Raw genomic sequence first — 111936 nt, 5'->3', positions numbered from 1 at the left:
CTGCACTATCAACTCGATGGCATGCGCTTGGCGCTCAACGCCAGCAATCTGCTGGACAAGGAGTACGACACCTCCTGCAGCGAAGTGACCTGCTACTACGGCTACGGTCGCACCCTGACTGCCAGCGCCAGCTATAGCTGGTGAGTGGGGGAGGCCGTCAGATGGCGTCATTTTGCAATTGATATTTAAAATAAAAACATTTCTCACTAATATGTCGCCGCCTTACACGACCTTCACATTGCCTAAGGAGTCGCAATGCCTACCTCCACTGTCCACCGTTCCCTGACCAGCTCCGTCCGCCTGGCAACCCTGGGTTTGGCGCTAAGTCCGCTGATGGTACTGGCTGAAGAGGAGGCCGTTGAGCTCGAGGCGCAGAGCATTGTCGCGACCCAGCAAGTCGAGCGCGCCAACGGGCCGGTGGCCGGCTATGTGGCGAGCCGAAGTGCCACCGGTACCAAGACTGATACGCCGCTGCTGGAGACGCCGCAGTCGGTCAGCGTGATCACCGCCGACCGTATCCGCGATCTGGGCTCACTGACCGTGCAGGACGCGCTTCGTTACACCGCCGGCATGCGAGGAGAAACCTATGGCCTGGACAGCCGTGGCGACTGGTCGATGATTCGCGGAAGTGCGCCAAGCATCTTCCTTGACGGCTTGCAGCAGACCTTTGGCAGCTACACCAATATTCGCTCCGATCCGTTCACCCTGGAGCGCATCGAGGTGCTCAAGGGGCCATCCTCGATGCTCTATGGGCAGACACCGGTTGGTGGTCTGGTCAACCTGGTGAGCAAGCGTCCGCAGGCTGAGCAGCGTACCGAGTTGCAGGCGCAGTACGGCAGTTTCGACCGCAAGCAACTGGCAGTGGATAGCACCGGCCCGCTGAACGAGGAGGGCACTCTGCTGTACCGCGTGGTAGCAGTGCAGCGCGACAGCCAGACCCAGGTCGATCACGTCAAGGACAACCGCCTGGTACTGATGCCCTCGCTGACCTGGAAGCCCAGCGAAGACATCGAATGGACCCTGCTGGTCAACGTGCAGAAGGACGATACCGGCTCAACCAGCCAGTTCCTGCCGCATCGTGGCACCGTGTTGGGTGCGCCTTATGGCGAGATCGATAGCAACACCTTCGTCAGCGAGCCGGGCTTCGATGAGTACGACAGCGAACAGGTTGCGCTGACCTCGCAGTTCTCCTGGCGTCTGGACGACACCTGGACGTTGCGGCAGAACCTACGCTGGCAGAAGAGCAAGGTCAGCTACCAGACGATGTACGGCTGGCCGCCAGTGCTGCAGGCCGACAACCGCACTGTCAATCGGGTGTTTTCCATCTCCAAGCCCGAGGTGAAGGTCTGGGTAGCCGACCATCAGGGCGAGGCGCGTTTCGACACCGGCCCGCTGCAGCATACCTTGCTGCTCGGCAGCGATTACCAGCACGCGGTGACCAACCGCGAACGTGCCAGCGGCGCCGCCACGCCGTTGGATGTGTACGACCCGGTATACGGCACCTTCGACCCCTCCGGCACCCCCTTGAGCGAAGATCCGGAACAGCGGGCGGTGCAGAAGGGCCTCTACGTCCAGGACCAGATCCGTTATGAGAACTGGTTGCTGACGCTCGGCATGCGCAAGGACTGGGCCGAGAGCAAGACTCAGGGGCGCGTGGGGCAGAAGGACGACGACGTCACCGGGCGGGTCGGCCTGACCTACCTGTTCGATAACGGCCTGGCGCCCTATATCAGTTACAGCGAATCGTTTCAGCCGATCATTGGCCTCAACAGCCGTACCCTCGACCCGTACAAGCCGATCGAGGGCAAGCAGTGGGAGCTGGGTGTCAAGTATCAGCCGCTGGGCAGCAACAGTCTGTTCACCGCGGCGGTCTACGACCTGCGTGAACAGAACCGGCGCATGCCTGACCCGAACGATCCGCTGAACACCCTGCAAAATGGCGAAACCCGTGCCCGCGGCCTGGAATTGGAAGCGCTGGTGGAGATCAACCCGAACTGGAACCTCATTGCCACCTACAGCAAGACCGACACCGAAGTGCTCAAGGGGGCGCCAGCCGAAGAGGGCAAGCGCCTGGCCAGCGTGCCGGAGGACATGGCCTCGCTGTGGAGCCAGCATCGTTTCAGCATCGCAGGCATTCCCGGCTTCAGCGCCGGTGCCGGGGTGCGCTACGTGGGGGCCAGTTGGGACGGCCTCGACCGGCTGAAAACACCGTCCACCACTCTGTTCGATGCCATGCTCGGCTACCAGTACCAGAACTGGAATTTCACCCTCAACGCCAGCAACCTTGAAGACGAAACCTACTACACCACCTGCCTGTCCCGCGGTGACTGCTTCATCGGTAGCCGCCGTACCGTGGTGGGCACCGTGGGCTATAGCTTCTAGATCCTGCGCGCTAGGACGGCGCCCGCGATGCGGGCGCCGCTCCGAACCCGATCAGCGAACAACGAGCCGACCGTGAGCAAGCAACCTTCTCCTACCCCTTGGAATATCGCTTCGCGGATCCTGGCCGCACTGTTCGGTGGCTATGCCCTGGCCTACGGATTTACCGCGTTCTTCTCCGTCTACCTGCCGCTGGCGCGCGCTGACCGTGTGGTGTTCGCCAGCCTGCTGTGCTTTGCCGTATGGAGCGCTGCAGCGATCTATGCGTTCGCTGCGCGCAGCGCCCTGCGTGCCTGGTTGCTGCTGGTGGGGCTGACAGTCCTGGCGTGCCTGGCTGCCTTCCTTCCTGCTGAGTTCGGAGCGCGCCCATGAGTCTGCGGCAATCCATGGCCGGTTTACACACCTGGGGCGGCCTGCTGCCCAGTTGGCTGCTGTTCGTCATCCTCTTCAGTGGCACCGTGGCCTGCTTCGACAAGGAACTGGAGCGCTGGATGCGCCCGGCGCTGCACCTGCCGCAGGGCTCTACGCTGAGCGCCGAGCAGCTGCGTGGCTGGCTGCAGGCCAACGTCGCGGACGAACTGCACGCCTTCTGGCTGCGTCCACCGAGCGAGCGTGCTCCGTTCTGGCAACTGGCCTGGGAGGTCGACGGCAGTGAGCGGATCGAGCGCCGCGCCTTCGCCCCGCACAGCCTGCAACCCTTGGCCGAAACCCAGGGCGGCGAGTTCTTCTTCAAGCTGCACTATGAGCTGCACGGCGGCATGCTCGGGCGCTATCTGGTTGGTCTGGCTGGCATGTTCATGCTGGTGGCGCTGATCTCGGGGGTGATCATCCACCGGCGCATCTTCAAGGATTTCTTCACCCTGCGCCCGGCAGCCAACGGCCAGCGAGCCTGGCTGGATGCGCACAACCTGTTCGGTGTGGCTGGCTTACCCTTTCACCTGCTGTTGGCCTACACCGGCGTGGCGATCTTCGTCGCCTCCTACATGCCGGCTGGCGTTCAGGTGGCCTACAAGAGCGATATCGCGCACTTCTTCAGCGAGGTGATGGGCGGGTATCACCGCGAGGAGCTGCATCGTCCCGCGGCTGCAGCGGTTTCCCTCGATACGCTGATTGAGCAGGCGCGCACGCACTGGCAGGGCGGCGAGCCAGGCTGGATCAGCGTGCACCACCCGGACGATGCCTCGGCGGTGGTGGAGGTGCGCCGCGCTGATAGCTCGCGCATCGCCAACCCGGCCGATACGCTGAGCTTCGATGCCGGCACCGGCGAATTGCTGCATGAACAGCGTGCGCCTGCCGGCTACAGCACTTACCTGTGGTTGGTTGGTCTGCATATGGCGCAGTTCGGTGGCGCCCTGGTGCGGGCGGTCTATCTGCTGTTGGGGCTGGCCGGCTGCGCCATGCTGGTGGCTGGCAGCCGGGTCTGGCTGAGCAAGCGTGCGGCCCGTGGTGGGCGGGGTATCGGTGTGGTGCGTGCGCTCAACGGTGCGGTGTTCGTCGGCCTGCCGCTGGCCAGCCTGGCTCTGCTGTGGGGCAATCGCCTGCTGCCCGAGAATCTGCCTGCGCGGGCCAGTTGGGAGGCCTGGGTGTTCGTCGCCAGTTGGTTGCTACTGGCGTTGTGGGCGGTGCTGCGCCGGCACAGCCCGCGTCTGCTGCGTCAGCAATTGACCCTCGGCGCGCTGCTGGCCCTGGGCCTGCCGCTGCTGTCCGGGCTGCTGGCGCCGCAGGGCCATCTGCTGGCCAGCCTGGCACGCGGTGACTGGGCGTTGGCTGGTATCGATCTGTTCCTGTTGCTGACTGGCCTGCTCTGCGCCTTGTACGTTTGGCGTCTGGGCGTGCCGTCGGCGCTGCAGGTCAGGCCGGCGCAGGCATCGCGCGAGCCGGCCGGGGAGGTACGCTGATGCTGCTCGCTTTTGCCTTGGCCTATCTCGGCATGCTCGCCCTGTGCCTGACCATGTCGCGTCATCACAAAGCCTTGCTCGGCGGCGAGCCCGGGTCTTTGCGCCAGCGCGTTCTGCGCTGGGCTGCAGCGATCTGCTTCGCGCTTGCCCTGGGTTTGTGCAGCCTGAGCCTGGGTGGCGAGATCGGCGCGGTGCTGTGGCTGTGCCAACTGATGCTCGCCGCACTGCTGCTGGTCGCCGTGCTGGCCTGGCGCCTGCGCTGGGCTTTGCCGGTCGCGGCGCCGCTGCTGGCGAGCGGGATGCTCAGTTGGTGGCTCTGAAAGGCCTGCGGCAATCCGCGCCTGTGTCTTTGCGTCACATCCCTGCATCATCCTCATGCTGGTGTTTTTCCTGCATGATCGCTGGGGACGGGCATCCATTTCGGATGTCCGGGCCGTTATGCAGGGCTTTGGGGAGTGACACGATGAATTGGGCGGAACGTCTGCGTACGGGCATGCATGGCCTGGCGGAATCCTTGGGTAATCTGCTGATGGAGGCCTTCCATTACTTGGCGCTGTTCGCCATCGGGGCGATCACGGCCTGGGCGGGGGTGATGACCTTCATCGGCATGCTGGAGAAGGGCCACATCACGGTCGATGACATTCTGTTGCTGTTCATCTACCTGGAATTGGCGGCGATGGTTGGCATCTACTTCAAGACCAACCACATGCCGATTCGCTTCATGATCTACGTGGCGATCACCGCGCTGACCCGTTTGCTGATTTCCGACATTTCCCACACGCACAAGCCGAGCTGGGGTGTGGTGATGGTGTCGGGAGCTATCCTGTTGCTGGCCCTGGCGATTCTGGTGGTGCGTTACGCCTCGTCGCGCTTTCCCGCCGTGGCTGGCCCGCACCCGCGCAGCAAGGCGCGTAACCGCGAGGACGCCGAGTCCGAGCGCGACGATGCGTCTGACTGAATGTAGGGTGGATCGGGGCGCGTAGTCGACGCTCTTTTCATCCAGCACGTTGAGCGTCATGGTGGAGCGAGGCGTCAGTCGAGCGGCGCGAACAGCGCCGCCAGATCTTCTTCATCCAGTTGCCACTGGCCCTGACTGCCACCGTCCAGCACGCCCCTGGCCAGGCTGGCCTTGGCCTGCTGCAGTTGCTGGATCTTTTCCTCGACGCTGCCACGGGCGATCAGCTTGTAGACGAACACCGGTTTGTCCTGGCCGATGCGGTAGGCGCGGTCGCTGGCCTGGGCTTCGGCGGCCGGGTTCCACCAGGGGTCGAAGTGGATCACGGTATCGGCGGCGGTCAGGTTGAGGCCGCTGCCGCCAGCCTTGAGGCTGATCAGGAACACCGGAAACTCCCCGGCCTGGAAACGTGCGACCGGCGTGCGCCGGTCCTGGGTGCTGCCGGTGAGCTTGGCGTAGGCGATCTTGCGTGTCTGCAGTTCTGCTTCGATCAGCGCCAGCATCGAGGTGAACTGGGAGAACAACAGCACGCGGCGGCCTTCGTCGACCAGCTCTTGGAGCATGTCCAGCAATGCGCTGAGCTTGCCCGAATCAGTAGCGCTCAGCTCGCCGTCGTCGTCACCCAGCAGACGCAGGTCGCAGCAGCTCTGGCGCAGGCGCAGCAGCGCCTCGAGGATGACGATATGGCTGCGCGCCAGGCCCTGGCGGGTGATTTCCTCGCGCACCTTCTGGTCCATGGCCAGGCGCAGGGTTTCGTAGCGATCACGCTGCAGTTGGGTCAGCTCGACCCATTGGGTGATCTCGGTCTTCGGCGGTAGTTCGCTGGCCACCTGTTCCTTGTTACGACGCAGCAGGAACGGACGGATGCGCCCGTTCAGGTGATTGAGGCGCTGGGCGTCGCCACGTTTTTCGATGGGTGTGCGGTAGTCGCGGGTGAAGGCCTTGGCGTCGCCGAGCCAGCCCGGCATGAGGAAGTGGAACAGCGACCAGAGTTCGCCCAGGTGGTTTTCCAGCGGTGTGCCGGTCAGGCACAGGCGCAGGTCGGCCTGCACCTGAGCCGCTGCAGTGGCCGCCTTGCTGCGCGGGTTCTTGATGTTCTGCGCTTCGTCGAGAATCAGCAGGCGATAGCGCTGCTGGTTCAGCGCCTTGAGGTCGCGTGGCAACAGGGCATAGGTGGTGAGGATCAGATCGTGCTCGGCGATCTCCTCGAACAGCGCCTTGCGCTTGTTGCCGTGCAGGGCCAGTACGCGCAACTGCGGGGTGAAGCGCGCCGCCTCGTCCTGCCAGTTGGGAATCAGGCTGGTGGGCATGACGATCAGTGCTGGATTTTTCAGGCGCCCGGCCTGTTTCTCGCAGAGGATGTGCGCCAGGGTCTGCAGGGTCTTGCCCAGGCCCATGTCGTCGGCCAGTACGCCACCGACGCGCAGTTCGGCCAGGGTCTGCATCCAGTTCAGGCCCTGCACCTGATAGGTGCGCAGTTCGGCCTGCAATCCCTCGGGTGGCGCAATTTCACGTACCGACAGGTTCTGCAGGCGCTGGGCGAAGCCGCGCAATTCATCGCCGCCTTGCCAACTGAGTTCGGGCCCCTGGGCAAGCTCGGCCAGGCGTGCGGCGTCGGCGCGGCCGAGGCGCAGCGGCAGATGATCGTCGCCAGGGTCGCGGAAATAAAGCTCGCCGAGCGTGACCAGCAGCGGCTTCAAACGGGCGAAGGGCAGGGCGATGCGTTTGCCGCCCTGCGGCAGGCTGACCAGCAGGCGATCTTCGTCGGCGCGCTGGGCCAGCGCTTCGGGCGCCAGCAGCCAGGGCGTGCGGCGAATGGCCTGGAGCAGGATCGGCAGCAGACTCAGGCGCTGGCCTTCAACTTCGATGCCCAGCTCCAGATCGAACCAGTTCTGCTGCGGATCTTCCTCGACCTCGGCGTACCAGTCGTCGACCTCGGCGAGGTTGTACTGGAAGTCCGGGCGCATGTGGATTTGCCAGCCTTCGGCACGCAGCTGCGGCAGTTGTTGCTGGACGAAATCCAGCCAGTCGCGCTCGCGCTCCAGTTCGAACGGCTCGCCGGCTTCTGCCGGCAGCGCCTCGCTCTGGCGCAGGGCTACCTGCAGGCCGAGATTTTCCAGACGTTTGCGCAGGCTGGCTTCGGCGCCGCCGTCGCGGATCAGGCGCAGGTTGGTTTGCTCATCCAGGCGCTTGACCAGATCCTTGGCCGGTTTGCCGAAAACCTTGTGCCCGGCGTAGTCGAAGGCCAGCGCCGCGCGGTGCTGAGTCTGTTCCTGCATGCGCCCTTTGCGTGCGTCGAAATGTACGCGCACCTGGCTGCCAAGGCTGAGGATGGCGGAGGGGGGGATGCCTTCGAGGCGTGTTTCCGCCAGTTCCTTGTTCACCACGATGATGTCCGACAGGTCGCTGCCAGCGCGCTGTTGCGCTTCCAGGGTGAGCAGGGCGGCGACCACGTGCTTGCAGTTGAAGCCAACCGGGCAGTTGCAGTGGCCGGTCACGCTCCATTTGCGTCCGTAAGGGTGCAGCGTGATGCGCTGCTGGTAGGTCTGCCCGCCGGAACCACGGCAATTGGCGAGCAGGCTGTGGTCCTTGAGGCTGAGCAGTTTGCTGCGCTTTTCTTCGGCGTAGGAAATGCCGCGGCGCAGGTCGCCCGCGCCGAACTCGGAACGCCAGTCTTCCTGGCGTAACTGGTGAATATCCAGAGGCATCAACGAAGCCCCGTGGCGAAAAGGAATGGGCGCATGACTGGGCCGTGGCAATGCAAAGCCCCAGATTTTCGCATAGCCGCGTGACGATTAGCAGGCGTGGCGCCGAGATTGCCGACGGTAGGGAGGGAGGTGGGCTGCTTCTGTCTTACAGGAATGCAGCGCGGTACTGCCCCGGTGTGGCGCCCAGTGCCTGGCGAAAACGATTGCTGAAATGGCTGGCGCTGGCGAAGCCGCAGGCCAATGCCACCTCGCTCAGAGCAGGGGCTGGCTGACGTAGCATCTGACAGGCACGCGCCAGGCGTCGGGCCAACACGTAGCGGTGCGGCGGCAGGCCGAAGCTGCTCTGGAACATGCGCGCGAAGTGGTATTCCGACAGGGCACAAAGCGCGGCCAGCTGGCTCAGTGGCAGCGGCGTCTCCAGATACTGCTCGATGAATTCGCGTACACGCCTGCGTTGCAGCGGTGCCAGGCCGCCCTTGAGACGCAGGCCCTGGCGCAGGCCAACCTGGTTGAGTAGCGCATGGTCGAGCAACTGGTGCGCCAGGCTGCTGGCCAGCAGGCGTTCACCCGGCTCCTGCCAGTCGAGGGTGCACAACTGACGGAAGCGTGTGGACTGTTCGGTGTCCTCGAGGAAGGTCGCTTCTTCCAGTTGCAGGCTGCGCGGTTCGCGATCAAGCAAGGCGACCGCGCCAAGGGCGAACTGCTCCTGCTCTATATAGAGGTGGGCTAGCTGAATCTCGCCATTGATGATCCAGGCCGACTGGTGTTCGGCCGGCAGGATGCACAGTTTGTCTGGAGCGCCCTTGTTGCCGGGTTGCTCACGGCGGAATGTGCCTGTGCCGCCACTGAGGTAGCACGACAGCGTGTGGTGGCTGGGGGCAAGGTAGTCACGCGCATCATGGGCATTGCTCCAGCGTGCCACGGCCATGCCGTTGCCCAGTTCGGCCATGGCGTGCAGCCGCGCGTTGGGTGAGCGGCTCATGCTCTGGAATACCTGCAGATGTTCGAATTGCGCCATCACCATCTCCCGAATGCGGCCATGCTACGCCTGCCGACAGGCAAAACCAGAGGCGAAGAAAAAAATGCGCAAGTTTGTGAAAGTCTGGGGTCGTAATTGCTGGAACGCCTTTGAATGGTGCTTAAGTTTTTTTGCACCAACCCGCGGCGCGGCGCGAGGACTCGGAGTATCGTGGCGGCCATTCAAACAATGATTCGCATCCCGGATGCCGCTCTCGATGAAATACCTGCACCACTTCGCTCTTGCCTCTGCCTTGATCCTCCCCAACCTGCTGGCTGCCGCGCCTTCGGTCGATGACAAATCGGCCTTCATCGCCGATCTGGTAGGCCGCATGACCCTGGAGGAAAAGGTCGGCCAACTGCGTCTGATCAGCATTGGCGGCGACATGCCGCGTGAGCGCATCCGCGAGGAGATGGCCGCAGGGCGTATCGGCGCCACCTTCAACTCGGTGGTACGCCCGGAAAACCGCCCGATGCAGGAGGCGGCGCTGCGCAGTCGCCTGGGTATCCCGGTGTTCTTCGCCTACGACATCATCCACGGCCATCGCACTACTTTTCCGATTGGGCTGGGGCTGGCCTCGAGCTGGGACATTCCTGCCATCGAGAACAGCGCGCGGGTCGCGGCCTTCGAGGCCAGCGCCGATGGCCTGGACATGACCTTCGCGCCGACCGTCGACATTTCCCGCGATCCGCGTTGGGGCCGCACGTCCGAAGGTTTCGGCGAGGACCCGTACTTGGTTTCGCGCATTGCCGCGGCGATGGTTCACGGTTATCAGGGTAAGGATCCCAGCGACCCGCAGCGCATCATGGCCAGCGTCAAGCACTTCGCCCTGTACGGCGCAGTGGAGGGTGGGCGCGACTACAACGTGGTCGACATGAGCCCGATGCGCATGTACCAGGATTACCTGCCGCCTTATCGCGCCGCCATCGATGCCGGTGCCGGCGGGGTGATGGTGGCGCTGAACGCGATCAATGGCGTGCCAGCTTCGGCCAATACCTGGCTGCTGCGTGATCTGCTGCGTCGCGACTGGGGCTTCAAGGGCGTGGCGCTCAGCGACCACGGTGCGATCACCGAACTGCTGCGCCATGGTGTGGCCGCCGACGGCCGTGAGGCTGCAAAACTGGCCGTCACGGCAGGTGTCGGCATGAGCATGGCCGACACGCTCTACGATCAGGAGCTGCCTGCTTTGGTGCGCAGCGGCGCGGTGCCGCAGAGCGTGCTGGATGAAGCCGTCACCCATGTACTGAACACCAAGTACGACCTTGGCCTGTTCCACGATCCGTTCCGCCGCATCGGCCGCGCCGAAGACGACCCGGCCGACGTCAATGCCGAAAGCCGCCTGCACCGCGCCGACGCACGGGCCATGGCACGCGACTCCCTGGTACTGCTGGAAAACCATGGCGACACCCTGCCGCTGAGCAAGAAGACCACCGTCGCCTTGATCGGCCCGCTCGCCGATTCGCCCGTGGACATGCTCGGCAGCTGGTCGGCGGTCGGTGTGGCCGAGCAGGCAGTGACCCTGCGCAAGGGCATGGAGGCGGCGCTGCAAGGCCAGGGCAAGCTGCTCTACGCCGTCGGCGCCAATGTCACCGACGATGCCCATGTGATCAATTACCTCAACCAGCTCAATTGGGACCGCCCTGAAGTGGTGCTGGACAAGCGCACACCACAGGCAATGCTGGACGAGGCCGTGAGCGTCGCTGCTCAGGCTGACGTCATCGTCGCGGCGGTGGGGGAGGCACGCGGCATGTCCCACGAGTCGTCCAGTCGCACGCGTCTGGATCTGCCTGACAGCCAGCAGGCGCTGCTGCGTGCGCTCAAGGCCACTGGCAAACCGCTGGTACTGGTGCTGATGAACGGTCGGCCGCTGGCGCTCGTCTGGGAGAAGGAAAACGCCGATGCGATGCTGGAGACCTGGTACAGCGGCATCGAGGGTGGCAACGCCATCGCCGACGTGCTGTTCGGTGAGCACAACCCCTCTGGCAAGCTACCGATCACCTTCCCACGTTCGGTCGGACAGATTCCCACCTACTACAACCACCTGCGCCTGGGCCGTCCGTACACACCCGGCACACCGGGCAACTACACCTCGCAGTATTTCGAGGAGCCCAACGGCCCGCTCTATCCGTTCGGCTACGGGCTGAGCTACAGCGACTTCCAGCTGTCGGCGCCGAAGCTGTCCGCCGAGCGCATGACGCCGGGCGAGAAGATTCGCGTTAGCGTCACGCTGAAGAACACCGGGTCACGGGCTGGCGCGACCGTGGTGCAGCTGTATCTGCACGACGAGGCCGCTTCGGTGATCCGTCCGATGAAGGAACTCAAGGATTTTCGCAGGGTCAAGCTTGAAGCAGGTGAGGCGCGCGAGCTGAGTTTCGAGATCGACGAAACCATGCTGCGTTTCTATAACGCCAGCCTGCAGCATGTCAGCGAGCCAGGTGCCTTCCGTGTCCAGTTGGGGCTGGATTCGGAGAGCGTGCAGGAGGCGCGTTTCGAACTGTTGCCACGCCAATGAGGGTGTGGCCCAAGGAGGCGAAAAATATACTCGCGCGAGCACCTGTGCCGGACTTCACGATCTGGTAATAATGCGCAGAAAGAATCCGCGCATGCGGAGACGTCACCGTTCGGTTGGCTGTCTGCATCGTGCTCGCGTTGTGTTTGTACCATTCGCCCGTTTTCAACTCCCTGCAGCGGCCGCCCCTGGGCTTGCCGCTGCTTGTCAGTACGTGTTGCCCTGGAGGCTGTGTGTCGATGAGTCGTTGTTCTGGAGCCCGTATGGGCAAGGCCGGCAAGCTGGCCCTCTGTGTGCTCCCTCTGTTGTTCGCTGCCCAGAGCTGGGCCTTCGATCTGGATGATGTGGCGGTCAAGGCCAAGGCGCTTGCCGCCGAAAGCTACAGCGCCCCGCAAAGCAATCTGCCGGCTGCGCTGCGCGAATTGCCGTTCGCTGGCTATCAGAAGGTGCGCTTCCTTGAGGAAAAAGCACACTGGGCTGATGGCAAGACGCCGTTCCGGCTGTACTTCTTCCACCAGGGCATGCACTTCGATGTGCCGGTGAAGATCAACGAAGTGACCGCCGAAGGCACTCAGGAAATCAAGTACGATCCGTCGATGTTCGACTTCGGCGATCTCAACCTGAACCCGGATGATCTCAAGGATCTGGGCTTCGCCGGCTTCAAGGTGATCAACGAGATCAATGCCAAAGGTACGCATGACGAAGTGATGAGCGTGCTGGGCGCCAGCTACTTCCGTATCGTCGGCAAGGGTCAGGTGTTCGGCCTCTCGGCGCGTGGCCTGGCCATCGACACCGCGCTGCCATCGGGCGAAGAGTTCCCGCGTTTCAGCGAATTCTGGATCGAGAAGCCGCAGCCCGATCGCCGCAGCCTGGTGATCTACGCACTGCTCGATTCGCCGCGTGCCACCGGCGCTTACCGCATGGAAATCAAACCGGGGCGCGACAGCGTGCTCGAGGTGCAATCGAAGGTCTACCTGCGTGAGAACGTCGAAAAGCTCGGCATCGCGCCGCTGACCAGCATGTACCTGTTCGGTGCCAACCAGCCCTGGCCGCGCCCGAATTACCGCCCGCAACTGCATGACTCCGATGGCCTGGCCATCCATGCCGGCAATGGCGAGTGGATCTGGCGTCCGCTGAACAACCCGCAGCGCCTCAACGTCAGCAGCTATCGTATCGACAACCCACGTGGCTTCGGCCTGATGCAGCGTGGTCGCGACTTCAACCAGTATCAGGATCTCGACGACCGCTACGAGCTGCGCCCGAGCGGCTGGGTGGAAACCGTCGGCGATTGGGGCGCGGGTCATGTCGAACTGGTGGAGATCCCCACGCCGGACGAAACCAACGACAACATCGTCGCCCTGTGGCGCCCCGAGAAGCTGCCGGCACCGGGTGAGTCGCTGGATGTGGCCTATCGCCTACACTTCAGCCGTGACGACGCCAAACTGCACGATCCGCAACTGGCCATGGTCAGCCAGACCCGGCTGTCGGAGGGTGATATCAAGCAGGCCAACCTGATTCGTCAGGCTGATGGCAGTACTGCACTGGTGGTGGATTTCGTCGGTGAGGAGCTGGCCAAGCGTTCGCCCGACGCGGCGCCGACCGTTCAGGTCAGCGTCGATGGCAACGCCGAGTTGCTGGAAGACAGCCTGCGTTACAACCCGGTCAGCAAAGGCTGGCGCCTGATGTTGCGCATCAAGGTCAAGAACCCGGCGCAGCCGGTGGAAATGCGCGCTGCCCTGGTCGAGGACGGCAAGCCCTTGTCGGAAACCTGGAGCTATCAGCTGCCTGCCCATGAATAACACTCTAGACCCCACGCAAATCCAGGATTATCTGGGGGAGCTGCCGCTCGATCATGAGCGGCAGGAAGCTCTGGCTCATCGCCTGGAAGAGGAGGGCGGGGATCTCGCCACCTTGCACCGTGCTCTGCACGAAGACGATCTTGCGACTGCCGAGCCTTTGGAAGAAACCCGCGAGATGCTCGAGTCGGTGCCAGCTCGTCTGTCTCTGGGCTGGCCGGACGCGCTCGAACGCGGCTGCCGCATCGTGCAGGACCACCAGGGCCGGCCCACCATCGATTCGACGCCGCCGATCAAGCGCACACGCATGGTGCCGGAGCCCTGGCAGATCAACATCCTGGATCGCGGCTGGCGTCGCTTGAAGGGCGAGAAACCCGCACCGCGGCCACGCACGCGTGAGAGCGAAGACTTCGCCGAAGAGCACTGGCGCCACGTCGCGGCGGTGCGCCGTGCTGCGCTGCTGGTGCTGATGGTCGTGCAGACTGTTGTCGCCACCTGGTACATGAAGTCGGTGCTGCCCTATCAGGGCTGGTCGCTGGTCGATCTGGGCCTGGTGTTCGAGCAGCCCTGGCAGGAGTCAGCGCGGCAGATCCTGCCCTATGTGGTGCAGACCAGCATCCTGGCGCTATTTGCCCTGCTGTTCTGCTGGGTGTCGATGGGCTTCTGGACCGCATTGATGGGCTTCTTCCAACTGCTCAAGGGGCGTGACCGCTACAGCATCTCCGCCAGCAGCTGCGGTGATGAGCCGATTTCGCCGCGGGCACGTACCGCCCTGGTCATGCCGATTGCCAACGAGCATGTGCCGCGTGTGTTCGCCGGCCTGCGTGCGACCTTCGAGTCGCTCAAGGCCACCGGACAACTCGAGCACTTCGATTTCTTCGTCCTCAGCGACAGCAACGACCCGGACATCTGCGTGGCCGAGCAACAGGCCTGGATGGAGCTGTGCCGTGAAGTGGAAGGCTTCGGCCATATCTTCTACCGCCGTCGTCGGCGTCGGGTGAAGCGCAAGAGCGGCAACATCGACGACTTCTGCCGGCGCTGGGGCAGCAACTACCGCTACATGGTGGTGCTCGATGCCGACAGCGTGATGAGCGGCGAATGCCTGACCCGCCTGGTACGCCTGATGGAGGCCAACCCGGGTGCCGGCATCATCCAGACCGCGCCCAAGGCGTCCGGGATGGACACTCTTTATGCGCGGCTGCAACAGTTCGCCACCAGCGTCTACGGGCCGCTGTTCACGGCTGGCCTCAACTTCTGGCAGTTGGGTGAGTCGCACTACTGGGGTCACAACGCGATCATTCGGGTCAAACCCTTCATCGAGCACTGCGCCCTGGCGCCGCTGCCGGGCACCGGTTCCTTCGCTGGCGCGATCCTCTCCCACGATTTCGTCGAAGCCGCGCTGATGCGCCGCGCTGGTTGGGGCGTATGGATCGCCTACGACCTGCCGGGCAGTTATGAAGAGTTGCCGCCGAACCTGCTCGACGAGCTCAAGCGTGACCGCCGCTGGTGCCATGGCAACCTGATGAACTTCCGCCTGTTCCTGGTGCGTGGCATGCATGCCGTGCATCGCGTGGTGTTTCTCACCGGGGTCATGTCCTACCTGTCCGCGCCGCTGTGGCTGTTGTTCCTGGTGCTCTCGACCTGCCTGCTGGCGATTCATACATTGATGGTGCCGGAGTACTTCCTGCAGCCCAACCAGCTCTACCCGCTGTGGCCGCGCTGGCAGCCACACGAGGCCATCGCCCTGTTCTCGGCGACCATGACCCTGCTGTTCCTGCCCAAGCTGCTCAGCGTGTTGCTGATCTGGATCAAGGGCGCCGAGGCCTACGGTGGTCGTACGCGGGTGCTGTTGTCGATGCTGCTGGAGGCCTCCTGCTCGGTGCTGCTGGCGCCGGTGCGCATGCTGTTCCACAGCCTGTTCGTCACCGCCGCCTTCCTCGGTTGGTCGGTGCAGTGGAACTCGCCGCAGCGCGTGGATGACTCGACCCCCTGGAGCGAAGCCTTCCGCCGTCACGGCACTCAGGTGCTGATCGGTATCAGCTGGACGGCGCTGGTGGCCTGGCTCAACCCGGACTTCCTCTGGTGGCTGGCACCCATCGTCGTGTCACTGGTGCTGTCGCCGGTGGTCTCGGTGCTGACCAGCCGCACGGCCCCGGGCCTGGCAGCACGGCGCAGCAAGCTGTTCCTGATTCCGGAAGAACACAAGGTGCCGGTGGAACTGAGCAACACCGCCGAGTACGAGCAACTGAACAGCTCACGGGCTCTGCGCAAGGGCTTCCTGCGTGCAGTGGTCGACCCGCTGTACAACGCCCTGGTCTGCGCCATGGCCCGTGCCCGCCACGCCAAGGTGGTGCCTGCTGCCGAAGCGCTGCGCGATGAGCGAATCGATGAAATCCTCAACGCCGGGCCTGAAGGCAAGGTAGAGGCCACCCGCTGGCGTCTGCTCAACGATCCTGACGGCATGGCGCGTCTGCACGCGCGCATCTGGCAGGAGCCGCAATACCACGCCTGGCGCGAAGCCCTGCGCGACGCCTGATCATCCGCTACGCCCCCGCTTGCCGGGGGCGTGGCGTGATGCCCTTCTGACATACCCGCTAACATCTGTAGGCGCATCAACGCTCTGCTGCGCGGCACCATTGCGTCTGGGGCGGGTCTTTGCCTCGGATGGGGCATTCGGCCGTCTGGCCCGAACACCGTTTTCGTACATGACATTGGAGAGGAACCACGATGTCGAACCTGCATGACTCCGCGCAACGCTATGGTGCGGTTACACGCTGGCTGCACTGGGGTATGGCCGTTTTGCTGGGGTGGCAATTCTTGACCGTACTGGCGCATGCGCTGATGGAAGACAGCTCGCTGGATAAATTCCTCTGGGGCACGCACAAGGCGACCGGGCTGTTGCTCATGGTGCTGGTGGTGATTCGCCTGTTCTGGGCGCTGTATAACAGTAACCGCCGGCCGGCGCCTGTCAGCACAATGGCACGCTTCGGCCACCTGGCGTTGTATGGCTTGCTGTTCGTGATTCCCTTTGTCGCGCTGCTACGCCAGTACGGCTCGGGCCGCGAGTTCGTCGCCTTCGGCATGACCATCATGCCCGGCTTCAGCGACGCCAAGATCGAATGGATGATCGCGCCCGCCAGCCTGCTGCATGGCAACCTCGGCTGGCTGCTGCTGTTCATGGTGATCGGCCACGTGGCCATGGCGTTCGTTCATCGCCGCCAGGGCGGCGAGGACGTGCTGGCGCGCATGATCGGGCGCTGACTCAGGGTGGTATGGCAAAAGGCTTACACGCCCAGGCGGCAACCACCACTGTTGCCATCGTGAGCCGATCTCTAATCTACACACATCCCCTGCAGCGACGGATTGCTGAGGATCAAGGACGATGACCAAGCCAGGATTGGCTATCGACAGGATGTCGGATGGTTGGGAAGAAACCCGCTTCGGCGGGTTTTTTGTTGCCTGCGGAAAAGTGCTCACTCCTCCTTGCCAATGAAGGCCAGAAGCGCCAGTAGCGGCAGTCCGGCAGCCAGCAGTGCCGTGCCCGACCAGCCGAAACGCTCGTAGACCGGGCTGGCCAGTGCCGAGCCGATGGCGCCGCCCACGAAGATGCTGGTCATGTACAGCGCATTGAGCCGGGCGCGGCTCTGCGGCTCCAGTGCGTAGATGCTGCGCTGGCCCAGCACCATGCTCATCTGTACGGCGAAATCCAGCACGATGGCAGTGACGACCAGGCCGATCCAGCCCAGTCCGGCGCTCAACAGGTTGGGAGCGAAGGCCAGTGGTGCCAGGATCAGCGCCACCAGGCTGGCGCGCCAGGTATGGCCGGCATCGGCCAGACGCCCGGCGATAGGCGCCGCGACTGCGCCGATGGCACCGGCAAGGGCGAACAGGGCGATGTCCTGCTGGCTCAATCCGAGGTGGCGCGACAGTTCCAGCGGCGCGACTGTCCAGAACAGACTGAAACTGGCGAACATCAGGCCTTGATAAAGCGCGCGGCGGCGCAGTGTCGGATAGCGGCGCAGCAGATGAGCCAGCGAGGCCAGCAGTTGCCCGTAGCTGGCGCGGTGGCTGGGGGCGTGGCGCGGGATGGTGGTGGCGATCACCAGGGTGATCAGCAGCATCAGGGCGGCCGCCATCAGGTACACCGCACGCCAGCCAAACTCGCCTGCTACCAGGCTGGCCAGCGGCCGCGCGAGCAGGATACCGAGCAGCAGGCCGCTCATGATGTTGCCCACCACGCGGCCACGGCTGGCCTCCGGCGCCAGGTTGGCGGCCAGGGGGATCAGCATCTGTACCGAAACCGAGCTGAGGCCGATCAGCAGTGCCAGGCCAAGAAACACATCCGGTTGATTCGCCAAGGCCGCCGCCAGCAGGCAGAGCAGGGCGGCCGCGGTGGTGATCAGCATCAGCCGACGGCTTTCCAGCAGGTCGGCCAGCGGCACCAGGAACAGCAGGCCGAGGGCATAGCCGATCTGCGTCAGCGAAACGATCAGGCTGGCGCGCTCGGCGCTGAGGCCGACATCCGGGGCGATCAGCTCGATGATCGGCTGCGCGTAGTAGAGGTTGGCGACGATGGCGCCGCAGCACAGGGCGAACAGCAGCACCAGTGCCTGCGGCAGGGCTGGCGACTCGCTCGTGAGTGAGGAGGTCTGGCTAGTCATGATGGGATCTCGGTGAGAGGGAACGACAGGCGCAAGGTTAGGCAGGCGACGCCAGGCGGAGAATCCGTCGAATCGGCAACAGTGCGTTGCGCACCGTGCAAAGGCGCTCAGCGCTGCAGCAGCGCCTGAAGGAACTCACTGAACGCGGCGATACGCTTCGATCCCCGGTGATTGGGCAGGTACAGCAGGTGGATGGTGCCTTCGTGCGGGCCAGGGGCAACTTCGTAGTCGGGCAGCAGGCGCTGCAGCTTGCCACTGTCCACGTCGTCGCGTACCAGCCAGTCCGACAGCAGTGCTACGCCCTGACCGGCCACGGCTGCCTGACGCAGGATATCGGCGTTGTTGCTGCGCAGGCTTCCTGTGACCGGCACCTGCAAGGTCGTTCCGTCCTGCTCGAAGCGCCAGCAGTGCGCCGGGCTGCCGTAGTCATACTGCAGGCAGGCGTGCGCCTGGAGTGCGTCCGGATGTTCGATGGGCGAGGTGCGTGCCAGATACTGCGGACTCGCCACCAGCCAGCGCGTGAAACTGCCGACGCGCTGGCTGACCACGTCGTCGCTGATGATGGAAGAGCCCAGGCGCAGCGCCAGATCGACCCGTTCGCTGAGCAGGTCGACCACCTCGTCGGTCACGCGCAGGGTCAGCTCCAGTTGTGGGTGTCGCTCCAGCAGTTCGCCGAGGTGCGGGGCGATGATGCGCCGAGCGAACTCCACCGGCACGCTTACCGCCAGGCGACCACGCACCTCATCGCCGTTGTCGGTCACGGCGGCATCGGCTTCGTCGAGGGCATCGAGGATGGCCAGGGCGCGCTCGAAGTAGTCGCGTCCGGCCTCGCTGACGCTGATCTGCCGCGTGTTGCGGTTGAGCAGTACGCAGCCCAGTTCCTGTTCAAGAGCGTTGACCGCACGGGTCACCGAGGAGGTGGCCAGGCCCAGCTGCCGCGCCGCAGCGGAAAAACCACCACAGCGAACGGTGGCGACGAAGGTGCGCAGAGCCAGCAATTTGTCCATGGAAACGCCCGAAATGCCGATCAGCCTGAAGCTTGCGCGATTGGCCGGCTCGCTGCCAAGCATTGCGTGGCGCCTTGGGCCTTGCGCGTATACCACAGCACCCGGCTTACGCCACGGGTGATGGCCACATAGGCCAGGCGCCGGGCTTCGTCCTGCATGGCCTGGTCGTAGCTGCCGGCGAAGAAGCCGCACTGGGCGTAGAGCGCGTTGCGCAGCGGGTGCTTCTCCACCGGCAGGCAGTCGTCGAGGATGATCGCCACCTCGGCCTGCAGGCCCTTGGCGCGGTGGATGGTCATGGCTCTGACCGGCAGCGTCTTGTCCAACTGCGCGCGCACCTGCTGCAGGGGCTCGTTGCGCCGGCTGAGCAGCAGCACGGCGGTGCGATCCGCGTTGGCGCGCTGGCTGACGTGCTGGCACTGCGCGGTGATTTCCTTGAGCAATGCCGGCAGCCCGCTGGCCAGGTCGAAGCGCTGGATCAGTCTGACGCCATGATCGCCCGGTTGCATCGCCTTGGCCGCGACGCAGGTCTTGGCCTGCTTGTTGTGCACTTCAGCGAGCACCTTCTCGCCATCGCGGATCACCGGCTCGATGCTGCGGTAGTTGGTGCCCAGCAGCAAGGTGGTGCTCTTGCTACAGCCACGGCTGGGAAAGTGCCGGTCGAAGTCGATGAACAGCTCCGGCGAGCTGCCGCGCCAACCGTAGATCGACTGCCAGTCATCGCCGATAGCCATCAGGCTGATGCGCTCGCCCGCCGCGTGCAGGCGGCGATGCACGGCCTGCAGCCACAGCACGATCTGCGGCGAGATGTCCTGGAATTCGTCGATCAGCAGATGGCTCAAGGCGAGCAGGGCGGGGCCGGGTTTGCCGCCGTCGCTGCTTAGGCGCTCGCTCAACTGCGCGAACGCGCCGTTGAAACTGATCCATCCCTGCTTTTGCAGCAGAGTGCTGAAGTGCAGTTGGAAGCGCTGCATGGCCTCGATGAAATCACGCTCGCGGGGTGCGCAGTCCAGGGTTTTCACATCCAGACGGTCGAGGCGAATGCCCAGGCTCTCAGCGAAGTCGATCTGTCCGTGCAGTAGCTCGAACAGTGGCAGGGCGGCGAATTCGCCGGTCAGCTTGCAGGCATCCAGCGGCGCCTTGGCTTTGCCCTTTGCTGGCTCTGCGGGGGCCGGCAACTTGAGCAGGCGATGAGTCAGGGCGCGAAAGCGCGCGTCTTCGGCGTAGGCGTTCTGGTAGGCCTGCTTGAGCAGGCGCTGCTGCACGGGGCGCAGGCGAGCACCGGTGAGCGGGTTGTCTGGTTCGTCGCTGGGGTCGTCCAGTTGCTCGAACCAGCGCGGGTTACCCAGGTTCTCCTTGGCCAGCGTGGCCATGGCCGCATGGAAGGTACGCACGCACTGGCGTGCATCGTGCGGGTAGTGCCAGAAGTCGAGCAGGCGTTGCAGGCGCTCACGCAACTCGCTGCAGGAGGCGTTGGTGAAGGAAATCACCGTCAGACGCTTGGGATCGACCTCCAGGTGGCAGAGCAGGAACACCACGCGTAGTACCAGGGTGCTCGACTTGCCCGAGCCGGCGCCGGCGAAGATGCGTGCCAGCGGCGCACGGCAGAGGATCATCGCCCATTGTTCGTCCGATGGTGCGCCGATCAGCCTGGCGTTCACTGCCTGCGCCACGCGTTCGCGCATGGCCTGTACCTGAGCGTCTTCGACCTTCAGCCGGGTGCCGGGGTAGATCCCTGCAGGGCCGGGTTTACCACTGTCAGGCTTGCGGCCACTGGCTTTCTTGTTGCCAGTGGATTTCTTCTTGCTCTGCTTGCGTGCAGGTTTACGTGGCTGCGCGGCTTCGCGCTCGGCACGCAGGTAGGCGGTGGTGTGAGGGAAGTAGCGGGCGAGGGCGCTGGACAGCAGTTGTTTGTAGCGCGCGACAGCAGAAAGCATGCGTTGAGAATGACCTGACGGATAAAACCCACATGATAAGGCCTGCAGCGCGATGGCAGGCAGTGATGGCGCGGCGATAAATGCGCAACTTTGTGCAAGCGCCCGGTGCGCATCGCTTCCAGACTGTGCTCAGTCTTGGGAGATACTCGATGAACCTGTCGCTTTACCTGCTTACCGTACTGATCTGGGGTACAACCTGGATCGCCATCAAATTGCAGATGGGCGAGGTGGCCGTTGCCGCCTCCATCGCCTATCGCTTCGCGCTGGCCTCGGCGGTGCTGTTCGCCATGCTCTGGTTCAGCGGCCGCCTGCAGCCGCTGGATCGTCGTGGTCAGGGCATCTGCCTGGTGCAGGGGCTGTGCCTGTTCTGCCTCAACTTCCTGTGCTTCTACACTGCCAGCCAGTGGATACCCAGTGGTCTGATCGCGGTGATCTTCTCCACCGCCACCCTGTGGAACGCGATCAATGCAAGGCTGTTCTTCAAACAGCGCATCGCTGCCAACGTGCTGCTCGGTGGCGCGCTGGGGCTGGTTGGTCTGGGCTTACTGTTCTGGCCGGAACTAGCTGGGCACGAAGCCAGCCGCGAAAGCCTGCTGGGCATCGGCCTGGCACTGCTCGGCACCCTGTTCTTCTCTGCCGGCAACATGCTCTCCAGCCTGCAGCAGAAGGCCGGGCTCAAGCCACTGACCACCAACGCCTGGGGCATGCTCTATGGCGCGCTGATGCTGGTGGGGATCTGCCTGGTCAGCGGCACGCCGTTCGCCTTCGAGTGGAACGCGCGCTACGTCGGCTCGCTGCTGTACCTGGCGATTCCCGGCTCGGTGATCGGCTTTACCGCCTACCTGACCCTGGTCGGGCGCATGGGCCCGGAGCGCGCAGCTTACTGCACCGTATTGTTCCCGGTGGTGGCACTGAACATCTCGGTAGTCGCCGAGGGTTACCAGTGGACGGCTCCTGCGCTGTTCGGGCTGGGGCTGGTGATGCTGGGCAATGTGCTGGTGTTTCGTAAGCCGCGAGCGGTAGCACCCGCGGCTGAACTGGTGAGGCGTTAAGTAGTTGTTTAGTAATCGTTATTATTTACATTGTATTTACAAAGTTCTAGAGTTCGCTCCTTTTTGGGCTACGGCCGTTCACTGGGGGAGCGATTCACATGCGTGTCGTCAGACGCAGTTACCTGGCGCTGGGCGTAGCCCTGGCCTTTACCCATCTGCCCGCCATGGCCGAGCGTGTGGAGCTGGAAGGCACCGAAGTGGTGGGCGACTGGCTCGGTGAGGCGAGCGAGCAGGACGTACTCAACCACGCCGGTGCGCGCAGTGTGCTGCGCCGCCAGCAGATCCAGGAAAGCGGTGCGAGCAGCGTACGCGAGGTCTTGCGGCGTGTACCCGGTCTGCAGGTGCAGGACAGCAATGGCACCGGTGGCAGCGATATTTCCCTCAACGTCGGTACGCGCGGTCTGACCTCACGACTGTCGCCGCGTGCCACCATCCTGCAGGATGGTGTGCCCCTGGCGGTGGCGCCCTATGGTCAGCCGCAGCTATCGCTGGCGCCCACCAGCCTGGGCAACATCGAGTCCATCGACGTCGTGCGTGGCGGTGGCGCGGTGCGTTATGGTCCGCAGAACGTCGGCGGCATCATCAACTTCGTCACCCGCGGGATTCCCGAGGAGTTGGCGCGCGAGGTCAGCTTCCAGAGCGAATCGGCGCCGGCGCAGGGTGGTTTCCTCAACCGCAGCAGTGCCTTCCTTGGTGGCACCGCGGATAACGGTCTGGGCATGGCCCTGCTGTATTCGGGCGTGCGCGGCGATACCTACCGCGAGCAGAGTGGCACGCGCATCGACGATGTGATGCTCAAGTACCGTTACGCCCTGAGCGAGATCGACGAGTTGTCCGGCAGCCTGCAGTACTACCGCGCCGACGCCGACATGCCGGGCGGCCTTAGCGCTGCCGAGTTCGACCATGATCCCTATGCCAGCGATCGCCCGTACGACAATTTCGAGGGGGACCGCAAGCAGGCGGTGATCAAGTACAAGCGCAGCCCGGATGCCTTGAGCAGCTTCGAGGTCACCAGCTTCTACAACACCAGTTACCGGGGCGCAGTGCTGGCCAACAATGGTGCCGACAGCCTCACCTGGCTGCGTGAGTTCCCCCGTCACTACGAGGTGTTCGGGATCGAGCCGCGTTATTCTCAGGTGCTGTTCGTTGGCGACAGCAGTCACGAGCTGGGTGTCGGCTATCGCTACACCGAGGAAGACTCGGCCGAGAAACGCTACGATCGCATCGGCTTCGGCAGCGGCGGCAACCCGTACAGCGTGCCGCGTCGTCTGGCCGCTTCGAGCAGTGCCAGCACCGAGGCGCACGCTCTGTACATCGACGACCGTATCGATATCGGCCGCTGGACCCTGACCCCCGGCCTGCGTTACGAACAGGTGCGGGTGACCTCGCGCAATCGTCTCAGCGGCGCGGATCAGAAGCAGCGCTACAGCGAACCGCTGCCGTCGCTGAACCTGATGTATCACCTGTCCGATGCCTGGAAGCTGTATGCCAACGCCAATACGTCATTCGGCAGCATCCAGTATTTTCAACTGTCCCAGGAAAACGATCTGCAAGGCGAGAAGGCTTATACCTACGAGCTGGGCACGCGATATGACGATGGTCTGTGGAACGCTGAGCTGACCCTGTTCCGCATCGATTTCGACGATCAGTTGGAATTGACCAATGCCGTGTGGCGCAATGCTGGCGAGACCCGTCACCGCGGCGCCGAGCTGGCCGGTGGCATCGATTTCGCCGCTCTCGACCCCCGTCTGGCGGGACTTTCCGTTTATGCCTCGCTGGTGCTGACCAAGGCCACGCGCGAGGAGGATGGTCCCAATCAGGGCAATGACGTGCCGTTCTATTCGCGTCAGGTCGCCACGCTTGGCCTGCGTTACGCCAGCGGCCCTTGGGTGTGGAACCTGGACGGTTACGCACAGACCCGTCAGTTCGCCGACTCTGCCAACACCCGTGAGGAAAGTACCGACGGCGCGCTGGGAGAGATCCCCGGCTATGCCAGCTGGAACGCCCGCGGTCAGTACGATTTCGGCAATGGTCTGACGCTGGCCGCTGGGGTGAAGAACCTGCTGGATCGCCAGTACTACACCCGCTCCACCGACACCAACCGCGGCAAGTATCTAGGCCAACCGCGCACGTTGTACGTGCAGACCAGCCTGAGCTTCTGAGCAAGGACCGGCTCGCCAAGCCTCAGGTGGGCGAGCCGGCGCCGCGAATCAACGTGCGCAGCATGAAGCGATTGGGGTGGCAGGCCTCGGCCACCTCACGTGGCAGCGGCAGGGGCTCGTCCTCCAGCCAGGCAGCGATCAGCTCGCCAGCAAGCGGTGCGCTGATCAGCCCGCGCGAGCCGTGGCCACTGTTGATGTACAGGCCGTGCAGCCAGGGGCAGGAGGCGTCCGGTACCTGGCGGGCGTCCTTGGCCAGTACTGCATAGGTCTCGGCAAAAGCCTCGGCATCGGCCAGCGGACCGACTATCGGCAGGTAGTCCGGGCTGGTGCAGCGGAACGCGGCACGGCCTTCCAGCGTCGCCGGGTCGAGTGTCTGTGCGTGCAGGCGTTCGGTGAGGTCCTTGGAAATTTCCCGCAGCAGCTCCAGGTTGCCGGCATGCTCGGCCACGCTGGGTGTGAGGTCGTCGCTGTGGAAGTCGAAGCTGGCGCCCAGGGTGTGCTCACCGTCGCGTGGCGGCGCGACATAGCCTTCGGCGCAGACCACGGTGCGCAGTTGACTGCTGAGCGCGTTGGCCGGCAGGCGGCTGATCTGCCCACGGATGCGCTTGAGCGGCAGGTTCGCATCCGGCAACAGGCGGCCGATTTCGGCGGCGCAGGCCAGTACCAGCACCGGGGCTTCGACCAGCGTGCCGCTCGGCCCGTCGACGCGCCAGCGGTCATCCTGCCGGCTCAGACTCAGCGCCTCCTGGTAGGGGCGCAGTTCGATCAATGGGTGTTGCACCAGTTGCCGGCACAGCGCCGGTGGGTGTACCCAGCCGGCGTCGGGGTAGAACAGACCGCCAGCCGGCAGACCAATGCCGGCCAGCGCTTCGGCCTGCTCGCGCCCCACGGAGTGCAGTAGATCGGCAGGGAAGGCGGCGGCCAGCTTGCCCTGGCGCGCGGCTTCCTTGTCATCGAAGGCCAGCTGCAGCACGCCGCAAGCGTCCCAGTCGGCACCGCGCTGCAGGCGTTCGAGCAGCCGGCGGGTATGGCCGAAGCCAGCGACGATCAATCGTGACAGCGTGGTGCCATGGGCCGAGAGCTTGAGGTAGAGCACGCCCTGCGGGTTGCCCGAGGCCTCGCAGGCAACCGCCGCGTGGCGCTCCAGCAGGCTCACTCGCCAGCCGCGCGCAGCCAGGCTGGCGGCAGTGGCGCAGCCGGCCAGACCTGCACCGATCACCACCGCGTGTTTTTCCGGCGCGGGGCGGGCGGGGCGGGCGAACCAGGGTTTGCCCTCGCCTTGCGGGTTGCCGATGAAGTGGCCCTTGAGCACCTCCCATTTCTTGCCCAGGCCGGGCACACGGCGCATCTGGAAGCCGGCAGCGTTCAGCGCCCGGCGCACCACGCCAGCGCTGGTAAAGGTGCCCAGCGTTGTTCCCGCAGAAGACAGTCGCGCCAGTTCGGCGAACAGCTCGGGCGTCCACATTTCAGGGTTCTTCGCCGGGTTGAAGCCGTCGAGAAACCAGGCGTCGATGCGCGCATCCAACTGCGGCAATTGCTCCATCGCGTCGCCGATCAACAATGTCAGCACCACCCGACCATCCGCCAACAACAGGCGCTGGAACCCGGGGTGAATGGCGCGGTACTGCGCCAGCAGTTCTGTGCTGAACGGTGCAAGCTCCGGCCACAGGGCCAGGGCGCGCTGCAGGTCGTCGTGATGCAGCGGATATTTTTCGACACTGACGAAGTGCAGACGCGCGCCAGCGGGTGCCTGTTGCTCGAACAACTGCCAGGCGCAGAGGAAATTCAGCCCGGTGCCGAAACCCGTTTCGCCGATGTTCAGGCATTCACCGTCGGCGAGAGCGGCGAAGCGTGTCGCCAGATCGTTGTTGGCGAGGAAAACGTAGCGCGTCTCTTCCAGGCCGTTTTCCTGGGAGAAATAGATGTCGCCGTAGCTGCGCGACAGAGGCTGGCCGCGCTCGTCCCAGTCGAGCTGGGCGTGATGGGTGTCTGGCATGGCTGGGTTCCGCTGGATCGTGCGGCGATTCTACCGTGCACAGGTGTCGCGGCGCTGGTGTCAGCGGGCAAAGCGTTGGATGTTCCGTTAGGCTGTGAGGATCATTCCAGGGAGGTTGCTTTATGTTCGAGTCCGCCGAAATTGGCCGCAGTATCGACAAGGCCACGTTCGAGTCCGAAGAGCCGGCACTGCGCGAGGCGCTGCTGGAAGCGCAGTACGAGCTCAAGCAGCAGGCGCGTTTTCCGGTGATCGTATTGATCAACGGCGTCGAGGGCGCCGGCAAGGGCGAGACGGTGAAACTGCTCAACGAGTGGATGGACCCACGGCTGATTCAGGTCAGCACCTTCGATATACAGACCGACGAAGAGCTGGCGCGGCCGCCGGCCTGGCGCTACTGGCGCCAACTGCCGCCCAAGGGACGCATGGGCGTGTTCTTCGGCAACTGGTACAGCCAGATGTTGCAGGGCAGGGTGCACGGCAAGTTCAAGGACGCGGTGCTGGACCAGGCCATCGATGGTGCCGAGCGCCTTGAACGCATGCTCTGCGACGAGGGCGCGCTGATCTTCAAGTTCTGGTTTCACCTGTCCAAGAAGCACATGAAGGCGCGACTGGAGGCGCTCAAGGACGACCCGTTGCACAGCTGGCGCATAAGCCCGCTGGACTGGCAGCAATCGAAGACCTACGACAAGTTCGTGCGCTACGGCGAGCGTGTGCTGCGCCGCACCAGCCGTGACTATGCGCCCTGGTATGTGGTCGAGGGAGTCGATCACTATTACCGCAGCCTCACCGTCGGGCGCATCCTGCTCGAAGGCTTGCAGGCGGCGTTGGCCAATCCGCAGCGTACCCAGCTGCAACCGCATGCTGCGCCGCTGGTTTCCAGTCTGGACAATCGCGGTTTGCTGGCCAGCCTGGACATGACCCAGGCACTGAGCAAGGACGACTACAAGGAGCAACTGGCCACCGAGCAGGCGCGTCTGTCTGGCCTGATGCGTGACAAGCGCATGCGCAAGCACGCCCTGATCGCGGCATTCGAAGGTAACGATGCCGCCGGCAAGGGCGGCGCCATCCGCCGTGTGACCGGTGCCCTCGACCCGCGTCAGTACCGCATCGTGCCGGTCGCGGCACCGACCGAGGAAGAACGTGCCCAGCCCTATCTGTGGCGCTTCTGGCGGCACATCCCGGCGCGCGGCAAATTCACCATCTTTGACCGCAGCTGGTATGGGCGTGTGCTGGTGGAGCGGGTCGAGGGCTTCTGCAGCCAGGCCGACTGGCTGCGTGCCTACGGCGAGATCAACGATTTCGAGGAGCAGTTGACCAACGCAGGGGTGATCCTGGTGAAGTTCTGGTTGGCCATCGACCAGCAGACGCAGCTGGAGCGCTTCAAGGAACGCGAGCAGATCCCGTTCAAGCGCTTCAAGATCACCGAAGAGGATTGGCGCAACCGCGACAAGTGGGACGACTACGGCGACGCAGTGGGCGACATGGTCGACCGCACCAGCACCGAGATCGCGCCCTGGACGCTGATCGAGGCCAATGACAAGCGCTTCGCCCGGGTCAAGGTGCTGCGCACCATCAACGAGGCCATCGAGGCGGCGTTCGCCAAGGATTGATGCCTTGTCGCGGCTAAAGCGGAGTGTCGCCCAGCGGCTCCCACAGGTTGTAGCGCAACCGTGGGAGCGGCTTCAACCGCGATGCTGTTGTATCGTTCCCGATGGCCCCGGATTGCATCCGGGCTACGCCCTGCATCGCCCCGTATACGCCAGATCAATGATGGTCGCGCCCAGGGATCGGCTGGATTTATCTTCACGCCATTCGCCATCCAATAACAACGAGGTGCGTCATGCGTGAAGTGGTGATCGTCGATAGCGTACGGACCGGCCTGGCCAAGTCGTTCCGCGGCAAGTTCAATATGACCCGGCCGGACGACATGGCCGCCCATTGTGTCGATGCGCTGCTGGTGCGCAACGGCATCGACCCGAAGCTGGTGGATGACTGCATCGTCGGTGCTGGCTCCAACGAGGGGGCGCAGGGCATGAACATCGGCCGCAACGTCGCCGTGCTCTCACGCCTGGGTAATCCGGTGGCGGGCATGACCCTCAACCGCTTCTGCTCCTCGGGCCTGCAGGCCATTGCCATCGCTGCCAACCAGGTGGCGTCCGGCTGCAGCGACATCATCGTCGCCGGCGGCGTCGAGTCCATCACCATGACCCTGAAAAGCATGAACATGGACAACCTGTTCAACCCGCTGCTGCAGCAGGACAACCCCGGCATCTACTACCCCATGGGCAAGACCGCCGAGATCGTCGCCAACCGCTATGGCATCAACCGCGAAGCCCAGGACGCCTACGCCCTGCAGAGCCAGCAGCGCACCGCGCGGGCCCAGGCCGAAGGGCTGTTCGCCGACGAGATCGTACCGATGTCGGTGAAGTATCAGCTCGAAGACAAGACGACCGGCGAGAAGAAGATCGTCGACGGTGTGGTCGAGGCTGATGACTGCAACCGCCCGGACACCACCCTGGAATCCCTGGCCAAGCTGCAACCGGCATTTGACCCGGCTGGCAGCGTCACCGCCGGCAATGCTTCGCAGCTGTCCGACGGCGCCTCGATGACCCTGGTGATGAGTCTGGAAAAAGCGTTGGAGTTGGGCCTCAAGCCAAAAGCCTATTTCCGCGGCTTCACCGTGGCCGGTTGCGAGCCGGATGAGATGGGCATCGGCCCGGTGTTCTCGGTGCCCAAGCTGCTCAAGGCCAAGGGCCTGAGTGTGGCTGATATCGACCTGTGGGAACTCAACGAAGCCTTCGCCTCGCAGTGTCTGTACTGCCGCGACACGCTCGGGATCGACAACGAGAAATACAACGTCAATGGCGGCTCCATCTCCATCGGCCATCCGTTCGGCATGACCGGTTCGCGCCAGGTCGGCCACCTGGTGCGCGAGTTGCAGCGCCGCGAGCTGCGTTACGGCATCGTCACCATGTGCGTGGGTGGCGGCATGGGCGCCACGGGGCTGTTCGAGGCCTATCGCGGCTAAACGACGTAGGGTGCGCCGCGTGCACCACCGGCAACACGCATCGCATGAACGAACCGCGGTGCGCACGGCGCACCCTACGGGATCGCTGGCCCCCCACGACGGTCAGCGATGCGCTGTTTATACTCGCGCTCTGCCCTGTAAACGGAGCGCCTGCGAATGGCCTTTGCCGAGAACCTCATCGCCTTCACCTTGGCGGCCACGCTGCTGACCCTGACGCCTGGGATCGACACGGCGCTGGTGCTGCGTACCGCGGCTGTCGAGGGGCGGCAGCAGGCGTTTCGTGCGGCGCTGGGCATCAATGCCGGTTGCCTGCTCTGGGGCGCGGCGGTGGCCTTCGGCCTCGGCGCGCTGCTGGCGGTTTCCGAATTCGGCTACAACCTGCTCAAGTATTGCGGTGCGGCCTATCTGGCGTGGCTCGGGCTAAACATGCTGCTGCGCCCGCGTACCTCGCTGGCACCCGCGCGGGCGAGCGGCACACCCGATGCCAACTGGTTCCTGCGCGGTCTGCTGGGCAATGTGCTCAACCCCAAGGTGGGGATTTTCTATGTGTCCTTCCTGCCGCAGTTCATCCCGCAGGGGCAGCCACTGATCGCCTGGACATTCGGCCTGGTGGGCATCCATGTGGCGCTCAGCCTGGTCTGGGCGCTGCTGCTGATCGGTGCCACCCAGCCGCTCGGCCACTGGCTGCGGCGCGAGGTGGTAATCAAGTGGATGGATCGCAGCACGGGGCTGATCTTCGTTCTGTTTGCTGCGCGTCTGGCACTCAGCCGCCGTTGAGTCCTGCCGCCGCTGCGGCTTGGGTTACTCTGTGCCGATGCAACAGAAAAGCAGGCGGTGACGATGGATCGGTTTCAGGAAATGAGAGTGCTGCTGGCGGTGACCGAAGCCGAGAGCTTCGCCGGCGGCGCCAAGCTGCTGGGCATTTCGCCGCCCAGCGTCACTCGCGCCATCGCCGCGCTGGAGGCACGTCTCGGCACGCTGCTGCTGGCCCGCAGCACGCGCAGCCTGCGCCTGACCGAGGCTGGCCAGCGTTATGTCGAGGACTGTCGGCGCATCCTGCTGGAACTGGAAGAGGCCGAGGAGCTGGCCGCCGGTGGCAGTGTGCGGCCGCGTGGACGGCTCACCGTGACGGCGCCGGTGATGTTCGGCGAGCTGTTCCTGATTCCACGTATCGCCCAGTACCTCGATACCCACCCGGACGTGGAGGTCAATGCGCTGCTGGTCGACCGCGTGGTGAACATGATGGAGGAGGGCATCGACGTGGCCGTGCGCATCGGCTCGCTGCCCGAGGGCGATCACCCGGCGTTGCAGGTCGGGCAGATCCGCCCGGTTGTATGCGCATCGCCAGATTTTCTCGACCGCGTCGGGCGCCCGCGCCACCCGGATGAATTGCGCGCTGCGCCCATCGTCATGTCCAGCGCCAGCACCCTGCTGTCGCACTGGCAGTTCGTCGGCGCGGACGGCCCGTTCGGCTTCATGCCGCAACCCCGCTTCACCGTCAGCTCGAACCAGGCGGCGATCAGCGTGGCGCGCCTGGGTTGGGGCTATACCCGCGTGCTGTCCTACCAGGTGGCCGCTGCGGTGGCGCGCGGCGAGATCGAGCTGGTGCTCGAGGCGTTCGAGCCGCCGGCCTTGCCGGTGCATATCATTCACCAGGGCGGTCGCCAGGTCTCGGCCAAGGTGCGCACCTTCGTCGACCACTGCACTGCCAGTTTTCGTGCCGACCCGGCCCTGCGCGCAGCTGGTGCAGCGCCTGTTTCATGAACGCTCATCGCGAGATGCAGGTGTTTCTCGTCGTGGCCCGGGCGGGCAGCCTGGCCGCGGCTGCTCGGCAGTTGCAGCTGTCGCAGGCCACGGTGATGCGTATCGTGGCTGCGCTGGAGAGTCGTCTGGACAGCACTCTGCTCCTGCGCGGGCCGCGCGGTGTGAGCCTGAGCCCGGCGGGTACCGCTTTCGCCGAGAGTTGCCGGCGCATCCTGCAGCGGGTGGAGGAGGCCGAGCGCTCCGTGACCGGCCTGCACGCCAACCCCGTCGGACAACTGACCCTGGCCCTGCCGCTATTGATGACGCATCAGGTGCTGACCCCCATCGCGGTCGACTACCTGGCGGAATTTCCCGAGGTGAGCCTGGCCACCCTGGCGCGCGAAGAGTCGCCCAGGTTGCTGGAGGAGGGCATCGACCTGGCCGTGGTGGTCGGCCATCTGCCCAGTTCGTCCGGTTTCGCCGTGCCGTTGGGATGGGCGCGACCGCTGGTCTGTGCGGCACCTGCCTATCTGCAGCGCTGGGGCTGGCCCGCCAACCCGCAGGCTTTGCACGCACACCGCACCATCGCTCGTTCTTCGACCGGCCATGCGGGGGAATGGCGCTTTGTGGATGGCGCGGTGAAGCTCGCGCCGCGGTTGACCTGCAGCACGCCGCAGGCCGCGATCCGCGCGGCGCTCGCCGGTTTCGGCGTGACCCGCTGCCTGAGCTACGAGGCCTATCAGGAGTTGCACAGTGGGCAGTTGCAGGCGGTGCTGGAAAACTTCGCCGCAGCGCCCGTGCCGGTGCAGCTTTACTACCGCGAAGGGCGCCGGGCCGCAGCGCGGGTACGCAGCTTCCTCGATTTCGCCGTGCCGCGTCTGCGTGCCCATCTGGCGTTTCAGGCCTGAAATGAGGTAATTGCAGAAAGTGAAATAGTGGATTGCCCGCTGTGGTGATTCTTATCGGGATTGGATGGGGCGAACATGGCCCCATCGTCGCGAAGGCCAGTCGTCTCGCGGTGACCTTATCCAATCACGCTCGAAGGAGTCATCGCCATGTCCCGTCCCGCCATCAAGCTGTACAACTTCCCTCGTTCCGGCCACGCTCACCGCGCCGAGCTGATGCTCTCGCTGCTGCAATTGCCCACCGAGCTGATCTTCGTCGATCTGGCCAAGGGCGAGCACAAGACGCCGGAGTTCCTGGCTATCAACCCCTTCGGCCAGGTACCGGCCATCGATGACGGCGGCACCATCATCAGCGACTCCAACGCCATCCTCGTCTACCTGGCCAAGCGCTACGGCAATGACGACTGGCTGCCGCAGGAGCCTGCTGCTGCGGCCCGTGTGCAGCGCTGGTTGTCGGTGGCTGCTGGCCTGGTCGCGTTCGGCCCTGCTGCCGCGCGCCTGGTTACCGTGTTCGGCTACTCGTTCAACACCGAAGAAGTGATCAACCGCGCCCACGCGCTGTTCACCGTGATGGAAGGCGAGCTGGGCGAAACCCCATTCCTCACCGGCGACAAGCCGAGCATCGCCGACGTCGCTAACTACTCCTACATCGCCCATGCGCCGGAGGGCAACGTCTCGTTGGAACCCTATCCGAACATCCGCGCCTGGCTGGCCCGCATCGAGGCACTGCCAGGTTTCGTGCCGATGCCGCGTACCGCCACCGGTCTGCAAGCCTGATACGCAAACGCTGCCGGGTACACCGGCAGCACCTCTGAAGGAGGGCAGAACATGCAACAGCTTCCCAGCCATCGGCACTCGCCCTGGCATGCCGGTGAAAAGCAACTGCAGGAAAAGGTCGGCGTCGGCGAACGCATGGAAGTGCTCGGACAGAAGGTGATCCGCGACTACATGCCGGATCAGCACCGCGAGTTCTACCATCAACTGCCCTTCATGATCGCCGCTGCCGTGGATGCTGCAGGCCAGCCCTGGGCCACCTTGATCGAAGGCGAAGAGGGCTTCGTCACCTCGCCCGATCCACGTCAGCTGTCGTTCGATCTCGCCGCCATGACGCTCGATCCGCTCGACCCGGCCACCCCTGGCCTCGGTAGTGGCGAGGCCATTGGCCTGCTCGGTATAGAGCTGCATACGCGGCGGCGCAATCGCATCAACGGGCATATTCATCAGGCCTCTGCACAGCGTCTGGACATCACCGTGGAGCACTCCTTCGGCAACTGCCCGCAGTACATCCAGTTGCGCCAGTATCGCCGCGTACCCGAGCGGGGCGTCGAACGTCTGGAGGCGACCGAACTGGATGCGCGAACTGCCGAGATGATCCGTAGCGCCGACACCTTCTTCGTCGCCAGTTATGTCGAGCATGACGATGGCCGCCGTTCGGTGGATGTTTCGCACCGGGGGGGGCGTGCCGGCTTCGTGCGGGTAGAGGGCAATCGCCTGACCATCCCCGACTACGCCGGCAACCTGTTCTTCAACACCTTGGGCAATCTCAGCGTCAATCCGCGCGCGGGCCTGCTGTTCGTCGACTTCACCACGGGCGACGTGCTGCAACTGGGCGGCCGTGTCGAAATACTCCTCGACAGTCCGTTGATCAACCTCTTCGAAGGCGCCGAACGGCTATGGACACTCGACGTCGAGCAGGTGGTGCTGCGCCCGGCCGCGACTTCATTGCGTTGGGCCTTCGAGGAATATGCGCCGACCAGCCTGATGACCGGCACCTGGGCAGAAACCGATGCGCGCCTGCGCGAACGTGAGCAGCGCAACCAGTGGCAGCGCTGGCGCGTGCTCAGCCTGCAGCAGGAGAGCAGCGATATTCGCTCGTTCGTGCTGGCGCCGGAGCAGGGCGTTGCGCCGCGCTTCGCCGCCGGTCAGCACCTGCCGATTCGCATCACCACCGCCACGGGTGACACCCTGCTGCGCACCTATAGCCTGTCCAGCGCGCCTTCGGACGGTCAGTTGCGCATCAGCGTCAAGGCGCAGGGCCTGGTCTCGCGCCACCTGCACGAACAGGTTCAGGTCGGCGATGTGCTGGAGGTGCGTCCTCCACTGGGCAGCTTCACCCTTAATAGCGACAGCAACCGGCCGCTGGTGCTGATCGGTGCCGGCGTCGGCATCACGCCGTTGCTGTCGATGCTGCGCGAGCAGGTGGCGCTGGGGCAGGGCAAACGCATCCATTTCTTCCAGGGTGCGCGGACGCTGGGCGACCTGCCGTTTCAGTCCGAGCTGCGCGAGCTGGTGCAACGCTCGAGTGGTTTGCTGACGATTCACCGTGCACTCAGTGCGCCGGATGAGGGCGCAGTACTCGGGCGCGACTACGAGCAGCACGGGCGCATCGAGCTGGCGCAGATCAAGGCGGCGCTATCGTTCGACGACTACGACTTCTACCTGTGCGGCCCGGCCGCCTTTACCCAGGCGATCTACGACGGCCTGCGCGATTTGAATGTCGCCGACGCGCGCATCCACGCCGAGGCGTTCGGCCCCTCGACACTGAAGCGTCGCACGGACGGTCAGACCTACGCCTTCGTACAGCCGCCAGCGGCAACCGAGCCAGTGCCGGTTTACTTCACCACTTCAGCCAAGGAAGCACGCTGGATACCGGAGGGTGGCAGCCTGCTGGAGCTGGCAGAAAGTCGTGGCCTGACGCCCGAATTCAGCTGCCGTGGCGGTTCCTGCGGCACCTGCAAGACGCGCCTGGTCAGCGGCCAGGTGCATTACCCGAACCCGCCAGCCGAGCTGCCGGAAGGCGATAGCGTGCTGATCTGTTGTGCGGTGCCGGCGCAGGGTGAGGATGGCGTGCAGCCCCTGGTGCTTGATCTGTAAGAGGGCCGAACTGATGAACATTCGATCTGAACGTCGTTACGTCTGGGCTGATGTTGAAGCAGGCGATGCGCATAGCTCGCCTGGAAGTTACGAGCACGGCGAAAGGGAGGTCGGCTATCTGGCATCGCAGTTGTTACTGCCGCGCGAGTTGCCGGGGTACGCACCTGAACGCTCGAGGTTCTGGCAGCAGGTGGTGCGGTGCCTGCGTTATTGGCCGTCGAGCGATTGTCGGGGCTTGCGGGCGGTTGGCGGGGTCGCGTCGGTGGCTCGGCTGAGGGCGCAGGGTGCGTCGGGCTGAGCGCTTGTCTGAAGCTGTTGCCGTTTCGATCGAAACGGCAACAGCCTCTGCTTATCCTTGCGGCTGCGCGTCTTCCAGCGCTTTGCGGTAGGCATCGGCTTCGTCCTGGGATGGGAAGATACCCACCAGCTCTCCATTCTGAATCACATCCCAGACCACCATCCCCATGGCACGGGCTTCACGGGAAAGATGTTCGTTGTCACGCTCATGCACGATCACGTTCATGCTTGTCTCCTCGAAATACGAATGCGGCGATATGTCGCAGTTCGTTTATACGCCTCGTTAGCAAGCTAATTAAACCAGGGATTTGGCAAAGGACTGTTCTTTTAGTGCAACGAACGGTGGAGTTCTTATTTGGTCGTTTCCTGTCTGGGACGTTTTGAATCATCTTGAAATATTCAGTGATGAGAATTGGGCAGGAAACCCCGTTTCAAGTCTCTGTGTCCTACTGACGCCCGTACTGCTGGCGATATTGCGCAGGGGTCAACCCGGTCAGCGCCTTGAACATGCGCCGCAGGTTGGCCGGGCTGCTGAAACCCAGTTCAGCGCTCAGGGTACTTAGCGGCGACGAGGTCATGGCCAGGCGTTCGCTGAGTTGGTAGAGCTTGATGCGCCGCGCGTAGCTCGCCACCGGCTCACCGGTTTGCGTGCTTACCTTGCGCGCCAGGGTGCGTTCGGACATCGCCAGTTGGTCCGCCAGCATCTGCACCGTCAGTTGCTCGGCAGGCGTCTGTTCGATCAGGGCATGCAGGCGGCGCAACAGACCCACGGGCTGCTGCATCAGGCTGGCGCTCTGGAACGCGCTGTGCGGGACGGCCGGACGGGGCAGCACCATCAGCTGACTGATGTCTCTGAAGGCCTGTTCGCTGAGGTGTCGCTCGATCACCCCCTGAGCGATGGGCAGGTAGCCGTTCACCCCGGATGCAGTGGCTACGCCCAGGGCGAACACGCAGCTGCTCTCGCTCTGCCAGCGCACCCGGCCGAAGCGTTCACGCATCGCATCCGCCAGCCACCAGGTCACCGTTGCCGCCTGGCCGTTCAAACGGCCGCTGGCTGCAAGCAGGCCGACGCCGGTGCAATAACTCCATAGCTGGACGCGTTTACCGATGGACGACAGCGCTTTGATCAGCGCGGCATTGCCGCTCAGCGCCGCTTCTGCCTGCTCTGCCGACTCGGCCCAGAAGCCCGGAATCAGCAGGGCATCGAGTTCGCGTGGATTGAGCGCCGCGCCTGCCTGCAGACTCATCCCATGGGCGCATGGCACGGGCCCGGCGTGCTGGGCGACGTAGATAGCCTCGAACAGTTGTCGTCCACTTCGGCGATTGGCAGCGTGCAGCAGATCGGCGAAGGCGAACAGCCCGGCAGGCATGCAATCGGGATACAGCAGCAAACCAATGCGCATGAGGTGATGGCCTGAAATGAATCGAAGATGTCCAATACTGCCATTATTGCCCTGACGCCGAATAGGCAGCATGGAGCCCTCAGAACCCGAGGGCTTTTCATGAAGATTCAGCAACTGCGCAACGCCACCATCATCGTCGAGTTCGGCCAGCACCGCGTTCTGGTCGATCCCATGCTGGCCCGCCAAGGCGCCTTGCCACCGCTGCGCCTGTTCGGCGCCCGCCAGCGCAACCCGTTGGTGGAGCTGCCGATTGGCGCTCGGGCCGCGCTGGAGTCGGTCACGCACTGCCTGATCACTCATTGCCAGAAAGGTCATTTCGATCATCTGGATCGCGCTGGCACCAAGTGGCTACGCGAACGGCAGATTCCGGTGATCTGCACACCGCATGACGCCAGTTACCTTCGACAGCGTGGTCTGAACGTCCAGGCGTTGTTGCCAGAGCATGAGCATCCTGGCCCTTTTCTGGGTGGCCGTATCCGCACCATCCGCTGCACCCATGGCCGTGGTCTGGTCGGGCGCCTGATGGAGCACGGTGTCGGTTTTCTGATCGAAATGCCGGGCGAGCCGAGCCTCTATCTGGCCGGCGATACGCTGCTCACCGACGCGATGCGGGCCTGCGTGCGCGAGCATCGGCCTGCCGTCAGCGTGGTGCCGGCAGGTGGTGCGCGTTTCGACCTGGGCGGCGACATCATCATGGGCATCGAAGAGGTGATCGAGTTCGCCCGCTTGAGTGGCAACGCAGTCATCGCCAATCACCTGGAAGCCATCAGCCACTGCCCGGTCAGCCGCCTGGCGTTGGCCGAGGCCGCTAGCCGCGCGCAGGTCGAGCTACTGATTCCGCAGGATGGCGAGGTGCTGGAGTTCTGAGAGCCTGTTCACGAGCTCGCGAGCCAGAGTCATACAATACCGATGGTGGCCCCGCAAACAGGCGAGGACGCGCAGTGAGCAGACCGAGCCTGTCTTTAACGTAGTAGGGCCGATGCGCAGCAGACCGTGAATAGGTTCTGAGTGGTGAGGCGCGGTTAGCGCGCCTGTCGCCGCTCCATCCGACGGCGATATTGGCGAGTACGGAAGAGGTCTTTCACCTGCTGCGTCACCAGCGCCCACAGGGGCGATACGCCGGGCTGGGAGTCCCGGCCCTGACTGAGCTGGTGCAGCTGGTACTTCACCACCGCCATGTTCGCCAGCGAGGCCAGCACCTTGTTGTTCCAGGTGATCGGCGGCAGCTGGGGAGCGCTGCCGAGGCCGAGCTGCCAGTCACGCGGCAGGTTCGGGTCGATGGCCAGGGCCGTGCCGATGCCGACCATCTCGATGCCACTATCCAGCACCTGTTGCGCCACCGGTGCACGGCGGATGCCGCCGGTGACCATGACTGGCATGCTCGCCACCGCACGAATCTCACGGGCGAACTCCAGGAAGTAAGCTTCGCGTGCCAGTGTACGCCCATCGCGGGCCTGGCCCTGCATGGCCGGCGCTTCGTAGCTGCCACCGGACAGTTCGACCAGATCCACATTCAGTCCGTTGAGCAGGCGCACCACCTGCTGCGCGTCCTCGGCGCTGAAGCCGCCGCGCTGGAAGTCTGCCGAGTTGAGCTTGACCGCCACGGCGAAGCCCGGCGACACCACGGCACGTACCGCCTTGACGATCTCCAGCAGCAGGCGCGCGCGATTTTCCAGCGAGCCGCCCCATTGGTCGTTGCGCTGGTTGGTCAGTGGCGACAGGAACTGGCTGAGCAGATAGCCGTGCGCCGCGTGGATTTCCACGCCCGTGAAGCCGGCCTGCTCGCCCAACTGCGCGGTGCGGGTGAAGCGCTCGATCACGTCCTGAATCACCGCCGGGGTCATTTCCTGCGGCGTGGCAAAACGCTTGGACAGGTTGCCCAGCTCCAGCGCTACCGACGAAGGCGCCCAGGTTGGCTGGCCCAGGTTGGACTGCATCTGCCGGCCGGGATGATTGATCTGCAACCAGAACTGAGCCCCTTTGGCGCGGCCGATACGCGCCCAGCGTTCGAATCGCGCCAACTGTTCGTCGTCTTCCAGCACCACGCCGCCGGGGCCGGTCATGGCGCGGCTGTCGACCATCACGTTGCCGCTGATCAGCAGACCCGCGCCACCCTCGGCCCAGGCCTCATAGAGGCGCATCAGGTGCTCGGACGGCGCGTGGTCGGCATCCGCCATGTTCTCTTCCATCGCCGCCTTGGCGATGCGGTTGGGCAGGGTCGAACCATTGGGCAGGACAAGGGGAGTGAACAGGGTCATGGGCGCTTCCTCGGTTGAGCCAGAGGTGACCTTAACTTTAAAGTTCACTTTAATGTCAATGGGTATCTGCTCCCGCTTCAACGCGTTACCGCTTTGAAACAATCTCATCGGTTTGGCTACTTGACCTTAAAGTTCTGTTTAACCTTAGGGTTGCCGCGTCTGCTTCTCGGAGACCATTCCGATGGGCAGGGCACTTATGAATCTCTCAACGCGGATAACAACGATGAAGCAGTTTGCCGAGCTTACTAAACGTCTGAAACGCCAGCGCACTGCACTGCTGGTAGGCGTGATTCTCAACGCCGTCGCCATGCCCTCATGGGCACAGGAGGCCGATGCGACCGCTGCCACGGTCGATATTGCCGGCCATTCGGTGCCGGTGAAGGCGGGCGGGCTTTACCAGCGTTTTCACTCCAATCCGCCACTGTCGGTGATTGCTGCCGAAGTGCCGGATATCGATCTCAGCTGGTTCCGCGGTCTGCAGAAAACCAAGGTGGATATGGGCTTCGAGTCCTACTCACCGAACTTCTACTACAGAAATACACGCGTCACCGCGGTATTCACCGCTGACCTCGACAGGCTGCGTGAACTGATGCCGACAGAGGTGCTGGAACAAGTGCAGCCACTGCAGATCTGGCCGGGCAGGGGGCTAGTCGCTTTCACTGCCTACGCCTATCACTACTGCGATAACGACAGCTACAACGAGATCGCGCTGTCCATCGTCACCAACAAGCCTGGCAATGCCAACCTGGGGCCCATCAGCCTGGTCGGGCAATCACTGTCCAAGGACTTCTGGGGTTACGTGCTCAAGCTGCCGGTCAATACCGAGCTGGCGCGTGTGCGTGGTGTGGTCGGTTACAACCTGCCGAAGTGGCTGACACCCATCGATTATCGCGAGACCGACAAGCGTCTCGTCTTCGAAATCGCCGATAGCGAAACCGGCAAGCTCGACGTTACCTTCGAGGTGGAGAAACTCGCTGAGGTATCTACCGAACCTGAATGGGTGACCAATAGTTTCACCAATATTGGTCACGATGGTGAGCTTGCCTATGGCTACGCCGTTTCCCGACAGATGAGTCACGCTTCCAACTCGAATGCGGATTCGGTGAGCCTCAAACTCGGCGACGGCAGCCTCTCGACCTACATCGAGTCACTGAAGCTGGGCAAGATGATGAAGTACGAATACGTGCCGGATTTCCAGAGCGCGCTCTATGCGCCGGAGCCGCTGGCGCAGATGCTCAGTCAGGAGTAAAAACGCTTCCTTGTCGACTGCGAGACAAGTGCTTTCGTAGGAGCCAGCTTGCTGGCGATGCTCTGTGCTTTCATGCAGATCGCCAGCGAGCAGGCTCCTACAGATGTAGCGAGCACTCGCTTATTTCTTTGCGCGCTTGGGCGTCTCGCTCGGCTCGCTCAGGTTCATCTTCGACAGCACCCGCTTGGCGTTGCTGGCGCAATCGATATCGTCCGGTTTGCTTTCGATCTCGTCGATCAGCGTCAGCAGATGCGCCTTGCTCTGTGCCAGGCGCTGTTCCAGCGCTTCGATGTCCTTCACTTTTGCCTGCAGGGTATCGAGCAGCTTGCCGTGTTCCCACTGCGTCAGATCCTGTGGCAACAGGGTGCGCAATTCGTCCAGGCTGAAGCCCGCTTGCTGTGCGGTGGTGATCAGGTTAAGCACCAGTACGGCCTGTTCCGGGTAACTGCGATAGCCGTTGGCCTGGCGCTCCACCAGCCTGAGCAGGCCGATGCTTTCGTAGAAGCGAATGCGCGAGGCCGCAAGGCCTGTGCGTTGCGCCAGTTCGCCGATCTTCATCTGGGTATATCACCGTGGCAGGAGCGTCGTGAGCTCAAGGTTAACTTTAACCTTCGGCTTTGGCCATGAGGTTGCAACACTGGCATAGCGTCTATGCTTGCCGAGCCCCCCTGATCAGAGCCGCTCTTGAACCGCATCCCCTCCAGCAGGTACAGCCCGTGAAGCACTCGATACTCATCGCCGCGCTGCTCTGCCTGCTGATGGGGGCGTTTGCCAGAGCCGAGACGTATCAGCTCGTCACCGAGGAGTGGGCGCCCTACAACTACCGGGAGAACGAGCACATCACCGGCATGGCCACTGAGGTGGTGCGGGCCATCATGGCGCTGACCGGCGACCACTTCGAGATCAGAATGAGGCCCAGCATGCGTGCCTCTCGTGTACTGCAGACTCAGCCCAGAACCATCATGTATTCGATGTTTCGCACGCCAGAGCGCGAGTCCTTGTTCAAGTGGGTCGGGCCCATCGCCGAGGAATCCATCTATCCCTACCAGTTGGCCGCCGCAGCACAGCCGATCCACACCCTGGAGCAGTTGCTGCACGCCCCACGTATAACCACCCGGCACGCCGGTCTGGTGCCCACGATGTTGGCGTCGATGGGGTTCGACAACCTCGACATGATCGCAACGGAGAGTCGGCAGCTCTACCGCATGCTGCTGGCCGGGCGTACCGAGGTCATCATCGGCGACACGGATGCAGGCGTTGCGTACTACAGTCGCCAACTGGGTATCGCCCCGGGCACCCTCAAGCGTGTGCCCATCGAGCTGTATCGCTCATCGCTGTATATCGCCTTCAGCCGCGACAGCGACGACGATCTGGTAGCCAGCTGGGCCAGAGCGCTTGAGCATCTGCGTGATACGGGTGAGCTGGCGCGCATTCAGAGCCATTATCGGTAATTCATCAGCCCCTTCAGTAGCGCCAGACACTCGGCTCTTTATCCATTACCAGGACAGCCAGGCGTGTGGCCGGGATTTGTCCTAAGCTCGGAGTCATGAGCGCTTCGTTAAGTGGAACCACGCAGCGCGCTGCATCCAGTGTTGGAGAGCATCGGACAGTTGCTACTCAGATGACAGGTCTGCCAGGCGGTTGAAAAAGCTAGCCTGCGTTTTCCTTGCTGAAGGATGCCCTTTGACAGTTGCGAAGTACCGGTACCGACGTTTCCCCCGAAGGGACAGTGTCGGCGGTTAAGCCAGGTCGATGTGCTGTGGGAGTGAGGTTCACTGGCAGCTGATCAGGTTGCGGGACTCGATTGACAGGAGGCCAACGGAGCGGGCCATCGCCCAGTTCTTGCGTGCACTCAAATGATCTTTTGATGTCATCTCACGTTCTTGGCAGGTGCTCTTATGCAATCTCCTACCCCTCGCTTCTCCACTCGCGGCCTTCTCTATGCCAGCTATGCCAGCCTTTTGGCTTTGATGCTGGTAATCGCGGGGGTCTCCCTCTACAACCTGGCAGCTGCTGATCGGGAGTTCTCCGACTACATCAATGGTGTCGAGGCACGGGCGCGTCTGGCCAGCCACGTCAGCGATACCGTCAAAGACAGGGCCATCGCCCTGCGCAACCTCGCGCTCAATGCCGAGCCTGCAGCGCGAGGCCAGCACCGAGCGTCCATAGCCGCGTACGAGAAGGACGTGGTCGACAGTCTGGCGGCCCTGCGCGAAGCGATGCTCACGCACAAGGATGTTTCGGACGTGGGGCGTAACATGCTCGCGCGCATCGAACAGGTCGAAGCGCGCTACAGCCCGGTGGCGCATACCATCGCCGAGCATCTGTTCAAAGGCGAAGATGCACAAGCCATGCGCATGGTCAGCGAGCAATGCACGCCGCTGCTCGAAGAGCTGACACGCATGATCGACGAGTACCTGGTTCATACCAACGAGGTGGCCGATCAACGCGTCGTCGACAATGAGGCTCAATACGAGCGGCAACGGAACATTCTGGTACTGATTACCGTGCTGAGTTTTGTGCTCGCCGCCGTACTCGGCCACTTGATCAGCCGCCATCTGCTCAAGGCTCTGGGGGCCGAACCCAGCGATCTCAATCAGATTGCCCAGCGCGTGGCCGAAGGCGACCTGCGCAACATGGAAAAAGCCGTGGACATAGTGGAGAACAGTGTGCTCGCCGCGCTGCAACGCATGCAGCAGAACCTGCGCCAGGTCACCCAGGAGATCGATAGTTCTTCACGTACGGTGGCACATTCCAGTCAGGAACTGAGCGAGTCGAGCCTGCGCAACGCTGCCAGCGTGGCCAACGCGCAGCGTGAGGTGGCGCAAATCGTCACTGCTGTACATGAAATGGCGGCAACGGTGCAGGACGTCGCGCGCAGTGCGGAGTCTGCAGCCCAGGCTGCCAGCGAGGCGGACGAGGCGGCCCTGCAAAGTCAGCGCAAGGCTGGCCACGCGGTGAGCCTGATCGGTGAATTGGCCGAAGTGATCGATAACTCCAGCGAAGCCATGGGTCGCCTGAAGGCCGAGAGCAGCAACATCGGCAGCGTCCTCGACGTCATCAAGTCCGTGGCCGATCAAACCAACCTGTTGGCACTCAACGCCGCTATCGAGGCGGCTCGGGCCGGTGAGGCCGGGCGTGGTTTTGCCGTTGTGGCGGATGAAGTACGCAGCCTGGCGCGGCGCACCCAGGAAGCCACCACCGAGATCGAAGGGCTGATCGCCAGCCTGCAGAAGATAGCTGATGAAACCTCTGCCTACATGCAGCGTTGCCAGGGCTCCAGCGCGCAATCAGTATCCGGTGTGTCTGAAGCGGGGGAGGCGGTGGCACGAATCGTCGCCATGATCGAACGTATCAACGGCATGAACCAGCAGATAGCCACTGCTTCCGAACAACAGAGCGCTGTAGCCGAGCAGATCAGCCGGGGCATTATCTCTGTACGCGACAGTACGGAACAGTCCGCCTCGGCTTTCCAGAGCACGCAACAGGAGAGTGAAAGCCTGGCGCGTACCAGCGAGATACTGCGGGAAAACATCTCGCGCTTTCGTCTGTAACTGGCGCCAGGGCGGGGGCTATGGGTCGCCTACTGTCGTTCAGCTTTGCGGTGTGTAGCGGTGGCTGCCGCAGCGGCTGCAGTACTGACACAGAAAGGTTTCCCTGCCCATCAGCATGGTCACGCCCTCGGACCAGCAACACCCGGCGAGCAAGCAACGAATGGTCATGATGGCCTCCCTCGGCCCGGCGGCCGGCGCTCTCGTTCAATCAATCGACCGCCGGTAGGCGGCGATGGTTCGATCTCAATGCCGAGCGGCTCTGTGCCTCGCTGGCGCCCAGCTCTTGGGAGCAGGGCGCCACGTGTGCGCCCGCCCCGGCCTTGCGCGCGTCTCGGCTTCAGATTGCCTGACCGCCGGATACCTCGATGCGCTGGGCGTTGACCCAGCGATTCTGCTCGCCGAGCAGGCTGGCGATCATCGGGCCGATGTCGTCCGGCACGCCGACCCGACCCAGCGCCGTCATCTCCGCGAACACCTTGTTCAGATCCGGCATGTCGCGCACGGCTCCGCCCAGGAAATCCGTTTCGATGGCACCGGGCGCCACTGTGTTGACTGCGATACCCCGGCTGCCCAGCTCCTTGGCCATGTACAGGCTGAGTACCTCCACTGCGCCCTTGACCGCCGAGTAGGCAGAGAAACCGGGATAGGACACTCGGGTCAGCCCGGACGAGATATTGACGATACGACCACCATCGGCCATCAGTGGCAGCAACGCCTGGGTGAGGAAGAACACCCCTTTGAAATGCACGTTCACCAGGGCATCGAACTGGGCTTCAGTGGTGTCGGCAATCGACGCCATGTCGCCATGGCCGGCGTTGTTGATCAGGTGGTCGAAGCTGTCGCGTTGCCAGGTCTCGTTCAGCGCCTGGCGCAGGCGTTGCACGAAGGCCGGAAAGGTGCTGACGTCGCCAGCGTCGAGCTGCAGAGCGACCGCCTTGCGTCCCTGGGCGTGGATGTCGGCAACCACGGCCTGTGCGGTGTCGGCCTGGCTATGATAGGTGACGACGACATCGATGCCCTGACGCGCGATGTTCAGCGCAGTATTGCGGCCGAGGCCACGGCTGGAGCCGGTTACGATGGCGATCTTGGTCATGGTAAAAATCCTCTCATGGGTGAACGGGATTTCATTGTGTGGCTCGTGGCGCAACCCCGTCGTTACCGAAACCTCGACGCTTTTTGCCTATTTCTCCAAGAGGAAAAGACATGCTCTGGATCAGCATCAGGAGCCCACGATGAGCGCAGCGCTGCTGGAGGTCGTCCGCGGTTATCTGGATCGACATGGCGAACCCGGCGGGCTTGCCCAAACGCCCATTCCCGGCTTGACCATCATTCGCACGTCAGAGCCCAGCGGGCTGGATTACGCCATCACCCGGCCTCTGGCCTGCCTGGTGTTGCAGGGCAGCAAGCGCGTCATGATGGGCACCCGGAGCTTTAACTTCAGCGCCGGTGATTCGCTGTTGATCACCGCCGACGTACCGACGGTCAGCCAGATCATCCAGGCGAGCCACGAGGTCCCGTACATCTCGCTGGTGATCGACCTCGATCCTGCACTGCTCACCGAATTGATGGAGGAGATGAAGGCGGTGCCGAGTGCGGAGCTGGAGCCCATCCGCATCGAACCGACCGATAGCGAAGTCGCCGAAGCGGCACTACGCCTGATGCGACTGCTCGAGCGTCCGGCTTCGGCGACAGTGCTGCATGCTTCGCTTGTGCGCGAACTGCACTACTGGCTGCTGGCTGGCCAACATGGCCCGGCGATCAGTCGTCTGGGCTGGCCGGACGGCCATGCGCAGCGCATCGCTCGGGCGGTGAAGGTGCTGCGCACCGAATTCACCCGGCCGCTGCCGGTGGAGCACCTGGCGTCCGTGGCCGGTATGAGTCCGTCATCTTTTCATCACCACTTTCGCAACCAGACATCATTGACGACGTTGCAATTTCAGAAACAGCTACGTCTGATCGAGGCGCGTCGCCTGATGACAGGGGAGGGCGCCACCGCCAGCAGTGCGGCGTTCGCGGTGGGTTACGAAAGCGTGTCTCAGTTCAGCCGGGAGTACCGCCGGCTGTTCGGCCTACCGCCAGCGAGAGATGCCAGTGTCGCCTGCTGACACTGGCAACCGCCTTGCTCACACCTGCCTCAAGGAAAAATCCGCAGGTTCGAAGCGTTCGCTCGCGTCCATGCGAATCCCCCGCAGACTGCGTGTTTCCAGATAGGACGCGTACAGTGGCTCGGCGAAGTAGCTGATCAGGATCGAGCGGCGACGTGTGCCGAGCCGGTTCAGGCTGCCGGCGTGTATCAGGTCCACATCGAACACTAGGATGTCGCCGGCCACACCCGTAAGCTGCACTGAGCGGGACTCGTCGTTGACGTCGAAGGGGGGCTCGCCGGCAGGCGGACGGTGGCTGCTCGGGACGATACGGGTGGCGCCATTGTCTGGGCCGTAGTCGTCGAAGTAGACCATGGCATTGGCGATATCGCCCGGGCGCTGCGCCGACAGATCGCGATGCAGTTGCTGATGACCGCCACCGGCCAGTGGCTCACGACCCTCCACCTGGGCGAGGAAGAAACGTTCGCCGATCAGCTCGCCGACCACTGCCAGCAGCTGTGGCAGGCGGCACACGGCCTGAATCATGGCGTCGTCATCCAGCAGTGAGTGATGCCAGTCTGTGCCGCGCGGTACCGGCCACTGATCCGAGGGGGTGATGCCCGCATCGAACACGGTGCGCAAGCCATCCAGCCACCCGACAGGAACCGCCTGGCGCAGCAACGCATAGCCGTCGTGGTGGAGTTGTTCGCGGTCCGTCATGGTCAGGCTCCCGTCATCCATACATCCGAAGAAAACAGCTGGAAGTCGAAGACGCAAGCCCGTTCTTCAATGCATGACTCTCCGTCTGCAAATTCAGCCGCAGGCCATGACCAAGACTGAATACAATGGCGCCTGAACTTTCCGCGCCATGCACATGGCTGTACCGAACGAGGAACGCCCCATGGCCTCCGCAGACAAACAGAAGAAGCGCGCCCAACGGGCCAAGACCAAAGCCAGGCAGAACCGCATGGGCAAGCCCAAGGCGCAGGCCAATGTCGTCCACCCGATTCTCGCCAACCCGCTGATCAACGAGCCGTTCGATGATGTCGAGATCGACCTGAGTACCTTCGATTTCAAGGACATCGAAGAGAATGGCTTCGACCCCGCGCATTTCGATGACCTGTTCCAGGCGATGAAAGCCGGCGAAGGCATCAGCCTGCTTGCCTTGTGCCTGGTATTCCTGCAATACCCGGTGCTGGAGCTGGTGGTCGCCGAGGAGTCGGAGGACGCCGCCACCGATTTCATGATGGGCCTGCTGATCGTCTACCGCGGCATCTTCCACGATGAAGACGAAGACGCCGCGATCACCTGGATCGGCAGCGACGCCTTCCAGAGCGCCTATAACGAAGCGTCGCTGATCCTGCAGAAGAAGAACGCCCGCGCCTGATCGGTCCTGCCGATCAACCTTTCAACGCTGCCTCGATTCTGGCGATGTCGATCTTGCTCATGGTCATCATCGCCTCGAAGGCGCGCTTGGCCGCTGCGCGATCGGAGCTGGCGATGGCGGCGCTGAGGATGCGCGGGGTGATCTGCCAGGAGATACCCCATTTGTCCTTGCACCAGCCGCATTCACTGGCCTGGCCGCCGTAGTCGATGATCGCGTGCCACAGGCGATCCGTCTCGGCCTGATCGTCGGTCGCCACCTGAAACGAGAACGCCTCGTTGTGCTGGAATGCCGGGCCGCCATTCAGGCCCAGGCAGGGTATGCCCATCACACTGAACTCCACCGTCAGCACATCGCCCTGCTGGCCACTGGGGTAGTCACCGGGCGCATGGTGTACCGCCAGCACGGCGCTGTCGGGAAAGGTCTTGGCGTAGAAGGTCGCAGCCTCCAGCGCATCGCGGTCGAACCAGAGGCAGATGGTGTTCTTGCTGGTCATCCTGAGTCTCCCACCATGGGTTGAGACTCAGGAGTCTAGACGGCAGTGGGGCGCTGGTTTGTTCTTCTGTTCGTCGTTACGGCTGCGGCTCTCTCATCCAGAACGTCGGGAACTGATCGAACGGGTAGTGCTTGCCGTCGTAGCGGACGGTGGTGCTGACCTTGCGTAGCACGGGCTCCTGCCGGCCAGCACGAATATGGGCGGTTACTACCAGGTCGGCGTAACCGTGGGCTTGCTTGGGCCCAAGGCTCAGCGTCAGGTCGGCCTGCTCCGACTCGAAATCACCATCCAGTGCGCAGGCCACGCCCTTTACCGTCGTCCACGAATACAGATAGGTGGCAAACACCGGCCTTAGCCGAGGCCCTTGCGGCACCACCAGCGTCAGCAGGTCATTGAAGCCGGCATCCGGACAACTTGCCCCACGCGCGACACTGCGCACCACCACGCCGAACGCGCGAACGCCTGGTGCCAGGTGATAACGCGCGGTATCCAGCCACAGGCTGCCAGCATCGATTTCCAGTGCGGCATCTTCGCCGAGGTAGTCGTCATGTCGCTCGCGCAATTGCCCGCTCTGCGCGTCCACCTTCGCCACCAGCCAGTTGAGATTGCGCTCGCCCGCTGGCGTGGTGTCCTCGGCGTCACGGTAAGCCAGGGTCACTACGGACAACGCCGAATCATCCGGCCAAGACTTGCAGGCAGCCGCCACCAATGGTCCGTCGCCATGCCCGTCAGGGGGCGTCCAGCCTTGCTGTCCCAGTTGGGTCGCCAGTGAGTCCAGCAATGCAGCGTTGCAGGGCTGTGGCTGGCGCGTATCGGCTTGAGCGATAGGCAACAGACAGAGCGCCAAGGCGGGGAGGATGCTAGGTAAACGATCCATGTTGGTGAGTCCTTGTTCGGCGGCATTTGTTTGAGTGGAAACCGGGGGAGAGGATGGAGTCGCTGGACTATGTTGGGGGCTGCTATCGGCCACTAGCGGACGTTCATAGCAGAGAAAATAAATCTGCTCCCTTTCCCCGCTTGGGCGACCAGGATGTAGACCAAAGTGCGATTACGGTTCGCCAGCTCGATACACGACTGCGCAAAGAAATGCTCCTTGATGTCTGATTTTCAGGGCTGCCCCCCCTCAGGACTGCCGGTCACGTATGGATGCCGGGAGGTCCAAGAACGCTTCGAGCTCTACAAAAGGCATCGGTTTGGCAAAGTAATACCCCTGAAAAACATCGCAGTAGCTGCCCTTCAGAAATTCCATTTGCGACTCTGTTTCCACGCCCTCGGCGACCACCGTCAGGCTGAGGTGATGGGCCATTGAAATAATGCCTTGGGTGATCGCTGCATCGTTATGATCGGTAGCGATTTCCTGGACGAAGGAGCGGTCAATCTTGATTTTGTCGATGGGCAAACGCTTGAGGTAGCTGAGGCTGGAAAAACCGGTGCCGAAATCGTCCAGTGCAATGCGCACCCCCAGCGCCTTGAGCCGGTGCAGCGTTTCGATCGCCTGCTCAGCGTTATTCAATAGAAGCGACTCGGTGATCTCCAGCTCCAACTGCTCACCCCGGAGACCGTGTTTTTCAAGGGTAGCCTGGACATACTGGACGAAATGGCCGCGATGAAAATGCATCGGCGAAATATTCACGGCCATCGAGATGCTCGTGGTGCCTTGATCACTTAGCTGGCGCAACTGCGCACAGGCCGCATCGAGTACCCAAAGGCTTAGCGGGATGATCTGGCCACTGTCTTCAGCCACCGGCACAAACACCGTTGGTGAGATAAACCCCTTCTCCGGATGCTCCCAGCGCAGCAACGCTTCTAGCCCGACCACTCGCCCCGTGCGCGCGTCCACCTGCGGTTGATAATGCAGCTGTAATGTCTGAGTTTCGATCGCCTTTTGCAGGTCGTTGCGCAGGCTCGCGTACTCGCAAACGCGCTGATTCAGATCGCTGGTGTACCACTGAAAGTTGTTGCGCCCTTGCTGCTTGGCTTTGTACATCGCCATGTCAGCCTGCTGGATCAGCTGCATCGGCTGCTCGATATGACCATCGCTCAGGGTGATACCGACACTAGCACTCACGTGCAGGTCCATGCCCTGGACGCAGTAGGGTTTGGCAATGCTGGCCATCAATCGCTCGGCCACCGGCACAACGTCCTCATCACAAAGTAGGTCCGGTAGCAGAACGATAAATTCATCACCGCCCATGCGCACGATGGTATCCCCGGGACGAACCTGCTGGGTCATACGCTGCGCGACCTCAATCAGCACTTGGTCGCCGAAGTAGTGCCCGATCGAATCGTTAATGGATTTGAATCCATCCAGATCAAGGTACATTACCGCCAGGCGGCGCTTATGCCGACGACTGATGTGACAATCCAGAGCAAGCCGGTCTTCAAGCGAAACACGATTAAGCAAACCGGTCAGCCGGTCATGGCTGGCGTTAAAGCTCACTTGGCGCTCGAAATGCTTCTGCTCGCTGATATCCCGAGCGATGCCAAACACACCGACGATCTCGTCATTGACCATGATCGGCAGGTTGGAGATGTCCATGGTCAACAGGTTGTCACTCTCGTCGCGAAGCCGGGCCTCAAAGCGTTGGGGCGCTCCGGCGCAGGCTGCTGAAAAATGCTGGCTGACCTGTTGCAGGTCTTCTTCGAGCACCAGCTGAGAAAAGTGATGGCCAATGAAGTTGGAGGCTGTGTGCGGTTTCAGCTTCAGGCCTGCCGGATTCACACTCTGGATATTGCCGGCCAGATCAAGCGCGAAAACCGGGTTTGGGTTGTAGGTAAACAATGAGCGAAAACGTTGTTCGCTTTCCTCCAGACGTTGGCCGTCACGCTCATGACGGATAGCGATGACGGCGAGTTGGGCGGCGCAGGTCATTTGTTGAATTTGCGCCTCGTTCGGCGTATGGACACGGCTCTGGTACAGAGCAAATGTGCCCAATACACCTCCTTGATGGGAGAGCAACGGCAGCGACCAGCAGGAGCGCAGGTTATGCCCCAGCGCCAAGCTGCGAAAGCGCTCCCAGCGTGGATCCAGGGCGATGTCTTCGGTGACTACAAGCTCGCGCCGGAACACTGCGGTGCCGCAGGTTCCTTCCTGTGGACCAATGGCCATTCCATGAACCGCGTTGTTGTACTCTGCCGGCAGGCCGGGCGCTGCGCCGTTAAGCAAGCGTTTGCCCTCGGCATCAGCAAGCAAAATCGAGGAGCGGGTTGTGGGGGCCTGTGTGTCGAGCATCTGGCAGATCGCGCTGAGTATTTCGTCCAGATGATGGTCGGCCGCGATCATTCCAAGAATGTCACGTTGCGGATCGGCAAGTGTCTTGCTCTGCAGGCCCGTGCAAAAAGTGTTCATGGTGGTTCCTGAAGACTCTCAAGATCGTCCGGTCTTCAGAGAGTCAGAAACAGTGGGCGGCCGATCACTGTCCACTAGTACGTCGGTAGCGCACTGTATAAAGCACTAACGAGCTAAAAACAGACTCAGAGCCCATATAAAAAACGGTATCAGATTGCCGCCATCTGGCTGACTTCGCGTTCTCGACGCGCGGCAATGTATTGGCCGAACGAAAAGGGGGGCAGATAAGTTTTCCCGACTCTAGAACGTCCGTCTTGTTGGCCGATTGTAGCGGTTGATGACCGTCCGCTAATGGCCGATTGCAGCCTGTCACCCATTCACCGCCAGCATCAGCAGCAAGGCCATTGGAGCGTCTAGGCGAATAGGCACATCGCAGATTGCCAAAGCAGAAACCCATCTCACGACAGGCTCCTGTCCGGCTCGATGCTGAGCTACTTGGCGGCCGCTTCCTTCGCAGAGTCGGTGCTGTACAGCGCCAGGTGGTTGGCGATGCACATATCCATCGCCTCGATCAGAAACAGGTGGGGCTTGTCTTTGATCGGCGGAACCAGGCAGCGGCTGGCCACCCGTTGGCCGAGCATTTCCGCATCGATGTAGATGAGGTTGACCGGCGACTTCTCCGGATTTTCTTCGGCGCTGAAGAAGGCGCGGGTGTATTCCTCGTCCCCCGCAGTTTTGTCGAAGGTGCTGCTGTCGATCCGGGTTGTCAGGACTTCGCCGACAGGTAGTTCCTGGCGGCTGAGGATGGCGACGCCAATCGGGCCGGTCAGCCCTGCGACCAGCGAGCTTTTGCGCAACTGCGATTGCAGGTTGGCGTAGGTCACGAAGTGATGGACGTTGATGGCGGGTTGGCTGCCCAGCTCCGGGAAGGCCTCATAAGCCCGGTGTGCCAGCAGTCGCGGGCCTGTGGGCTTGGTGGCGGTGTCCGGCATGCGGTAGATGGCGTAGGCGCTGCTGGTGACCAGCAGGCTGAAGATCTCCTTCTCGCTTTCACTGCTGGGGCGTTGATCGTGGATGACGATCTTGTCGGATTGCTCGATGCCGGGGAATTCCGGTGGTGGCAGCGAAGGCTGACTGGCGCAGCCTGCAATGATCAGTGGGGCGGCGACGAGAAGGTATTTGAGAGCGCGCATACGACATCCTGTTGTCGGGAAAAGGTCTGTTGGCTCATGGCCAGGCATCTGCGCGAGCTGGCGATGCATGATGGCCATGGGCTATGCATGCTGGCTCAAGCCGCGGGCGTTTTCAATGCCTGCCGTGGTAGGCCCAGGCAAGTGCCCATTGCGCGCTCAGGCAGCAAGCAGAATATCGATATCGTGCCGCCGGCTCAGCTCACCCACCGCTGCCGCGCCCAGCCACTGAACCCATCCACTGCCAGCACCAGCAGCAACATGGCCAGGATCACCGTGGCCGCCTGGGCTTCCTGGAACAGGCTGAGCGACACGTAGAGCATCTGCCCCAGGCCGCCGGCGCCGACGAAGCCGAGCACGCTGGCCATGCGGATGTTGTTCTCCCAGCGGTACAAGGTGTAGGCCACCAGCTGCGGCCAGACCCCGGGCAGGGTGCCGTAGCAGAAGGCGAGCATGCGTCCGCCGCCGCTTTCGCGGATGGCGTCGGCTGGCTCGCGCGGGGTGTTTTCCAGCGCTTCGGCGAACAGGCGGCCGAGCACGCCGGCGGTGTGCAGGGCCAGGGCGAGGGTGCCGGCGTTGGGGCCGAGGCCGGCGGCCAGCACCATCAGCGCCGCCCATACCAGCTCGGGAATGGCGCGCAGGGCGTTGAGCAGCAGGCGTGTGGCGTGCAGGGCGATACCGCCGAATCGCCCGGCGGCCGGCAGTGCCAGGGCCAGGCCGAGCAGGGCGGCGAGCAGGGTGCCGATGGCGGACATGGCCAGGGTTTCCAGCGCGCCACGGCCGATGGCCTGCAGGTGTGCGGCCGAGAAGTCCGGCTGCAGGAAGCCGCTGGCGTACTGGCCCATCTGCGCCAGGCTGTCGCCGGCGACCAGGGCGCCGAGGTCGATGCCCAGATAGAGGAACGAGGCAACCACCGCGGCGAGGAGGGCGGCGAGCAGGATCAGGTTGCCGGCTCTCATGTCAGCCTCGCGCGCAGCAGGCGGCTGAACTGGTCGGCCAGCAGCACCAGCAGCAGGAAGGTGAGCAGCATGCTGGCCACTTCGCCGCCAGCGAACATGCGCAGCGACAGGTCGATCTGCTGGCCCAGGCCGCCGGCACCGACGAAGCCCATTACCACCGAGGCGCGGATGGCGCATTCCCAGCGGTACACGGTGTAGGAGAGCATTTCCCCGGCGGCATTGGGCAGTACGCCGTAGGCGAAGGCGGCCAGGCGGCTGCTGCCGGCACCCAGCAGTGCGCGGGTGGGGCGGGCGTCGACCGATTCGAAGATTTCCGCATACACCTTGCCGAGCATGCCGGCGTAGGTGATGGCGATGGCCAGCACCCCGGCGGTGGGGCCGAGGCCGACGGCGCGGACGAACAGCAGCGCCCAGACGATTTCCGGCACGCTGCGCAGGAAGATCAGCAGGCCGCGCACTGGCCAGCGCGCCAGGTTCGCCCACCAGGCCGGGCGGCCGCCACGGTGCACGGCCGACAGCGACAGCGCACGGCTGGCCAGCAGCGCGGCGGGGATGGCGATGAGCAGTGCCAGGCTCATGCCGGCGGTGGCGATGGCCAGGGTTTCCAGGGTGGCGCGGCCGAGCAGGGTGAGAAACTCGGCGTCATGCGCAGGCGGCCAGAAACCGGCGAGGAAGTTGCCCATGGCGCGAGTGTTGTCGCCATCGACCAGCACGGCCAGGTCCAGCTCGCTCAGGCTCAGGCCCGGCCACAACAACAGCAGCGCCAGTACGGTGATCAGCAGGCGCGGCAGGGCGGCGGGGTCGCGTGGGGCAGTGGTCAGCATCGCGGGATATGCGTCGGTTGCGGCGGCACGGGGGAGCTGGGCGTGGCCTGCAGTTGCTCGTTGGCGTACAGCGCATCCAGTTGCGCTGGCTGCACGTCACCAGCCGGCAGGTCGAAGGTGATACGTCCATCGCGAATGCCGACGATGCGGGGGAAGTGCGCCAGCGCCAGGTCGACGGCGTGCAGGCTGGCCAGTAGGGTCATGCCGCGTTCGGCTGCCTCGCGGTTGAGCACGGCCAGGGTATGGCCGGCCAGCACCGGGTCCATGGCCGAGACCGGTTCGTCGGCGAGAATCAATTCAGGCGCCTGGTACAGCACGCGGGCGATGCCGACGCGCTGCAACTGGCCACCGGAAAGCTGGTCGCAGCGCTGGTAGAGCTTGTCGGCGATGTCCAGCCGCGTCAGGGCGGCCTGGGCACCGCTGGCATCCAGCGGATGCAGCAGGTTGAGCAGGCCTTTGACCACTGACCACTGGCCAAGCTTGCCGGCCAGCACGGCGGTGACCACGCGCTGACGCGGTGGCAAAGGCGGTGCCTGGTGGATCAGACCGATGCGTGCGCGCAGACGCTGGCGCTGGCGGGCAGCCAGGCGCCAGGGGTTGTGCTGCAGCAGGTCGATCTCGCCGCGTGTGGGTTGCAGGCTGGTGGCCAGCAGGCGCAGCAGGGTGGTCTTGCCGGCGCCCGAGGGGCCGATGATGGCCACCCGTTCGCCGGGGCTGACCTGCAGATCGATATCTTCGAGCGCGACCTTGCCGTTGGCGTGGGCCAGGCCCACGCCACGCAGGGCGATGCTCACTTCAACAGACCAGCGGCGCGAGCGGCTTCTTCGATGCCTTCGTAGTTCTCGGGCTTGGTTTCGATGAAGCGGCTGGCGGCCTGCAGGTCGAGAATCGCCTTGTGCTCCGGCTTGGCCGGATCGAGGGCGAGGAAGGCGGCCTTGATCTTCGCCTGCAGGTCGGCGTCGAGGTTGCCGCGCACGGTCCAGTTGTAGTCGTAGTAGGTCGGGGTGGTGGCGAAGACCTTGACCTTGTCGGTGTCGACCTTGCCGGCATCCACCAGCTTCTGCCACACCGAGGCGTTGAGCACGCCGGCATCAGCCTTGCCGGCCTGCACCCAAGCCGCGGTGGCGTCGTGGGCGCCGGAATAGGCCACGCGGCTGAAGAAGTCTTCCGGCTTGATGCCGTCCTGCAGCATGAAGTAGCGCGGCATCAGGCTGCCGGAGGTGGAGGACACCGAACCGAAGGCGAAGCTCTTGCCTTTCAGATCCTGCAGCGATTTCACCGCCGGGTCGGAGGTGATGAACTTGCTGGTGAACTCGGCGTCCTGCTCACGCTGCACCAGCGGCACGGCATTGCCGGTTTTCAGGCGCGCCTGGACGAAGGTGAAACCGCCCAGCCAGGCCATGTCGATACGGTCAGCGGCCAGCGCTTCGACCACGGCGGCGTAGTCGGCTACCGGTACGAACTCCACCTTCATGCCCAGTTCCTGCTCCAGGTAGGCGCCCAGCGGCTTGAATTTGCGCAGCAGTTCGGTGGGGGCTTCGTCAGGGATGGCCGAGACCTTGAGGACGTCGGCGGCTTGCGCGAATACAGCGGATACGGATAGGGCGATGCCGGCGGCGAGCGCCAGGGTGTTCTTGAACATGTCGGATTCTCCGGTTCAATAGCGGGGAAGGCGCGCGGAGTATAGTGGCCCGACGCTGCCGATGCAGCCCCGGCAGCACACAACTGACTCCGGGGTTAAGATGCGCGCTGGATACGAACTGCCTGGAGTTGATCGATGACTGCAACGCTGCCCGCCCTGGCCTTCGCCGGGATTGGTCTGATGGGCCTGCCGATGACCCGCCGCCTGCTCACCGCAGGCTACCCGCTGACCCTGTGGAACCGCACGCCGGACAAGTGCGCGCCGCTGCTGGAGCTGGGCGCGCATCGTGTGGAGAACCCCGCCGAGCTGTGTCGCGACGCCAATGTGGTGATGCTCTGCCTGGCCAATACCGAGGTGGTGCGCGAGGTGGTGTTCGGCCCGGGCGGGATCGTCGAGGGCGCGCGGCCGGGGCAGTTGCTGGTGGACTTTTCCAGCCTCGAGCCGGCAGCCACCCGTGAGATGGCCGCCGAGCTGGAGGCACGTACTGGCATGCGCTGGGTGGATGCGCCGGTTTCCGGCGGCACGCCGGGGGCTGAGGCCGGCACGCTGGCGATCATGGCTGGCGGCCGCGAAGAGGATGTGGAGCGTGTGCGCCCGGTGCTGGCGCATCTGGGTCAGCGCCTGACACGCATGGGCGAGGTGGGTGCCGGGCAGGTGACCAAGGTGTGCAACCAGATGATCGTTGCCTGCAATGCGCTGGTGATCGCCGAAGTGGTGGCGCTGGCCGAGCGCTCCGGCGTCGATGCCAGCCTGATCGCCCCGGCCCTGGCCGGCGGTTTCGCCGATTCCAAGCCGCTGCAGATCCTCGCGCCGCAGATGGCAGCGAGCCAGTTCGAGCCGATCAAGTGGCATGTACGCACGTTGCTCAAGGATCTCGACACCGCAGTGAAACTGGCGCGCGAACAGGGCAGCTCCACGCCCATGAGCGGCCTCGCCGCGCAACTGATGCGTCTGCATGGCAGCCAGGGCAACCTGGAACGCGACCCCGCCACGCTGGTGGAGCTGCTGCGGGAGCAGTGCCCATGAAGATCGCGGCCAACCTGTCCATGCTGTTCACCGAGTTGCCGCTGCGCGAGCGTGTGCTGGCGGCGATGACGGCGGGTTTCGATGGCGTGGAAATTCAGTTTCCCTACGAGTTGCCAGCGGTAGCCCTGAAAGAAGTGCTGGAGTTGACCGCTCTGCCGCTTGTGCTGATCAACGTGCCGGCAGGCGATCTGATGAGCGGTGGCCCCGGCCTGGCTAGCGTGCCGGCGCGCCAGGCCGAGTTCGACGCCGCCCTGCAGGAGGCGTTGACCTACGCCGCCATGGCGCGCCCGGCCTGCATCAATGTGCTGCCCGGCCGCCTGGCCGAAGGCGTGAGCCGCGAGCAGGCGCTGGATTGCCTGGCCGCCAACTTGCGCAAGAGCGCCGAGGCCTTCGCGTCGTTGGGTATCCGCGTGTTGGTGGAGGCGATCAACCCGATCGACATGCCGGGCTTTCTGATCAATACGCCGGAGGATCTGGATACGCTGCTACGTGCAGTGGATCACCCGAATCTGGCCGTGCAGTACGACCTCTACCATATGGCGCGTCAGGGGCTGGACGTGGCCGCAGGCATGCGCCTGCTGGCCGGGCGCATCGGTCATGTGCAGTTCGCCGACGTGCCGGGGCGTGGCGCGCCAGGTACCGGCGAGCTGGCGTTCCCCGCGCTGCTCGGTGCGTTACGTGACAGCGGTTACAGCGGCTGGCTGGGCGCCGAGTACAAGCCGGGCGAGGTGGGTACGCAGGCGAGTCTGGGCTGGTTGGCACAGTGGCAACAGCGCATGTGCATGTAGGGTGTGCTGTGCGCACCGCGATTCGCATGGTTGTCGGCTGGATCGGTGATTGGGTTTTGGCTCGGTGCGCACGGCGCACCCTACGGGAACTGAAGCCCCCTCCGACAGGGGTTGCACAACTGCTTGTAGGAGGCGCTTTAGCGGCGATCCTTTGCTCTGGGGCGAAGGCTCAAGACCTTGCCGCCACCCGCTCCAGTGGCCGGTAATGCGGCGGGAAGCGGGCCAGGATTTCCTCCAGCGGTACCGGTTTGCTGAACAGGTAGCCCTGCACCTGATCGCAATCGCGTTCCTGCAGGAACGCCAGCTGCTCAGCGGTTTCCACGCCTTCGGCGACGACCTTCAGATGCAGGGCGTGGGCCATGGCGATGATGGCGTGGACGATCTCGCGGTCCTGACTGGAGTGGGCCACGTCCTGAATGAAGGAGCGGTCGACCTTCAGCGTATCCAGCGGCAGGCGGCGCAGGTAGGCGAGCGAGGAATAGCCGGTGCCGAAGTCGTCGATGGACAGGCTGACGCCCAGCGCGCGGATATTTTCCAGCAGGCCGATGGCGCGGTTGATGTTGCTCAGCAGTGCGCTCTCGGTCACCTCCAGCTCCAGGCAGTGAGCGGGGCAACGCGTCGCGTTCAACAACTGCTCGATGCGCCCAGGCAACTGATCGTTGGCCAGGTTCAGCGCCGAGCAGTTGACCGCGATCTTCAACCCCGGATAGCCGAGGCGGTCCAGGCTGTTGAGGTCGAGACAGGCGCGGCGCAACACCCAGTTGTCGAGCTGATCGATGAAGCCGTTGGCTTCGGCGATGGCGATGAAGCGCTCGGGTGTCAGCAAACCGTGCTGTGGGTGATGCCAGCGCACCAGGGCTTCGAGTTTGCTCAACACGCCGCTGCGCAGATCGATGATCGGTTGGTAGAACAGGGTCAGGCCACTGTCCTGCTGCAGGGCCTGGCGCAGGTCTTCTTCCAGTTGCAGCTCGAACGAGGCTTTCTGCTTCAGGTGCGGGTTGAAGAAATGCACCACGTTGCGCCCGCTGCCCTTGGATTGGTACAGCGCCAGGTCAGCGTGCTTGAGCAGTTCGTCGGCGTTGCTGCCATCCTGCGGGAACAGGCTGATGCCGACGCTGGTGGTCATCACGATCTTGCGTCCGGCAAAGCTGATCGGCTCCTTCATGTGCTCCAGCATGCGCGCGGCCAGTGCGCGCGGGTCGGCGTTGCTGTCGAGGCTGGCGACCACGCAGAATTCGTCGCCACCGAAGCGCGCGATGATGTCGCGCTCACGCAGCGCACTGCGGATGCGTTGCGCCACCACGCGCAGCAACTCGTCGCCGGCGTCGTGACCAAGGCTGTCATTGATGCGTTTGAAGTGGTCGACATCGAGGAACATCACCGCCAGGCTGCGGCCGGTGACCGCGTGTTCCTCCAGGGTGGCGGCGAACACCCGGTTGAAGCCACGGCGGTTGAGCAGCTCGGTCAGGGGATCGAAATGCGCCACCTGCTCCAGCGAGGCCTTGGCCTGATCGAGCTGCACCAGCAGGGTATTGACCCGTTGCAGGTCGCGCTCCTTGTCGTCGAGCTTACGGCCGGCCCAGGCCGCGGCCAGGCTCAGGCTGAGAATCAGCAAGGTGATGGAGGCGACGATCAGAACCAGTTGCACGCTGTTGTCGGCGCTACGCAACTGCAGCGGCGTGCCGTCCGGCACCACCAGTTTGAGTGCGGCCATGCCGGTGTAGTGCATCGAGGCGATCGCCGCGCCCATCACCAGCGCTGCGGAATACTTCAGCCAGCGTTGGCGAAGCTGCGAGCCATGGCGCACGTAGCGGTTGAGCAGCAGCGCGGCGAAGCTGGCGCTGATGGCGACGACGATGGACAGGGTGAACAGGCCGCCGTGGTAGTAGGCCTGGGCCTCCGAACGGATCGCCGCCATCCCGCTGTAGTGCATGGCGCTGATACCCAGGCCGATGATGCTGGCGGCCAGCAACTGGCGGCTCAGGCCGGGACGCGGCATGGCCATGTAGTACACGGCCAGGAGGGCGGCGGCCAGGGCCACCAGCAGCGACAGTACGGTGGTGGCGAGGTCATAGCGAATGGCGACAGGCGCCTGGAACGCCAGCATGCCGATGAAGTGCATGGACCAGATGGCGCCGGCCAGGCACAGCCCGCCGAGCAGCCCCCAGACCAGACGCATGCTGCGCCTCAGGACGTTATCGAGGTGCCTGGCGATGGTCAACGTGCTGAGGCTGCCGACGCTGGCGATGACGTATGACAGTGTCACCAGCCAGGGATCGTGTTCGCAATTGAGCAGGAGCTGGCCCTGCTCGGGTAGGTTGGCAAGAAAGCGGATCGACAGTCCTTCCATAGCCATCTCCCGCCTTGCGGCAGTGTGAGTGCCTTAGTCAGTGAAGCACAGGCACGCCCGTACCACCTATTATCCGTAATCGTTGAGCGAGATCACCCGGGTCTTGCCGATGCGGTGGCGATAGATTTCGCGCAGGTACTTGATCGCCTGTTTGACACTTTCGCGTGTCAGGCGGATGTCATTGATCGAAACGAACTTCTCCGTGTCGTGGATCAGCTCGCGGTACTTCTTCTCGTACATCGGTTTGATCGCATACCAGTTGGTGTCGAGGATCTTCGCCGGGTCTTCGTGCTCGTTGAGCATGGCGTCGAGCTGCGCTTCGTTGAAGCGCTCGGAGACGATGAAATCGAGCATGGCGTCGTCCAGGCTGTCGTCGAAGCGGTACTGGTCGCGGGCGAAGCAGCGCTTGATGTAGGCGACGATCAGGGTCAGGAAGTCGTCCGACAGGCACGGGCTCTTGACGATCAGGGTGGTCAGCGACAGGTTCGCCGAGGCGCCGATTACCAGCGCGTAGCGCTTGAGCGTGGTGTTGGGGAAGAGGTTGTTGAGGTGGGTCTTGAGCCGGTTCAGGTCCATGTAGGACAGCTTGTAGTCCTTGGGCAGCGAGACGATGGACACCACCGAGGAGCAGTTCTTGAAGAAGTGCAGGTCGCTCAGTTGCGTGGCGTCATAGCCGCTGGACTTGTACTGCTCCAGCGCCTGGCGATAGCGCTTGGACTCGATCGGCAGCAGGCTGATGCCTTCGATGGCCTGGGTGACCTTGTTGAAGTGCGGCAGGTCGATGGAGCGGAAGAACAGGTCGTCGATGTTCAGCCGTGGCGGGCTTTGGTCCTTGTCCAATACGCGGAATTTCTCCGAGAGTTGGGCATGCTGTTCGGGCACCACGGATTCGGCGTAGGCCACGGCCACCGGGCCGGCCAGGCTCATGAACAGGTCGTTGGCGTCGAGGCGGATGGTTTCGCCGATGTCGATGCCGGCGCGGCGGAAGTAGTTCTGGTCGTAGTCGCTGGTCACCGCCTGGGCAGTGAGGATGTTGAAGATCTGCTGCGAGATGTACTGGTTGGCGTGGCGCTCCATGGCGGTCACGTCGATGTTGTGGATGCTGCCGTCACCGCTTTCCTCGGCGTAACGCATGATGTCGTTGGAGATCAGCATCATCGCGTTCCACGGGCGGATGCGGCGCATCACGCTTTCGGCGCTGTTCTGCTCGTTGTCGAAGTTGTAGGAGAAGTCCCATTCCTCGGCCAGGTACTTGCAGAGCAGGCGTCCGGCATTGATGTGCAGGGCTTCGGACATCTCGCTGCGCTGGTCGGAAATGTTCGGCAGGATGCAGATGCCGCTGGTGAAGATCGGTTCGAAGACGAAACCACGTTCGCGCTCGGCCTCTCCATCGTCCGGCGTCTTGCTGTCGAAGGTCTTGCTCATGTAGGCGAACTGTTGTGCCAGACCGAACTCCGAAGCCATGCCTGAGCCGGTGCCGCCGCCGGCGCTGAAGATATAGAAGTACAGGCGCGACTGGTTGGCCTTGATCCCGCAGGAGTCGATCAGATAGCTGTGGATGAACTTCCAGTCTTCGTTGGAGAAACGCTGGGTGTCCTTGTTGAGGATGATCTTGGCCAGGTACTGCCCGAGGATCGGCGCGTTGCCGGCACCACCGGCATGCACCTCGGACAGGTCCATGATCTTCATCTTGCTGTAGTCGTCGAGAAAACCGCTCATCTCGCCCTTGCGCGAGAAGCGGATGCGCCCGGCGATGTCCTTGTCCAGGTCGCCGAGCATCACCAGCGGCTCGATCAGGAATACCGGCTTGCTGCTCTTGCGCGGCGCGCGCAGCAGGTTGCTGCGAATCCAGCGACTGGGGCGCGAGGCCTGCTCGATGGTGGCAGTGGCTTCGCTGTGAAACTCTTCCAGATAGAACTGGCGCGCGTTGTAGACCAGGGAGGCGACGTCCAGTGCGATGTTCGAGCCGCAGCGGCCAAGGCCGATCAGGCACACCGAGGGAAATTGCTGGATGCGGCTCGACTCGCCCTCATCCAGCGGCTCGCCCAGCGGGAATACCATGTTGCGCAGGCCATCGAGGTTATCCAGGATGCGCTCGATATCGCGTTCGGTGAAATACAGATACTGCTCGCCGCTAGCGCTGTGCCCCGGCAGCGCGGGTGGCGCCAGCAGGTTGTCGGCGATATCGGCCAGGGTGGCTTCCTTTGCGGGGGCTACGGCGTCTTTTTTAGTTTTCATCAGTGACAGTCCGGCGAGTCAGTGGGGTATTGGCCATTGGCCATAAAATGACCAACCCCATAGGTTCTAGCACGGAAAAAAGCACTTTGCCTTATTCCCCACGGATATGAGCTGCTTTGGCTAAGCGGCTTCGCGCTGCACATAAAGCAGGCGTATGGCAGTGGCCTGCCCCGCACAGGGCGTACTCGCCGCAGGCATTGCGCCGCTGGGGCGGGAGGAGAGAGGGCGCCCCATGGGAACGGGGGCGCCGGGTGCACTTCGGAGGCAGGGTGCGCTGTCGGTCTCAGGGCACCAGCAGAATCTTGCCGTCACGCTCGCCGCTGGCGGCAGCGGCTACGGCGTCCTTGATGTGTGCCAGGTCATAGGTCGCCGCGACGCGGGTCTTCAGCTTGCCGCTGGCGATCAGTTGCACCAGTTCGCCGAACACCTTCATCTGCTGCGCCGGGCTGGCCTGCTGGAACCACTTGGCTAGCCAGAAACCGCGCAGGGTCACGTCACGGAATACGAACGAGGCGGGAGAGACCTGGCAGGCCTGGCCGCTCATCATGCCGTAGTTCACCAATACGCCGCCGTTGGCCAGCACTGCGGCCAGGTTGTCGGTGCTGACGCCGCCGACCGCATCGATACCCAGGCGAACTTCGGCGCCGCCAGTGGCTGCGCGCACACGCTTGGCCAGGTCCGGGCCGTCCACCAGCACCAGATCACCGCCCTCGGCCTCGACGCCGGCAATGGCCGAATCACGGCGTACCACGTTGATGGTCTTGAAACCGCGCAGCTTGGCCAGCTGAATCAGATAGCTGCCGACGCCGGAGTTGGCGGCGTTCTGGATCACCCAGTCGCCCGGCTTGAGGTCGACGAATTCGCTGAGCAGCAGCGAGGCAGTGGGTGGGTTGACGGTAAGCATGGCCAGTTGCAGCGGGTCGGCATCCGGCAGCGGGATGAGTTTTTCCGCTGGCGCATTCAGAGCCGTGACCCAGGTACCGCAACCGACCGGCAACAGCACGGTCTGGCCGACCTTGAAGTTGCTCACGCCTTCACCGAGCGCCTCGACCTTGCCGACGCCTTCGTTGCCGCCCACGGCCGGCAGTGGCGGCAGCATGCCGTAGGCGCCGGTCAGGGTCAGCACGTCGGACGGGTTGATCGGTGCAGCCAGTACCTTGACCCGCACTTGTCCGGCAGCGGGTTCCGGCAACTGCAGTGGCACCGCGCTGATCACGTCCTGCGGCACCGGGCCGCGTTGTTGGTATTCGGCTTTGAGCATGGTCTTGATCTCCTGAAGGCAGGCGCAAAATGCGTGCAGCCAGTCTAGCCGCGATAGGGCAAAGCGGAATGAATCGGCCGGCATCCACTCTGGTTATGAAGGCGGCCAGGCGTCTATGCTCTGGCGGGATCGATAGTGGGGTAGAAGATGCTCAGATGGTGGCTGGGAGTGATGCTGGCATGCCTGAGCCCGACGGTTGCGGCCGAGCTGCTGCATGTCGGCTTTGGCACGCACAAGCCGCCTTATGTCTACGAAGGTGAGCCGCGTGGCCTGGAATATGAATTGGTGGAGCGTGCTGCGCACAACGCCGGTTTTGAAGTGACCGCCTATTACGCGCCGATAGAGCGCTTGCACCTGATGCTGCGCCGCGGCGAGATCGACGCCATTACCACCACTCACGAGCGCAGTGGCGTGCAGGCCTTCTATTCGGACGTCTACATCCATTACCAGAACGTGGCGGTAGCGCTGGCCAAACGCGGTTATCAGATCGAGCAGATCGCCGACCTCGGTCAGTACGCGGTCAGCGCCTTTCAGCGTGCGCGACTGCTGATGGGGCCAGAGTTCGAGCGCATGGCCATGAACAATCCGCGCTACCGTGAGGAGGCGCTGCAGATCAATCGCAATCGCCTGCTCTACAGCGGCCGCACCGATGTGGTGGTGGGCGACAAGCGCATCATCCGCCACCTGAATCGCGAGGTGGATGATCAGGTCGACGTGACCCAGCCACTGGCCTGGTTCGATATTTTCCCACCGACGCCATACCGTGTCGGCTTTCGCCGGGACGAACAACGTCGGCGTTTCGACGAGGGCCTTCGTATGCTCAGAGAGAGCGGCGAATACCTGCGTATCGAGCAGCGCTACCTGAACGACTGAAACCTGAGGAAACTTTTGCGGGGCTGTCACGGCTGAGGGGCTGTTGCACTATGGCCGCCTGTCTGACGCATGGAGACGCCACGATGCCGCGCCTGAAACCCCTCGCAGCCCTCGGTCTGCTCGCCCTGTTCGGCTATCAGTACAGCCTCGCCGAAGACCGCCAACTGAGCTCCGAACTGGGGCCGCTGAACGTTCACACCGTCGCCGAAGGTCTGGCCAATCCCTGGGCCGTCGCCTTCCTGCCGGGTGGCCAGGGTTTCCTGGTCAGCGAGCGGCCAGGAGCCTTGCGCCGGGTAAGTGCCGAGGGCGAGGTTTCGCAGCCGCTGCGCGGTGTGCCCAAGGTCTTCGCCGTCGGCCAGGGCGGCTTGCTCGACGTGGTGCTGTCGCCTGACTTCGCCGAGGACCGCCTGGTCTATCTGTCCTACGCCGAGCAAGGCGACGGCGCGGCGGGTACGGCTGTCGGGCGTGGCAAGCTGTCGGCCGATGCCACGGCGCTGGAAGGCTTCGAGGTGATCTTCCGCCAGCAACCGAAGCTGTCCAGCGGCACGCACTTTGGCTCGCGGCTGGTGTTCGACCGCGATGGCCATCTGTTCATCGCCCTGGGCGACAACAACAATCGCCCCACCGCGCAGGACCTCGACAAGCTGCAGGGCAAGCTGGTGCGCATCTTCCCGGACGGGCGCATACCCGAGGACAACCCCTTCGTCAGCCGCGGTGGCGCGCGTGAGGAAATCTGGTCCTACGGCCACCGCAACCAGCAGGGCGCAGCGCTCAATCCCTGGAGCGGTCGCCTGTGGACGCACGAGCATGGCCCGCGTGGTGGTGACGAAATCAATGTGCCCGAAGCGGGCAAGAACTACGGCTGGCCACTGGCGACCCATGGCATCAACTATTCGATGCTGGCGATTCCCGAGGCCAAGGGCAAAACCGTGGCTGGTACCGAGCCGCCGCATCACGTCTGGGAAAAATCACCGGCCATCAGCGGCATGGCCTTCTACGATGCCGAGCGTTTCCCGGCCTGGCAGCACAACCTGTTCATCGGCGCACTTTCCGGCCAGGCGCTGATTCGCCTGCAGCTCGATGGCGACAAGATCGTGCATGAGGAACGTCTGCTGCAATCGCTCAACGCACGGGTACGCGACGTACGGCAGGGGCCGGACGGCTATATCTACGTGCTGACGGATGCGCCGAAAGGGCAGTTGCTGCGCCTGGGGCTGACGAGCGAGTAAAGGGTGCCTCTAAAAACGTAGGCGAGGCAGTCAGCGCAATACCGATGGCGGCCCCGCAAAAACAGGCGAAAAAGCGCAGTTTACGAGTTGTAAATGAGCATTTTGATCGGACTCGCGCACGAGCCTGTTTTTAACGCAGCGATGACAACGCAGGTAGTTTTAAGAGGTGCCCTGAGCGGGGAGGGGCTGGGTGTGCGATGCACACCCGAGGCGATCACTTCTTGCTGATGGTGATCTGGCGAGTGCCGCCGTAAGTCTGGCCGCTGACGCCCTTGGCTATCTGCTGGATCTCGCCGCCGCCCTGCAGGAAGGCAGCAATCTGCGCCTCGATGGACTCGCGGGTTTCCACGGCTGGGGCGGGTTTGCTGACTTTGCTGGAGGAGGATTTCACGCGCAGGGTGGCCATGACCTTGATCTCTTTCAGAAGGGCGGCCGGCCATTATGCCTCAAGCAGCCCCTTTCTGCTTGGTTAATCGCCCCGGTGAATACCATAAGGCTGCGCCTGGCCAGCTTTTCGCGGCAACTTATGGCTTGTTTCCCAGTCACTTACAGCACCATTCGACCGGCCGTCGATTCGCTACGACGCCGGCCCGGTCGCGGATTAACTCGGGTAGAATGGCCGGCTGTTTTGGTGAGGTGAAACGCGATGGCCTTGATTGGGCGGATGAATTCTTTGCAGGTGGTCAAGCACACCGACTTCGGTCTGTACCTGGACGGTGGTGCGGATGGCGAAATCCTCCTGCCCAAGCGCTACATCCCCAAGGACACGCCGAGCGAAGTCGATGACTGGCTCAACGTGTTTCTCTACCTCGACAGCGAAGACAAGCTGATCGCCACCACGCTGAAACCGAAGATCCAGCTCGGTGAGTTCGCCAGCCTCAAGGTGGTGGACATCAACCGCGTCGGCCTGTTCTTCGACTGGGGCCTGCCCAAGGATCTGCTGCTGCCGCATTCCGAAGAGAAGCGCCCGCTGCAGATCGGCGACTACTGCGTGATCTACCTCTACCTGGACAAACGCACCCGTCGCCTCACCGCCACCGCGCGCCTGGATCGCCACCTGGACAAGGTGCCGGCCAACTACCAGGTCGGCCAGGAAGTCGACCTGCTGGTGGTCGAACGTACCGATCTCGGTTTCAAGGCCATCATCGACGGCAAGCACTGGGGCCTGATCCACAAGAACGAGCTGTTCAAGTTCATCCGCAGCGGCATGCGCGAGAAGGGCTACATCAAGGAGCTGCGTGCCGATGGCAAGATCAGCCTGAGCCTGCAGCCCATCGGTCACGAGGCCGCCAGTGGCCTGGCCGAGCAGATCATCGAACGACTGCGTGCGCAGGGCGGTGTGCTGGCACTGGGTGACAAGAGCCCGCCGGAACTGATCTCCGAGCATTTCCGGGTCAGCAAGGGCAACTTCAAGAAGGCCATCGGCGGTCTCTACAAGCAAGGCCTGATCCGCATCCACGATGATCGCATCGAACTGCTCGACAGCTGACGTCGCAGCGACTTGAGCGCGAGCGTGGCAACTCGCATAATGCCGACGTTTCCCGCCGGTGTAGCTCAGTCGGTAGAGCAGCGCACTCGTAACGCGAAGGTCGTAGGTTCGATTCCTATCTCCGGCACCAGAAAAATCAAGGCCTGCAGCGATGTGGGCCTTTTTTGTTTTTGGTGTGGGCTATCACTGGGCTAGCGCGGTAGAAAAATCCAGCCGCCCAGCAGCAGCCTTTCTCTTGGCGAATCACTCGCCATCCCAGTGCTAAGCAGCCCTGCCTTTCGCAATCCAGCCGCGACCATTCCGCGTGTATTCAGCCTCTAAGAATCATTCCCCGGGCCTGCGAGGGTGGCTGGGGGCAGTGCGCTTGTGGGGGGTATGGCTTATCCCTTGCACGCAGAGTGAGCCAAGAAAATTTTCGGGTGTATCAATCAGTACCCGATAGCGCTCAGGAAAGCGCTTGCTTGTCATGCGAGATGCGTTACATTGCATTCACACTGTGTTACGAGGCGCTGAATGAAAACGGCAACACTGAATCTACGCATTGATCCGGTTTTGAAAGAGGCCGTGCGCATCGCAGCCAGCTTGGAGCATCGTAGCGTCGCGAATCTGGTCGAGGTGCTGATTCGCCAGCACTGCGAGCGCGTGGGGCTTTCCATTCCCGACCAGGCTGAGCTTTTCCCCCAAGAGGGCAGGGATGCGAGCTAAAGCTACTGCTGGAGGCAGGGGCGATCAGGTCGATCCTCATCACAGTATAGGGCAGCATGTTTTACGTTGAGGCGAAACCGCTAGTTTATTGGAGAACTACATGATCTTTAAGGATTTATCTATAGGTTTGTTTTTTTTGCTTTCGACTGTGGCTTTTTCTGCTAGTGCTCAGCCTGTATTTAAATGTGTAAATGCTGACGGTTCGGCCGTTTTCTCCCATGTCCCTTGCGTTAAGCCGGGCGGAAAATCTGAGTTCTTAGGTATGGGCACCTCTCCGCAGGTGCCGATTTCTCAGGTCGGGCAGATTGGGCAGGTGCCCGCAGGTATGGATTTGGATAGTAGTGCACGAGCATTGGGCTTTAGTAGCTATCAGGGTTTTTTGAATGCAAAAGATGTGTGTCTGTCTTTGCTGGAAAGAAATCCATTGACTACTAGGAATTGCGGTGCTGATACAAGTTGCTTGCAGCAAGAAGGGGCTGCGATGCAGCAGAGATACTTGGCTTTATCTAATTCAACCCCTTGGTTGAGAAATAACTGTAGCGCTGTTGTTAAGGTTTTATCAAATCCTGCTAAAGGCGGAGGTGCCGGGCCAGAATATTTGGTCGAGGGAGTATATGATGTTGATGGGGGTGATGTTTTTGTTATAAATGGCTCTAAATTTGAGGCGCAGAGTTATTGCTCTGATTTGAATGAGGGTGATTCTGTTGTTTTTATATCGGGTAGCCCTTTAGGTGCGTGCTCAAGTGCTGATGTTGTAAATGTGAGGACGGGGTCTCAGTGTAGTCTCTGGTGTGATTAGATAATTTGGTTGGCGTAAATCTTTGTTTTCACTTGGTTTTTAGTTGTTATTTTATGTTTGTTTTTTAGGGTTTTCCTGAGGGGGAGTCCAAATTCTCAGGTATCGCCCCTGCCCCTTCTTCCGTTCAAACCATACCCTTTTGCGCAGCCAGCCCGCATCAAGCAGGGTCTGGCTTAGCTCGCGTGGTGCAATCATCAGGGCGCTGGCTATCTCGTCAATTGACCAGTGCCGATGCTTGGATGCCGGGGGCAGGCTGGCAAACCAAGCATCGTGTTTTTGCCTGAGCGTTTCTGCCGGGCTGGGCGCTGCTTGTTGTTGCATGCGTTGATCGGCTACCTGCTTTAGCAGTCTTGAGGTGTATGCGGACACGGCTTTGCTCCTTCAAAAATTATTATTTGCTGGTGGTGGTTACAGGCTGGGCTTGGGTTTTTGGTCACTCACGGCCCGAGCGCTGAATGCGTGCCGGTCGCTGCAGATTGTGCAGATTCCGCTGAAAGCCCCGGAACTGCAGGGCCTTGCACTGCAGACTGATTGCAGATGAGTGCAGATTTTTGTCCGGCCCTGGCGCTGGTCTGCATACGCTAGCCTTCCTCTGCAGTGATCTGCTCGCAGTCTGCATTGCTTACCCCCGGTGTAATGGGCCTTTCAGCACTTTCTGCACAATCTGCAAGGGGCTGGGGATTAACTTCAAAATTCCGACTGTCTGCACTGCGCATCCAGCCTGATTCCAGAAGGATGCCGAGCAGCTTATCTCGCTGTTTGGCTCTGCCGCGCACCGGGCCGCTGGTGCCCAACTTGTCCCGATGCAGTGACGAAATCCCTTTGGATTTGAGCCAAGCCAGCAAGTCGAGTGCGTCCCTGTTGTCTCGGGTTTCCGTGCCACTGCCGCCCAGCCAGCGTGCCCACTCGCCAAGCGAGTGTTCGACTACTTCGCAGGCGGCGGTCATGGTCGGGCCGGTTATCTCCTGCTCGCCATTAAACAAGGCAAAGACTGCAGCGACCCTGCGGGCGTTTTCGCCGGCCCGGCTCGCAAAGGGTTTGATAGCGCCAGCGTAATCGCCGCCCCGGCTCTGCTCTGCCTCAACCCTGTTGTAAAAGTCCAGCCAGACTTTCAGGGCTTCCGCTGCCAGTGCAACCACGGGCGGCCGAACTGCGCCCATCTCGGCAACGTGTCGGGTAGTTGCTGCAATTTCTTTCATGCGCTGCCAGTAACGCTGAATGGCGGGATTTCTGTAGGCCGAGTTTTGCAGTGTTTCGGCGGTGATGAATCGGGTGCCGGCGAGCGAAGGTGCCGAGGTCAGAAGGAAGCGCGGCAGGAAGCCTTGTCCCTGCAGCAGCGAGTCATTCAGCGCCTCCCTGACGGTCACGGCCTGGGCCATCAGGTGCATAGTGAATCGGCGGTCATAGGCAATGCCGCTACTCTCGCCGGCCCGGTCGCGCTCCACCGTGCCATCGTCGTACAGCTTGACCAGTCCGCCCAGGGTTGCTGCCCGAGTTTCTGCCTGCATGCTGTGGCCACCGAGCACCCTGCCACCTTCGTCTGTGACCCAGGATGCGGCCGGCATACCTGCCACAAAGTCCTTGGCGATCTTTTCAAAGGTCGAATCGGTGTACATGGTGCGGGGATTAGCTGGCAGCCGGTTGTTGTTCTCGAAATCCTGCAAGGCTTTGCCTTTCAGTAGGCTTGCCCGGAGGCTGTGTTCTGCCGTGATGGCGGCGTGCCGGTCGCGCTCCTCTCGCTCTGCTTCCATCAATGGTTTGAAAGCCAAGCGGTAGCAAGCGCTCTTGCGGTCGCCGGAGTCGGCCAGCGCCATCTGATAAAGCGAACAGGGCATGCCATCGGGGTAATGAATGTGCGGCGCGTTGATCCGCGTTTGGGCCAGGTACGCTGCCGCTGCTATCACGCACTGCGCTGCTAGGGCTTCTGGCGCGGCAACATGCTGGGCAATGGCCTTTACGGCCTCGCGCATTACCGTTGGCAAGCTCGCTGTTGGATAGGGCGCAGGCTGTGGCTCGGTCAGCAGGGTATCCGGTGTGCGCCATGGCTTCACTGGATTGTCGGTATCCGTCCAGCCTGCTTGCCGGGCGCGGTGAAAAATGGTGCCCAGTGTGATTGCTGACGCTGGTTGGCCCGAGGTCGCGAAGCTGGCCCACTTATCCTGGCAAGCCTGCTCACTGAATTTATCGGCGCAGGTTGCCGACCATTCCAGCCAGGTGCTGTATGCCTGTTGAGGCTCTAGCGTGGATCGGTACAGCGCCAGCCCCGTCTGCCACCATGTGTCGTAATCATCGGCGCGCAGTACGGCAAGGGCGCTACGGATGCGCTCGGGATCGTCGTCTTGACCGGCGTTTAGCCTGCCTGCAGCCTCAGTGTTTAGCTCTCTTGCCCCGACAAGGTACAAATGGGGTGGCGGCGGGCCTAACTGTGGGAACTGTGGTGCCGTTGGCTGCTGCGTCGCTGGCGCTGCTTTGGGGTTGAAGGTTGTCGCTAGCCACTGGCAGCCGGCGTGCAGATCAACTAGATCAGGGACCGCGGATTGTGGCATTACCTTGCCGGTAATAAGCATGGCGCGCTTGTTCGTATAGAACTCCAGGCCGTCTGCTGTTTTGAATGACCTGCCAGCGCCATAACCCCAGATGTGAAGCCCTGTGCCGCTCATGCTGCGCTCAATCCAGCCGGGCATTTTTTGCAGGATCATGGCGGCACGCTGCTCGCGCTCGGGATTGCCGCACACTTTGTCTAAGTCAACGCAGCAGATGCCGTCACCTTCGACGATGCAGAAGCCCAAGGCGAAACAGTGGCCGGCCAGATAGCCGGCGTGCGCCGTTTCAAAGTTCAGATGTCGGGTGGTGTCGGTGTGGTTCAACCTGAGCCCTGTGCGGGGATCGACCGGCACCTTTTTTTCGGTGAAGCCGATCCAGCGCGGCAAGCGTTTCATTGTCTCGGGTACTCGGCTGTAGTCGAACTCAGCGGGTGTGGCCTGCTGCTGGGTGGGGGTCATTGCATTACCTCCGCTTGGCGCTGAATCTCTAAGGCGCGCTGTGCTGCAGCATAAAACTCCTCGCTACGGCCGGCGTGTGTATAGGCAGTTTCAACCATATGAATGGCATGGGCGGCCAGGTCTCGGTCTGTGCGAGTAGTGCCACTTTTGGCCTCATGCAGCAGCGCCAGAATTGCTTGGCCCTCAATGCTGCTCGGGTCGATGGATAGCCAAAGAGGCCTAGTGTTTGCCTGGTCGGTGTATGCCAGTACAAGGTTTAGATATGTGGTCGGCGTGTCGCCCTTCAGCTCGCGCACCCCGGCGAATCCGCCGTCAAGCAGCGCAAAGATTGCGTTTAGCAGGGGGCCATCTGCAGGCGCCCCGCATGCACAGGGCGGCAGGCAGTCAAGCAGCACCACGGGGCTAATCTGCGAGCCGAAAGCAACGCCGTCGAACAGCTGGAAGTCGTCCATTAGTTGGCCTCCCCGGTGTTGCTGGCGGTGCGGTTTGCAATAAACTCGGCTAGGTCTGAAATTCGATATTTCACCGACCGCCCGATTTTGACGTAGGGCAGGTTATAGCGACCTAGTGATCGCCAGACGGATAATGTGCTTTTCTGTACCCCAAGCACGGCGGCAGCTGACTTGTCGTCGACGTTGACGGGCGGGGTCTCTGGATTAAAGCCGAGCTGTGCGGCGATCTGTGCTGCGATCTCGGCTTTGAGCGTTGCAAGCTCTGTGGATTGGCTGGTGAGCATGGGTCTAACTCCAACGAGTGTGATTCGGAGGAGTCATGATCTGGCATTGCAGGGGTTGGTAATATTCTCAGCCGTAACGAGTACCTTAATACTCGTTACGCTCACTATGGTTTTGAGCGCGTGCGCTTTCCTTTGGGCGCACCTCCTTTACGCGCATGCAGGGGGGCATGATCTTTAATCAACTCTTTGATCCGATAAAGACCAGGTATCCTATCGCTCGGGTATTCTCGCTCCACGATGCCCTTCACCAAATGCGCAACTTCTGTAACCCTGTACTCTTCATGGGTATCGGCGTCCCAAATATCTTTGGCATGGCGCTGAAGCTCACTTCCTATGAACGCAGCCCGCTTATTTAGCTCATCGAGACCTCCAGCCATACGCTTCTTGGCTGCCTTCTTTCTATGCGCGCAAAAAGCAAGAAATCCCACCTGCATAGCAGTTTCTGTAAGAGCCTTAGCTAAGTCCTGATTAACCTCATTTTCTCTCTGCGCACATTGCGTCATATCCAAAAGGATTGTCCGCTGAGCTGCGATGGTAGCGATGTGCTCAGGAGAATAGGTGTCCAGTAAATTCTGCGCGAGTTGAGCCGCGAATTGGTCAAATTCCTCAGGGCTGGTAACTCTCACACCTGGGCTCCACTGTTTCTCAAAGTGAAAGCCAGGCTGCAAGCAAGCCTGCAAACCAAGGCGCAGCTCGGGTGTTTCCTTGTCGTCTTTGCTCACTGTTCACCCTCCTAGGCGATCCCTCTACTGAACAAATCGGCTAGCTAGGCAAGTAGAAATTTGCTTTTGCCCAGCCGATGTATGCAACTGAACTGCGCTGGCTTATTGATTGCGATTGATCGGCACCACGTCCGCTGACTGCCTGATACCTGCCGCCTCAAGCATTGCCTGGGTTGCCGTATTGACCGACTGCCGCACGGGATCAAGGTCAAGCCGTGCATAGATCGCCGTGGCTTGCTGAGTCTTGTGATTCAGGCTCTTGCCAATGATCGCCATAGACGCGCCGGTCTTGGCCTGCCAACTGCCAAGGGTGCGGCGCAAGTCGTGAATGCGCAGGTCGGTCATATCGTAGGTTGTCGGGTCAATGTTGAGCGATTCAGCAAGCAAGGTGTAACGCTTGGCCGCAGTGGCTGGTGAATGACTTAGCAGTTGCTCCGCCTGCTCGCGTTCAGCTTCGCTCATCTTTCCCGCATCCTGAATCATATCGAGCGCACGGCGAGTGCTGGCGCGTTTAAGCAGGGTGGCCCATGCCTTTTTAGGCTCGACCAAGTGGCCGGTGCGGCCCGTGCTGGGAAATACGAATGGCGAGCCATTAACCTGATTTTTGCGCTCGCTCAGTACAGCCACGGCCTCTGGTGAGAGAGTCACGTTCTGCGGTGTGCCGTTCTTGGTCAGATCCAGGCGCCAGACGCCAGCCTGCAGGTCTATGTCACGCCAAGCCATTGCTTGAACATTTGAGCGGCGTGCGCCGGTCAGCAACGACAGCAGGAAATAGTCGCTCAGGCTGGACTCTGCTATAGCTTCGTAGAGGTAGGGCAGTTCAGCTGGCAGCGCGAAGCGGTCGCGCTCTGGGGGAAGGTTCTTTTGAATGCGGGCTGCAGGGTTGGTGCCGGTGAATAGCTCCAGATCGGCGGCAAAGTTGAACAGCGACGAAACGAGGATGATGCATCGGTCGGCCTGTGTAGCGCTTTTTTTGGACACTCTGGCGTGAATGCCTTTGATTTCGGCGCGGGTTATCTGCGACAGCTTCTTGCTCTTGATCGACTCCAAGTAAAGCCGCAAGACGTCTTGATAGTCGCGCTTGGTGCGCTCGCTCAGGTGTGAGCCGTTGCGCTTCTTCTTCTCGGCAATGAACCGCTCAAACACTTCGAAAAAGCTCGGCTCTCCACGAACTGCGCGTTTCACTGCGGCGGGGTTAGCGCCGCTGGCGAACTCGCCAAGTATCTTGTGTGCCTCTGAGCGGGCTTGCTCAACCGTCATTTCAGGAAAGTTGCCCAGCTTGAGCCAGGCCATTGTCGAACCTGTGCGGCGGATTACCCAAAAGGTCTTTGAGCCAGCAGCAGTGACACGTACCGCGAGCTTGGGTGACTCGGTGTCATAGACAGTGGCCCGCTTACCTGCTTCGGGAAGTGGCAGCGCATGCAGTGCTGTTTTGGTGAACTTGAACCGATTCATTCTTGAGCCTCTGCGGTAGCGGGCTAGCGTATGGCTAGCACGGGCTATCAAAGATGATGGTGTTGAGTGATAGCCCGTAAACGAGAGACTAGCCTGAGAGTCCCATTCTGTATAGGTAGAGCATCTAAGGTGAAGCGCGGTAAAAGTTTAGACCCTCTAACTCGTAACGCGAAGGTCGTAGGTTCGATTCCTATCTCCGGCACCATTTCCAGCAAAGGGTCAGCTTCGGCTGACCCTTTGTCGTATCAGCGCTGAAAATTCCCTCGCGTTACTGTCAAAGCCGGTGTGATGATGATTTTCGGCTCAGGCGCGTGACGTCTGGCCCTGACTCGAAGGGGAGTTGCTCATGTTCATTCGCTCGCTTGTCCTGATCCTGGCGACGGCGTTCGCCAGTGCTGCGTTCGCCGATCAGCCGCAGACCATTCGCGTCATTCCCAAGAGCTACGTCAGCCCAGGGGCCAGCGGTAGCGTCTCGGGTTCGTCGAGTTATCAGCAGCACAATCTCTACGGTGGGCAGCGTCTGCCGCACGGCAGCGTGCGTCAGGAAAGCAGTTATGGCAGCTATTCCAGAGAAAGCCGTGGGGGCATCCGCCAGAGCACCGAATATCCGGGCGGGCTGATCATCGAGCGTCAGCCCGGTAGTGGCAGTTATCAGCAGCAGCGTAGCCGCTGACGCCTCAGCGGCTGTTGGTAGTCTTGCTCTGATCGTTTGAAGCGTCGGCGATCACTGCGCGATTGCGCCCCTCGCTCTTGGCGCGATACAGGCATTCATCCGCGCGCTGCAGCCAGCTCTCCCAGTGCTCGCCACTGTGCAGAATGGCGCCGCCGATGGAGACGGTCACCGCGCCGCCTGGGCTTTTGAGCTCCTGCGCCACCCAACTGAGCAGATTCTGCGCCGCGGCCTGCAGGCCCGTCAGCTCGGTGTTGGGTAGCAGCAGGAGAAACTCCTCGCCGCCAAAGCGGAACAAGCGATCTTCCTTGCGTGAGCAGCGTTTGATCAGCTCGACGAAGGCCACCAGCACCTGATCGCCGACGTGATGACCGAAGCGGTCGTTGATCTGCTTGAAGTGATCCAGATCCATCACCAGCAAGCCGTAGCTGTCGCTGTGGCGGCGATGGCTGGCCATGGCGATCTTCAGCTCTTCGTTCATCGCCCGGCGGTTGCGGGCGCCGGTCAGCGGGTCATGAATGGCCAGCGATTGCAGTTGGTCGCGCTGGTTGCGAGTGCGAAAGGCGAAGATGAAGCTGAGTACGCTGGCCATCATGCAGGTGACCAGGAACGACACCATCTGGTAGTGGCTTTCGAACACGCTGCCAGGTACCAGCAGGGCGTGGCTGACCAGGCTGACCAGCACCAGCGCAGTGGCCAGCAGGGCCTTGCCAGGGGTGACCATGAAGAAGTTGAAGAGGATCAGCGGATAGATCCAGAACAGGCCGTTGACCCCCAGGTTGATGGCGATCAGCGTGGCGCCGACAGAGAACACGGCCGCCAGGTAGATACCGGGCTTGACCGTGTCGCGGGTGACCCAAGCATAGAGCACGGCGAACAGTGTGGAAAAGACGATGACGGTGTCGGCGATACCGACCAGGTAGTTGCCGTGTAGCAGGCGGTAGACGGCATAAGGCGAGATGCCGATGACCCCGAACAGCCCCATCAGGGTGATGATCGATAGCTGGAAATCGTTGCGCAGGCGCTTCAGCAAGCGAGCGGTCTGGGTAGCCATAGCGTTTCTTTTCGTTGTTATGGAACAAGCATGCAGAGCTTTGACCGCTAATGGCAAGGGGCATTCCTGAGCAAAGTGCCAGTATTTTCGCCCAGGCCGATAGGCTGCTCAGTGGATGCGCAGCGAGACAAGCGAGTTGTTGCGCTGATAGCGGGTCAGCCGCTCGGCCAGCTCGGTCGGCAGGCTTTGACAGTCCTCGAAACCCAGGCGCTGATAGAAGCTGCGCAGCTCGGGATGACAGAACAGCCAGACGGGCTCGGGATGCAGCGCCAGGCTGTGGCCGAGCAGCGCTGCTGCCACGCCTTGGCGTCGCAGCGCAGGGGCGACGAACAGGCCGGTCAGCCACTGCCCGCCTGCTAGCGGGCGAAGGCTGAGGGCGGCGACGATCTCGCTGGCGCTTTGCGCCACCCACAGCTCATCCCCCGCCTGGCTGCGCATCGGCGAGCGGTGGTCGCGGTAGAACTTGTCGACCAGAGGTCGCAACTGCAGGGGAAGACAGCGAAAGCGCGGTGTGATCATGGGTTCAGGCGGGAAGCATCTGGCGGCTTATTTAAGCATCGCATTTTGGTTAACGGTTGCGCATTTACGGCCTTGCGGGCGGTGACAGCCCGTTCACGTCGCCGCATCATGGGTAATCGCATTTTGCTCAAGGATTCGCCGCGTGTCTCAGCCTTCCCCTGTATCCGTGGTGTTCGCTGCGCAGAGCGTTGCCGGCCAGGTACGCACGCATAACGAGGATGCCGTGGTCTGTCGTCCCGATCTGGGGTTGTGGGCGCTGGCCGATGGCATGGGCGGGCACGCGCGTGGCGAGGTGGCCAGTGCCCTGGCGCTGGAGGAAGTGGTGGGTGCCGTGCAACAGGGCGAGGAGCTATTTGCAGCGGTGCATGCCGCCCATCTGGCAATCATAGCGGCGGCGCAGCCTGGTGCGGGCGAGGCCGGCATGGGCAGCACCCTGGTTGCCGTGCGCCAGGACGGGGATGAATTCGAGCTGGCCTGGGTCGGCGACAGCCGCGCCTATCGCATCGGTAGCGAACATATCGAGCAGCTCAGTCACGACCACAGCTGGGTCCAGGCCATGGTCGACGTTGGCCGGATGAGCGCCGAGGAGGCGCGCGAGCACCCGCGCCGCAACGTGATTCTGCAGTGCCTGGGGCAGGTCGGGCAGGCGCCTGAAGTCGGTCTGCTGCGGGTCCGACTGGCGCCGGACGAACTGCTGCTGCTGTGCAGTGACGGGCTGACCAACGAGCTGGACGATGCTGCCATCCAGCGCTGTTGCGCCGAAGCGGACACGCTGGAGGCGATGGTCGAGCAACTGGTGGGGCTGGCAAATAGCCATGGCGGCAGAGACAATATCAGCTGCATCGTCCTGGGCCTTGGCCCGACGACCGAACCCCGCGAAGTGCCGATCCCCGGTCTGCTGCGCAAGCTGTTCAAATCCCTTCAACCCTGAGCGCCAGTCGAGCCGCATGAGTCAGCCTTCCATCAGCGTACCCGGTTACAGCATTCATCACCGCCTGGGCAAAGGCGGCATGGCCGAGGTCTATCTGGCTACCGAGCAGGCGTTGCAGCGCCAGGTGGCGCTCAAGGTGCTGCTGCACCGCGAGGACGCAGCCTTCACCCAGCGCTTTATCAAGGAAGGCCATACCGTCGCCTCCCTGCAGCATCCTTCGATCATCACCATCTACCGTATCGACCAACTGGACGACGGCCGCCATTTTCTCGCCATGGAGTATCTGGCGGGCGGTGATCTGGCCCAGTACAAGGGGCAGCGCCTGGAGCCGGCGCGTGCGCTGCGTATCGTCCGGCAGATTGCCAGCGCCCTGGCACTGGTGCACGACAAGGGCCTGGTGCACCGCGACATCAAGCCCGGCAACATCCTCTTTCGTGACGATGGCACCGCCGTGCTCAGCGACTTTGGCGTGGCCAAGCAGCTGCTGCTCGACAGCGAACTGACCCAGTCTGGCATCGCCGTCGGCAGCCCGGCCTACAGCAGCCCCGAGCAGGCGCAGTGTCAGGCGCTGGACGCGCGCAGCGACATCTACAGCCTGGGCGTGATCCTGCTGGAGATGCTCAGCGGGCATAACCCCTTTCGCGGCGGCAACTACACCCAGACCCTGATGAATCAATTGCAGCTAGAGGCGCCGCCGCTTCCGGAGTCGCTGGGCGAGCTGCAATGGCTACTCGACCGCATGCTGGCCAAGGACCCGGAAGATCGCTTCGCCGACTGCCACGTGCTGCTGGCCAGCCTCGATGAGCTGCAGGACGCCGATCAGGACCAGACCCGTCTGAGCCCGGCCGTCAGCCTGCCGCCTCGTCCCTCCCGGCGGCGCTGGCTGCCCTGGGCCGTGCTTGGCCTGCTATTGCTAGCCGTGGGGAGCACAGGTGGCTACTACTGGCAGCTGCAGCAGCGCATCGCCGGGTTGCTCGCCCTGGCTGAAACGCGTTTGAGCGAGGGGCACCTGCTGACCCCTGCGCAGGACAACGCCGACTACTATTTTCGCCAGACGCTGGCCCTGGACGAGGACAACCAGCAGGCCAACGACGGTTTGCAGCGCGTGCTGCAGGCACGTATCCAGCAATATCTCGACCTGGCCGAGCAACGCCTCGCCGAGGGCTTGCTGATCCTGCCGGAAGACGACAGCGCGGTGCATTACTTCCGCCAAGTGCTTGGCTGGGAACCGGACAACCTGCTGGCCCTGGCTGGCATCAACCGGGTGGCGCAGCGTTTCATCGAACAGAGCGAGGCCGCCTATGCGCGGCGTGAATACAACCTGGCGCTGGAACAGATCAAGCAAGGCCTCGAGGCCGAGCCCGACAACGAACGGCTGCTGGCCCTTTATGACAGCCACGAACAGCGCGTGCGTCAGGCGGCGAGCCGCCCACGCAGCGCGCAGCCGGCCCAGCAGAACCCGATCAAGCGCTTGCTGAACAACCTATTCGACTGACCCGAGGCGACCACGATGCTCAGACTGCAGTTTCTGGATAACCGCCAAGCGCCGGTCTGGCTGACCGACGAACGCCTCACCATCGGTCAGGACAGCCGCAACCAACTGGTGCTTGGCGATGCCGGAATCGCCAGCTTCCACGCCGAGATCCGCCAGGATCACGGCTACTACTACCTGAGTGATGCCGGTCAGGGCGCCACCTGGGTCAACGACCAGCGTGTCGGTACACGCTTTCAGCTGCGCGATGGTGATCGCCTGCGCCTGGGTGTCGTCGAGCTGCAGCTGATCGACCCGGCGAAAAGCGCTGCCCGGCCCGAGGCTGCTGCGCCGCGCTGGTTTCTGCAGGTGATTCAGGGCGAACACCAGGGGCGCAAGTTTCATATCCACGGCTCGATGACCTTCGGTCGTTCGAGCAAGTGCGAGCTGTGCTTCAGCGATCTGGAACTGTCGCGCCGGCATTGCGAGTTCTTTCTCAAGGACGACGTGCTGGAGGTCAAGGACCTTGCCTCGGCCAACGGTGTACTGGTCAACCAGCAGAAGGTCAGGACCGCCGTATTGCAACCTGGCGATCAGTTGAAGATGGGCACGGTGACGCTGCTGGTGATCGGGCCGAAGGTGAACGTGAGCGATGCGCCCGACGAGGATGCCACCCAGTTCATGCGCGTGGCGGACCTGCCGCCTGCGCTGGCTGCCAAGGTGGCTGGCGGTGGCGCCACGCAGATCGCCCCGGTGCCGCAGGTAGCAGCGCGTGCCAGCGCCAAGGCAGCGCCGGCGGCTGCCAATCCGCTGCGTGCGGCTCAGGCCAAACCCGCGCCCGTTGCCGCGCCACCGGCGAACAGTGCGGGCAAGCTGTGGCTGGGCGGAGTCGTATTGCTGCTGATCGGCGTGGGTCTTGGCGCCGTCTCGATGCGCTTATTGGGTTGAGGTATACGCGGGTTGGTGCGCACGGCGCACCCTACGGGTAGTTGCCGTACGGTGACGTTTGACGCGACTCTGCCGTAGGGTGCGCCGTGCGCACCGAATGCCCCGAAACTGGCTGAATCTCAGGCCGGTGTCAGGCGCCGCCGCTCCGCACGGATCTCCGGCAAATCGCTGCGGCGCAGATAGACGCGCAGTGGTTCACTGAGGTTGACCCGGTCATCGATGCGCTGTTCCTGTAGCCAGGCCAGACGCTGGCGATCCAGGCGCATCAGCTCACCGTCGTCAGCGTGCCAGACGTATTCGCAAGTGGGCGTGATGGTGTCGGCCGGTACGTCGAGGCCGAAGCTGTCCTCGGAAAAACGCAGCAGGTACTGCTCGGTCTTGGCGTTGTAGCCGACGAAGCCCTGCAACTGGTCGGCGGCCTGGCAGATCTGGGCGGACGTGATACTCATGGCAAACCTCGTTTCCTGTGGGGTTTGCAGGCAAGGCGAATGGTTCTGTTTATCGGCGCAGCCTAATCGCTGGAGTTGTCACCCGCGTTGTCGTGGATCAAGAAACTGCCGGGAGCGGTTTTTGATGCCGCTGGCGACGGTCCTACAGGGACGGCAGGCGTTGCAGAGCCGGCAGCACCTGTTCACGTAGCAGCGGTGCCAGGTCATCGGGCAGGGGCTGGTTGGTGTCGAGCCAGCGCAGCTCTTCCAACTCGGCGGCCGGCTGCACCGTGTGGGGCAGGGCGGCGCGATAGATGTCTGCCTGCACCCAGGTATCGGCCTCGTTGGCCGCGGGCGCCTGGAACTGGCCGAGCGGTTGCAGGGCGTCTGCGCCCAGTTGTAATTCGAGCTCTTCGAGTAGTTCACGCTCGAGCGCCGACAGCGCGTCTTCGCCCGCTTCACGTTTGCCGCCGGGCAGCATGAAGAAACGAGTGTTGCGCTTGCGCACTAGTAGCAGGCGGCCTCGTTCGTCGAACAGGCAGGCAGCGGCGATATGCAGGGTGGTGATCATGGAAAAGAGGCCCGGTCAGGGCGCCCGTGGCGCCTTGGAAGCTTTTTACGATCTAGCGAGCTAGAGCCGGGCCTGTTTTAAACAACGCCCGGCCGACGCGCAGCAGATCGTAAACAGGTTCTCAGCCAGCGAGGCCGACATAGACGTTCTGCACGTCATCATGGCCGTCGATGGCCTCGAGGAAGGCTTCGACTTCTTCCATCTGCTCCGGCGTCAGGCTGCTTACCGGGTTTTTTGGACGGTAGCCGAGCTTGGCCGAGTTGACGGTGAAACCCTGCTCCGGCAGCGCCTTGCACACGGCGTCGAGGTCGGTCGGGTCGGTGATGAACAGGGTCGAGCCCTCGTCATCGGGTACGAAGTCCTGGGCGCCGGCTTCGATGGCGGCCAGTTCCGGGTCGGCGCCCTCTTCGGTGGTGGCTTCGATCAGGCCAACGTGGTCGAAGTCCCAACTGACCGAGCCGGAGGCGCCGAGCTGGCCCTTGCGGAACAGCACGCGAATCTCGGCGACGGTGCGGTTGACGTTGTCGGTCAGGCACTCGACGATCACCGGCACCTGATGCGGGGCGAAACCCTCGTACTGGGTACGCTCGTAGTTGACCACTTCACCGGACAGCCCCGCGCCTTTCTTGATGGCGCGATCCAGGGTGTCCTTGGGCATCGAGGCTTTCTTGGCCTGGTGCACGGCCAGGCGCAGCTTGGGGTTCATGTCCGGGTCAGCGCCGTTACGCGCGGCGAGCATGATTTCCTTCACCAGCTTGCCGAAGATCTTGCCTCGGGCATTGGCGGCGGCTTCTTTGGGTTTGGCTTTCCACTGGGCGCCCATCTGGGGTCTCCTGGCCGATAGGTGAAATGGTATCGCGGCGCGCAGGGGCGGCCGGACGATCACTTAGGCTGCGGATTCTAGTGCCTTGCGGCGCCGGCGGCACGCGCAATTTCCCGGATGGTGTTTTTGCGTCAGGGGAGTGCCGACGCAGCGAGGCTGCGCCGGCATGCCGGGGCTCAGGCGGTCGGCGAGTGACTGCCGAGCAGGGTCTGGCCGTGCTTCTTCTCGCGCTTGGCCATGCGTTTCTCGTGCGCCGTTTTCAGCGGCTTCTTCTTGCCTTCTTTGTGTGAATCCATGCTTTTGCTCATGATCGTGTCTCCGGGAAGTAGGTCATTGACTGGGGGGATGGGTTCGGGTCACTGCCACCTCCTCGGCTCCTGTAGCCGACTGCAATGCGGTATCGCCTTTCAAGCATAGCTGGCGGGCAACACCCTGTTGCGAATCGTTGCTCGTCACTGTGTCTGGTTTTTCTATGCTTGCTCTTCGTCGCCACTCGCTCGAGGAACTCAGCATGCCCCGTTTACTTCACCGTTTCGCCGCCGCGCTCGGCCTGCTTGTGCTGCTGGGTGGCGCCCCGGCACTGGTGCAGGCGGAAGCCTTGCGTATCGGCATCATCGGCACTGGCAACATCGGCAGCGCGCTGGCGCGGCTGTGGGTCGAAGCCGGGCACGAGGTGATGATTTCCTCGCGCAATCCCGAACGTCTGCAGCCGCTGGCCGATGAGCTGGGCGAGCGTGCCCGCGTCGGCACCCCGCGTGAGGCGGCGGCCTTTGGCGAGGTGATCATGTTGGCGGTGCCCTATGGCGCGACGCCGCAGGTCGGCCGCGACTACGCCACTGAGTTGGCCGGCAAGGTGGTGCTGGACGCCGGTAATCCACGACCCGGTCGCGATGGTCCGATGGCCGAGGCGGCGGTCGAGATGGGCGCCGGGTTGGCCTCGCAGCAGTTTCTGCCAGGCGTGCGCCTGGTGCGCGCGTTCAACGCCATTTCCGCGCACAACCTGCGCAGCCAGGCCCATCGTAGCGGCGAGAAACTGGCCATCCCGCTGGCCGCGGATGACGAGGCGGCGCTGCAGGTGGCAGCGCGTCTGGTGACCGATGCCGGCTTCGATCCGGTGATCGTCGGGCCGCTGGCCAGCGCCAAGTCCTTCGATTTCAACAGCGGCGTGTCGGCGCGCATGCCCACTGCGCGTGAGTTACGCGAACTGCTGGGGTTGCAGCCTTAGGCATTGTACGAAAGGTGCCTGCGCTCGGTGATGCTGCGTTGAACCCCCTCTCAGCAAGCCGCTTGCGGCTAACGCGCTTCAGCGCGGCCCGGAGGGCGAGCGAAGCGAGTTATGCTCATTTACAACACGTAAACTCGCATGCGAGCCCAGTGCGTTCTTCGAGGGGTTTCGCCTTGCCTGACCATCGCTCGATGACTTTTCGTACAAAGCCTTAGCAGGCGTCAGAGGTAACGCCAGATCAGCTGCACACCCGCCATGAGAATGCCCAGCCGCGCGATACGGTAGAACCACAGGTGGTTGACTCGTGACTGCAGCCACAGGCCGCTCCAAACGCCCAGCGGGACGATGGGCGCGAGCATCAGGCTCAGCAGCAGATTGTCCTGGGTGAACTGGCCCAGCGCCGCGTAGGGGAACAGCTTGGCGGCGTTGGTCAGCAGGAAGAACAGGTTGATGGTGGCGACGAAGCGCACCTTGTCCAGCTGCTGCGGCAGCAGGTGCATCATCACCGGCGGGCCGCCAGCGTGGGCGACGAAGCTGGTGAAGCCGGCCAGGCTCGACAGCAGTGTGCCGCGCCCCCTTTGCAGTGGGCGTGGCGCCTGGTTGCCAAGCACCAGACCGAGCCCGACGAAGGTGATGGCGATGGCGCCGATCAGCAGGCCGATGGCGCGCTCGTCGAACAAACCGAAGGTCATCGAGCCGATGGCGATACCGATCACCGCGCCCGGCAGCATGACCTTGAGGTTGGCCATATCCCACTTGCCCCAGTAGGCCTTCAGGCCCACCACATCGGCCAGACAGAGAATCGGCAGCATGACCGCCACCGCCTGTTTCGGCGAAGTGGCCAGGGCCAGCAACGGCACGGCGATGCCGCCCAGGGCGCCGCCAAAGCCACCCTTGGACAGCCCGGTGAGAAACACCGCGGGCAAGGCGAACAGAAGGAAATCGTGCAGAGTCATGGGCTTGGCGTAACGCTACAAAAGCGCGCAGGTTAGCAGCCGCCAGTGTCTGTGTGGCTTTTTTCCTCGGCCTCTGTGTCTGTCTGCTGCGGGGCGAGGCTGCTCTAATGCCGGCTCACTCAACCCGAGGTTCGTGCTCATGACACCCAAGGATCTGCTGCTGGCGCTGCTGGTGATCGTCGTCTGGGGGTTGAACTTCGTGGTGATCAAGGTCGGCCTGCACGGCATGCCGCCTATGCTGATGGGCGCCCTGCGCTTCATGCTCGCGGCCTTTCCGGCGATTCTCTTCGTGCGTCGCCCGCAGGTGCCGCTGCGCTGGATGCTGGCCTATGGCATGACCATTTCAGTGGGGCAGTTCGCCTTTCTCTTCTATGCCATGTACGTCGGCATGCCGGCCGGCCTGGCGTCGCTGGTGCTGCAGTCGCAGGCGTTCTTCACCCTGTTCTTCGCCGCGCTGTTTCTCGGTGAGCGGCTGCGCGGCAGCAACCTGTTCGGCCTGCTGGTGGCAGCCAGCGGCCTGGTGTTGATCGGCTTGCAGGGCGGGCAGGCGATGACTCTGGCGGGCTTCGCCCTGACCATTGCGGCGGCCTCGATGTGGGCGCTGGGCAATGTGGTCACCCGCAAGCTGGGCAAGGTCAATCTGGTCGGCCTGGTGGTCTGGGGCAGCCTGATACCGCCGCTGCCATTTCTGGCCCTGTCGCTGTGGCTGGAAGGGCCGGAGCTGATCAGCCAGTCGCTGCGTACCTTCAGCCTGGACTCGCTGCTGGTGCTGGCCTACCTGGCATTCGGCGCCACCATTCTCGGTTACGGGCTCTGGAGCCGACTGCTGTCGCGCTATCCGGCCAGCCAGGTGGCGCCGTTCTCGCTGCTGGTGCCGGTGGTGGGCATCAGCTCCTCGGCGCTGCTGCTGGGCGAACGTCTCGGCAGCTTGCAGATGGTCGGCGCGGCGCTGGTCATGGCCGGGCTGCTGATCAACGTCTGGGGCGGGCGTCTGCTCGATGGTTGGCGTCGACGCGAGGCGACGCTGCCGTAGGGCGCTTCCTGAATCGTGATCCGATACTGCCGACGCCCTGGTGCACACGGCGCACCCTGCAACAACTGCCTCAGTCTTGCGGGCGTTGTTCCGGCAGGCGTTCGAGGATCTGATCCAGGCGTTGCTGGATGCGTTGGTCGATCTTCTCGTGCAGGCGCATGATTTCCAGTTCGGCGCGCAGGTTCACCTCGAAGTCCAGGCGTGCAGCCAGACGATCCTTCGTCGCCTGGCGGTTCTGGCTCATCATGATGATCGGCGCCTGGATGGCCGCCAAGGTCGACAGCATCAGGTTGAGAAAGATGTAAGGGTAGGGGTCGAAGGTCATGCCGAAGTGCGACAGCACGTCAGTGTTGAGCAGCATCCAGCCGAGCATGGTCAGCGAAAAACAGATGATGAAGGTCCAGGAGCCACCGACTGCGGCGACCTTGTCCGACAGCCGCTCGCCGAAGGACGACTGCTCATCCGAGGCATCGGCGACGTCACGGCTGATGGGGCGGCGCTGGCGAATCTGTTCGAGCACATGGCTTTCTTCCGGCTCGAGCTCGTGGATTGCCTTGCCAAGCAGGTTCTGGGCGAGGTGTTGCAGCGGGTGCTGGGTGCTGTTGCTCATTGTGGCCATTCATCCGAGGCAGAGACGTCGAAGCGATGCTGAACCGCTTCACGAGCCTTGTCACCTCTGCCGTCAAGCATGCACTCCAGTACTTTCCAGTCGATTTCGGCCATTGTTCTTGGCTCGATAAAGCGCTTGATCGGCCGCCTCGATAAGCGCCAGTGCCTGCCTCATGCTGTCCCGCTGATCCGCCGTCAGGTTGGCCACGCCGGCACTCACCGTGATCCTCGTGAAGGGACTTGCCTGGTGCTCCAGGTCGCGCTGTTCCAGGCTCTGCATGAAGCTTTTGGCGACGGCTTCAGCCCCTTCAAGTGTGGTGTTCGGCAGGATCACTGCCAGCTCCTCGCCGCCATAACGGGCGGCCAGATCGCCGGGCCGGCGTACGCACTGCTTGAGCACCTCTGCCACGGCTCGCAGGCAGTCATCACCAGCTACATGACCGTAGTGGTCGTTGTAACGCTTGAACATATCGATATCGAACAGCAGCAGTGACAGGGAGGAGCCGCGACGCTGCGCGCGGCGAATTTCCATTTCCAGGGTCTGGTCGAAGCTGCGGCGGTTGGCCAGGTCGGTCAGGCCATCCTGTGAGGCGAGAACCTCCAGCCGGGCGTTGGCATCAAGGAGTTCCTCGCGGGCGTTGAGCAGTTGCGCCTCGGCGCGCGAACGACGGCGGATATCGACGATCAGGTATTGGCCAATGATGCTCACGGCAGCCAGCAACAGCATGATCAGCGCGGTGAACAGCTCGGCGTTGCGGCGCCAGGCTGCCAAGGCGTCGTCGCGGCCAAGTGCGACGATGGTGATCAGCGGCAGGCGATCATTGCGGCGGAAGGCATATACACGCTCGACACCATCGATGCGGGAGGTCTGTACGCTGGTGCCTTCACGGTGTTCGCGCAGCTGTTGCAGGATGGGTGAGTCGGACCAGTCCAGGCCGACATCCTGCTCACGAAATGGCTGGCGAAACAGCAGTTTGGCGTCGCCGGTGGAGAGGCTCATCGAGCCGTGTTTGCCGAGATCCAGGCTGCCGAAGAAGCTCAGAAAGTGCTCGACGCCCAGCGTCACGGCTACCACGCCGGCGAAACGACCCTCACCGTCGTTCAGGCGACGGCTGACGGTGAAGACCCAGTCACCGGTAATACGGCTCTTGATGGTGGGGCCGATGAAAGTGCCGGTGGAAGGATCGTTGCGGTGATGGATGAAGAATGCGCGATCGGCAGCGTTGAGATTGTGTCCTGGCGGCAGGGTCGATGCCAGCAGGCGGTTGCCCTGCTCGTCGTAGATGACGATGGCATTGGCCAACCCAAGCACTTCACTCTGTTGCTGCAGCAGTGCCTGCAGGCGTTCTTGTTCGTGCACGGCCAGACCGCTGTATTGCATGCGCTCGGCCAAGTCGATCAGCACCAGTTCCGACTGGCGAATGACCCCTTCCGTGTAGTTGTCCAGCGCCTGGGCCAGGTTGAGGTTGGCCACGTTCAGCTCTTGCAGTGCGCGTTCACGCGAGAACCAGACCTGCCAGGCGGTCAGCAACGCCAGCGACAGGCAGATGAATACCAGGAGGATGGACGCGAGCCGAATACCACGTTTCATGGTGAAACCCAGAGCCCTACTACAGGGTGCTGAAAAGGCTTGGGAAAACAGAAGGGCCGCACTGGCGGCCCTTCCGTAGCGAACGATCAGTCCTGACGGCTGGTGACTTCCAGCAGGTGATAACCGAACTGGGTCTTCACCGGGCCCTGCACCACGCCGACCGGCGCGCTGAAGACCACGGTGTCGAATTCCTTGACCATCTGACCGGGGCCGAACGAGCCCAGGTCGCCGCCGCTGCGGCCGGACGGGCAGGAGGAATTGTCTTTGGCCAGTTGGGCGAAGTCGGCCCCACCTTCGATGGCGGCTTTCAGTTCGTTGCACTTGTCTTCGCTGGCAACCAGGATGTGGCGGGCAGTGGCGCGGGCCATGGGAGTACCTCCTATCAATGAAGGTGCAGAGCCTAGCGCAATCGCCTCGACAAGCAAACGGTCGGCCGTTCGTCCATTCGTCAGGAGTCGCCTCGGCGTCTGGCTTGTCCCATCTTCTGTAAGTGGGCATATGCCTTGAACTCGGGTTTCACTGAGGAGGCTTGCAGATGAACACCCTGAGCATCGACGGTTGGCGCAAGGCCGACAATGACAGCAAATCCATACCCATCGGGACCCTGCAGTTCCATGTCAGCGAGGCCGAGCACCTGCGCCTTGAGCAGGCCGAGGAGCAGCTGCAACGCAGCGGGCTCAGAGACACGATGATCGACGCCGACATGCAGACACTGGAGTTGGTCATGCCCGACGGCTTCGGCCCGCTGAGCGAATGCAAATGGCGCGTGTACCTTGGCGGCGAGGAGGGGCGTGGCCAGTTTCATCTGGTCGGTTACAGCGCCGAAGATGGCTGCCTGATCTACAGCAATGCGGTAATGGTCGATCTGCTGGGGTGACTGGCACAGGCAAAACCTTGCCCCGCGGTGGCAAGTCACTGCCGCGAACGTGTGTGCAAGCCGCGTAGAGACTGGCCTGCAGCGACTGGCCCGGAATCTGCTTCGCATGAGGCGAACGGATTTCGCGGAGGTCTCATGACCAGTATCAACAACAGCACGCCTGCCATGCTCAGCTACTACGGCAGTCAGCTCAACAATCGCTCGAGTGCAACCAGTGGCGAAGCAGGCGACCAGGCCACTCAGGACCCGCTGGCCGACCTGAGGCGTTTCGCCAAACAGGTGGTGGCGCGCAGTGAGGGTGGACTGCTGCGTGCGATGCATGGCGGCGCAGCGCAGCCCAGCAACCCGGTGCAGGGCAGTGGCGACAGTCAGCCTGCGGCGCCTTCGGTGATCCAATTGCCGGATGTGATGCAGCTCGATCGCGACGATGCCGCCACGCTGCTGGCGCAGGTACAGAAGATGGTGGACGCCGGCATGGATGGCAGTGTGCGTATCTCCGGCTACAACGGCGACAAGCAGACCGACTCGCTGGAGACCTACCGTCAGTGGTTGCAGGAAAAGGGCGGCGTCAGCATCTACGTCTGATCCGAACCCGTTCAGCCCAGAGCGGGCTCTACGTCCTCTCGGGTAATCACCCGGTTGCGCCCGGCGCGTTTGGCCGCATAGGTGCGCCGGTCCGCCGCCAGCATCAGCTCGTCCAGTGATTGCCCGTCCACCCCGAAGCAGGCCACCCCGGCGCTCAGCGTCATGTGTAGCGTGGCCTCATCCACCGCCAGCGGCTGCGCAGCCAGGCGATCGCGCAGGCTCTCGGCGATTTCTCGCGCTTGCGTCGCCTTGCTGCCTGGCAACAGCACGGCAAATTCCTCGCCGCCCAGGCGGCAGAACAGATCGTTGACCCGCAAACGCTGCGCCAGCACCGTGGCGAAGTGAACCAGGGCGCGGTCGCCGACCTCGTGGCCGAAGCGGTCGTTGATCTGCTTGAAGTGGTCGATATCGACGAATACCAGTGAAAGCGGCGTGCCATTGCGCTGTGCATGGGCACGCTCGCGCTCGAATACCTCGGCCAGCTTCAGCCGGTTCGGCAAGCCGGTCAGGGAATCGGTGGTTGCCTGATCGGTCAGGCGCTGCTCGTTGAGAAGGCGGCTGCGTTCGTAGATGTGCGCAAAGATCATCACCGCCAGGCTGGCCAGGCCTAGATTGGCGATGATCTCGACATTTTGCAGCAATTGATCGGAAGAAAACCGCCGGCTGAAGACGAACAGGCCGATGCCGACGAACAACACCGAGCCGTACATGCCCAGGCGCAACCCCAGCAGCAGGTAGCAGATGATCGGAATCGACTGAATCCAGGCGAACACCGCGAAGCTGGTGTGGGTCTGAGCCAGCGCCAAAATCATGATGCTGAAGAACGGCAGCAGGTAAACCGCGGTCAATAGCTGCAGGTTGCGCGTTCGGTCGACGATGGTCAGCAGATACAGCGACACAGCGGCGTAGCCGATCTCCAGGCCGGCCAGCAGCCAGTTGTCGTGCAGCAGATTGACCACGGAGAAGAACAAACCACCACTCAAGGTGATCCATAGCAAGGCTTTGAGGACCAGGCGACGATGTTGTTCGTTCTTGGCGAAGTAACCGGGCATCAGTGTTCTCTAGCGGGAGAGGCAAGTGCGTAAATTGTTCGATGACGGCAGAGGGCGTCATGCAGGAACCCTGCCGTTCGGCCGCGATGCCAGTGTGCGCGGGCGTTCGATGGGGCCAGGAAACCGGCCATGATCCTGCGCCGGAAATTGCGTCAGAATCACGACGTTAGTTGGGAGAGGGCGGTATGACAACAACAATGGACAAATGGGGATGGCAACGCTGCCTGCTGGCGCTGCTGCTGATGGGCATTGGCGGCGCAGCCCAGGCCGCCGAGGACCTTACGCTGATCGAGACGATCAACAGCTATCGCAGCGAGGTGCAGCGCTGTGGCGTGCAGGCCTCCGAGCCACTGCCGCCGTTGACCAATGACCCACGCCTGATTCTGCCGGCCAATGGCACCGCGGATCTGCAGGATTCGCTGAGCGCGGCCGGTTACCCATTGGTCAACGTACAGGCCATCACGCTCTCCGGCCCGCGCAATGCACAGGCGGCCATGCAGGCATTGAGCGAGAGTTTCTGCCGCGTGCTGCTCGATCCGCAATTCATCGATATCGGCGTCAGCCAGCAGGATCGTGACTGGCGCATCGTGCTGGCACGGCCGCTGCTCAGTGGGCGCCTGCAAACCTGGCAGACCGAGGGGGAAAGTCTGCTCTTGCTGATCAACTCTGCCCGCGCCGAGGCACGCCAATGCGGTGACCAGCGCTTTGCTGCCACCGCGCCGCTGGTATGGAATGCCGAATTGGGTAGCGCCGCCGAGAGCCACAGCCGGGCCATGGCCAACGGCAACTTCTTCGCCCACCAGGGGCGTGACGGCCTGACGCCGGGTGACCGCGCGGAACTGGCGGGTTACAGCGGTACCAAGGTCGGCGAGAACATCGCCGCGGCGCTGGATACCACCGCCAAGGTGGTCGAGGGCTGGCTGGCCAGCTCCGGACACTGCGCCAATATCATGAACCCGGAGTTCAGCGAGCTAGGCGCTGCCTATGCCAACGACCCGCAGAGCGACGCCGGCATCTACTGGACGGCGTTGTTCGGCGGGCAATGAGTGAGCGCCTGCTTCAGTTGACGCCGAACACCTGAGCCAGGTGCTGCTCGTAGCGCGCCACGTCCTGCTCGATGTTCGGCACCTTCATCACGTCGTTGCAGATGAAGGTGGGCAGACCGCTCATGCCGAGGAATTCGTTGGCCTTGTGGAAGGGGAAGTACACCGCGTCCACGCCTTTGCCTTCGAAGAAGTCGGTCGGGTCTTCGAAGGCCTGCACCGGGGCGTTCCAGGTCAGCGACAGCATGTACTGCTTGCCCTGAATCAGCCCGCCGCTGCCGTACTTCTGCGAGGCGTCGGAGCGGGTACGCCCGTCGTTGGCATAAAGGCTGCCGTGGCCGGCGGTGAACACCTCGTCGATGTACTTCTTCACCGTCCAGGGTGCGCCCATCCACCAGCCGGGCATCTGGTAGATCACCACATCGGCCCAGAGGAATTTCTGTACTTCTTCTTCCACGTCATAGCCGCCGTCGATGAAGGTGGTCTTGACGTCGAAGCCGGCGCGGTCGAGGAAGGCCACCGCCGCATCGTGCAGGGTGCTGTTGTACTGGCCGTGGGAGTGGGCGAACGCTTTGCCGCCGTTGAGCAGGACGATCTTTTTCATGGGGGGTTCTCCAAAAATGTGGCGGCAGGTTATCGGGCCCTGCGCGTGCGAAACACCCCGAAGCGGTCAAATGATTGTTGACTGAAAATCATGAAAGGCTAGTCGAATGCTGCGTTAAGGTGAGGCATCTTCCCGCATCGAGGCGCTTGCACCCATGTACGGCTTCATCCTTCACGCCCACACCAGACCCGAGCAGGCCGAGGCCTTCGAGCAACTGTTCCGTGCTTACGTCGAGCCCAGCCGCGCCGAACCCGGCTGCATCGAATATCACATGCTGCGTGACGCCCAGGACCCGACCCTGTTCATCTTCTACGAGGTGTGGGCATCACGGGAGGCGCTGGCCGAGCACACGGCCCTGCCGCACATGCGCGAGTTCCATGACCAGCGCATGGACTACCTGCGTCGTGATTTCGAGATTCGCGAGATCGAGATGCTCAGCCCGGCGAGTGCAGCGCGGGCCTGATTCGCGATCCTTAGGAGCTCGCTGGCGGCTGTTGTGGTAGCCCGGATGCAATCCGGGCTACCGGGAACAGGCGAGGCTGGGCTCAGTGGCTATAGCCCGGCTTCTGACGAATGGTCTTGAGCAGATCGTCCGGGCTGATGTGGCCGACCACCTGGGTCGCGGCGCTGCCCGGCTGCGGCAGGTCGAGGATGTGGCCCTTCATCTTGCCGATGACGTGCATCTCACAGGGTTTGCAGTCGAACTTCAGGGTCAGCACCTCATCGCCGTGCACCAGCTGCATCGGCGCCACCTTGGTGCGCACGCCGGTGACGCCCTTGGCCTGCTTCGGGCACAGGTTGAAGGAGAAGCGCAGGCAGTGCTTGGTGATCATCACCGGCACTTCGCCGGTTTCCTCGTGGGCCTCGTAGGCCGCGTCGATCAGTTGCACGCCATGGCGATGGTAGAAGTCGCGCGCCTTCTGGTTGTAGACGTTGTAGAGGAACGACAGGTGCGATTCCGGGTACACCGGCGCCGGGTCGGTCTCGGCCTTGCGGCTACCACGCGGATGGGCGGCGACGCGCGCTGCGGTCAGCGCCTCGATGGCGTCGCGGCGTAGCGCCTTGAGCTGCGAGTTGGGCACGAAGAACGCCTGCGGGGCATCCAGCGTCACGCTCTGCGCGTGGTAGATGGTGGTGCCGAGCTGGGTGAGCAGGTCGCGCAGGCCATCGAGCGCCTGTTCCGGTTTGTTGGCGACGCCGAACGGGCCGGGCAGGGCGACGTCGACGCTGATGCCTTCTTCACTGGTGGCGGTGAGCTTGAGCGCATCTTCGCGCAGCTCGGCCTTCCAGCTGACGCCGATACGGCGTTCGGCGCTGGTGCGTTGCAGCGCCTGCTGCCAGTTGTGGTCGAGGTTGCGCGAGAGCGGGTGATTCGGGCGCAGACGGAACAGGCCCTCGGGCATTTCGTTGGGCTCGACGCGGTAGCGGTAGCGCTTCTCGCCGTCTTCCTCGAACTCACCCTTGAGTTCGCAGATGTTGGCGCGAAAGCCCACCACTTCACGCTTGACCAGCACGTTGAGGCCGTCGCCATTGGACAGCGGCTCATGGGTGACGGCGATCAGATCGCGCTTGTTGACCTTCTCCACGCTGCCAACCGGCAGGCCGGTAAAGGTGGGCGAATCGAAGGCGCCGATGTCCACCTTGCGCTCGGTGACGAAGTAATCGGTGCTGCCGCGGTGGAAGGTCTTGTCCGGATCGGGCACGAAGAAGTGCGCGGTACGGCCGCTGGAAGCGCGGGCCAGGTCCGGGCGGTCTTCGAGAATGGCGTCGAGTTCGCGGCGGTAGTGGGCGGTGATGTTTTTCACGTAGGCCACATCCTTGTAGCGGCCCTCGATCTTGAACGAGCGCACGCCAGCCTCGACCAGGGCGCGCAGGTTGGCGCTCTGGTTGTTGTCCTTCATCGACAGCAGGTGTTTCTCGTAAGCGATCACGCCGCCTTTCTCATCCTTGAGGGTGTAGGGCAGGCGGCAGGCTTGCGAGCAGTCGCCACGGTTGGCGCTGCGCCCGGTCTGCGCGTGGGAGATGTTGCACTGGCCGGAGAAGGCCACGCACAGCGCGCCGTGGATGAAGAACTCGATGGCCGCGTCTGTGGCATCGGCAATCTGGCGGATTTCCTGCAGGTTCAGCTCGCGCGCCAGTACCAGTTGGGAAAAACCGGCCTGGTCGAGAAACTTCGCCCGCTCAAGGGTGCGGATGTCGGTCTGGGTGCTGGCATGCAGCTCGATAGGCGGAATATCCAGCTCCATCACACCCATGTCCTGCACGATCAGCGCATCCACGCCCGCGTCGTAGAGCTGGTGGATCAGCGTGCGCGTCGGCTCCAGCTCATCGTCATGCAGGATGGTGTTGATCGTGGTGAACACCCGCGCGTGATAGTGGCGGGCGAACTCCACCAGCCTGGCGATATCGCTCACTTCGTTGCAGGCATTGTGCCGCGCGCCGAAGCTCGGGCCGCCGATATAGACGGCGTCGGCGCCATGCAGAATGGCCTCGCGGGCGATCTCGACGTCACGCGCAGGGCTGAGCAGTTCCAGGTGGTTCTTGGGCAAGGACATGGTGTTTTCTTTTATCAGGCTGGCACACGGGCAAGGCGCGCATTGTAGCGGGCAGCGGCGACGAGGGCACTCGCCAGATGCCGGACGGCGCTGGCAACTCGTCCCGATGGCTGTACAGTAGCGGCCTTTTTCAGGCGGAGGCGTGGCGATGGACAACAGAGGGTTGGAGAAGCTCGATCAGTGGCTGCTCAAGTACGGCAACGATGACTCGATCCTGTCCGCCAGCGAGCTGGACGGTTATTTCGCCGCCATCGTCTCCGGCCCGCGCCAGGTCGCGCCGGCCGTCTGGTATTCGGCGATCTGGGCCGGCCAGCCGCCGCAATGGCCCAGCGACAAGGATGGTGAGCGTTTCATGAAGCTGGCGGTGGAGCTGATGAGCGAGGCGGCCTACATGCTCAGCGAGGAGCCAGATGACTATGAGGCGATCTTCCTGGCCGACAACAACGGCAAGGGCGAGAAGCTGATCGTTTCCGAGTGGTGTGCGGGCTACCTGCGTGGTGCGGCGGTTGCCGGTTGGCTGGAGCAAGCGCTGCCCGAGTCGGCGCAGGCGGCCCTGGCGCTGATCACTCTGCACGGCGACGAAAGTGGCAGCGAGACGCTCAAGGCCATGACCGATGCCGAATACGACGCCAGCACAGCGATGCTGGAACCGGCCGCCGTCGAGCTTTACGAGTACTGGCAGCAGAACCTGGACCCGCTGCTGCCGGTTCGCCGTGATGACGCCAAGGTCGGGCGCAACGACCCGTGCAGCTGCGGCAGCGGCAAGAAATACAAGCAGTGCTGCATGCGCTGACCGGTCGCTGTCAGCAAGTCTGGCGAGCGGGCCCCGGTGTCGTGCTCAGCTGCAGCACGGGTCCTCGCTCATCGCCAGCAGCTCCGCCCGGGTGCCGAAAACCTGCATCACGTCATTCACCGACATCCACCAGTCGTCGTGCCACTTGAGTACGCGCAGGCGTTTGTTTGCCGTGCTCAGCTGTCGATAGCTGGGCAGGCTGGAGCTGCTGAACAGGTGCGGCAGCAGGACTTGGCAGAGCCAACTGCGCAGACGTTCAGCGCGTGGGCTGGTGCTGCTCAGGCTCAGGCGTAGCAGGTTCTCCAGGTCGATCATGGCTTGAGGCGTTTCCTCGTTGCCGAAGAGAATGCCTTCCGGTCGACAGTGAAGCAGCAGGGCGGCTTGTTCGTCGGCCAGTTCCAGGGCCTGGCAAATGGTCTGCGCGACGAACCAGAAACGGCCATCGGCGGCGCGCTGTACGGTGAGACGGATGTCTTCGAAGACGGGGTTGATCGGACTGGTCATGGCGCCCTCCCTAGTGCGTGAAACAACGGCCTGTTGAATGCGATGAAACCATGAATTTCATTTAATATACAACTTACTGTTCAATCAAGCATGGAAGCGGAATTTAACGTCCGCGTCCATGACCGAGAAAACCGAATTCGCCCAGCGCCTGCGTAGCGCCATGATTGCGGCTGGATATCCAGATCGCCCCGCCGTGCTCGAACGCGAGTTCAATTCGCGTTACTGGGGCCGTTCCGTGACCTTCCAGGCGGTTTCCCGCTGGTTGCGTGGCGAGGCGATACCGTCGCAGGACAAATTGCAGGTGCTTGCCGAGTGGCTGCGTATTGAACCGCAGGTACTGCGCTTTGGCGCACAGGCCGGTGCCGCCGTACGCGAGCAGCGTGGCCGTTGGGAAGATCCCAAGTTCTATCAGGAGCGCGAGGTGATCGAGGCCTTCCTGGCTCTGCCTGCTACGCAGCGCAAGGTCGTGCGGGAGGTCGTCATGGCGCTGGCCATCGCGGCCAAGGCTGACTCCGGCAAGAAGCCAGGCTAAGGATCAGGCTGGAGTCAGTCGTGGTTGTGGTTGTCAATTTCCTTCCGGCAAGGCTTGCCCGGCGCTGACTCGAGGGAGATCACCTGGTGTTCCCAAGAGCCTGCTCAAAGCTCTGGCTCGCGAGACGTTGAGCAGGCTCTGTGTTCAGCCCAGCAGTTCGGCAAACGCCTTGTCCGCCTCCAGCACCGCTGGCAAGGCTTCGAACAGTTTGTTCAGGTCGACTTCCTCGAACAATGGGCCTTCCAGGCTCTGTCGTGCCTGTTCGCTGACGCCGTCCAGCTCGATGGTTTCCGCGACTATCACCGACTGTGCGACCAGGCGCGCGTAGCGGCCATCACTGGGCGCCTGAGTCGGACGTGCCTGATAAGCGATCGCTTGCTGGATAAGCGCCGGCAGCTGCCAGCGGCGCGCCAGTTCAGCGCCCACTTCCGGGTAGCCGAAGCCCAGTTGCAGGGTTTCCTCGGCGGCGTGGGCGGCGGCCTCGCGTTTCGGATGACGGTTCATGCGCCGGGCGAAATCCGGCGCGCCGGTCTGGATCAGCAATTCGCCGATGTTGTGCATCATGCCGCAGGTGAAGGCGGCGTCGGTGTCCAGCTTCAACTGCTTGGCCAGGCTGCGGGCGATACTGGCGACGCGAAAGCTGCGAATCCAGAAACCCTTGAGGTCGAAGCCGGTATCGACCTGAAACGCGCCCGTCATCGCCGAAGCCAGCACCAGCGTGCGCAGGGTGTTGAAGCCCAGGCGCATGGCGGCGTCCTCGACGCTCACCGCTTCACGGGCCCCGCGAAAACGTGGCGAGTTGGCCAGGCGCAGCACCTTGGCAGCGATAACCGGGTCGCGCTCGATATTACGCGCCACGCTTTCCAGGCTTGAGGCAGGGTTGTCGAACTGTTGGATCAGATCCTGCGCAACCTTGGGAATGCTGGGCAGGGTATGCAGTTGGGCGAACAGACTCTCTATGTCCATGGCAACTCCGATACGTACGAACGCTGCAGTGATGGCTGATGAAAAGTGCTCCTTGAGCATAGCTGTGCCTATCGCTGCAGCCAGTCCCATAACCGCTATCTAGAGCCTTTTTCATGGGTGTTACCCGATTGAAACACCAGCCCCGAGGGGCTGGCATGTCGGGGAGGGCTTACTGACGCGGTGCGGTGCTGGTTTCGGCGGCTGCAGACCACACGCGGTAGCGCACTTCGACATCCTTCGGCGCGTAGATCACCAGCGGCAGCTTGCTGTTGTAGCGCACCAGTTGTGGCTCACCGCCAACGCGCACGAAGGCCTGCTTGCGGCTGCCGTCCGGGCAGGCCATCAGCGTGCTCATGGCCGGGCCGACCTGGCCCAGCTCGTAGTAGCTGTAGCCCCAGCCTTCCACGGTCTTTTCCTGCCACTGACCACCCAGGCGTTGCTGGTTGCAATCCACTTCCAGGGTCTTGCCGGCGATGATCTCAACCTTGTGCTCGGCTTCATTGGCTTGCGCCGGCAGCTCGATCACATGGCGGTTATAGCCGTCGGCAGCGGCGGGGTAGGGCTTGAGCGCCTCCGGGGTGGCGGCGCAGGCGGCCAGCGGCAGGGCGCAGGCGAGGGAGAGCAGCGGCAGTTTGAGTCGGTTCATGATGATTCCTTGCTGAAAGGCCTTGTGGGCCGTCCGTGATGAGGGAACCGCCAGGTCGGCGGCGCAGCACTGACCGTTTTGAATAGGCCAAGTTCCTGCGTTTTTCAAGCCGCTGCTCCGCTGTCAGCTCAGCGTCAGGCGAACACGAAGTACTTGCGCACCGTTTCCACTACTTCCCAGGTGCCTTTCATGCCGGGTTCAACCACGAAGATGTCGCCGGCCTTGAGGTGAATCGGCTCCATGCCGTCCGGGGTGATGATGCAGTAGCCTTCCTGGAAGTGGCAGTACTCCCACTTCACGTACTCCACCCGCCATTTGCCGGGCGTGCAGATCCAGGTGCCCATGATCTTGCTGCCGTCTTCGGAGGTGTAGGCATTGAGGTTGACGGTGTGCGGCTCACCTTCGATGCGCTCCCACTTGCAGGCATCGACGACGGGCATCGGCTGGGTATCGCGCAGAACGGTGATCGGTTTGTTGGCCATGGGGTGCTCCGGTGAATGATCAAAGGGCGTTCACCATAGAGCGGGGGCGGGGCGGTCGATTGCCTGGGGTCGACACGGGGCTGCTCATTCGCGCAGTGCGCGGGGCTTTCTATTCCTGAAAAAACCAAGGCCGGCTTATCAGGCCGGCCTTGTGGGGCTGCGCTTGCCATCGAGTCATACGACGTTCTCGATCAGGTCATAGGGAAGGTGTCAGGCGGTGCGGTTTTCGATCAGGCGATCGGAGCCACCTTCGGCAACGCGGTTTTCGATCAGACGATCAGAGCCACCTTCGGCAACACGGTTCTCGATCAGACGGTCAGAACCACCTTCGGCAACACGGTTCTCGATCAGACGGTCGGAACCGCCTTCGGCAACACGGTTCTCGATCAGGCGATCGGAGCCACCTTCGGCAACACGGTTCTCGATCAGACGATCAGAGCCACCTTCAGCAACGCGGTTTTCGATCAGACGATCAGAGCCACCTTCGGCAACACGGTTTTCGATCAGACGATCGGAGCCACCTTCGGCAACACGGTTCTCGATCAGACGATCAGAGCCACCTTCGGCAACACGGTTTTCGATCAGACGGTCGGAACCACCTTCGGCGACGCGGTTTTCGATCAGACGATCCGAGCCACCTTCGGCGACTACAGGTTGAGCGGAAGAAGCGGCAAATACGTTGGCTGCCAGTACGGAGAAAGCAAAGCTGAGGATGAGTTGGCGTTTCATGGTGTGGTGCTCCAGGGGGTTGTGGTTGGGTATGGAGCAGATGTTACGCACTGGATTTTTTCAGAGAACTTCATTGGCATGATGGTGAACATCGATGCGACTGATGCTTGCTGTAATGGCCGAAATAGAGCGTTCCAAGCCTATTGGAAAGGCGCGCCACGGCCGGCTGGCCGTGGCGCGGCGGTTAGTTGATGAAGGTGGCGCCGCGTGCGTTGACGAACAGGGAATAGATGCCATGGCTGCTGGCCATGAACAGGCGATTACCTTTCTCGCCGCCAAAGCAAAGGTTGGCGCAGCGTTCCGGCAGTGAGATATGACCGATGGCCTTGCCCTGCGGGTTGAACACGCGCACGCCATCAAGCTTTTCCGGGTCGCTCTCGGCCGAGCCATTGCTGCCCCAGCCGCACCACAGGTTGCCGAACTCGTCGCACTTGATGCCATCCAGCGCGCCAGTGTCGGTGGCTTCGATGTGTTTGCGGCGTTGACCGAGGCTGCCGTCGTCGTTCACCTGATAGGCCCACACCAGGCGGTGCGGCTTGGCGCGGCCCTCGACGATGTACAGGGTCTTTTCGTCGGGCGAGAAGCACAGGCCGTTGGGGCCGGCCAGATCCTCGATCACACGGGTGACCTGCTGCGTTTCGCCGTCGATGCGATAGACGCCATGGGGCAGCTCCGGCTCGATCTTGTAGCCCTCGTAGAAGTTGCCGGTCTGGAAGGGCGGATCGGTGAACCAGACCGAGCCGTCACGCTTGACCACCAGGTCGTTCGGCGAGTTGAAGCGCTTGCCCTCGAACGCATCGGCCAGCACGGTAATGCTGCCGTCGTGTTCGGTGCGGGTGATGCGCCGGCCAACGTCCTGAGTGGTCGAGCCCTCGCAGGCGATAAGCCGGCCCTGGCGGTCGCGCACCAAGCCATTGGAATAGTTCGATGGCTGGCGGTAGACGGCCAGCGACTGGCTGATTTCGTCCCAGCGCATGATGCGGTTGTTGGGGATGTCGCTGACCAGCAGGTAGCGACCGTCGCCGAACCACACCGGGCCTTCGGCCCAGCGGATGCCATCGGCAAGCTTTTCCACGCTGGCGTTGAACAGGCGCAACTGCAGGAAGCTGTCATCCAGCGCCTTGACCGCGCCGGATGGGTAGCGCAGATCGAGAGGCTGTGTGGCGTTGGCCAGTTGCGGCAGCAGAGAGGCAGCGCTGGCGGCGGCAGCGGAATAAACCAGCGACTGCTTGAGGAAATGACGGCGTGAGCCGTCGGGGCGTTGTTCGTCATTCATCGTGAGGTTCCTTGTTGTTCTTGTTGATCGCGGGTGCGACGCCATGAACTTATACGATGTATGACAACCATGAAAGTGGTTCAATTCTGCCATGAGCGCTTGATAGTCCAAGATCATCTGCCTGGATTGATAATGGCTGGTTCGTTCACCGGGTGAGTGCGGCGTTGACTCGGTTGTGTCGTATGATGACTTGCACGAGTTGCCTCCTTTCCCGAACGAGTGCTGCTGATTCAAGGCGTGCCACATCAAGTCAATGCTCAGCTGCATCGGTCATGAGCTATGATGCGCGCCCTTCGTCCTCACGCGCCTGTCATCATGTCCGGCAATGCCCTCTATACCGACCTGTCGGGTTACTACGATCTGATGTGCGCGGACATCGACTACGCCGCCCAGAGCCACTGTGTGCAACGCTTGCACCAACTGTTCGGTAACGGCGGCAAGCGCCACCTCGATCTGGCCTGTGGCACCGGCCCGCATGTGCGCCACTTTCTCGATGCCGGCTATGTAAGCAGCGGCCTGGACATCAACCAGCCGATGCTCGACCGCGCCGCCCAGCGCTGCCCCGAGGCACGCTTTGCCCGGCAGGACATGTGCGGTTTTCAGGTCGACGAGCCGCTGGAGCTGATCACCTGCTTTCTCTACTCCATCCACTACAGCGCCAGCATCGAGCGGCTCAAGGCCTGTATCGCCAGCGTGCACGGCGCCCTGGCGGCTGGCGGAGTGTTCTGTTTCAACGCCGTGGACAAGCAGTGCATCGACAACGCTTCGTTCGTTTCCCACAGCACACGGCATGCCGAAGGGCAGTTCCGCTTCAGCTCCGGCTGGTACTACCGCGGGGAAGGCGATGCGCAGGCGCTGCGCCTGCGTATCGAACGCAGCGTCGCCGGGCAGACCGAGGTCTGGCACGACGAACACCCGATGGTGGCGGTGAACTTCGCCGAGCTGCAGAGCCTGCTGGCGCCGTACTTCGAGGTGCAGGTGCTGGAGCACGACTATCAGCGCCTGACGCCGTGGGATGGCAGCTCCGGCAACGCGCTGTTTGCCTGCACCAGGCGCTGAGGCGAGGCAGCGTTAGCCTCAGGCTGGCCATTGCCTCACGCCGGCTCTTCGACGCGCTCGGCTTGCAATGAACGCTGCAGCTCGGCCACCAGCGCATCGACCTTGCCCAAGGCCTGTTTGACGGATTCGGCGAGCAGTTCACCGCCGACTTCCTGACCCTCGATGGCAACCTGGTGCACACGGGTGATGCCGATGAAGGCGAGTGCGGTGATCAGGTTCGGCTCCAGATGGTTCATATGCGCCATCTCTCCGCCCACATCGAAGCCGACGCCGCCGCGCGCCGTGAGGATCACCGCATGGCGCGGCCGGTCGGCCAGCCTGGGTACATAGGGATCGAGCGGGTTGCTTTCATCCACATCCACCGTGCGGCCAGGGCGTACCACCTGGTCAATCCACGCCTTGAGCGCGGCGGGCATGCCGAAGTTGTAGAGCGGCGTGCCGATCACCAGCACGTCGGCGGCGATCAGTTCATCCACCAGGCGATCGCTTTCGGCCAGGGTGTCGTGCATCCAGGCCTCGCGTTTCGGCTCGGGCGTGAAGGATGAGGCGATCCAGTCATGGCTGATGATCGAAGGCGGATTCTGGCCGATGTCGCGGTAGGTGACGACGTCCTGCGGGCGGCGCGCCTGCCACTGGCTGACGAAGCGATGGCTGAGATTTCGGCTGTGCGAACCGTGCTGATCCTTGCCGGCGAGGCCGGGGCGGGCGCTGGCGTCGAGATGCAAAATATGGGTCATGATGAGTCTCCTGCTTGAATTTGAATTCATCTGTGATTAGCAGCAGAATCAGGCTAAGTTCGCTCCATTCGGGCGACAAACGATCAATTTTTTTCGCAATGGATGAGGAAAACTCAGGCATGAGCCGGCGCCGACTCCCTCCGCTTTCCGCCTTGCGCGCCTTCGAGGCGGCCGCACGCCACGAAAGCGCCAAGCAGGCCGCGGAGGAGCTTTCCGTTACCGCCACAGCGATCAGTCACCAGATTCGCGCGCTGGAAGAATCCCTCGGTGTCGCGCTGTTCGTGCGCAAGCCGCGGCAGTTGGAGCTGACCTTGGCCGGACGTGAACTGCAGCAGGTGCTGGAAAGCGCCTTCGACAGCATCGGCGCCGCGGTCGAACGCCTCAGCGCGACGCCCAGCCGACAGGCCATTACCCTCAGCACCACGCCGGCAGTGGCCGTGCGCTGGCTGCTTTCCTGGGTATGCATGCTGCGCGACTCCCACCCCAATATCGACCTGCGTATCCACGCCTCGCATGAGCCAGTGGCACTCGATGGCGTCATGGCGGATATCGCCATTCGCTACGGTGACGGTCGCTGGCCAGGTCTGGTGGCGGAAAAACTCTTCGACAACACCTTCGTCCCGGCCTGCAGCCCGTTGCTGGAGCTGCACGAAGCCGCCGATTTGCCTAGGCATACGCTGATCCACTTCCGCAACCAGGCAGCGATCTCCTCGCCGATGGACTGGGCCGTCTGGCAGAAACAGGCTCAGGTGCCGGGGCTGGATGTCAGTGCCGGGTTGGTGTTCTCCGACGAAACCCACGCCGTCTCGGCGGCCGTCGGTGCCCAGGGTGTGGCGCTGATGAGCCGGCAACTGATCGAGGACGAGCTGAGAGAGGGACGACTGGTGCAGCCCTTCGGCCCGGAGCTGGAAGGCAAGCCGTTCTTTCTGGTGTACCCGGAGAGCCGCATAAATGACCCGACCATTCTCGCGGTGCGGGAGTGGATCATGGCGGTGCCGGGTGGGTTGTGTTCGCTGTGACGACTGCCTAAGGGCCACAGCCATGGCACCCGCCAGGCATCCGTGCCAAGATTTGCCGGTAAACAAGCGAGAGGTGAAACCATGGATCTGCAGAAGATCGAGGATGAAGCCCTGCATCTTTCCAAGAAGGAGCGGGCGCAGCTGATCCAGCGTCTGGTCTTGAGCCTGGATGCCCCTTCGGAAGACGAACTGCGATCAGACTGGTTGCTTGAAGCACAGCGGCGTGCACAAGAACTCGATAGCGGCTCGATTAAGGCGGTGCCGGGTGATGAGGTAATGAAGAAGGCCAGAGCCCTGATTCGATGAAGTATTTTTTCCACCCGGCAGCGGAAGCCGAGTTTCTGGAGTCAGTCGGTTATTACGAATCGAAGGTTCCTGGATTGGGTGGGGCATTGATCAACGAGTTTCAGGCCTTGGCTACATTGATTGGCGAGTCACCCATGGCCTGGCGGATTGAACTTGAACCAGATATTCGCAGCGTCTCCCTTCGGCGTTTTCCGCTATCGATCATTTACCGGCCAAGGCCTGACGGCTTCCAGATTCTGGCCGTTGCCCATCACCGCCGCCGTCCGCAGTACTGGCTTGGCAGGCTTTGATTCCGGGCTTTCCAGATATCCCACCAATGCTGCCGCATAGGAGCCACCCTGCAACATGGGTAATGCCCTGCATCGGAACTCCTGAGCGTTGAACCGCGATTTTCAATCAGTGGCCACTGGGCTGAAGGTGATAGGCATCCCGCGCTCTGAGTGACCTTTAGCAACGCTCGATGGCCTGCATAGTCCCGGGCGGGAATAACGCCACCTATGCATTGCTGCGCTTCAAACCATTCATGACGTGAGCGGATGGGAAGGCGATAAAGAAATACTTATAGATATTAAATGAAAAGGATTATCATGCGCGCCCGTTAATCAATCACCACTGTCTGGATGCGTGCTGAGATGTTCTCCCTTTCGCGACTAACCCCCGTTTCGCTGGGCTTTTCCGCTCTACTGACAGCCGGCTTCGCCTGCGCTGCCCCGGCTAACCTGCCCGAGACTGTGGTCTATGGCGATGTCGACGAGGAAGCCGATAACCCTCGCGTCAAGGAGGTCAGTACCGCTACCCGCACTGCCACGCCGGTGCGCTACGTGCCTCAGGCCATCGACGCACTGAAGACGAGCAATGTGCTGAACTATGGCATCAACGATCTGGGCAAGGCCCTCAGTGGCCTGCCCAACGTCAGCAGCGGGGCGGATACGCGCTTCGACAGCCTGCGCATTCGTGGCTTCGATGCCAGCAACGACTTTTACCTGGACGGCGTGCGCGATGACAGCCAGTACGTGCGCGACCTGCACAACATCGAGCGTATCGAGGTGCTCAAGGGGCCGGCGGCCGTGCTCTATGGGCGTGGCAGCCAGGGCGGTATCGTCAATCGCATCAGCAAGGCTCCCGAGGCCGGGCGCCGCTCCACGCTCGAGGCACAAGGCGGTAGCGAAGACCTGCGCAGCCTGTATGCCGACCTCAGTGCCGACCCTTCCGACACCATCAGCCTGCGCCTGAACATGGGCAATGAGGACAGCAACAGCTTCCGTGACGGCGTCTCCAGCCATCGCCAACTGTTCGCGCCGTCCATGAGCTGGCAACTGACGCCTGAGCTGAACTGGCTGGTACAGTACGAATACAGCCGTTTCGACCGCACCCCGGATCGTGGTATTCCCGGCGTTGGCGGGCGCCCGGCGGACGTCAAGCGCGGCACCACCTATGGCGATGACCGCGATTTCATTGACGACACCACGCAATCATTGCGCTCCAGGCTGACCTACGAATTGAATGACAACTGGCAGCTGCGTCATACCGCCAGCCTGTTCAAGCTCGACAGTGACTTCGACAACACCTACCTGACCGGCTTCAACGCCGCTACCCAGCGCGTGACCCGGCAACGCTGGCAGCAGGATCTGCGTACTCAAAACCTGTTCAACAACCTGGAGGCCGAAGGCACCGTCGACACCTTCGGCTTCGAGCATCGTCTGCTGACCGGTGTGGAAATCGGCAGCCAGCGTCGTGACCCGAAGCTTTACAGCGCGCTCGCCGTCAACCAGGGCGGCCAGGCCGTACCTGCGCTCGACCTGTACAACCCGGATCGCAGCCAGAGTCACCGGGGCGCCATGACCCTTTCCAGCAACAACCACACCGAAGTCGAAAGCCGTGGCATCTACGTGCAGGATCAACTGCGCATCAATGACCAGTGGCAACTGCTGGCCGGCCTGCGTTACGACGAGTTCGAGGTGGCCACCACCAACAAGCTGCGCAACCTCAAGGAAGATCGCAACAGCTACGGCCTCAGCCCGCGCGCCGGTATCGTCTGGACGCCGCTGCAGCATCACTCCTTCTATGCCTCCTGGAGCAAGACCTTCTCCCCGGTCGGCGGTGGCCTGATCGGCATCACCCCGGGAGCCTCGGGCAATGGCAACGAACTCGAGCCCGAACAGACCCGGCAGAAGGAAGTTGGCATCAAGAGCGACTGGCTGGATGAACGCCTGAGCACCACCCTGGCCGTATACGAGCTGGAACTGTACAACCGCCGCACCACTGACCCGAACGACCCGACCCTGACCATCCTCACCGGCCTGCAGCGCTCGCGCGGTATCGAACTGACCGCTACCGGCCGACTGGTCGGCAACTGGTACCTGCGTGGCGGCATCGGCCTGCAGGATGCCAGCATCGTCAAGGACAACAACGGCCTGGAAGGCAACCGCGTCAGCAACGTCGCTAAGCGCAATGGCAGCCTGTTCATCACCTGGAAGCCCGAGCTGGGCTGGTACGCCGAAACCGGCGTGACACTGGTTGGCCAGCGCTTTGCCGACAACCAGAACACCACCGTACTGCCTGGCTATGGCGCGTGGGACGCGCTGGCCGGCTACCGCCACAAGGACTGGGACATTCGCGCGGCGCTGAACAACATCACCGACCGCACCTACTACAGCTCCGCCACCAGCGCCGGGCAAATCCGCCTGGGAGACCCGCGTAACCTGGTGGTCAGCGCCAGCTACTCGTTCTGACCAGGCCAGAGCCCCTGTCGTAATGCTCTATCAGCGTTGGCGGGCGTTCAACGTCCGCCAACTGCGCGTGTGCATGCGTGGTGTCGGCTGACCGCCACAGGTGATTGCAATCGGCGTTTCGTGAAACCCCACGGCTAGCGTGGGGCATCGCCTCAATGCAGCGCGCGTGAAGGCAGGCGCTCGTCGACCAACTGCTGAGCCTGCAGGGCGAGCGCGTCGAGGTGCGCGTCACGCTGTTTTTCCGCCTGTTGCATGGCGCGCTGGCCGTGCTGCTTGAGCAGGTAGGCGTGAATCTGCCTGACTTCAGTGGAGGCAAACACCGGCGCCAGGTCGGCGACCGCGACCATGCCGCTGGAACGATAGTCGCGGCTGCTCATCACCACCAGCGCACCCTGGGCGGCCAGCACCTGCAAACCCAGGGCCTCGAACAGCGGCACCTTGTCTGCCACGCAGGCCAGCTCCAGGTGCGGGCGTCGCTCCTGCACGCGTTGCAGCAGCGCCCGGCCGATGCCCTGAGCGCGCTGCTCGCTGTGCACCGCCAGGTAGGCGAGGGTGCAGGCGGCAGCATCGTCCGGGCTCGGCAGATACAGGGCAAACCCCAGCACACGGGCCGGGTCTTCATCGTCCAGCGCCAGTAGCAGCTGCACGGGGCCTTCGGCCTCGCCGTTCATGGTCTGCAAGTGCAGATGCAGCTCATAGCCGATCACGTACTGGTACAGCTGATACAGCGGATTACTGGGCAGCAACGGTACCGCGCTGACATCGGCGAAGTAGTCCACCACCATCTGCTGCACCTGGCTCTTCAGGGACTCGGGCGGCGGGCTGCTGAGGTGGGTAAGGGTGAACATCGGTATATGGGGTCCGCTGGCGAATGCGTGGGCCGTGGATTGTAACCCGCGGGCCGCTTTGCTCGGGCGCCATAATCGCTCCCGTGCTCGGCGTGGGTTGCCGGTGACGCTCTGCGCTGCGGATGCCATTGTTCAACCTCGATCCATCTGTTCCCTCTGGCCGTTGAGCGCCTCGGGTAACATGGTGGCGCAGTGAACTCGGACCCAGAAGAACCTTATGCCATCGCCGAAACGAAAGTACTCAGCTGTGGAGCGCGAACTGATCCGCACCCTGACCCTTGCCTGTGAAACGGCGAAAAGCGAAATCGTCGGCTTCCAGTGGCTGACCCATGACGTGGACTTCGAGCGGTTTCCGCAGAGCCTGCGCGTGACCTGGATGTTCGACAGCGAAGCGAGCAGGGCGCGGGCACTCGCCAGCCCGGACAAGGCACGAATGTTGGAACTGACCCAGGCCGCTTTCGATGAAGTGGGCATCAGCGTTTCCAGCATCGCCACCCATGTCGCGTTTTCGGTCGAGTAGCCGGCAAGGGGCAAGCGTGGCCAAGGACATTGAGAACCCCTGCGTGTCGCTGTGTCAGCTCAACGGCGAGCTGTGCGTCAGTTGTGGGCGCACGCGCGAGGAAATCCGCAAGTGGCGGGGCATGAAACGGCCCGAGAAGATGGCGACCGTGCAGAAGGCGGCGGCGCGGATGAAGGCGATTGCCAGGAAGAAAGGTAAAGGCTAGCGATCAGGGGCATGTTTCCAAGCTTGAGCAATGGTTCAAGGTAGAGCCGTACCAGATCATTAAAATGCCACCACGGAGTACAGCGTTCTCTCATCGAAGATCTTGGATCAAGGAGTGTATGAATGAGCGGCAAACCTGCTGCGCGTCTCAGCGACCCAACCGCCTGCCCGATTCCCGGGCATGGCACCAACCCCATCGTCAGCGGTTCCGCTGATGTCCTGTTTGACGGCCTCAGCGCCGCTCGGCTTAGTGACACGTCGGCCTGCGGCAGTGCGATCGCTTCCAATGTGTCCCCCACCGTATTCATCAACGGTCTGAATGCCGCGACGCTGGGCAGTGTTGGTGGGCATGGCAATACGATCATTGCGGGGTCAGGCACCGTGATCATCGGCAATAGTGGCGGCGGCGCTCCCTTTACACCGGTCGCGCCACTGAATATTCAGGCTGCTTTCAGTGATCGCTTCCAATTGATCGACAAGCGCAGCGGCAAGCCGATTGCCAACAGAGACTATGCCGTCAGACATGAGGATGGGCGCATCGAATATGGGCAATCCGACCAGCAGGGTTTTACTTCTCTGATCATCAACTCCAGCCGTGCTGAACAGGTTGAAATTTACGTGGAAAACTGAGCATGGACGCCAGAACAATCATTTTGCCGAGCGGCAAGGGCGCCGCGCTTGCAGCAATCCAGACCTTAACCCCGGCAACCAGCCCGCATGCCAAGACCGTTGCGGTAGAAAGCTTCCGCACCGTGGTGTTCTTCATTGGTGGAGCAGGTGACAAGGAGTCTTATTATTTCGCGGGCCCCTACAGAAATATTTTCTATGCCAAGGAGTCCTTCGACCGACGTGTGAAGGGGGCAGGTAAAGAGGGTTCCTATGTATCTCACTATCTGGGATACAACGAGGCGCGGGGCGCCAGTGACATTCAGAACGTGATCGCCTCGAAAATTCCTGACAAGGTGACACCCGTATACATCGTTGGTCATAGCCTAGGTGGCTGGAACGGTGCTCATCTCTCCAACATCCTGCACTCGAATGGGTATCAGGTTGAGATGTTGATAACACTGGACCCCGTGGGGGAAGGCGCCTTGGTCTGGCTGGGTTCGGATATCTATTACAGCAAGCCACAGCCCAAGTCGGTTTTCTGGATAAATGTGCGTGCGAATCCGCGCGTGCCAGACAGCTCAGACTCCGTGGCTGAATTCGGGGAACGTTGGTCTGTCGGTAGTGGGCCAGACGTCAACCATGTCATGGATATCAACCACTACAACGCGCGGGATATGTTTTGTAACCCCATGGCGGATGGACTATCTGCTGAGGATTACATGTTCGAATCCGTTGTGAGCTACATGAGGCGGTAGGATGTTCAGGTTCTTTCTGATTGGTCTGGTACTTCTGGGTAGCGGTTGTGCCAAGGGGCATGGCAAGCCGATTGCTGCTTTGCATTACGATTCGATTAGCGCTCAAGCAGACGCTCGCTTCTATGATTTGCGGTTCCGCTCGGATGTCGATCTGCTCAATTTGTTTGGCCCTGGAGAGGCCTTCGTAGGCGGAATGATGTACTGCGCCCTGGACGATGATGTGGATTTTTCGGTCGGGCACTTCATGAAGACGTTGGCCTCTGGTTTCGTCGAGCGCGATACCCGGCATGAAGGCGGGGATGGCTTTGCATTCGTGGCTGCCTTGTCTTTCAACGAGACCCTCGATGAAGGCACAACTACGCGAGCATTGGGTGACGAAGCGATTCGTTCGCTGGTCGCTAACAAGGGCTCCATTCCCTGCCAGTACGTGGCGACCGTCTATGGCGCCAAACCCTATCACTCTGGAGCCTTTCAGATACCCACCGCCGATATCCTGCGCGAGCTGGATAATTAGCGCGTCAGGTGGATGACCTTCTGGCCATCCACCCTCTGAGTGGCGCTGGTTACGCAGGCCGATAAGGCATCCAGGTATCACCTTGCCAATGCAGCAACGACAGTCCCTGGCGATTCTCGCGCTTTGGTCGGTGCTGGTCGGGCTGTGCGATATCGCGCAGCATCGGCACCACGTCGGCGGTGATCCAGCGGCGGATGCAGCGGTTCTCCGGGTGGTAGTAGTGGATCAGTGCGGCATAGACGCCGGATTCGCTGATCAGCCGTGTCGTCTCCGGTTGGCCGTGGGTATTGAGCACCACGGCATCGATTAGCTGGTCGGCATCGAGCGTGCGTGCAGCGCGTTCGTCCAGATGCGGCTGGCCGATCAGCCGACCAAGATCCGTTGCGCAGAACCAGCATTGCTGCTCGATCAGCAGCGCGCGCAGTTGGCGGCGGTGGCGGGTGAAGGTCTGGGGGATCAGGATTTCGCCGGGAAGGGCGGGGATTGCGGGGGATGCGGATTGGGTAGGCATATCCATTACCTCAATGGAATACACCGCTGCTTTCGGGAGCAGTATTGCCGCTGCGTGAAGCGTTTCTTAGGCGCTGTGGCTCAGGGTAGAGGTGTGATTGTGGATGGTCAATGGCGTATGGGGCGTAGGGTGGATGACGCTCTTTTCATCCACCGTTGGGTGCAGCGGTTATTCGGGTTGCTCGCCGAGTCGTGTGATCACATCGTCTGATGACATGACCTCAGCATATTCGGCGCCCAGGATGGCCAAGGTCAGCTTATGCACGGTCGAGGCTTCCCAGCGGGTTCCACCTGGCCCTGTTACAGGCACGGCGGTTGTGGCATCTGACGGGAGGATGATGCTGTACCCGAGCGCTCTGCCTGCGCGGATGGTGGCATCCATGCTGTTGTGAATCACAACGCCCGTCAGCACGATGCGATTTGCGTTCATTGCCTTCAGCGCGGCATCCAGTTGGGTGCCTATGAACGCGCAGTTTTCATGCTTGATGATGACGGCTTCGCCCTTTATCGGCGCGACTTCCTGTTTGATGCCATTCCAGGGGCCGTGAAGGTAATAGCTCGACGTGGGCGTCTTTTCATCGTGTTTTACGTGAAGGACGGGCCAGCCATTTGATCGCCAGAATTGCAGGAGGCGTTGGATGACGGACAGGTAACCGGGATTACTCTTGCCATCCCAGACGGGCTGATCGATGGCGTCCTGAACGTCGAGGATGATCAAGGGGATTGGACTGGGCATGGCCGGCATTTGGTGTCGTCTCCTTACGATGAAGGGGCAGTGTGCTGCAGTGTTTTTCTATCAACAACCATGACAGCCCCGATAGCTTCAGCATTTCGGTGTGGTAGCCAATTTTTGATGCTCAGCGTCGCCAGCAGACCCGTAGGGTGGATGACGCTCTTTTGATCCACCATCAGCGGTTGTGCGGGCTACTCGCTACGGAGTGAACACGCCGCTGATGTGGTGATTTGGATACCGGTTCCGCCCTTACGGCGGGTCACTTCTGGCAAACGCCCCAGAAGTAACCAAGAGGGCTTGCCCCTACCATTCGGCCCGACTTCGTCGGGTTCCCTCGCTCCATCGTCGTTCCAGGGGCACGCCGCGAAGGGCCATCCCTGGCCCATCGCGGCTCTCGCGGCATCCATGCCGCTCAACCCCTTACACAACGATTCCACTCGGCCTCCTGACGGGGCTTTTGGCGTCGTCTGCGAGATTGATGTTCCAGCACTAAACAAAGCGAGAGCATCGCGGCGCCAGTGTGAGCTAGTGGGAGTATTGGCACAGGTCAAGAAGCGCGTCGGAAGAAGCCGGATAAGGCCGGGGGATGGCGGACGGCCAAGCGGGGCGCGGGGTTCAGGCGGGTGAGCAGCGCGGCGGGTGGTGAAACAGTGCCAAAACTCGCGAACACGGAAACGGCAGGATTTCACAGGGGGATTTGGCACTGCCGTTTGAGGCGGCAGAGCGGGCTTCCCTGCCCGTCACTTCTCTAGACCATCCAGCCACCGGCCCAGACGACGCGGCCGATGATGTGCAGCTCGGCCAGGCGATCCCTGGGCACCATCATATCTTTGTATGCGGCGTTGTGGCTGATGATCAGCACCGAGCCATCGAACTGGCGCTGCAGGCGCTTGGCATAGAGATGGTCATCGAGCATGACCACATAGACACCCTCACCCTCAAGCGCGTTGCGGCTCAGGTCGATCATGACGGTGTCGCCGTCATCGAGCAGCCCAAGCATCGAGTCACCGTCTACGCGCAAGCATGCCAGATTAGCGGGCGTCAGACCCTTCTTGCGGAGCGAGTAGCGGGTGAACGACAGGTTCACCAGTACGCGGCTGCGCTCATTCCAGGCGCCACTGCCTGCGCTGCAGCGGGCGTCGTACAGAGGGACATAGGCATAGGCATCGCTTTCTGCCACTGGCGCTTCTTGCGCTCTAGTCTCCATGAACATTTCCCCTCGCCCTGTCGCAATCCAGTCCAGGGATATGCCCTTTCCAGAGGCTAGAAGGGCAACGGAGCCAAAGGCAGGCATCCCATCGCCAGATATCCAGCGCTGCAGAGACGAAAGAGCAACCTGAGCAGTGGCGGCAGCCTGTTTTCGGGATTCGTACAGATCTGCAACGGCAGCTATTCGGCTTTCCATTCCCGTATACGGAAAAGAAAGTTCCTCGCCAGACGCTTTCCCTTGTTTCTTTTCTTCGTAACCCATTGATTTATAAGACCTTAAAACCGTATTCAGTTGCGAGGCCCGTTTTCGAGAAAAGAAAGTCTCGAAAACAGTTTTACAGATCCTGTTTATGGGTTATGTTTATGTCGTAAGGCACGTTAAACATCCCGAAAACGCCACCCCGCCAGGTGGTATGGATCAAGACATGAACACAGCGGAAATCCCATCTGACCCAGCACTGCGCTGGGAGTGGATCAAGTTCCAGCTACGGGCCAAGGGCACGTCGCTGGCGAAGCTGGCGCGCGAGCAGCACGTCACAGGGCCAGCCCTGAAGAACGTGAAGCGCACGCCCTACCCACGTATGGAGCGCGTAATCGCCAAGGCTCTCGGCCTTACTGTCCAGGTGCTTTGGCCGGAACGCTGGGATGCCCATGGCAACCCCAATCGTCAGCGCCCCAAGCGCCCAGAGGCTATGTCCGCGCGTATGCAAAAGCATAACGCAGCTTGTGACCTTGGGCACCGTAAAACAGGGACGGATAACTAGACATGAGTCGCGTAAAA

109 protein-coding genes and 1 tRNA gene (1 of these 110 only partly in view) are annotated in these 111936 nt (G+C 62.5%); 56 read left to right on the top strand and 54 right to left on the bottom strand.

The annotated features are described in order from the left end of the window. The 6 genes from BM186_RS17265 to BM186_RS17240 all read left to right on the top strand — a co-directional run. On the top strand, window positions 1–144 hold the 3' portion of the coding sequence (locus BM186_RS17265) for a TonB-dependent siderophore receptor (RefSeq protein ID WP_074916910.1). 2304 nt of this gene lie to the left of the window's left edge; 144 of the gene's 2448 nt are visible here — the last part of the coding sequence; its start codon lies off the left edge, out of view; it ends in the stop codon at window positions 142–144. 111 nt (window positions 145–255) lie between these two features. Then, a complete protein-coding gene (locus tag BM186_RS17260) occupies window positions 256–2382 on the top strand; it encodes a TonB-dependent siderophore receptor (RefSeq protein WP_074916908.1) in 2127 nt (708 codons plus the stop codon). A 72-nt stretch (window positions 2383–2454) separates the two neighbouring features. Then, the gene (locus BM186_RS17255) at window positions 2455–2751 is read left to right on the top strand and encodes a DUF3649 domain-containing protein (RefSeq protein ID WP_074916906.1); all 297 of its coding nucleotides are present in this window, start codon (window positions 2455–2457) and stop codon (window positions 2749–2751) included. Next, window positions 2748–4277: a PepSY-associated TM helix domain-containing protein gene (locus BM186_RS17250; protein WP_074916904.1), complete on the top strand. Its 1530-nt coding sequence runs from the start codon at window positions 2748–2750 to the stop codon at window positions 4275–4277. Before BM186_RS17255 ends, BM186_RS17250 begins: the two co-directional genes overlap by 4 nt. After that, the gene (locus tag BM186_RS17245) at window positions 4277–4597 is read left to right on the top strand and encodes a DUF3325 domain-containing protein (protein WP_394327903.1); all 321 of its coding nucleotides are present in this window, start codon (window positions 4277–4279) and stop codon (window positions 4595–4597) included. The genes BM186_RS17250 and BM186_RS17245 overlap by 1 nt, the downstream gene beginning before the upstream one ends. Before the next feature lie 143 nt (window positions 4598–4740). Next, on the top strand, window positions 4741–5235 hold the full coding sequence (locus tag BM186_RS17240) for a phosphate-starvation-inducible protein PsiE (RefSeq protein WP_072425777.1): 495 nt from the start codon (window positions 4741–4743) through the stop codon (window positions 5233–5235). A gap of 74 nt (window positions 5236–5309) precedes the next feature. On the opposite strand, the gene BM186_RS17235 is transcribed toward BM186_RS17240, so the two are convergent. Both BM186_RS17235 and BM186_RS17230 read right to left on the bottom strand, forming a co-directional pair. After that, entirely contained in the window at window positions 5310–7940 is a 2631-nt protein-coding gene (locus BM186_RS17235; RefSeq protein ID WP_074916902.1) for a DEAD/DEAH box helicase, read from the bottom strand. Window positions 7941–8085: 145 nt separating this feature from the next. After that, entirely contained in the window at window positions 8086–8958 is an 873-nt protein-coding gene (locus tag BM186_RS17230; protein WP_072425775.1) for an AraC family transcriptional regulator, read from the bottom strand. Window positions 8959–9175: 217 nt separating this feature from the next. Here BM186_RS17230 and bglX point away from each other — a divergent pair, with 217 nt between their 5' ends. The 4 genes from bglX to BM186_RS17210 all read left to right on the top strand — a co-directional run bounded on the left by bglX (window position 9176) and on the right by BM186_RS17210 (window position 16524). Continuing rightward, the gene (gene bglX / locus BM186_RS17225) at window positions 9176–11470 is read left to right on the top strand and encodes a beta-glucosidase BglX (protein ID WP_072425892.1); all 2295 of its coding nucleotides are present in this window, start codon (window positions 9176–9178) and stop codon (window positions 11468–11470) included. A 260-nt stretch (window positions 11471–11730) separates the two neighbouring features. Further along, window positions 11731–13266 carry a glucan biosynthesis protein G gene (locus BM186_RS17220; RefSeq protein WP_072425774.1) on the top strand — a complete coding sequence of 512 codons (1536 nt, stop codon included), beginning with the start codon at window positions 11731–11733 and terminating at the stop codon, window positions 13264–13266. Then, window positions 13259–15799, top strand: coding sequence for a glucans biosynthesis glucosyltransferase MdoH (gene mdoH, locus BM186_RS17215; protein WP_072425773.1), 2541 nt, complete (start codon window positions 13259–13261; stop codon window positions 15797–15799). The genes BM186_RS17220 and mdoH overlap by 8 nt, the downstream gene beginning before the upstream one ends. Before the next feature lie 191 nt (window positions 15800–15990). Next, the gene (locus BM186_RS17210; protein WP_072425772.1) at window positions 15991–16524 is read left to right on the top strand and encodes a cytochrome b; all 534 of its coding nucleotides are present in this window, start codon (window positions 15991–15993) and stop codon (window positions 16522–16524) included. Between the two features lie 212 nt (window positions 16525–16736). On the opposite strand, the gene BM186_RS17205 is transcribed toward BM186_RS17210, so the two are convergent. From BM186_RS17205 to BM186_RS17195, 3 genes are all read right to left on the bottom strand, one after another. Further along, window positions 16737–17924, bottom strand: a complete 1188-nt coding sequence (locus BM186_RS17205; protein WP_072425771.1) for an MFS transporter — start codon at window positions 17922–17924, stop codon at window positions 16737–16739. A 107-nt stretch (window positions 17925–18031) separates the two neighbouring features. Beyond that, the gene (locus BM186_RS17200; RefSeq protein ID WP_072425891.1) at window positions 18032–18931 is read right to left on the bottom strand and encodes a LysR family transcriptional regulator; all 900 of its coding nucleotides are present in this window, start codon (window positions 18929–18931) and stop codon (window positions 18032–18034) included. A 20-nt stretch (window positions 18932–18951) separates the two neighbouring features. Further along, window positions 18952–20865, bottom strand: coding sequence for a DEAD/DEAH box helicase (locus BM186_RS17195; RefSeq protein WP_074916900.1), 1914 nt, complete (start codon window positions 20863–20865; stop codon window positions 18952–18954). Between the two features lie 149 nt (window positions 20866–21014). Between BM186_RS17195 and BM186_RS17190 the strand changes: the two genes are divergently transcribed. Continuing rightward, window positions 21015–21917, top strand: a complete 903-nt coding sequence (locus tag BM186_RS17190) for a DMT family transporter (RefSeq protein WP_072425769.1) — start codon at window positions 21015–21017, stop codon at window positions 21915–21917. Window positions 21918–22015: 98 nt separating this feature from the next. After that, window positions 22016–24079 carry a TonB-dependent receptor family protein gene (locus BM186_RS17185; protein ID WP_074916898.1) on the top strand — a complete coding sequence of 688 codons (2064 nt, stop codon included), beginning with the start codon at window positions 22016–22018 and terminating at the stop codon, window positions 24077–24079. 22 nt (window positions 24080–24101) lie between these two features. Here BM186_RS17185 and mnmC read toward each other — a convergent pair whose 3' ends face one another. After that, on the bottom strand, window positions 24102–26075 hold the full coding sequence (gene mnmC / locus BM186_RS17180) for a bifunctional tRNA (5-methylaminomethyl-2-thiouridine)(34)-methyltransferase MnmC2/FAD-dependent 5-carboxymethylaminomethyl-2-thiouridine(34) oxidoreductase MnmC1 (protein ID WP_072425767.1): 1974 nt from the start codon (window positions 26073–26075) through the stop codon (window positions 24102–24104). Between the two features lie 122 nt (window positions 26076–26197). Between mnmC and pap the strand changes: the two genes are divergently transcribed. From pap to BM186_RS17145, 7 genes are all read left to right on the top strand, one after another. Beyond that, complete coding sequence (gene pap, locus BM186_RS17175; protein ID WP_074916896.1) at window positions 26198–27685, top strand: polyphosphate:AMP phosphotransferase; 1488 nt, start codon at window positions 26198–26200, stop codon at window positions 27683–27685. A 230-nt stretch (window positions 27686–27915) separates the two neighbouring features. After that, window positions 27916–29103, top strand: a complete 1188-nt coding sequence (locus tag BM186_RS17170) for a thiolase family protein (RefSeq protein WP_072425765.1) — start codon at window positions 27916–27918, stop codon at window positions 29101–29103. Window positions 29104–29259: 156 nt separating this feature from the next. After that, complete coding sequence (locus BM186_RS17165; protein ID WP_072425764.1) at window positions 29260–29880, top strand: LysE family translocator; 621 nt, start codon at window positions 29260–29262, stop codon at window positions 29878–29880. A 63-nt stretch (window positions 29881–29943) separates the two neighbouring features. Next, entirely contained in the window at window positions 29944–30867 is a 924-nt protein-coding gene (locus BM186_RS17160; RefSeq protein WP_072425763.1) for a LysR family transcriptional regulator, read from the top strand. Then, window positions 30864–31754 (top strand): LysR family transcriptional regulator, encoded by an 891-nt coding sequence (locus tag BM186_RS17155; RefSeq protein ID WP_074916894.1) that lies wholly within the window; start codon window positions 30864–30866, stop codon window positions 31752–31754. Before BM186_RS17160 ends, BM186_RS17155 begins: the two co-directional genes overlap by 4 nt. A 147-nt stretch (window positions 31755–31901) precedes the next feature. After that, window positions 31902–32528 (top strand): glutathione S-transferase family protein, encoded by a 627-nt coding sequence (locus BM186_RS17150; RefSeq protein WP_072425761.1) that lies wholly within the window; start codon window positions 31902–31904, stop codon window positions 32526–32528. Window positions 32529–32579: 51 nt separating this feature from the next. Continuing rightward, window positions 32580–34625 (top strand): 2Fe-2S iron-sulfur cluster-binding protein, encoded by a 2046-nt coding sequence (locus BM186_RS17145; protein WP_072425760.1) that lies wholly within the window; start codon window positions 32580–32582, stop codon window positions 34623–34625. A 349-nt stretch (window positions 34626–34974) separates the two neighbouring features. Here BM186_RS17145 and BM186_RS26645 read toward each other — a convergent pair whose 3' ends face one another. Together BM186_RS26645 and BM186_RS17140 are read right to left on the bottom strand one after the other, a co-directional pair. Continuing rightward, window positions 34975–35148: a hypothetical protein gene (locus BM186_RS26645; RefSeq protein ID WP_162843940.1), complete on the bottom strand. Its 174-nt coding sequence runs from the start codon at window positions 35146–35148 to the stop codon at window positions 34975–34977. Window positions 35149–35368: 220 nt separating this feature from the next. Further along, on the bottom strand, window positions 35369–36325 hold the full coding sequence (locus tag BM186_RS17140) for a GlxA family transcriptional regulator (protein WP_239692359.1): 957 nt from the start codon (window positions 36323–36325) through the stop codon (window positions 35369–35371). Window positions 36326–36424: 99 nt separating this feature from the next. Here BM186_RS17140 and BM186_RS17135 point away from each other — a divergent pair, with 99 nt between their 5' ends. Beyond that, entirely contained in the window at window positions 36425–37192 is a 768-nt protein-coding gene (locus BM186_RS17135) for an MBL fold metallo-hydrolase (RefSeq protein ID WP_072425758.1), read from the top strand. A gap of 155 nt (window positions 37193–37347) precedes the next feature. Here the strand turns inward: BM186_RS17135 and BM186_RS17130 are convergent, their stop codons facing one another. Continuing rightward, window positions 37348–38583, bottom strand: a complete 1236-nt coding sequence (locus tag BM186_RS17130) for an NADH:flavin oxidoreductase/NADH oxidase family protein (protein WP_074916892.1) — start codon at window positions 38581–38583, stop codon at window positions 37348–37350. Window positions 38584–38806: 223 nt separating this feature from the next. Between BM186_RS17130 and BM186_RS17125 the strand changes: the two genes are divergently transcribed. After that, window positions 38807–39832: an acetoacetate decarboxylase (ADC) gene (locus BM186_RS17125; RefSeq protein WP_074916890.1), complete on the top strand. Its 1026-nt coding sequence runs from the start codon at window positions 38807–38809 to the stop codon at window positions 39830–39832. 120 nt (window positions 39833–39952) lie between these two features. Here the strand turns inward: BM186_RS17125 and BM186_RS17120 are convergent, their stop codons facing one another. Next, window positions 39953–40390, bottom strand: a complete 438-nt coding sequence (locus tag BM186_RS17120) for a MerR family transcriptional regulator (RefSeq protein ID WP_074916888.1) — start codon at window positions 40388–40390, stop codon at window positions 39953–39955. Window positions 40391–40548: 158 nt separating this feature from the next. On the opposite strand from BM186_RS17120, the gene BM186_RS17115 reads away from it, so the two are divergent. Together BM186_RS17115 and BM186_RS17110 are read left to right on the top strand one after the other, a co-directional pair. After that, window positions 40549–41283, top strand: coding sequence for a substrate-binding periplasmic protein (locus BM186_RS17115; protein ID WP_074916887.1), 735 nt, complete (start codon window positions 40549–40551; stop codon window positions 41281–41283). A gap of 447 nt (window positions 41284–41730) precedes the next feature. After that, window positions 41731–43386 carry a methyl-accepting chemotaxis protein gene (locus BM186_RS17110; RefSeq protein ID WP_074916885.1) on the top strand — a complete coding sequence of 552 codons (1656 nt, stop codon included), beginning with the start codon at window positions 41731–41733 and terminating at the stop codon, window positions 43384–43386. Between the two features lie 39 nt (window positions 43387–43425). On the opposite strand, the gene BM186_RS27000 is transcribed toward BM186_RS17110, so the two are convergent. Beyond that, a complete protein-coding gene (locus BM186_RS27000; protein ID WP_099481817.1) occupies window positions 43426–43554 on the bottom strand; it encodes a PSPA7_2676 family Cys-rich small protein in 129 nt (42 codons plus the stop codon). Between the two features lie 169 nt (window positions 43555–43723). Continuing rightward, on the bottom strand, window positions 43724–44479 hold the full coding sequence (locus tag BM186_RS17105; protein WP_074916883.1) for an SDR family oxidoreductase: 756 nt from the start codon (window positions 44477–44479) through the stop codon (window positions 43724–43726). A gap of 139 nt (window positions 44480–44618) precedes the next feature. Here BM186_RS17105 and BM186_RS17100 point away from each other — a divergent pair, with 139 nt between their 5' ends. Then, the gene (locus BM186_RS17100) at window positions 44619–45491 is read left to right on the top strand and encodes an AraC family transcriptional regulator (protein ID WP_074916881.1); all 873 of its coding nucleotides are present in this window, start codon (window positions 44619–44621) and stop codon (window positions 45489–45491) included. 18 nt (window positions 45492–45509) lie between these two features. Here BM186_RS17100 and BM186_RS17095 read toward each other — a convergent pair whose 3' ends face one another. Next, window positions 45510–46190, bottom strand: coding sequence for a phytanoyl-CoA dioxygenase family protein (locus BM186_RS17095; RefSeq protein WP_174892482.1), 681 nt, complete (start codon window positions 46188–46190; stop codon window positions 45510–45512). Between the two features lie 181 nt (window positions 46191–46371). Between BM186_RS17095 and BM186_RS17090 the strand changes: the two genes are divergently transcribed. Beyond that, the gene (locus tag BM186_RS17090; protein ID WP_074916876.1) at window positions 46372–46857 is read left to right on the top strand and encodes a hypothetical protein; all 486 of its coding nucleotides are present in this window, start codon (window positions 46372–46374) and stop codon (window positions 46855–46857) included. A 13-nt stretch (window positions 46858–46870) separates the two neighbouring features. Here BM186_RS17090 and BM186_RS17085 read toward each other — a convergent pair whose 3' ends face one another. From BM186_RS17085 to BM186_RS17050, 8 genes are all read right to left on the bottom strand, one after another. After that, on the bottom strand, window positions 46871–47350 hold the full coding sequence (locus BM186_RS17085) for a VOC family protein (RefSeq protein ID WP_074916874.1): 480 nt from the start codon (window positions 47348–47350) through the stop codon (window positions 46871–46873). 76 nt (window positions 47351–47426) lie between these two features. Further along, window positions 47427–48227 carry a PA3715 family protein gene (locus BM186_RS17080; RefSeq protein WP_074916872.1) on the bottom strand — a complete coding sequence of 267 codons (801 nt, stop codon included), beginning with the start codon at window positions 48225–48227 and terminating at the stop codon, window positions 47427–47429. 246 nt (window positions 48228–48473) lie between these two features. Then, the gene (locus BM186_RS17075) at window positions 48474–50699 is read right to left on the bottom strand and encodes a putative bifunctional diguanylate cyclase/phosphodiesterase (RefSeq protein WP_074916870.1); all 2226 of its coding nucleotides are present in this window, start codon (window positions 50697–50699) and stop codon (window positions 48474–48476) included. Between the two features lie 431 nt (window positions 50700–51130). Continuing rightward, entirely contained in the window at window positions 51131–51832 is a 702-nt protein-coding gene (locus tag BM186_RS17070) for a hypothetical protein (protein WP_074916868.1), read from the bottom strand. Between the two features lie 194 nt (window positions 51833–52026). Next, window positions 52027–52788, bottom strand: coding sequence for a phosphonate ABC transporter, permease protein PhnE (gene phnE / locus BM186_RS17065; RefSeq protein WP_074916866.1), 762 nt, complete (start codon window positions 52786–52788; stop codon window positions 52027–52029). Then, window positions 52785–53612, bottom strand: a complete 828-nt coding sequence (locus tag BM186_RS17060) for a PhnE/PtxC family ABC transporter permease (protein ID WP_074916864.1) — start codon at window positions 53610–53612, stop codon at window positions 52785–52787. The genes phnE and BM186_RS17060 overlap by 4 nt, the downstream gene beginning before the upstream one ends. After that, window positions 53606–54406 carry a phosphonate ABC transporter ATP-binding protein gene (locus BM186_RS17055; protein ID WP_074916862.1) on the bottom strand — a complete coding sequence of 267 codons (801 nt, stop codon included), beginning with the start codon at window positions 54404–54406 and terminating at the stop codon, window positions 53606–53608. Before BM186_RS17055 ends, BM186_RS17060 begins: the two co-directional genes overlap by 7 nt. Continuing rightward, window positions 54403–55254: a putative selenate ABC transporter substrate-binding protein gene (locus BM186_RS17050; protein ID WP_074916860.1), complete on the bottom strand. Its 852-nt coding sequence runs from the start codon at window positions 55252–55254 to the stop codon at window positions 54403–54405. Before BM186_RS17050 ends, BM186_RS17055 begins: the two co-directional genes overlap by 4 nt. 135 nt (window positions 55255–55389) lie before the next feature. Here BM186_RS17050 and BM186_RS17045 point away from each other — a divergent pair, with 135 nt between their 5' ends. Next, the gene (locus tag BM186_RS17045) at window positions 55390–56280 is read left to right on the top strand and encodes an NAD(P)-dependent oxidoreductase (RefSeq protein WP_074916858.1); all 891 of its coding nucleotides are present in this window, start codon (window positions 55390–55392) and stop codon (window positions 56278–56280) included. Continuing rightward, window positions 56277–57068 carry a hydroxypyruvate isomerase family protein gene (locus tag BM186_RS17040; RefSeq protein ID WP_074916856.1) on the top strand — a complete coding sequence of 264 codons (792 nt, stop codon included), beginning with the start codon at window positions 56277–56279 and terminating at the stop codon, window positions 57066–57068. Before BM186_RS17045 ends, BM186_RS17040 begins: the two co-directional genes overlap by 4 nt. Before the next feature lie 169 nt (window positions 57069–57237). Here the strand turns inward: BM186_RS17040 and BM186_RS17035 are convergent, their stop codons facing one another. The 3 genes from BM186_RS17035 to BM186_RS17025 form a co-directional block, all read right to left on the bottom strand. Continuing rightward, the gene (locus BM186_RS17035) at window positions 57238–59418 is read right to left on the bottom strand and encodes a putative bifunctional diguanylate cyclase/phosphodiesterase (protein ID WP_074916854.1); all 2181 of its coding nucleotides are present in this window, start codon (window positions 59416–59418) and stop codon (window positions 57238–57240) included. 69 nt (window positions 59419–59487) lie between these two features. Beyond that, window positions 59488–61656: a hypothetical protein gene (locus tag BM186_RS17030; protein ID WP_074916852.1), complete on the bottom strand. Its 2169-nt coding sequence runs from the start codon at window positions 61654–61656 to the stop codon at window positions 59488–59490. Between the two features lie 283 nt (window positions 61657–61939). Then, window positions 61940–62917 carry a zinc-dependent alcohol dehydrogenase family protein gene (locus BM186_RS17025; RefSeq protein WP_072426336.1) on the bottom strand — a complete coding sequence of 326 codons (978 nt, stop codon included), beginning with the start codon at window positions 62915–62917 and terminating at the stop codon, window positions 61940–61942. Window positions 62918–63088: 171 nt separating this feature from the next. Here BM186_RS17025 and BM186_RS17020 point away from each other — a divergent pair, with 171 nt between their 5' ends. Continuing rightward, entirely contained in the window at window positions 63089–63790 is a 702-nt protein-coding gene (locus tag BM186_RS17020; RefSeq protein ID WP_074916851.1) for a substrate-binding periplasmic protein, read from the top strand. An 83-nt stretch (window positions 63791–63873) separates the two neighbouring features. After that, complete coding sequence (locus BM186_RS17015; RefSeq protein ID WP_074916849.1) at window positions 63874–65019, top strand: PQQ-dependent sugar dehydrogenase; 1146 nt, start codon at window positions 63874–63876, stop codon at window positions 65017–65019. Window positions 65020–65233: 214 nt separating this feature from the next. Here the strand turns inward: BM186_RS17015 and BM186_RS17010 are convergent, their stop codons facing one another. Next, window positions 65234–65425: a hypothetical protein gene (locus BM186_RS17010; protein ID WP_003462311.1), complete on the bottom strand. Its 192-nt coding sequence runs from the start codon at window positions 65423–65425 to the stop codon at window positions 65234–65236. A gap of 240 nt (window positions 65426–65665) precedes the next feature. Between BM186_RS17010 and BM186_RS17005 the strand changes: the two genes are divergently transcribed. The 4 genes from BM186_RS17005 (at window position 65666) to BM186_RS26380 (ending at window position 68012) form a co-directional block, all read left to right on the top strand. After that, window positions 65666–66508, top strand: a complete 843-nt coding sequence (locus tag BM186_RS17005; protein ID WP_003462310.1) for a CvfB family protein — start codon at window positions 65666–65668, stop codon at window positions 66506–66508. Window positions 66509–66562: 54 nt separating this feature from the next. Continuing rightward, window positions 66563–66638: transfer RNA gene (locus BM186_RS17000), tRNA-Thr, on the top strand. A gap of 383 nt (window positions 66639–67021) precedes the next feature. Next, complete coding sequence (locus BM186_RS16995; RefSeq protein ID WP_074916847.1) at window positions 67022–67213, top strand: type II toxin-antitoxin system antitoxin; 192 nt, start codon at window positions 67022–67024, stop codon at window positions 67211–67213. A 100-nt stretch (window positions 67214–67313) separates the two neighbouring features. Then, the gene (locus tag BM186_RS26380; protein WP_139228020.1) at window positions 67314–68012 is read left to right on the top strand and encodes a DUF4124 domain-containing protein; all 699 of its coding nucleotides are present in this window, start codon (window positions 67314–67316) and stop codon (window positions 68010–68012) included. 51 nt (window positions 68013–68063) lie between these two features. Here BM186_RS26380 and BM186_RS26375 read toward each other — a convergent pair whose 3' ends face one another. From BM186_RS26375 to BM186_RS16970, 6 genes are all read right to left on the bottom strand, one after another. After that, window positions 68064–68381 carry a hypothetical protein gene (locus BM186_RS26375; RefSeq protein WP_139228019.1) on the bottom strand — a complete coding sequence of 106 codons (318 nt, stop codon included), beginning with the start codon at window positions 68379–68381 and terminating at the stop codon, window positions 68064–68066. Window positions 68382–68593: 212 nt separating this feature from the next. Further along, window positions 68594–71014 carry a DUF3987 domain-containing protein gene (locus tag BM186_RS16990; protein WP_074916845.1) on the bottom strand — a complete coding sequence of 807 codons (2421 nt, stop codon included), beginning with the start codon at window positions 71012–71014 and terminating at the stop codon, window positions 68594–68596. After that, complete coding sequence (locus BM186_RS16985; protein ID WP_074916843.1) at window positions 71011–71466, bottom strand: hypothetical protein; 456 nt, start codon at window positions 71464–71466, stop codon at window positions 71011–71013. The genes BM186_RS16990 and BM186_RS16985 overlap by 4 nt, the downstream gene beginning before the upstream one ends. Then, on the bottom strand, window positions 71466–71750 hold the full coding sequence (locus tag BM186_RS16980; protein ID WP_074916841.1) for a helix-turn-helix domain-containing protein: 285 nt from the start codon (window positions 71748–71750) through the stop codon (window positions 71466–71468). The genes BM186_RS16985 and BM186_RS16980 overlap by 1 nt, the downstream gene beginning before the upstream one ends. A gap of 104 nt (window positions 71751–71854) precedes the next feature. Beyond that, complete coding sequence (locus tag BM186_RS16975; RefSeq protein WP_074916839.1) at window positions 71855–72472, bottom strand: hypothetical protein; 618 nt, start codon at window positions 72470–72472, stop codon at window positions 71855–71857. A gap of 102 nt (window positions 72473–72574) precedes the next feature. After that, window positions 72575–73927: a tyrosine-type recombinase/integrase gene (locus BM186_RS16970; RefSeq protein ID WP_074916837.1), complete on the bottom strand. Its 1353-nt coding sequence runs from the start codon at window positions 73925–73927 to the stop codon at window positions 72575–72577. Between the two features lie 346 nt (window positions 73928–74273). Between BM186_RS16970 and BM186_RS16965 the strand changes: the two genes are divergently transcribed. After that, window positions 74274–74600, top strand: a complete 327-nt coding sequence (locus BM186_RS16965) for a hypothetical protein (protein WP_074916835.1) — start codon at window positions 74274–74276, stop codon at window positions 74598–74600. Window positions 74601–74604: 4 nt separating this feature from the next. Here BM186_RS16965 and BM186_RS16960 read toward each other — a convergent pair whose 3' ends face one another. Next, window positions 74605–75651 (bottom strand): GGDEF domain-containing protein, encoded by a 1047-nt coding sequence (locus BM186_RS16960; protein WP_074916834.1) that lies wholly within the window; start codon window positions 75649–75651, stop codon window positions 74605–74607. A gap of 108 nt (window positions 75652–75759) precedes the next feature. After that, on the bottom strand, window positions 75760–76170 hold the full coding sequence (locus tag BM186_RS16955) for a GNAT family N-acetyltransferase (protein WP_074916832.1): 411 nt from the start codon (window positions 76168–76170) through the stop codon (window positions 75760–75762). 142 nt (window positions 76171–76312) lie between these two features. Between BM186_RS16955 and BM186_RS16950 the strand changes: the two genes are divergently transcribed. The 3 genes from BM186_RS16950 to BM186_RS16940 are packed head-to-tail and all read left to right on the top strand — an operon-like array spanning window position 76313 to window position 79520. Further along, window positions 76313–77101 carry a PP2C family protein-serine/threonine phosphatase gene (locus BM186_RS16950; protein ID WP_074916830.1) on the top strand — a complete coding sequence of 263 codons (789 nt, stop codon included), beginning with the start codon at window positions 76313–76315 and terminating at the stop codon, window positions 77099–77101. A 16-nt stretch (window positions 77102–77117) separates the two neighbouring features. Further along, complete coding sequence (locus BM186_RS16945; protein WP_074916828.1) at window positions 77118–78596, top strand: serine/threonine-protein kinase; 1479 nt, start codon at window positions 77118–77120, stop codon at window positions 78594–78596. Window positions 78597–78611: 15 nt separating this feature from the next. Further along, on the top strand, window positions 78612–79520 hold the full coding sequence (locus BM186_RS16940) for an FHA domain-containing protein (RefSeq protein ID WP_074916826.1): 909 nt from the start codon (window positions 78612–78614) through the stop codon (window positions 79518–79520). 119 nt (window positions 79521–79639) lie between these two features. Here the strand turns inward: BM186_RS16940 and BM186_RS16935 are convergent, their stop codons facing one another. From BM186_RS16935 to BM186_RS16925, 3 genes are all read right to left on the bottom strand, one after another. Then, on the bottom strand, window positions 79640–79969 hold the full coding sequence (locus BM186_RS16935; protein WP_072426326.1) for a DUF2025 family protein: 330 nt from the start codon (window positions 79967–79969) through the stop codon (window positions 79640–79642). A gap of 142 nt (window positions 79970–80111) precedes the next feature. Further along, a complete protein-coding gene (locus BM186_RS16930; RefSeq protein ID WP_072426325.1) occupies window positions 80112–80519 on the bottom strand; it encodes an NUDIX hydrolase in 408 nt (135 codons plus the stop codon). Between the two features lie 121 nt (window positions 80520–80640). Beyond that, entirely contained in the window at window positions 80641–81342 is a 702-nt protein-coding gene (locus BM186_RS16925) for a YebC/PmpR family DNA-binding transcriptional regulator (protein WP_017674922.1), read from the bottom strand. 511 nt (window positions 81343–81853) lie between these two features. Here BM186_RS16925 and BM186_RS16920 point away from each other — a divergent pair. After that, window positions 81854–82567 carry an NADPH-dependent F420 reductase gene (locus tag BM186_RS16920; protein ID WP_074916824.1) on the top strand — a complete coding sequence of 238 codons (714 nt, stop codon included), beginning with the start codon at window positions 81854–81856 and terminating at the stop codon, window positions 82565–82567. Between the two features lie 221 nt (window positions 82568–82788). On the opposite strand, the gene BM186_RS16915 is transcribed toward BM186_RS16920, so the two are convergent. Further along, on the bottom strand, window positions 82789–83523 hold the full coding sequence (locus BM186_RS16915; RefSeq protein ID WP_074916822.1) for a sulfite exporter TauE/SafE family protein: 735 nt from the start codon (window positions 83521–83523) through the stop codon (window positions 82789–82791). Between the two features lie 139 nt (window positions 83524–83662). Between BM186_RS16915 and BM186_RS16910 the strand changes: the two genes are divergently transcribed. After that, entirely contained in the window at window positions 83663–84556 is an 894-nt protein-coding gene (locus BM186_RS16910) for an EamA family transporter (RefSeq protein ID WP_074916821.1), read from the top strand. 70 nt (window positions 84557–84626) lie between these two features. Here the strand turns inward: BM186_RS16910 and BM186_RS16905 are convergent, their stop codons facing one another. The 3 genes from BM186_RS16905 to BM186_RS16895 form a co-directional block, all read right to left on the bottom strand. Continuing rightward, window positions 84627–85166, bottom strand: a complete 540-nt coding sequence (locus tag BM186_RS16905; RefSeq protein ID WP_072426321.1) for a DUF1003 domain-containing protein — start codon at window positions 85164–85166, stop codon at window positions 84627–84629. 72 nt (window positions 85167–85238) lie between these two features. Beyond that, window positions 85239–86756 (bottom strand): sensor domain-containing diguanylate cyclase, encoded by a 1518-nt coding sequence (locus BM186_RS16900; RefSeq protein ID WP_074916819.1) that lies wholly within the window; start codon window positions 86754–86756, stop codon window positions 85239–85241. 86 nt (window positions 86757–86842) lie between these two features. After that, on the bottom strand, window positions 86843–87124 hold the full coding sequence (locus tag BM186_RS16895) for a peptidylprolyl isomerase (protein WP_003462270.1): 282 nt from the start codon (window positions 87122–87124) through the stop codon (window positions 86843–86845). Window positions 87125–87291: 167 nt separating this feature from the next. Here BM186_RS16895 and BM186_RS16890 point away from each other — a divergent pair, with 167 nt between their 5' ends. Together BM186_RS16890 and BM186_RS16885 are read left to right on the top strand one after the other, a co-directional pair. Next, window positions 87292–87633 (top strand): hypothetical protein, encoded by a 342-nt coding sequence (locus BM186_RS16890; RefSeq protein WP_072426319.1) that lies wholly within the window; start codon window positions 87292–87294, stop codon window positions 87631–87633. Window positions 87634–87768: 135 nt separating this feature from the next. Next, window positions 87769–88218, top strand: a complete 450-nt coding sequence (locus BM186_RS16885; RefSeq protein ID WP_074916818.1) for a hypothetical protein — start codon at window positions 87769–87771, stop codon at window positions 88216–88218. Window positions 88219–88229: 11 nt separating this feature from the next. On the opposite strand, the gene BM186_RS16880 is transcribed toward BM186_RS16885, so the two are convergent. After that, entirely contained in the window at window positions 88230–89270 is a 1041-nt protein-coding gene (locus tag BM186_RS16880; RefSeq protein WP_074916816.1) for a GGDEF domain-containing protein, read from the bottom strand. Between the two features lie 185 nt (window positions 89271–89455). Here BM186_RS16880 and BM186_RS16875 point away from each other — a divergent pair, with 185 nt between their 5' ends. Continuing rightward, complete coding sequence (locus BM186_RS16875; protein WP_083431619.1) at window positions 89456–90316, top strand: CAP domain-containing protein; 861 nt, start codon at window positions 89456–89458, stop codon at window positions 90314–90316. Window positions 90317–90329: 13 nt separating this feature from the next. Here the strand turns inward: BM186_RS16875 and BM186_RS16870 are convergent, their stop codons facing one another. After that, a complete protein-coding gene (locus tag BM186_RS16870; RefSeq protein ID WP_074916814.1) occupies window positions 90330–90917 on the bottom strand; it encodes an NADPH:quinone oxidoreductase MdaB in 588 nt (195 codons plus the stop codon). A 154-nt stretch (window positions 90918–91071) separates the two neighbouring features. On the opposite strand from BM186_RS16870, the gene BM186_RS16865 reads away from it, so the two are divergent. Then, window positions 91072–91380 (top strand): putative quinol monooxygenase, encoded by a 309-nt coding sequence (locus tag BM186_RS16865; RefSeq protein ID WP_074916812.1) that lies wholly within the window; start codon window positions 91072–91074, stop codon window positions 91378–91380. Window positions 91381–91462: 82 nt separating this feature from the next. Here BM186_RS16865 and BM186_RS16860 read toward each other — a convergent pair whose 3' ends face one another. Next, window positions 91463–93472 carry a peptidase U32 family protein gene (locus BM186_RS16860; RefSeq protein ID WP_074916811.1) on the bottom strand — a complete coding sequence of 670 codons (2010 nt, stop codon included), beginning with the start codon at window positions 93470–93472 and terminating at the stop codon, window positions 91463–91465. Window positions 93473–93620: 148 nt separating this feature from the next. On the opposite strand from BM186_RS16860, the gene BM186_RS16855 reads away from it, so the two are divergent. Further along, entirely contained in the window at window positions 93621–94265 is a 645-nt protein-coding gene (locus BM186_RS16855) for a YecA/YgfB family protein (protein ID WP_072426310.1), read from the top strand. Window positions 94266–94310: 45 nt separating this feature from the next. Here the strand turns inward: BM186_RS16855 and BM186_RS16850 are convergent, their stop codons facing one another. Beyond that, a complete protein-coding gene (locus BM186_RS16850) occupies window positions 94311–94769 on the bottom strand; it encodes a BRO family protein (protein WP_074916809.1) in 459 nt (152 codons plus the stop codon). A gap of 118 nt (window positions 94770–94887) precedes the next feature. Between BM186_RS16850 and BM186_RS16845 the strand changes: the two genes are divergently transcribed. After that, entirely contained in the window at window positions 94888–95301 is a 414-nt protein-coding gene (locus tag BM186_RS16845) for a transcriptional regulator (protein WP_072426308.1), read from the top strand. A gap of 144 nt (window positions 95302–95445) precedes the next feature. On the opposite strand, the gene BM186_RS16840 is transcribed toward BM186_RS16845, so the two are convergent. The 5 genes from BM186_RS16840 to BM186_RS16820 form a co-directional block, all read right to left on the bottom strand. After that, entirely contained in the window at window positions 95446–96267 is an 822-nt protein-coding gene (locus BM186_RS16840) for an HDOD domain-containing protein (protein ID WP_072426307.1), read from the bottom strand. A gap of 169 nt (window positions 96268–96436) precedes the next feature. Then, window positions 96437–96913 (bottom strand): serine protease inhibitor ecotin, encoded by a 477-nt coding sequence (gene eco / locus BM186_RS16835; protein ID WP_074916808.1) that lies wholly within the window; start codon window positions 96911–96913, stop codon window positions 96437–96439. 134 nt (window positions 96914–97047) lie between these two features. Then, the gene (locus tag BM186_RS16830; RefSeq protein ID WP_072426305.1) at window positions 97048–97395 is read right to left on the bottom strand and encodes a cupin domain-containing protein; all 348 of its coding nucleotides are present in this window, start codon (window positions 97393–97395) and stop codon (window positions 97048–97050) included. A gap of 210 nt (window positions 97396–97605) precedes the next feature. Further along, window positions 97606–98124 (bottom strand): phage infection protein, encoded by a 519-nt coding sequence (locus BM186_RS16825; protein ID WP_074916807.1) that lies wholly within the window; start codon window positions 98122–98124, stop codon window positions 97606–97608. 184 nt (window positions 98125–98308) lie between these two features. Beyond that, window positions 98309–99400 (bottom strand): SMP-30/gluconolactonase/LRE family protein, encoded by a 1092-nt coding sequence (locus BM186_RS16820; protein WP_074916805.1) that lies wholly within the window; start codon window positions 99398–99400, stop codon window positions 98309–98311. Between the two features lie 315 nt (window positions 99401–99715). Here BM186_RS16820 and BM186_RS16815 point away from each other — a divergent pair, with 315 nt between their 5' ends. After that, complete coding sequence (locus BM186_RS16815; RefSeq protein ID WP_074917154.1) at window positions 99716–100459, top strand: class I SAM-dependent DNA methyltransferase; 744 nt, start codon at window positions 99716–99718, stop codon at window positions 100457–100459. Window positions 100460–100494: 35 nt separating this feature from the next. On the opposite strand, the gene BM186_RS16810 is transcribed toward BM186_RS16815, so the two are convergent. After that, entirely contained in the window at window positions 100495–101196 is a 702-nt protein-coding gene (locus BM186_RS16810) for an FMN-dependent NADH-azoreductase (protein ID WP_074916804.1), read from the bottom strand. A 119-nt stretch (window positions 101197–101315) separates the two neighbouring features. Here BM186_RS16810 and gcvA point away from each other — a divergent pair, with 119 nt between their 5' ends. The 4 genes from gcvA (at window position 101316) to BM186_RS16790 (ending at window position 105253) form a co-directional block, all read left to right on the top strand. After that, window positions 101316–102215 carry a transcriptional regulator GcvA gene (gene gcvA, locus BM186_RS16805; RefSeq protein ID WP_074916802.1) on the top strand — a complete coding sequence of 300 codons (900 nt, stop codon included), beginning with the start codon at window positions 101316–101318 and terminating at the stop codon, window positions 102213–102215. Window positions 102216–102296: 81 nt separating this feature from the next. Continuing rightward, window positions 102297–102521 carry an addiction module protein gene (locus tag BM186_RS16800; RefSeq protein ID WP_072426301.1) on the top strand — a complete coding sequence of 75 codons (225 nt, stop codon included), beginning with the start codon at window positions 102297–102299 and terminating at the stop codon, window positions 102519–102521. Then, window positions 102518–102811: a type II toxin-antitoxin system RelE/ParE family toxin gene (locus BM186_RS16795; protein WP_074916800.1), complete on the top strand. Its 294-nt coding sequence runs from the start codon at window positions 102518–102520 to the stop codon at window positions 102809–102811. The genes BM186_RS16800 and BM186_RS16795 overlap by 4 nt, the downstream gene beginning before the upstream one ends. Window positions 102812–103153: 342 nt before the next feature. Next, complete coding sequence (locus BM186_RS16790; RefSeq protein ID WP_074916791.1) at window positions 103154–105253, top strand: TonB-dependent receptor; 2100 nt, start codon at window positions 103154–103156, stop codon at window positions 105251–105253. A 152-nt stretch (window positions 105254–105405) separates the two neighbouring features. Here the strand turns inward: BM186_RS16790 and BM186_RS16785 are convergent, their stop codons facing one another. Beyond that, window positions 105406–106101: a GNAT family N-acetyltransferase gene (locus BM186_RS16785; protein WP_074916789.1), complete on the bottom strand. Its 696-nt coding sequence runs from the start codon at window positions 106099–106101 to the stop codon at window positions 105406–105408. 247 nt (window positions 106102–106348) lie between these two features. On the opposite strand from BM186_RS16785, the gene BM186_RS16780 reads away from it, so the two are divergent. The 5 genes from BM186_RS16780 (at window position 106349) to BM186_RS16760 (ending at window position 108703) form a co-directional block, all read left to right on the top strand. Beyond that, a complete protein-coding gene (locus tag BM186_RS16780) occupies window positions 106349–106621 on the top strand; it encodes a hypothetical protein (protein WP_241519862.1) in 273 nt (90 codons plus the stop codon). A 16-nt stretch (window positions 106622–106637) separates the two neighbouring features. Further along, a complete protein-coding gene (locus BM186_RS16775; protein ID WP_074916785.1) occupies window positions 106638–106826 on the top strand; it encodes a DUF1289 domain-containing protein in 189 nt (62 codons plus the stop codon). A 122-nt stretch (window positions 106827–106948) separates the two neighbouring features. Further along, complete coding sequence (locus tag BM186_RS16770; protein WP_074916783.1) at window positions 106949–107455, top strand: PAAR domain-containing protein; 507 nt, start codon at window positions 106949–106951, stop codon at window positions 107453–107455. Window positions 107456–107457: 2 nt separating this feature from the next. Beyond that, the gene (locus BM186_RS16765; RefSeq protein WP_074916781.1) at window positions 107458–108189 is read left to right on the top strand and encodes an alpha/beta fold hydrolase; all 732 of its coding nucleotides are present in this window, start codon (window positions 107458–107460) and stop codon (window positions 108187–108189) included. 1 nt (window position 108190) lies between these two features. Then, entirely contained in the window at window positions 108191–108703 is a 513-nt protein-coding gene (locus BM186_RS16760) for a hypothetical protein (protein ID WP_074916779.1), read from the top strand. A gap of 49 nt (window positions 108704–108752) precedes the next feature. Here BM186_RS16760 and BM186_RS16755 read toward each other — a convergent pair whose 3' ends face one another. From BM186_RS16755 to BM186_RS27035, 3 genes are all read right to left on the bottom strand, one after another. Continuing rightward, window positions 108753–109214: a BRO-N domain-containing protein gene (locus BM186_RS16755; RefSeq protein WP_074916777.1), complete on the bottom strand. Its 462-nt coding sequence runs from the start codon at window positions 109212–109214 to the stop codon at window positions 108753–108755. A 168-nt stretch (window positions 109215–109382) separates the two neighbouring features. After that, a complete protein-coding gene (locus BM186_RS16750) occupies window positions 109383–109958 on the bottom strand; it encodes an isochorismatase family protein (protein ID WP_074916775.1) in 576 nt (191 codons plus the stop codon). Between the two features lie 736 nt (window positions 109959–110694). Next, the gene (locus tag BM186_RS27035; protein ID WP_394327906.1) at window positions 110695–111351 is read right to left on the bottom strand and encodes a LexA family transcriptional regulator; all 657 of its coding nucleotides are present in this window, start codon (window positions 111349–111351) and stop codon (window positions 110695–110697) included. Between the two features lie 229 nt (window positions 111352–111580). Here BM186_RS27035 and BM186_RS16735 point away from each other — a divergent pair, with 229 nt between their 5' ends. Next, window positions 111581–111919: a helix-turn-helix domain-containing protein gene (locus BM186_RS16735; protein WP_074916773.1), complete on the top strand. Its 339-nt coding sequence runs from the start codon at window positions 111581–111583 to the stop codon at window positions 111917–111919. The last annotated feature ends 17 nt before the right edge of the window (window positions 111920–111936 follow it).

It is taken from the genome of Ectopseudomonas toyotomiensis, assembly GCF_900115695.1.
GTDB classification, from domain to species: domain Bacteria; phylum Pseudomonadota; class Gammaproteobacteria; order Pseudomonadales; family Pseudomonadaceae; genus Aquipseudomonas; species Aquipseudomonas toyotomiensis.
The sequence above is the reverse complement of the archived record's forward strand: the minus strand, read 5'-3'. Positions and strand labels throughout refer to the sequence as shown.

Bases quoted from the DNA above. Each gene is read 5' to 3' on its own strand.
- BM186_RS17260 (WP_074916908.1), top strand. From the start codon at position 256: ATGCCTACCTCCACTGTCCACCGTTCCCTGACCAGCTCCGTCCGCCTG.
- BM186_RS17250 (WP_074916904.1), top strand. From the start codon at position 2,748: ATGAGTCTGCGGCAATCCATGGCCGGTTTACACACCTGGGGCGGCCTG.
- BM186_RS17245 (WP_394327903.1), top strand. From the start codon at position 4,277: ATGCTGCTCGCTTTTGCCTTGGCCTATCTCGGCATGCTCGCCCTGTGC.
- BM186_RS17240 (WP_072425777.1), top strand. From the start codon at position 4,741: ATGAATTGGGCGGAACGTCTGCGTACGGGCATGCATGGCCTGGCGGAA.
- BM186_RS17235 (WP_074916902.1), bottom strand. From the start codon at position 7,940: ATGCCTCTGGATATTCACCAGTTACGCCAGGAAGACTGGCGTTCCGAG.
- BM186_RS17230 (WP_072425775.1), bottom strand. From the start codon at position 8,958: ATGGCGCAATTCGAACATCTGCAGGTATTCCAGAGCATGAGCCGCTCA.
- bglX (WP_072425892.1), top strand. From the start codon at position 9,176: ATGAAATACCTGCACCACTTCGCTCTTGCCTCTGCCTTGATCCTCCCC.
- BM186_RS17220 (WP_072425774.1), top strand. From the start codon at position 11,731: ATGGGCAAGGCCGGCAAGCTGGCCCTCTGTGTGCTCCCTCTGTTGTTC.
- mdoH (WP_072425773.1), top strand. From the start codon at position 13,259: ATGAATAACACTCTAGACCCCACGCAAATCCAGGATTATCTGGGGGAG.
- BM186_RS17210 (WP_072425772.1), top strand. From the start codon at position 15,991: ATGTCGAACCTGCATGACTCCGCGCAACGCTATGGTGCGGTTACACGC.
- BM186_RS17205 (WP_072425771.1), bottom strand. From the start codon at position 17,924: ATGACTAGCCAGACCTCCTCACTCACGAGCGAGTCGCCAGCCCTGCCG.
- BM186_RS17200 (WP_072425891.1), bottom strand. From the start codon at position 18,931: ATGGACAAATTGCTGGCTCTGCGCACCTTCGTCGCCACCGTTCGCTGT.
- BM186_RS17195 (WP_074916900.1), bottom strand. From the start codon at position 20,865: ATGCTTTCTGCTGTCGCGCGCTACAAACAACTGCTGTCCAGCGCCCTC.
- BM186_RS17190 (WP_072425769.1), top strand. From the start codon at position 21,015: ATGAACCTGTCGCTTTACCTGCTTACCGTACTGATCTGGGGTACAACC.
- BM186_RS17185 (WP_074916898.1), top strand. From the start codon at position 22,016: ATGCGTGTCGTCAGACGCAGTTACCTGGCGCTGGGCGTAGCCCTGGCC.
- mnmC (WP_072425767.1), bottom strand. From the start codon at position 26,075: ATGCCAGACACCCATCACGCCCAGCTCGACTGGGACGAGCGCGGCCAG.
- pap (WP_074916896.1), top strand. From the start codon at position 26,198: ATGTTCGAGTCCGCCGAAATTGGCCGCAGTATCGACAAGGCCACGTTC.
- BM186_RS17170 (WP_072425765.1), top strand. From the start codon at position 27,916: ATGCGTGAAGTGGTGATCGTCGATAGCGTACGGACCGGCCTGGCCAAG.
- BM186_RS17165 (WP_072425764.1), top strand. From the start codon at position 29,260: ATGGCCTTTGCCGAGAACCTCATCGCCTTCACCTTGGCGGCCACGCTG.
- BM186_RS17160 (WP_072425763.1), top strand. From the start codon at position 29,944: ATGGATCGGTTTCAGGAAATGAGAGTGCTGCTGGCGGTGACCGAAGCC.
- BM186_RS17155 (WP_074916894.1), top strand. From the start codon at position 30,864: ATGAACGCTCATCGCGAGATGCAGGTGTTTCTCGTCGTGGCCCGGGCG.
- BM186_RS17150 (WP_072425761.1), top strand. From the start codon at position 31,902: ATGTCCCGTCCCGCCATCAAGCTGTACAACTTCCCTCGTTCCGGCCAC.
- BM186_RS17145 (WP_072425760.1), top strand. From the start codon at position 32,580: ATGCAACAGCTTCCCAGCCATCGGCACTCGCCCTGGCATGCCGGTGAA.
- BM186_RS26645 (WP_162843940.1), bottom strand. From the start codon at position 35,148: ATGAACGTGATCGTGCATGAGCGTGACAACGAACATCTTTCCCGTGAA.
- BM186_RS17140 (WP_239692359.1), bottom strand. From the start codon at position 36,325: ATGCGCATTGGTTTGCTGCTGTATCCCGATTGCATGCCTGCCGGGCTG.
- BM186_RS17135 (WP_072425758.1), top strand. From the start codon at position 36,425: ATGAAGATTCAGCAACTGCGCAACGCCACCATCATCGTCGAGTTCGGC.
- BM186_RS17130 (WP_074916892.1), bottom strand. From the start codon at position 38,583: ATGACCCTGTTCACTCCCCTTGTCCTGCCCAATGGTTCGACCCTGCCC.
- BM186_RS17125 (WP_074916890.1), top strand. From the start codon at position 38,807: ATGAAGCAGTTTGCCGAGCTTACTAAACGTCTGAAACGCCAGCGCACT.
- BM186_RS17120 (WP_074916888.1), bottom strand. From the start codon at position 40,390: ATGAAGATCGGCGAACTGGCGCAACGCACAGGCCTTGCGGCCTCGCGC.
- BM186_RS17110 (WP_074916885.1), top strand. From the start codon at position 41,731: ATGCAATCTCCTACCCCTCGCTTCTCCACTCGCGGCCTTCTCTATGCC.
- BM186_RS27000 (WP_099481817.1), bottom strand. From the start codon at position 43,554: ATGACCATTCGTTGCTTGCTCGCCGGGTGTTGCTGGTCCGAGGGCGTG.
- BM186_RS17105 (WP_074916883.1), bottom strand. From the start codon at position 44,479: ATGACCAAGATCGCCATCGTAACCGGCTCCAGCCGTGGCCTCGGCCGC.
- BM186_RS17100 (WP_074916881.1), top strand. From the start codon at position 44,619: ATGAGCGCAGCGCTGCTGGAGGTCGTCCGCGGTTATCTGGATCGACAT.
- BM186_RS17095 (WP_174892482.1), bottom strand. From the start codon at position 46,190: ATGACGGACCGCGAACAACTCCACCACGACGGCTATGCGTTGCTGCGC.
- BM186_RS17090 (WP_074916876.1), top strand. From the start codon at position 46,372: ATGGCCTCCGCAGACAAACAGAAGAAGCGCGCCCAACGGGCCAAGACC.
- BM186_RS17085 (WP_074916874.1), bottom strand. From the start codon at position 47,350: ATGACCAGCAAGAACACCATCTGCCTCTGGTTCGACCGCGATGCGCTG.
- BM186_RS17080 (WP_074916872.1), bottom strand. From the start codon at position 48,227: ATGGATCGTTTACCTAGCATCCTCCCCGCCTTGGCGCTCTGTCTGTTG.
- BM186_RS17075 (WP_074916870.1), bottom strand. From the start codon at position 50,699: ATGAACACTTTTTGCACGGGCCTGCAGAGCAAGACACTTGCCGATCCG.
- BM186_RS17070 (WP_074916868.1), bottom strand. From the start codon at position 51,832: ATGCGCGCTCTCAAATACCTTCTCGTCGCCGCCCCACTGATCATTGCA.
- phnE (WP_074916866.1), bottom strand. From the start codon at position 52,788: ATGAGAGCCGGCAACCTGATCCTGCTCGCCGCCCTCCTCGCCGCGGTG.
- BM186_RS17060 (WP_074916864.1), bottom strand. From the start codon at position 53,612: ATGCTGACCACTGCCCCACGCGACCCCGCCGCCCTGCCGCGCCTGCTG.
- BM186_RS17050 (WP_074916860.1), bottom strand. From the start codon at position 55,254: ATGTTCAAGAACACCCTGGCGCTCGCCGCCGGCATCGCCCTATCCGTA.
- BM186_RS17045 (WP_074916858.1), top strand. From the start codon at position 55,390: ATGACTGCAACGCTGCCCGCCCTGGCCTTCGCCGGGATTGGTCTGATG.
- BM186_RS17040 (WP_074916856.1), top strand. From the start codon at position 56,277: ATGAAGATCGCGGCCAACCTGTCCATGCTGTTCACCGAGTTGCCGCTG.
- BM186_RS17035 (WP_074916854.1), bottom strand. From the start codon at position 59,418: ATGGAAGGACTGTCGATCCGCTTTCTTGCCAACCTACCCGAGCAGGGC.
- BM186_RS17030 (WP_074916852.1), bottom strand. From the start codon at position 61,656: ATGAAAACTAAAAAAGACGCCGTAGCCCCCGCAAAGGAAGCCACCCTG.
- BM186_RS17025 (WP_072426336.1), bottom strand. From the start codon at position 62,917: ATGCTCAAAGCCGAATACCAACAACGCGGCCCGGTGCCGCAGGACGTG.
- BM186_RS17020 (WP_074916851.1), top strand. From the start codon at position 63,089: ATGCTGGCATGCCTGAGCCCGACGGTTGCGGCCGAGCTGCTGCATGTC.
- BM186_RS17015 (WP_074916849.1), top strand. From the start codon at position 63,874: ATGCCGCGCCTGAAACCCCTCGCAGCCCTCGGTCTGCTCGCCCTGTTC.
- BM186_RS17010 (WP_003462311.1), bottom strand. From the start codon at position 65,425: ATGGCCACCCTGCGCGTGAAATCCTCCTCCAGCAAAGTCAGCAAACCC.
- BM186_RS17005 (WP_003462310.1), top strand. From the start codon at position 65,666: ATGGCCTTGATTGGGCGGATGAATTCTTTGCAGGTGGTCAAGCACACC.
- BM186_RS16995 (WP_074916847.1), top strand. From the start codon at position 67,022: ATGAAAACGGCAACACTGAATCTACGCATTGATCCGGTTTTGAAAGAG.
- BM186_RS26380 (WP_139228020.1), top strand. From the start codon at position 67,314: ATGATCTTTAAGGATTTATCTATAGGTTTGTTTTTTTTGCTTTCGACT.
- BM186_RS16990 (WP_074916845.1), bottom strand. From the start codon at position 71,014: ATGACCCCCACCCAGCAGCAGGCCACACCCGCTGAGTTCGACTACAGC.
- BM186_RS16985 (WP_074916843.1), bottom strand. From the start codon at position 71,466: ATGGACGACTTCCAGCTGTTCGACGGCGTTGCTTTCGGCTCGCAGATT.
- BM186_RS16980 (WP_074916841.1), bottom strand. From the start codon at position 71,750: ATGCTCACCAGCCAATCCACAGAGCTTGCAACGCTCAAAGCCGAGATC.
- BM186_RS16970 (WP_074916837.1), bottom strand. From the start codon at position 73,927: ATGAATCGGTTCAAGTTCACCAAAACAGCACTGCATGCGCTGCCACTT.
- BM186_RS16965 (WP_074916835.1), top strand. From the start codon at position 74,274: ATGTTCATTCGCTCGCTTGTCCTGATCCTGGCGACGGCGTTCGCCAGT.
- BM186_RS16960 (WP_074916834.1), bottom strand. From the start codon at position 75,651: ATGGCTACCCAGACCGCTCGCTTGCTGAAGCGCCTGCGCAACGATTTC.
- BM186_RS16955 (WP_074916832.1), bottom strand. From the start codon at position 76,170: ATGATCACACCGCGCTTTCGCTGTCTTCCCCTGCAGTTGCGACCTCTG.
- BM186_RS16945 (WP_074916828.1), top strand. From the start codon at position 77,118: ATGAGTCAGCCTTCCATCAGCGTACCCGGTTACAGCATTCATCACCGC.
- BM186_RS16940 (WP_074916826.1), top strand. From the start codon at position 78,612: ATGCTCAGACTGCAGTTTCTGGATAACCGCCAAGCGCCGGTCTGGCTG.
- BM186_RS16935 (WP_072426326.1), bottom strand. From the start codon at position 79,969: ATGAGTATCACGTCCGCCCAGATCTGCCAGGCCGCCGACCAGTTGCAG.
- BM186_RS16930 (WP_072426325.1), bottom strand. From the start codon at position 80,519: ATGATCACCACCCTGCATATCGCCGCTGCCTGCCTGTTCGACGAACGA.
- BM186_RS16925 (WP_017674922.1), bottom strand. From the start codon at position 81,342: ATGGGCGCCCAGTGGAAAGCCAAACCCAAAGAAGCCGCCGCCAATGCC.
- BM186_RS16920 (WP_074916824.1), top strand. From the start codon at position 81,854: ATGCCCCGTTTACTTCACCGTTTCGCCGCCGCGCTCGGCCTGCTTGTG.
- BM186_RS16915 (WP_074916822.1), bottom strand. From the start codon at position 83,523: ATGACTCTGCACGATTTCCTTCTGTTCGCCTTGCCCGCGGTGTTTCTC.
- BM186_RS16910 (WP_074916821.1), top strand. From the start codon at position 83,663: ATGACACCCAAGGATCTGCTGCTGGCGCTGCTGGTGATCGTCGTCTGG.
- BM186_RS16905 (WP_072426321.1), bottom strand. From the start codon at position 85,166: ATGAGCAACAGCACCCAGCACCCGCTGCAACACCTCGCCCAGAACCTG.
- BM186_RS16900 (WP_074916819.1), bottom strand. From the start codon at position 86,756: ATGAAACGTGGTATTCGGCTCGCGTCCATCCTCCTGGTATTCATCTGC.
- BM186_RS16895 (WP_003462270.1), bottom strand. From the start codon at position 87,124: ATGGCCCGCGCCACTGCCCGCCACATCCTGGTTGCCAGCGAAGACAAG.
- BM186_RS16890 (WP_072426319.1), top strand. From the start codon at position 87,292: ATGAACACCCTGAGCATCGACGGTTGGCGCAAGGCCGACAATGACAGC.
- BM186_RS16885 (WP_074916818.1), top strand. From the start codon at position 87,769: ATGACCAGTATCAACAACAGCACGCCTGCCATGCTCAGCTACTACGGC.
- BM186_RS16880 (WP_074916816.1), bottom strand. From the start codon at position 89,270: ATGCCCGGTTACTTCGCCAAGAACGAACAACATCGTCGCCTGGTCCTC.
- BM186_RS16875 (WP_083431619.1), top strand. From the start codon at position 89,456: ATGACAACAACAATGGACAAATGGGGATGGCAACGCTGCCTGCTGGCG.
- BM186_RS16870 (WP_074916814.1), bottom strand. From the start codon at position 90,917: ATGAAAAAGATCGTCCTGCTCAACGGCGGCAAAGCGTTCGCCCACTCC.
- BM186_RS16865 (WP_074916812.1), top strand. From the start codon at position 91,072: ATGTACGGCTTCATCCTTCACGCCCACACCAGACCCGAGCAGGCCGAG.
- BM186_RS16860 (WP_074916811.1), bottom strand. From the start codon at position 93,472: ATGTCCTTGCCCAAGAACCACCTGGAACTGCTCAGCCCTGCGCGTGAC.
- BM186_RS16855 (WP_072426310.1), top strand. From the start codon at position 93,621: ATGGACAACAGAGGGTTGGAGAAGCTCGATCAGTGGCTGCTCAAGTAC.
- BM186_RS16850 (WP_074916809.1), bottom strand. From the start codon at position 94,769: ATGACCAGTCCGATCAACCCCGTCTTCGAAGACATCCGTCTCACCGTA.
- BM186_RS16845 (WP_072426308.1), top strand. From the start codon at position 94,888: ATGACCGAGAAAACCGAATTCGCCCAGCGCCTGCGTAGCGCCATGATT.
- BM186_RS16840 (WP_072426307.1), bottom strand. From the start codon at position 96,267: ATGGACATAGAGAGTCTGTTCGCCCAACTGCATACCCTGCCCAGCATT.
- eco (WP_074916808.1), bottom strand. From the start codon at position 96,913: ATGAACCGACTCAAACTGCCGCTGCTCTCCCTCGCCTGCGCCCTGCCG.
- BM186_RS16830 (WP_072426305.1), bottom strand. From the start codon at position 97,395: ATGGCCAACAAACCGATCACCGTTCTGCGCGATACCCAGCCGATGCCC.
- BM186_RS16825 (WP_074916807.1), bottom strand. From the start codon at position 98,124: ATGAAACGCCAACTCATCCTCAGCTTTGCTTTCTCCGTACTGGCAGCC.
- BM186_RS16820 (WP_074916805.1), bottom strand. From the start codon at position 99,400: ATGAATGACGAACAACGCCCCGACGGCTCACGCCGTCATTTCCTCAAG.
- BM186_RS16815 (WP_074917154.1), top strand. From the start codon at position 99,716: ATGTCCGGCAATGCCCTCTATACCGACCTGTCGGGTTACTACGATCTG.
- BM186_RS16810 (WP_074916804.1), bottom strand. From the start codon at position 101,196: ATGACCCATATTTTGCATCTCGACGCCAGCGCCCGCCCCGGCCTCGCC.
- gcvA (WP_074916802.1), top strand. From the start codon at position 101,316: ATGAGCCGGCGCCGACTCCCTCCGCTTTCCGCCTTGCGCGCCTTCGAG.
- BM186_RS16800 (WP_072426301.1), top strand. From the start codon at position 102,297: ATGGATCTGCAGAAGATCGAGGATGAAGCCCTGCATCTTTCCAAGAAG.
- BM186_RS16795 (WP_074916800.1), top strand. From the start codon at position 102,518: ATGAAGTATTTTTTCCACCCGGCAGCGGAAGCCGAGTTTCTGGAGTCA.
- BM186_RS16790 (WP_074916791.1), top strand. From the start codon at position 103,154: ATGTTCTCCCTTTCGCGACTAACCCCCGTTTCGCTGGGCTTTTCCGCT.
- BM186_RS16785 (WP_074916789.1), bottom strand. From the start codon at position 106,101: ATGTTCACCCTTACCCACCTCAGCAGCCCGCCGCCCGAGTCCCTGAAG.
- BM186_RS16770 (WP_074916783.1), top strand. From the start codon at position 106,949: ATGAGCGGCAAACCTGCTGCGCGTCTCAGCGACCCAACCGCCTGCCCG.
- BM186_RS16765 (WP_074916781.1), top strand. From the start codon at position 107,458: ATGGACGCCAGAACAATCATTTTGCCGAGCGGCAAGGGCGCCGCGCTT.
- BM186_RS16760 (WP_074916779.1), top strand. From the start codon at position 108,191: ATGTTCAGGTTCTTTCTGATTGGTCTGGTACTTCTGGGTAGCGGTTGT.
- BM186_RS16755 (WP_074916777.1), bottom strand. From the start codon at position 109,214: ATGCCTACCCAATCCGCATCCCCCGCAATCCCCGCCCTTCCCGGCGAA.
- BM186_RS16750 (WP_074916775.1), bottom strand. From the start codon at position 109,958: ATGCCGGCCATGCCCAGTCCAATCCCCTTGATCATCCTCGACGTTCAG.
- BM186_RS27035 (WP_394327906.1), bottom strand. From the start codon at position 111,351: ATGGAAAGCCGAATAGCTGCCGTTGCAGATCTGTACGAATCCCGAAAA.
- BM186_RS16735 (WP_074916773.1), top strand. From the start codon at position 111,581: ATGAACACAGCGGAAATCCCATCTGACCCAGCACTGCGCTGGGAGTGG.